The 110604-nt window shown below is 71.4% G+C and carries 108 protein-coding genes and 1 riboswitch (2 of these 109 cut by a window edge); of the genes, 50 read left to right on the forward strand and 58 right to left on the reverse strand.

Annotated elements, in window-relative coordinates; all coding sequences use genetic code 11:
* The 4 genes in view from AB0K18_RS20585 to AB0K18_RS20600 are tightly spaced (each overlapping or abutting the next) and all read right to left on the reverse strand, a layout consistent with a single transcriptional unit that may run on beyond the window.
* Positions 1–1346: the 5' portion of a beta-L-arabinofuranosidase domain-containing protein gene (locus tag AB0K18_RS20585; RefSeq protein WP_364916279.1), read on the reverse strand. The gene continues 502 nt to the left of window position 1, outside the view; 1346 of the gene's 1848 nt are visible here — the first part of the coding sequence; it begins with the start codon at positions 1344–1346; its stop codon lies beyond the left edge, outside the window.
* Positions 1339–2103, reverse strand: coding sequence for a carbohydrate ABC transporter permease (locus AB0K18_RS20590; protein WP_364916282.1), 765 nt, complete (start codon positions 2101–2103; stop codon positions 1339–1341). The genes AB0K18_RS20585 and AB0K18_RS20590 overlap by 8 nt, the downstream gene beginning before the upstream one ends.
* Complete coding sequence (locus AB0K18_RS20595) at positions 2100–3017, reverse strand: sugar ABC transporter permease (protein ID WP_364916285.1); 918 nt, start codon at positions 3015–3017, stop codon at positions 2100–2102. The genes AB0K18_RS20590 and AB0K18_RS20595 overlap by 4 nt, the downstream gene beginning before the upstream one ends.
* Entirely contained in the window at positions 3014–4282 is a 1269-nt protein-coding gene (locus AB0K18_RS20600) for a sugar ABC transporter substrate-binding protein (protein ID WP_364916287.1), read from the reverse strand. The genes AB0K18_RS20595 and AB0K18_RS20600 overlap by 4 nt, the downstream gene beginning before the upstream one ends.
* Positions 4283–4392: 110 nt before the next feature.
* On the opposite strand from AB0K18_RS20600, the gene AB0K18_RS20605 reads away from it, so the two are divergent.
* From AB0K18_RS20605 to AB0K18_RS20630, 6 genes are all read left to right on the forward strand, one after another.
* On the forward strand, positions 4393–5406 hold the full coding sequence (locus AB0K18_RS20605) for a LacI family DNA-binding transcriptional regulator (protein WP_364570157.1): 1014 nt from the start codon (positions 4393–4395) through the stop codon (positions 5404–5406).
* A gap of 43 nt (positions 5407–5449) precedes the next feature.
* Positions 5450–5719, forward strand: a complete 270-nt coding sequence (locus AB0K18_RS20610) for a sulfurtransferase TusA family protein (protein ID WP_364916290.1) — start codon at positions 5450–5452, stop codon at positions 5717–5719.
* A gap of 17 nt (positions 5720–5736) precedes the next feature.
* Entirely contained in the window at positions 5737–6744 is a 1008-nt protein-coding gene (locus AB0K18_RS20615; RefSeq protein ID WP_364916292.1) for a LacI family DNA-binding transcriptional regulator, read from the forward strand.
* 279 nt (positions 6745–7023) lie between these two features.
* The gene (locus AB0K18_RS20620; protein ID WP_364916294.1) at positions 7024–7341 is read left to right on the forward strand and encodes a DUF3140 domain-containing protein; all 318 of its coding nucleotides are present in this window, start codon (positions 7024–7026) and stop codon (positions 7339–7341) included.
* Between the two features lie 4 nt (positions 7342–7345).
* On the forward strand, positions 7346–7696 hold the full coding sequence (locus tag AB0K18_RS20625) for a nuclear transport factor 2 family protein (RefSeq protein ID WP_355415024.1): 351 nt from the start codon (positions 7346–7348) through the stop codon (positions 7694–7696).
* Between the two features lie 37 nt (positions 7697–7733).
* Entirely contained in the window at positions 7734–7946 is a 213-nt protein-coding gene (locus AB0K18_RS20630; protein ID WP_345391009.1) for a hypothetical protein, read from the forward strand.
* A gap of 58 nt (positions 7947–8004) precedes the next feature.
* On the opposite strand, the gene AB0K18_RS20635 is transcribed toward AB0K18_RS20630, so the two are convergent.
* Complete coding sequence (locus tag AB0K18_RS20635; RefSeq protein ID WP_364916297.1) at positions 8005–8640, reverse strand: TetR/AcrR family transcriptional regulator; 636 nt, start codon at positions 8638–8640, stop codon at positions 8005–8007.
* Positions 8641–8696: 56 nt separating this feature from the next.
* On the opposite strand from AB0K18_RS20635, the gene AB0K18_RS20640 reads away from it, so the two are divergent.
* Positions 8697–9635 carry a beta-ketoacyl-ACP synthase III gene (locus AB0K18_RS20640; protein ID WP_364916300.1) on the forward strand — a complete coding sequence of 313 codons (939 nt, stop codon included), beginning with the start codon at positions 8697–8699 and terminating at the stop codon, positions 9633–9635.
* 18 nt (positions 9636–9653) lie between these two features.
* A complete protein-coding gene (locus AB0K18_RS20645) occupies positions 9654–12554 on the forward strand; it encodes a BTAD domain-containing putative transcriptional regulator (protein WP_364916302.1) in 2901 nt (966 codons plus the stop codon).
* Here AB0K18_RS20645 and AB0K18_RS20650 read toward each other — a convergent pair.
* Positions 12476–13798 carry an FAD-dependent monooxygenase gene (locus tag AB0K18_RS20650; RefSeq protein WP_364916305.1) on the reverse strand — a complete coding sequence of 441 codons (1323 nt, stop codon included), beginning with the start codon at positions 13796–13798 and terminating at the stop codon, positions 12476–12478. The genes AB0K18_RS20645 and AB0K18_RS20650 overlap by 79 nt on opposite strands.
* Positions 13799–14064: 266 nt before the next feature.
* Here AB0K18_RS20650 and AB0K18_RS20655 point away from each other — a divergent pair, with 266 nt between their 5' ends.
* A complete protein-coding gene (locus tag AB0K18_RS20655; RefSeq protein ID WP_364916308.1) occupies positions 14065–14991 on the forward strand; it encodes an acyl-CoA desaturase in 927 nt (308 codons plus the stop codon).
* A gap of 20 nt (positions 14992–15011) precedes the next feature.
* Here the strand turns inward: AB0K18_RS20655 and AB0K18_RS20660 are convergent, their stop codons facing one another.
* Positions 15012–15248, reverse strand: coding sequence for a hypothetical protein (locus AB0K18_RS20660; RefSeq protein ID WP_364916310.1), 237 nt, complete (start codon positions 15246–15248; stop codon positions 15012–15014).
* A 68-nt stretch (positions 15249–15316) separates the two neighbouring features.
* Here AB0K18_RS20660 and AB0K18_RS20665 point away from each other — a divergent pair, with 68 nt between their 5' ends.
* From AB0K18_RS20665 to AB0K18_RS20680, 4 genes are all read left to right on the forward strand, one after another.
* A complete protein-coding gene (locus tag AB0K18_RS20665) occupies positions 15317–16435 on the forward strand; it encodes a sensor histidine kinase (protein ID WP_364916312.1) in 1119 nt (372 codons plus the stop codon).
* 26 nt (positions 16436–16461) lie between these two features.
* Complete coding sequence (locus tag AB0K18_RS20670; RefSeq protein WP_355415015.1) at positions 16462–17130, forward strand: response regulator transcription factor; 669 nt, start codon at positions 16462–16464, stop codon at positions 17128–17130.
* A 97-nt stretch (positions 17131–17227) separates the two neighbouring features.
* A complete protein-coding gene (locus tag AB0K18_RS20675) occupies positions 17228–18478 on the forward strand; it encodes a cytochrome ubiquinol oxidase subunit I (RefSeq protein ID WP_364916316.1) in 1251 nt (416 codons plus the stop codon).
* Positions 18479–18489: 11 nt separating this feature from the next.
* Complete coding sequence (locus tag AB0K18_RS20680) at positions 18490–19230, forward strand: cytochrome d ubiquinol oxidase subunit II (RefSeq protein WP_364916319.1); 741 nt, start codon at positions 18490–18492, stop codon at positions 19228–19230.
* Here the strand turns inward: AB0K18_RS20680 and AB0K18_RS20685 are convergent.
* Positions 19227–20981, reverse strand: coding sequence for a 5'-nucleotidase C-terminal domain-containing protein (locus AB0K18_RS20685; RefSeq protein WP_364916321.1), 1755 nt, complete (start codon positions 20979–20981; stop codon positions 19227–19229). The two genes, AB0K18_RS20680 and AB0K18_RS20685, sit on opposite strands and share 4 nt — an antisense overlap.
* Positions 20982–21006: 25 nt before the next feature.
* Positions 21007–21774 (reverse strand): alpha/beta hydrolase, encoded by a 768-nt coding sequence (locus AB0K18_RS20690; RefSeq protein WP_364916324.1) that lies wholly within the window; start codon positions 21772–21774, stop codon positions 21007–21009.
* Positions 21775–21841: 67 nt separating this feature from the next.
* On the opposite strand from AB0K18_RS20690, the gene AB0K18_RS20695 reads away from it, so the two are divergent.
* The gene (locus AB0K18_RS20695) at positions 21842–22432 is read left to right on the forward strand and encodes a TetR/AcrR family transcriptional regulator (protein WP_364916327.1); all 591 of its coding nucleotides are present in this window, start codon (positions 21842–21844) and stop codon (positions 22430–22432) included.
* Here the strand turns inward: AB0K18_RS20695 and AB0K18_RS20700 are convergent.
* The 5 genes from AB0K18_RS20700 to AB0K18_RS20720 all read right to left on the reverse strand — a co-directional run bounded on the left by AB0K18_RS20700 (position 22419) and on the right by AB0K18_RS20720 (position 27741).
* Positions 22419–24077 carry an alpha-amylase family protein gene (locus tag AB0K18_RS20700; RefSeq protein ID WP_364916330.1) on the reverse strand — a complete coding sequence of 553 codons (1659 nt, stop codon included), beginning with the start codon at positions 24075–24077 and terminating at the stop codon, positions 22419–22421. The genes AB0K18_RS20695 and AB0K18_RS20700 overlap by 14 nt on opposite strands.
* Before the next feature lie 28 nt (positions 24078–24105).
* Positions 24106–25038, reverse strand: a complete 933-nt coding sequence (locus AB0K18_RS20705; protein WP_364570203.1) for a nucleoside hydrolase — start codon at positions 25036–25038, stop codon at positions 24106–24108.
* A 49-nt stretch (positions 25039–25087) separates the two neighbouring features.
* Positions 25088–26560, reverse strand: coding sequence for a helix-turn-helix domain-containing protein (locus AB0K18_RS20710; RefSeq protein WP_364916333.1), 1473 nt, complete (start codon positions 26558–26560; stop codon positions 25088–25090).
* 64 nt (positions 26561–26624) lie between these two features.
* On the reverse strand, positions 26625–26825 hold the full coding sequence (locus tag AB0K18_RS20715) for an EF-hand domain-containing protein (protein WP_355414997.1): 201 nt from the start codon (positions 26823–26825) through the stop codon (positions 26625–26627).
* Positions 26826–26862: 37 nt separating this feature from the next.
* Positions 26863–27741 (reverse strand): LysR substrate-binding domain-containing protein, encoded by an 879-nt coding sequence (locus AB0K18_RS20720; RefSeq protein ID WP_364916338.1) that lies wholly within the window; start codon positions 27739–27741, stop codon positions 26863–26865.
* Between the two features lie 62 nt (positions 27742–27803).
* Between AB0K18_RS20720 and AB0K18_RS20725 the strand changes: the two genes are divergently transcribed.
* On the forward strand, positions 27804–28787 hold the full coding sequence (locus tag AB0K18_RS20725) for an aldo/keto reductase (RefSeq protein ID WP_364916341.1): 984 nt from the start codon (positions 27804–27806) through the stop codon (positions 28785–28787).
* A 78-nt stretch (positions 28788–28865) separates the two neighbouring features.
* On the opposite strand, the gene AB0K18_RS20730 is transcribed toward AB0K18_RS20725, so the two are convergent.
* The 3 genes from AB0K18_RS20730 to AB0K18_RS20740 all read right to left on the reverse strand — a co-directional run bounded on the left by AB0K18_RS20730 (position 28866) and on the right by AB0K18_RS20740 (position 32839).
* On the reverse strand, positions 28866–30056 hold the full coding sequence (locus AB0K18_RS20730) for a tetratricopeptide repeat protein (protein ID WP_364916344.1): 1191 nt from the start codon (positions 30054–30056) through the stop codon (positions 28866–28868).
* Positions 30053–31429, reverse strand: a complete 1377-nt coding sequence (locus AB0K18_RS20735; protein ID WP_364916347.1) for an ATP-binding protein — start codon at positions 31427–31429, stop codon at positions 30053–30055. The genes AB0K18_RS20730 and AB0K18_RS20735 overlap by 4 nt, the downstream gene beginning before the upstream one ends.
* A gap of 126 nt (positions 31430–31555) precedes the next feature.
* Complete coding sequence (locus AB0K18_RS20740) at positions 31556–32839, reverse strand: hypothetical protein (protein WP_364916349.1); 1284 nt, start codon at positions 32837–32839, stop codon at positions 31556–31558.
* Positions 32840–33050: 211 nt separating this feature from the next.
* On the opposite strand from AB0K18_RS20740, the gene AB0K18_RS20745 reads away from it, so the two are divergent.
* Positions 33051–34301, forward strand: coding sequence for an MFS transporter (locus AB0K18_RS20745; protein WP_364916352.1), 1251 nt, complete (start codon positions 33051–33053; stop codon positions 34299–34301).
* A 4-nt stretch (positions 34302–34305) separates the two neighbouring features.
* Here the strand turns inward: AB0K18_RS20745 and AB0K18_RS20750 are convergent, their stop codons facing one another.
* Positions 34306–35508 carry an FAD-dependent oxidoreductase gene (locus tag AB0K18_RS20750; RefSeq protein ID WP_364916355.1) on the reverse strand — a complete coding sequence of 401 codons (1203 nt, stop codon included), beginning with the start codon at positions 35506–35508 and terminating at the stop codon, positions 34306–34308.
* A gap of 40 nt (positions 35509–35548) precedes the next feature.
* On the reverse strand, positions 35549–36169 hold the full coding sequence (locus AB0K18_RS20755) for a hypothetical protein (RefSeq protein WP_364916358.1): 621 nt from the start codon (positions 36167–36169) through the stop codon (positions 35549–35551).
* Positions 36170–36243: 74 nt separating this feature from the next.
* Between AB0K18_RS20755 and AB0K18_RS20760 the strand changes: the two genes are divergently transcribed.
* From AB0K18_RS20760 to AB0K18_RS20790, 7 genes are all read left to right on the forward strand, one after another.
* Positions 36244–36897: a helix-turn-helix domain-containing protein gene (locus tag AB0K18_RS20760; RefSeq protein WP_364916361.1), complete on the forward strand. Its 654-nt coding sequence runs from the start codon at positions 36244–36246 to the stop codon at positions 36895–36897.
* Between the two features lie 79 nt (positions 36898–36976).
* Complete coding sequence (locus AB0K18_RS20765) at positions 36977–38146, forward strand: homogentisate 1,2-dioxygenase domain-containing protein (RefSeq protein WP_364916364.1); 1170 nt, start codon at positions 36977–36979, stop codon at positions 38144–38146.
* Positions 38143–38913, forward strand: a complete 771-nt coding sequence (locus AB0K18_RS20770; RefSeq protein WP_364916367.1) for a hypothetical protein — start codon at positions 38143–38145, stop codon at positions 38911–38913. The genes AB0K18_RS20765 and AB0K18_RS20770 overlap by 4 nt, the downstream gene beginning before the upstream one ends.
* Positions 38910–40013, forward strand: coding sequence for a fumarylacetoacetase (gene fahA, locus AB0K18_RS20775; RefSeq protein WP_364916370.1), 1104 nt, complete (start codon positions 38910–38912; stop codon positions 40011–40013). The genes AB0K18_RS20770 and fahA overlap by 4 nt, the downstream gene beginning before the upstream one ends.
* 73 nt (positions 40014–40086) lie before the next feature.
* Positions 40087–41256 (forward strand): Ig-like domain-containing protein, encoded by a 1170-nt coding sequence (locus tag AB0K18_RS20780; protein ID WP_364916373.1) that lies wholly within the window; start codon positions 40087–40089, stop codon positions 41254–41256.
* A gap of 73 nt (positions 41257–41329) precedes the next feature.
* Positions 41330–41761 carry an NfeD family protein gene (locus tag AB0K18_RS20785; RefSeq protein ID WP_364916376.1) on the forward strand — a complete coding sequence of 144 codons (432 nt, stop codon included), beginning with the start codon at positions 41330–41332 and terminating at the stop codon, positions 41759–41761.
* Positions 41762–41764: 3 nt separating this feature from the next.
* Positions 41765–42832, forward strand: a complete 1068-nt coding sequence (locus AB0K18_RS20790) for an SPFH domain-containing protein (RefSeq protein ID WP_364916379.1) — start codon at positions 41765–41767, stop codon at positions 42830–42832.
* Positions 42833–42875: 43 nt separating this feature from the next.
* Here AB0K18_RS20790 and AB0K18_RS20795 read toward each other — a convergent pair whose 3' ends face one another.
* Positions 42876–44054: a Gfo/Idh/MocA family oxidoreductase gene (locus tag AB0K18_RS20795; protein ID WP_364916382.1), complete on the reverse strand. Its 1179-nt coding sequence runs from the start codon at positions 44052–44054 to the stop codon at positions 42876–42878.
* A 103-nt stretch (positions 44055–44157) separates the two neighbouring features.
* On the reverse strand, positions 44158–45300 hold the full coding sequence (locus tag AB0K18_RS20800; RefSeq protein WP_364916385.1) for an ROK family transcriptional regulator: 1143 nt from the start codon (positions 45298–45300) through the stop codon (positions 44158–44160).
* Positions 45301–45529: 229 nt separating this feature from the next.
* Here AB0K18_RS20800 and tdh point away from each other — a divergent pair, with 229 nt between their 5' ends.
* Genes tdh through AB0K18_RS20815 form a run of 3 tightly spaced genes read left to right on the forward strand, consistent with a single transcriptional unit; the run spans position 45530 to position 48699 of the window.
* Positions 45530–46597: an L-threonine 3-dehydrogenase gene (gene tdh, locus AB0K18_RS20805; RefSeq protein ID WP_364916388.1), complete on the forward strand. Its 1068-nt coding sequence runs from the start codon at positions 45530–45532 to the stop codon at positions 46595–46597.
* Positions 46597–47772, forward strand: a complete 1176-nt coding sequence (locus AB0K18_RS20810) for a glycine C-acetyltransferase (RefSeq protein ID WP_364916391.1) — start codon at positions 46597–46599, stop codon at positions 47770–47772. The genes tdh and AB0K18_RS20810 overlap by 1 nt, the downstream gene beginning before the upstream one ends.
* Positions 47773–47796: 24 nt before the next feature.
* The gene (locus AB0K18_RS20815) at positions 47797–48699 is read left to right on the forward strand and encodes a LysR family transcriptional regulator (protein WP_364916394.1); all 903 of its coding nucleotides are present in this window, start codon (positions 47797–47799) and stop codon (positions 48697–48699) included.
* Positions 48700–48805: 106 nt separating this feature from the next.
* Here the strand turns inward: AB0K18_RS20815 and AB0K18_RS20820 are convergent, their stop codons facing one another.
* Complete coding sequence (locus AB0K18_RS20820) at positions 48806–49099, reverse strand: transposase (RefSeq protein WP_364916398.1); 294 nt, start codon at positions 49097–49099, stop codon at positions 48806–48808.
* Between AB0K18_RS20820 and AB0K18_RS20825 the strand changes: the two genes are divergently transcribed.
* Positions 49098–49589, forward strand: a complete 492-nt coding sequence (locus AB0K18_RS20825) for a hypothetical protein (RefSeq protein WP_364916401.1) — start codon at positions 49098–49100, stop codon at positions 49587–49589. The two genes, AB0K18_RS20820 and AB0K18_RS20825, sit on opposite strands and share 2 nt — an antisense overlap.
* A gap of 22 nt (positions 49590–49611) precedes the next feature.
* A complete protein-coding gene (locus tag AB0K18_RS20830; protein WP_364916404.1) occupies positions 49612–50793 on the forward strand; it encodes an MFS transporter in 1182 nt (393 codons plus the stop codon).
* Here AB0K18_RS20830 and AB0K18_RS20835 read toward each other — a convergent pair.
* Genes AB0K18_RS20835 through AB0K18_RS20865 form a run of 7 tightly spaced genes read right to left on the reverse strand, consistent with a single transcriptional unit; the run spans position 50774 to position 59079 of the window.
* Positions 50774–52402 (reverse strand): YfjP family GTPase, encoded by a 1629-nt coding sequence (locus AB0K18_RS20835; RefSeq protein WP_364916407.1) that lies wholly within the window; start codon positions 52400–52402, stop codon positions 50774–50776. The genes AB0K18_RS20830 and AB0K18_RS20835 overlap by 20 nt on opposite strands.
* Positions 52399–54198: an ABC transporter gene (locus AB0K18_RS20840; RefSeq protein WP_364916410.1), complete on the reverse strand. Its 1800-nt coding sequence runs from the start codon at positions 54196–54198 to the stop codon at positions 52399–52401. Before AB0K18_RS20840 ends, AB0K18_RS20835 begins: the two co-directional genes overlap by 4 nt.
* Positions 54199–54207: 9 nt before the next feature.
* Entirely contained in the window at positions 54208–54888 is a 681-nt protein-coding gene (locus AB0K18_RS20845) for a response regulator transcription factor (protein ID WP_345391119.1), read from the reverse strand.
* 41 nt (positions 54889–54929) lie between these two features.
* Positions 54930–56342 (reverse strand): HAMP domain-containing sensor histidine kinase, encoded by a 1413-nt coding sequence (locus tag AB0K18_RS20850; RefSeq protein ID WP_364916413.1) that lies wholly within the window; start codon positions 56340–56342, stop codon positions 54930–54932.
* Positions 56342–57034 (reverse strand): response regulator transcription factor, encoded by a 693-nt coding sequence (locus tag AB0K18_RS20855; protein ID WP_355414940.1) that lies wholly within the window; start codon positions 57032–57034, stop codon positions 56342–56344. Before AB0K18_RS20855 ends, AB0K18_RS20850 begins: the two co-directional genes overlap by 1 nt.
* A 17-nt stretch (positions 57035–57051) precedes the next feature.
* Positions 57052–58278: an L-2-hydroxyglutarate oxidase gene (gene lhgO / locus AB0K18_RS20860; RefSeq protein WP_364916416.1), complete on the reverse strand. Its 1227-nt coding sequence runs from the start codon at positions 58276–58278 to the stop codon at positions 57052–57054.
* 15 nt (positions 58279–58293) lie between these two features.
* Positions 58294–59079 (reverse strand): alpha/beta hydrolase, encoded by a 786-nt coding sequence (locus AB0K18_RS20865; RefSeq protein ID WP_364916419.1) that lies wholly within the window; start codon positions 59077–59079, stop codon positions 58294–58296.
* Positions 59080–59133: 54 nt separating this feature from the next.
* Here AB0K18_RS20865 and AB0K18_RS20870 point away from each other — a divergent pair, with 54 nt between their 5' ends.
* Complete coding sequence (locus AB0K18_RS20870; protein ID WP_364916422.1) at positions 59134–59502, forward strand: hypothetical protein; 369 nt, start codon at positions 59134–59136, stop codon at positions 59500–59502.
* On the opposite strand, the gene AB0K18_RS20875 is transcribed toward AB0K18_RS20870, so the two are convergent.
* Both AB0K18_RS20875 and AB0K18_RS20880 read right to left on the reverse strand, forming a co-directional pair.
* Positions 59499–60509, reverse strand: a complete 1011-nt coding sequence (locus tag AB0K18_RS20875; protein ID WP_364916425.1) for a hypothetical protein — start codon at positions 60507–60509, stop codon at positions 59499–59501. The genes AB0K18_RS20870 and AB0K18_RS20875 overlap by 4 nt on opposite strands.
* Before the next feature lie 25 nt (positions 60510–60534).
* Positions 60535–61839, reverse strand: coding sequence for an MATE family efflux transporter (locus tag AB0K18_RS20880; RefSeq protein ID WP_364916428.1), 1305 nt, complete (start codon positions 61837–61839; stop codon positions 60535–60537).
* A gap of 51 nt (positions 61840–61890) precedes the next feature.
* Here AB0K18_RS20880 and AB0K18_RS20885 point away from each other — a divergent pair, with 51 nt between their 5' ends.
* Complete coding sequence (locus tag AB0K18_RS20885; protein WP_364916431.1) at positions 61891–62859, forward strand: aldo/keto reductase; 969 nt, start codon at positions 61891–61893, stop codon at positions 62857–62859.
* Between the two features lie 222 nt (positions 62860–63081).
* Here the strand turns inward: AB0K18_RS20885 and thpR are convergent, their stop codons facing one another.
* Genes thpR through AB0K18_RS20900 form a run of 3 tightly spaced genes read right to left on the reverse strand, consistent with a single transcriptional unit; the run spans position 63082 to position 64734 of the window.
* A complete protein-coding gene (gene thpR, locus AB0K18_RS20890; RefSeq protein ID WP_364916434.1) occupies positions 63082–63639 on the reverse strand; it encodes an RNA 2',3'-cyclic phosphodiesterase in 558 nt (185 codons plus the stop codon).
* Positions 63640–63698: 59 nt separating this feature from the next.
* On the reverse strand, positions 63699–63917 hold the full coding sequence (locus AB0K18_RS20895; protein WP_364916437.1) for a DUF397 domain-containing protein: 219 nt from the start codon (positions 63915–63917) through the stop codon (positions 63699–63701).
* The gene (locus AB0K18_RS20900; RefSeq protein WP_364916440.1) at positions 63910–64734 is read right to left on the reverse strand and encodes a helix-turn-helix transcriptional regulator; all 825 of its coding nucleotides are present in this window, start codon (positions 64732–64734) and stop codon (positions 63910–63912) included. The genes AB0K18_RS20895 and AB0K18_RS20900 overlap by 8 nt, the downstream gene beginning before the upstream one ends.
* Positions 64735–64888: 154 nt before the next feature.
* Here AB0K18_RS20900 and AB0K18_RS20905 point away from each other — a divergent pair, with 154 nt between their 5' ends.
* Positions 64889–65305 (forward strand): ATP-binding protein, encoded by a 417-nt coding sequence (locus AB0K18_RS20905; protein ID WP_364916443.1) that lies wholly within the window; start codon positions 64889–64891, stop codon positions 65303–65305.
* A gap of 104 nt (positions 65306–65409) precedes the next feature.
* On the opposite strand, the gene AB0K18_RS20910 is transcribed toward AB0K18_RS20905, so the two are convergent.
* The 3 genes from AB0K18_RS20910 to AB0K18_RS20920 all read right to left on the reverse strand — a co-directional run bounded on the left by AB0K18_RS20910 (position 65410) and on the right by AB0K18_RS20920 (position 68696).
* The gene (locus AB0K18_RS20910; protein ID WP_364916446.1) at positions 65410–66633 is read right to left on the reverse strand and encodes an MFS transporter; all 1224 of its coding nucleotides are present in this window, start codon (positions 66631–66633) and stop codon (positions 65410–65412) included.
* Between the two features lie 23 nt (positions 66634–66656).
* The gene (locus AB0K18_RS20915; RefSeq protein ID WP_345391160.1) at positions 66657–67109 is read right to left on the reverse strand and encodes a MarR family transcriptional regulator; all 453 of its coding nucleotides are present in this window, start codon (positions 67107–67109) and stop codon (positions 66657–66659) included.
* Positions 67110–67256: 147 nt separating this feature from the next.
* Complete coding sequence (locus AB0K18_RS20920; protein ID WP_364575208.1) at positions 67257–68696, reverse strand: NCS2 family permease; 1440 nt, start codon at positions 68694–68696, stop codon at positions 67257–67259.
* Between the two features lie 82 nt (positions 68697–68778).
* On the opposite strand from AB0K18_RS20920, the gene AB0K18_RS20925 reads away from it, so the two are divergent.
* The gene (locus AB0K18_RS20925) at positions 68779–68991 is read left to right on the forward strand and encodes a DUF2530 domain-containing protein (RefSeq protein ID WP_364916448.1); all 213 of its coding nucleotides are present in this window, start codon (positions 68779–68781) and stop codon (positions 68989–68991) included.
* Positions 68992–69084: 93 nt separating this feature from the next.
* Positions 69085–70581 carry an alpha/beta hydrolase gene (locus tag AB0K18_RS20930; RefSeq protein WP_364916452.1) on the forward strand — a complete coding sequence of 499 codons (1497 nt, stop codon included), beginning with the start codon at positions 69085–69087 and terminating at the stop codon, positions 70579–70581.
* Positions 70582–70654: 73 nt separating this feature from the next.
* On the opposite strand, the gene AB0K18_RS20935 is transcribed toward AB0K18_RS20930, so the two are convergent.
* The gene (locus AB0K18_RS20935) at positions 70655–71218 is read right to left on the reverse strand and encodes a CGNR zinc finger domain-containing protein (protein WP_364916455.1); all 564 of its coding nucleotides are present in this window, start codon (positions 71216–71218) and stop codon (positions 70655–70657) included.
* 78 nt (positions 71219–71296) lie between these two features.
* Between AB0K18_RS20935 and AB0K18_RS20940 the strand changes: the two genes are divergently transcribed.
* Positions 71297–72505 (forward strand): MFS transporter, encoded by a 1209-nt coding sequence (locus AB0K18_RS20940; RefSeq protein WP_364916458.1) that lies wholly within the window; start codon positions 71297–71299, stop codon positions 72503–72505.
* 3 nt (positions 72506–72508) lie between these two features.
* On the opposite strand, the gene AB0K18_RS20945 is transcribed toward AB0K18_RS20940, so the two are convergent.
* Together AB0K18_RS20945 and AB0K18_RS20950 are read right to left on the reverse strand one after the other, a co-directional pair.
* Entirely contained in the window at positions 72509–75544 is a 3036-nt protein-coding gene (locus AB0K18_RS20945; protein WP_364916460.1) for a hypothetical protein, read from the reverse strand.
* Positions 75545–75611: 67 nt separating this feature from the next.
* Positions 75612–76412: a DUF3027 domain-containing protein gene (locus tag AB0K18_RS20950; protein ID WP_364916463.1), complete on the reverse strand. Its 801-nt coding sequence runs from the start codon at positions 76410–76412 to the stop codon at positions 75612–75614.
* Positions 76413–76701: 289 nt separating this feature from the next.
* On the opposite strand from AB0K18_RS20950, the gene AB0K18_RS20955 reads away from it, so the two are divergent.
* A complete protein-coding gene (locus AB0K18_RS20955; RefSeq protein ID WP_364916466.1) occupies positions 76702–78216 on the forward strand; it encodes an MFS transporter in 1515 nt (504 codons plus the stop codon).
* Positions 78217–78297: 81 nt separating this feature from the next.
* On the opposite strand, the gene AB0K18_RS20960 is transcribed toward AB0K18_RS20955, so the two are convergent.
* Together AB0K18_RS20960 and AB0K18_RS20965 are read right to left on the reverse strand one after the other, a co-directional pair.
* A complete protein-coding gene (locus AB0K18_RS20960) occupies positions 78298–78693 on the reverse strand; it encodes a cold-shock protein (RefSeq protein ID WP_345391204.1) in 396 nt (131 codons plus the stop codon).
* Positions 78694–78786: 93 nt separating this feature from the next.
* Positions 78787–79407 carry an HAD family hydrolase gene (locus tag AB0K18_RS20965; RefSeq protein ID WP_364916470.1) on the reverse strand — a complete coding sequence of 207 codons (621 nt, stop codon included), beginning with the start codon at positions 79405–79407 and terminating at the stop codon, positions 78787–78789.
* A gap of 100 nt (positions 79408–79507) precedes the next feature.
* On the opposite strand from AB0K18_RS20965, the gene AB0K18_RS20970 reads away from it, so the two are divergent.
* On the forward strand, positions 79508–79954 hold the full coding sequence (locus tag AB0K18_RS20970; protein ID WP_364916473.1) for a hypothetical protein: 447 nt from the start codon (positions 79508–79510) through the stop codon (positions 79952–79954).
* Positions 79955–79988: 34 nt separating this feature from the next.
* Positions 79989–80606, forward strand: a complete 618-nt coding sequence (locus AB0K18_RS20975) for a helix-turn-helix domain-containing protein (protein ID WP_364916476.1) — start codon at positions 79989–79991, stop codon at positions 80604–80606.
* On the opposite strand, the gene AB0K18_RS20980 is transcribed toward AB0K18_RS20975, so the two are convergent.
* The gene (locus AB0K18_RS20980) at positions 80603–81565 is read right to left on the reverse strand and encodes a hypothetical protein (RefSeq protein ID WP_364916479.1); all 963 of its coding nucleotides are present in this window, start codon (positions 81563–81565) and stop codon (positions 80603–80605) included. The genes AB0K18_RS20975 and AB0K18_RS20980 overlap by 4 nt on opposite strands.
* Positions 81566–81610: 45 nt before the next feature.
* Here AB0K18_RS20980 and AB0K18_RS20985 point away from each other — a divergent pair, with 45 nt between their 5' ends.
* On the forward strand, positions 81611–84040 hold the full coding sequence (locus tag AB0K18_RS20985) for a helicase C-terminal domain-containing protein (RefSeq protein ID WP_364916481.1): 2430 nt from the start codon (positions 81611–81613) through the stop codon (positions 84038–84040).
* Here AB0K18_RS20985 and AB0K18_RS20990 read toward each other — a convergent pair.
* The gene (locus AB0K18_RS20990; protein WP_364916484.1) at positions 84018–85367 is read right to left on the reverse strand and encodes a hypothetical protein; all 1350 of its coding nucleotides are present in this window, start codon (positions 85365–85367) and stop codon (positions 84018–84020) included. The two genes, AB0K18_RS20985 and AB0K18_RS20990, sit on opposite strands and share 23 nt — an antisense overlap.
* A 343-nt stretch (positions 85368–85710) precedes the next feature.
* Here AB0K18_RS20990 and AB0K18_RS20995 point away from each other — a divergent pair, with 343 nt between their 5' ends.
* The 4 genes from AB0K18_RS20995 (at position 85711) to AB0K18_RS21010 (ending at position 89866) form a co-directional block, all read left to right on the forward strand.
* Positions 85711–87189, forward strand: a complete 1479-nt coding sequence (locus AB0K18_RS20995) for an AMP-binding protein (protein ID WP_364916487.1) — start codon at positions 85711–85713, stop codon at positions 87187–87189.
* A 73-nt stretch (positions 87190–87262) separates the two neighbouring features.
* Positions 87263–87622, forward strand: coding sequence for a hypothetical protein (locus tag AB0K18_RS21000; protein ID WP_364916490.1), 360 nt, complete (start codon positions 87263–87265; stop codon positions 87620–87622).
* A gap of 132 nt (positions 87623–87754) precedes the next feature.
* Positions 87755–89407 (forward strand): DNA repair helicase XPB, encoded by a 1653-nt coding sequence (locus tag AB0K18_RS21005; RefSeq protein ID WP_364916493.1) that lies wholly within the window; start codon positions 87755–87757, stop codon positions 89405–89407.
* Between the two features lie 63 nt (positions 89408–89470).
* Positions 89471–89866 (forward strand): transposase, encoded by a 396-nt coding sequence (locus AB0K18_RS21010; protein ID WP_364916496.1) that lies wholly within the window; start codon positions 89471–89473, stop codon positions 89864–89866.
* Positions 89867–90207: 341 nt separating this feature from the next.
* On the opposite strand, the gene AB0K18_RS21015 is transcribed toward AB0K18_RS21010, so the two are convergent.
* Entirely contained in the window at positions 90208–90537 is a 330-nt protein-coding gene (locus AB0K18_RS21015; RefSeq protein ID WP_364377482.1) for a hypothetical protein, read from the reverse strand.
* Between the two features lie 121 nt (positions 90538–90658).
* Between AB0K18_RS21015 and AB0K18_RS21020 the strand changes: the two genes are divergently transcribed.
* Together AB0K18_RS21020 and AB0K18_RS21025 are read left to right on the forward strand one after the other, a co-directional pair.
* On the forward strand, positions 90659–92692 hold the full coding sequence (locus AB0K18_RS21020) for an AAA family ATPase (RefSeq protein ID WP_364916499.1): 2034 nt from the start codon (positions 90659–90661) through the stop codon (positions 92690–92692).
* Positions 92693–92758: 66 nt separating this feature from the next.
* Complete coding sequence (locus tag AB0K18_RS21025; protein ID WP_364916502.1) at positions 92759–93289, forward strand: YbhB/YbcL family Raf kinase inhibitor-like protein; 531 nt, start codon at positions 92759–92761, stop codon at positions 93287–93289.
* A 53-nt stretch (positions 93290–93342) separates the two neighbouring features.
* On the opposite strand, the gene AB0K18_RS21030 is transcribed toward AB0K18_RS21025, so the two are convergent.
* From AB0K18_RS21030 to AB0K18_RS21055, 6 genes are all read right to left on the reverse strand, one after another.
* On the reverse strand, positions 93343–93573 hold the full coding sequence (locus AB0K18_RS21030) for a hypothetical protein (protein ID WP_364916505.1): 231 nt from the start codon (positions 93571–93573) through the stop codon (positions 93343–93345).
* Between the two features lie 149 nt (positions 93574–93722).
* Positions 93723–95354, reverse strand: coding sequence for a chaperonin GroEL (gene groL, locus AB0K18_RS21035; RefSeq protein WP_355414872.1), 1632 nt, complete (start codon positions 95352–95354; stop codon positions 93723–93725).
* Positions 95355–95684: 330 nt separating this feature from the next.
* Entirely contained in the window at positions 95685–95885 is a 201-nt protein-coding gene (locus tag AB0K18_RS21040; protein WP_106250594.1) for a cold-shock protein, read from the reverse strand.
* A 243-nt stretch (positions 95886–96128) separates the two neighbouring features.
* Entirely contained in the window at positions 96129–96404 is a 276-nt protein-coding gene (locus tag AB0K18_RS21045) for a MoaD/ThiS family protein (RefSeq protein WP_364377490.1), read from the reverse strand.
* Between the two features lie 24 nt (positions 96405–96428).
* Complete coding sequence (thrC, locus tag AB0K18_RS21050; RefSeq protein ID WP_364575254.1) at positions 96429–97661, reverse strand: threonine synthase; 1233 nt, start codon at positions 97659–97661, stop codon at positions 96429–96431.
* Between the two features lie 13 nt (positions 97662–97674).
* Positions 97675–97816, reverse strand: a riboswitch (SAM riboswitch).
* A 79-nt stretch (positions 97817–97895) separates the two neighbouring features.
* Complete coding sequence (locus AB0K18_RS21055) at positions 97896–98450, reverse strand: RNA polymerase sigma factor (RefSeq protein ID WP_237106268.1); 555 nt, start codon at positions 98448–98450, stop codon at positions 97896–97898.
* A 31-nt stretch (positions 98451–98481) separates the two neighbouring features.
* Between AB0K18_RS21055 and AB0K18_RS21060 the strand changes: the two genes are divergently transcribed.
* On the forward strand, positions 98482–99906 hold the full coding sequence (locus AB0K18_RS21060) for a trehalose-6-phosphate synthase (RefSeq protein WP_364916509.1): 1425 nt from the start codon (positions 98482–98484) through the stop codon (positions 99904–99906).
* A 4-nt stretch (positions 99907–99910) separates the two neighbouring features.
* Here the strand turns inward: AB0K18_RS21060 and otsB are convergent, their stop codons facing one another.
* Together otsB and AB0K18_RS21070 are read right to left on the reverse strand one after the other, a co-directional pair.
* Positions 99911–100681, reverse strand: a complete 771-nt coding sequence (gene otsB, locus AB0K18_RS21065) for a trehalose-phosphatase (RefSeq protein WP_364916512.1) — start codon at positions 100679–100681, stop codon at positions 99911–99913.
* 39 nt (positions 100682–100720) lie between these two features.
* Entirely contained in the window at positions 100721–101020 is a 300-nt protein-coding gene (locus AB0K18_RS21070) for a DUF3263 domain-containing protein (RefSeq protein WP_355414860.1), read from the reverse strand.
* Positions 101021–101138: 118 nt separating this feature from the next.
* Here AB0K18_RS21070 and AB0K18_RS21075 point away from each other — a divergent pair, with 118 nt between their 5' ends.
* The 5 genes from AB0K18_RS21075 to AB0K18_RS21095 all read left to right on the forward strand — a co-directional run bounded on the left by AB0K18_RS21075 (position 101139) and on the right by AB0K18_RS21095 (position 105402).
* A complete protein-coding gene (locus AB0K18_RS21075) occupies positions 101139–101945 on the forward strand; it encodes an SAM-dependent chlorinase/fluorinase (RefSeq protein WP_364916515.1) in 807 nt (268 codons plus the stop codon).
* 136 nt (positions 101946–102081) lie between these two features.
* Positions 102082–102645, forward strand: a complete 564-nt coding sequence (locus tag AB0K18_RS21080) for a hypothetical protein (RefSeq protein ID WP_364916518.1) — start codon at positions 102082–102084, stop codon at positions 102643–102645.
* Positions 102642–103790 carry a S8 family serine peptidase gene (locus AB0K18_RS21085; RefSeq protein WP_364916521.1) on the forward strand — a complete coding sequence of 383 codons (1149 nt, stop codon included), beginning with the start codon at positions 102642–102644 and terminating at the stop codon, positions 103788–103790. The genes AB0K18_RS21080 and AB0K18_RS21085 overlap by 4 nt, the downstream gene beginning before the upstream one ends.
* Before the next feature lie 26 nt (positions 103791–103816).
* On the forward strand, positions 103817–104221 hold the full coding sequence (locus tag AB0K18_RS21090; RefSeq protein WP_364916524.1) for an OB-fold domain-containing protein: 405 nt from the start codon (positions 103817–103819) through the stop codon (positions 104219–104221).
* Positions 104218–105402: a lipid-transfer protein gene (locus AB0K18_RS21095; protein WP_364916527.1), complete on the forward strand. Its 1185-nt coding sequence runs from the start codon at positions 104218–104220 to the stop codon at positions 105400–105402. Before AB0K18_RS21090 ends, AB0K18_RS21095 begins: the two co-directional genes overlap by 4 nt.
* A 59-nt stretch (positions 105403–105461) precedes the next feature.
* Here AB0K18_RS21095 and AB0K18_RS21100 read toward each other — a convergent pair whose 3' ends face one another.
* The 5 genes from AB0K18_RS21100 to AB0K18_RS21120 all read right to left on the reverse strand — a co-directional run.
* A complete protein-coding gene (locus AB0K18_RS21100) occupies positions 105462–106478 on the reverse strand; it encodes a dipeptide ABC transporter ATP-binding protein (protein WP_364916530.1) in 1017 nt (338 codons plus the stop codon).
* Positions 106462–107499, reverse strand: a complete 1038-nt coding sequence (locus tag AB0K18_RS21105; protein WP_364916533.1) for an ABC transporter ATP-binding protein — start codon at positions 107497–107499, stop codon at positions 106462–106464. Before AB0K18_RS21105 ends, AB0K18_RS21100 begins: the two co-directional genes overlap by 17 nt.
* A 13-nt stretch (positions 107500–107512) precedes the next feature.
* Positions 107513–108487: an ABC transporter permease gene (locus AB0K18_RS21110; protein WP_364916536.1), complete on the reverse strand. Its 975-nt coding sequence runs from the start codon at positions 108485–108487 to the stop codon at positions 107513–107515.
* On the reverse strand, positions 108480–109424 hold the full coding sequence (locus AB0K18_RS21115; protein WP_364916539.1) for an ABC transporter permease: 945 nt from the start codon (positions 109422–109424) through the stop codon (positions 108480–108482). The genes AB0K18_RS21110 and AB0K18_RS21115 overlap by 8 nt, the downstream gene beginning before the upstream one ends.
* 125 nt (positions 109425–109549) lie before the next feature.
* A protein-coding gene (locus tag AB0K18_RS21120; RefSeq protein WP_364916542.1) for an ABC transporter substrate-binding protein crosses the window boundary here: on the reverse strand, positions 109550–110604 show its 3' portion. The gene runs 454 nt beyond the window's last position; 1055 of the gene's 1509 nt are visible here — the last part of the coding sequence; the start codon falls outside the window, past its right edge; its stop codon occupies positions 109550–109552.

Raw genomic sequence — 110604 nt, forward strand, 5'->3', positions numbered from 1 at the left:
GCCCACGCGGGCACCCGTACGGCGATGCGGCCCGCGCCGTCCTCCAGGACCCGGACGGTGACCGAGCCGGTCCACGGGTAGCCGGTCTCGACGCGCAGCGCGAGCCCGCCGTGCCGGATCTCGGCCGGGGTGAGGTGGTGGATGACGACGCCGTCGCGGGAGCCGGCGGCCACGTACGCGGGGAGCGAGGCGAGCGTGCGGGCGATGTTGTTCGGGCAGCACGAGACGTCGAACCAGGGCGAGCGCAGCCCGCCCTCCGCCGCGTGGTTGACCCCGTCGAGCGGCGTCGCGGGCACCCGCACGTGCAGCGGGTTGACGTAGAAGAACGAGCGGCCGTCGAGCGCGACGCCGGTGGCCAGCAGGTTGTACATCGTGCGCTCGGCCAGCTCGGCGTAGCGCACGTCGCCGGTGGCCAGCAGCAGCCGGTGCGACAGCATGATGGAGGCGATGCCGCCGCACGTCTCGTTGTACGCGCGGTCCGGCGGCAGCTCCCAGTCCTCCCCGTACGACTCGTCGGCATGCCTCGAGCCCATGCCGCCGGTCAGGTGGGTACGCCGGGCCACCGTGCGCTCCCACTGGGCCTCGACCGTCTTCAGCAGCTCCTGGTCCCCGGTCTCGACCGCGACGTCCACGACGCCGGAGGCCAGGTAGAGCGCGCGTACGACGTGCCCGCGGAACACCTGCGCCTGCCTGACCGGCACGTCGTCCTGGTAGTAGCCGCGCCCGAACGGGATGTCGGCCAGCGCGGGCAGTCCGCGCCGCTCGACGAGGCGGCGGGCCATCTCCAAGTAGCGGCCGGTGCCGGTGGCGCGGTAGAGCTCGACCAGCGCCATCTCGATCACCGGGTGGCCGCAGGTCTCCGTGCCGTCCATGAAGCGGCGGCACACGTGGTCGGCCGCCTTGACGGCCACCTCGGTGAGCAGGTCCTCCCCGTACGTCCGCAGCCTGGCCGCGCCCGCCTGGATGAGGTGGCCGTAGCAGTACAGCTCGTGCCCCCACTCGAAGTCGGTGTAGCGGCTGCCCGACCAGCGGGTGTTCAGATAGCCGTCGCCCTCCTGCGCCTGCGCGACGGTCTCGGCCAGCGCGGGAAGACCGGGATGCCCGGCCCAGGCCATGGCCTCCAGCAGCTTGTAGATCTCCGAGTCGCTGAACTCCCGGCCCCTGCGCGGCCGCTCGCCGCGGAAGTTGCCGATCCAGCCCTCGCGTTCCTCCCATTCCAGGCAGTGGTCGATCGTGACTTCGCGGTTGAGCGCCACGCGGTCGCCCCAGAAGCCGGGAAGGAGGCGTACCGCGTCGAGGCCGAGCGGGGACAGGGCGCCCGATGAGGGCAGGACGGGATCAGCCACGCAGAGCTCCTGACATGAATCCGCGCACGTAGTGGCGCTGCAGAACGACGAAGAGAACGAGACAGGGGATCGCCATCACCATGACGCCGGCCTGGAGCATGCCGTAGTCGATGGCGCCGAACGTGTGCTGCGTCATGCTCACCACGGCCACCGGCAGCGTGAACGACGAGCCGTCGTTGAGCAGGATGAGCGGCGCGAAGAAGTCGTTCCACGAGGCCAGGAAGGCGAACAGGCCCACCGTGACCAGCGCGGGCCGCACCGCGTGCAGCAGGATCCTGGCGAACGCGCGGAACGTGCCGCACCCGTCGACCAGCGCGGCCTCCTCCAGCTCGCGCGGCAGCGCCTCGAACGCGTTGCGCATCATGAACAGCGCGAACGGGAGCTGGAACATCACGAACACCAGCGACAGGCCCACCAGCGAGTTCTGCAGGCCGAGGTAGCCGAGCAGCACGTACAGCGGGATGAGGATCGTCGCGTACGGCACCATGAGGATCGCCAGCGTGGCGAGGAACAGCAGGTTCTTGCCGGGGAAGTCGAAGCGGGCGAAGCCGTAGCCGCCGAGCGCCGACACCAGCAGCGTGCCGCCCACCGTCATGGCGGACACCAGGACGCTGTTGGCCGCGTACGTGTCGAGCCCCTCGCCGAAGCTCGCCATCTCCAGGTAGTTGGACGGCTCCTCCAGCGAGGCGTAACCGCTCCACACCAGCGGGAACAGGAACAGCACCGCCAGCGCGGACAGCGTGAGGTAGCGACTCACCTGAGCCTCCTCATCATCAGCGCGTTCAGGCCGACGAGGGCCAGCAGCAGCACGACCGACAGGGCCGCCGCGCCGCCGAGGTCGAAGCGGAAGAACGCGTCCCGGTAGATGACCATCACCATGGAGACCGTGCTGTTGTCCGGGCCGCCGTTGGTGAAGACGAAGAACTGGTCGAAGGCCAGCAGCGATCCCGTGACGCTGAGGATGAGCATCAACGCCAGCGTGGGGCGCAGCAGCGGCAGCGTGATCCTGGTGAGGATCTGCCAGCGGCCCGCTCCGTCGCTGCGCGCGGCCTCGTACACCTCGGTCGGGATGGCCTGCAGGCCGGTCAGCAGGATCAGCATGTTGAAGCCGGCGAAGCGCCACAGCACCAGCGTGATCGTGGAGAACAGCGCCATGTTCGGCGTGCCGATCCACTTGACCGGCTCGTCGGTGACGCCGATCGCCTGGAGCATCGGGTCGATGGGGCCGAAGTCGTTGTTCAGCATGCCGTAGAACAGCAGGCCCGCCGCGGCGAAGCCGACCGCGCCCGGCAGGAAGAACGCCGTCCTGAAGAACGCGATGCCCGGCCTGCGCTCCTGCACCAGCAGCGCGAGGCCGAGCGCCACCAGCGACAGCAGCACGGTCGTGATGACCGTGTACTTCAGCGTGAAGAGCACCGCGTCCACGAACAGCGGGTTGTCGGCGATCTTCGTGTAGTTGTCCGGCGCGTTGAGCGTCGCCGGGCCGAGCAGCGGCCAGCGGTTGAGCGACATCCAGACGACCAGCACCAGCGGCGCGACGAACAGCACGCCGACGATGACCGCCGTCGGGGCGGCGTACAGCCAGCCCTGCACCTTTCTGCTGCTGCGCCACCGGGCGGAGGGCGCGGAGTGCGCCGCCCGCCGCCCGGATCTGCCGGCGGTCAGCGTCATTGCTGCAGCGACTTCGTGATCTCGGCGTTCAGCTGGGGCACCTTCGAGGCGTCACCGAACACCGCCTCGCGGGCCAGCCGCAGCCACGGGCCCTGCGGGTCGTTGAAGGTCTGGCCGAAGCGCAGCGCGTACGGCGTCCGGCCCTTGGCCACCAGCGAGTTGATGAGCACCACGCGCGGGTCCTCGGCCGAGTACTTGTTTCCGGCCAGGTCGGTGCGGGCGACCACGTCCTTGTTCTTGGCCATGACCTCGACCTGCGCCTCGTCGGACACCGTCCAGGACAGGAACTCCCAGGCCGCGTCCGCGTGCTCGGTGGTCGCCGCGATGCCGACGGAGTCGCCGCCGACGAACGTGGATTCGCCGCCGTCGGGGCCGGCGATGGGGGTGACGCCGATCTTCATCTCCTTCGGCATCAGGCCGAGCGTGGTCGAGGGCATCGGCATGACGCCGATCTCGCCCTTGGGGAAGAAGCCGGTCCAGGTCGGGCCCTGCTCCTCCTTGGCGGTCGGTCCCGTGGCCTTCTTCTCGTACAGCTCGCGCCAGATCCTGAAGACCTCGGTCATCGCCGGCTGGTCGTTGAGGGACGTCGTGCCGTCGTCGTTCATGACCTGAGCGCCGGCCGCCCAGACCGAGGGCCAGAAGGTGAAGACGTAGCAGCCGCCGCAGTTGCCGCCGAAGAACGTGCCGTGGACCTTGCCGTCCTCGCCGAGCTTGGCCTGGATGGTGGTGGCGTGCTCGGCCAGCTCCTTGAGCGTCTTCGGGCCCTGCTCGGGGTCGAGCCCGGCCTGCTCGTACAGGTCCTTGTTCCAGAACCAGACCGACAGGTCCAGCGTGTGCGGGAGCGTGTACTGCCGGCCGTCCAGCGTGCCGAGCTTCATGTGCGAGGGCGCCAGCTTGTCCTTGTACGGCAGCTTCGCGATGCGGTCGGTCAGGTCCATGAACAGGCCCTGTGAGGTGTAGTTCGGGACGAAGATGACGTCGGCCGCGAACACGTCGGGCAGCTGCTTGGCCCCGGCCGCGGCGGCGATGCGGGGCTGGTAGTTGTCGGTGGGGATGACGGTCAGCTTGACCTGGTTCTTGTGGCTGCTGTTGTAGGCCTGGACCAGGCGTTCCGTCTGGGTCTGCGTGGCCGCGCGGGTCCACATCGTGATCGTCACGGGGCCGTCCGCGGGCTGCCCGCCGTCGCCGCCGCCGCTGTTGCCGCAGGCTGCGGCTGTGAGCGCTAACACCGAGAAGAGGGAGATCCCTGCCAGCCTTCGTCTCATGATGTGCTCCTGGACTTAAAGGTTTTCGGAAACGTAGAAGAAACGTGAGGCCGTGTCAATGGGTGCTAAGGTGCTAAGCAGTTCCCATAGACCGAAAAGGGTTTCGAAGTATGGCGGGTAAGCGGGCGACCATCAACGATGTGGCCTCGCTGGCGGGGGTGTCCATCGCCACGGCCTCCAAGGCGCTCAACGGGCGCCAGGACGTACGCGCGGCGACGCGCGAGCGCGTGCTGGCCGCCGCGGCGGAGCTCTCCTTCCAGCCGAACGCCCTGGCCAGGGGGTTGCTGTCCGGGCAGACGCGCACGGTGGGCCTGCTCACCTCCGACAGCGTCGGCCGGTTCGGCATCCCGGTGCTGCTCGGCGCGGAGGACGCGTTCGGGGCCGGGGAGATGGCGGTGCTGCTGTGCGACGCGCGCGGCGACGCCATCAGGGAGCAGCACCACGTACGCGCGCTGCTGTCGCGGCGGGTGGACGGGCTCATCGTGGTGGGCGAGAGCACCAACCCGCGGCCGTCGATCAGCAAGGACCTGCCGGTCCCCGTCGTCTACGCCTACGGCCCGTCCGACGACCCCGACGACGTCTCGTTCGTGCCCGACGACGTGGGCGCCGCCGCCATGGCCGTCCAGCACCTGCTCGCGCTCGGCCGGCGCCGCATCGCGCACATCACCGGGCCCACCCACTACAAGGCGGCCCGCGACCGCGAGGAGGGCGTGCGCAGGGCGCTCGCCGAGGCCGGCGTCGAGCAGGCCGGGCAGACCCTGTCGGGCGTGTGGTCGCAGCGGTGGGGGCGGCACGCGGCCGAGATGCTGCTGATGGCCGAGCCGGAGATCGACGCGGTGTTCTGCGGCAGCGACCAGATCGCCGCCGGGTTCGTCGAGGGCGCCAGGGAGCGGGGACGGCGCATTCCCGACGACATCGCGGTGGTCGGCTACGACAACTGGGAGGTGCTCTCCACCGAGACCAGGCCCGCCCTGACCACCGTCGACATGAACCTGGAGGTGCTCGGCCGAACGGCCGCCCAGCACCTGTTCGCGGCCATCGACGGCAAGGCGACGCCCGGCGTCCACACCCTGCCCTGCCAGCTCGTCATCCGCGACTCCACCGCGCCGCCCGGCATCTCCTGAGGGTGGTGTGACGTCGCGATCTGCCGGGTGGTTTCCTATAGGCATGCCTGATCTCGTGGTCGACGGCGGCGACAAGCTGTGCGTGCAGTTGCTCATCGAGTTGCGCGGCCACGTGCGCGAGGCCGGGCCCGGCGCGGTGATCCACCTGATCGCCACCGATCCGGCCGCGCCCGTCGACCTGCCGGCGTGGTGTCACATGACCGGGCACGCCTACCTCGGGCGTGTCGAGGGGGCCGAGCGGCCGACGTACGCCTTGCGGGTGGCCGGCGACGCCAAGGAGACGCAGGAAGCGAAGCCGTGGCACGCGGCTTAAGCGGTTAATATCAGTCCGTGAAACGTCCCACGATCGCCGACATCGCCAGCCGCGCGGGGGTCTCCAAAGTAGCGGTCTCCTACGCGCTCAACGGCCAGCCAGGGGTGTCGGATGCGACGCGGGCACGGATCGTCGCCATCGCCGAGGAGATCGGCTGGCGGCCCAACAGCGCCGCCCGCGCGCTCAACGGCGCCAGGGCCGACTGCGTCGGGCTCGCGCTCTGCCGGCCCGCGCGCATCCTCGGCGTCGAGCCGTTCTTCATGGAGCTGATCAGCGGCATCGAGGGTGTGCTCGCCGACCGCTCCTACGGCCTGCTGCTCCAGGTGGTCACCAGTCACCAGCAGGAGAGCGAGGTCTACCGCACCTGGTGGGGCGAGAGCCGCATCGACGGCGTGTTCCTCGTGGACCTGCACTACGCCGACTCCCGGGTGGCCGAGCTTGAGCGGCTCGGCATGCCGGTCGTCGTCATCGGGCACCCGTCGGAGTCGGGCTCGCTGTCGGCCATCTGGTCCGACGACGGCGAGGCCGTGCGCGAGACCGTCGGCTACCTCGTGGCGCTCGGCCACCGCCGCATCGCCCGGGTGGCCGGGCTGCCCGCGCTGGTGCACACGGCGGTCCGCGACCAGGCGTTCGTGCAGGCGTGCGAGGGCGTGGCCGAGCACGTCATCGTGCATACCGACTACACCGGCGAGGAGGGCGCGCGGGCCACCAGGCGGCTGCTCAGCTCCCCCGACCGGCCCACCGCCATCGTCTACGACAACGACATCATGGCCGTCGCCGGGCTCTCGGTCGCGCAGGAGATGCGGGTGGAGGTGCCGCGCGACCTGTCCATCGTGGCGTGGGACGACTCGCCGCTGGCCCAGGTCGTACGCCCGCCGCTGACCGCTCTCACCCGCGACATCCCGGCCTACGGCGCGCACGCGGCGCAGCGCCTGCTGGCCCTCATCGCGGGCGAGAGCGTGCCCCCGTACGAAGACCGCGCCGCCAGCCTCACCCCGCGTGGCAGCACCGGCCCCGCCGCCTGAGACGTCCCTGCGCGGCACGTGCCGCGAGCGGCGGGGCGGGGCGGCTGGCAGACCGCCCCTCCCCGGCCCGCGGCACGTGCCGTCCCCTCCTCCGCGGCGAGTCTCAGGGGAGCCGCCCCCGCGTCCCCCGCGCGGAGACGGCTCCGAACCGACCGAGTGAGGAAGAGACGTTCTGAGTACCTCTGTACCCGAACGTGATCTGAAAGGGAGCGAATCGTAACCTTCCGCGCACGGCCAAGGGCGAGCGTAAGGCGGGGCCGGCCGGGTAGGCGGGCGAGTATGACTGAGGCTTTCGACACCGACATGCTGTGGGAAGAGTTCCACCGGACCGTGAACATGAACTCCGAGGAACTGCGCGCCTATCTCCTCGCCGACGCCTCCGGCGAGGAGAGCTTCTCCGCCGACCCCGATCTCGGCATCGACGAGCTGGGCCGGGGCGTGCTGCACGTCCTGGCCAAGCGCAAGGGCGACCTCACCGGGGCCGACCTCGACGTGATGCGCCGGGTCGTGGAGATCGTCGAGACCATGGGCGACCGTACGGACGACGACTCACGGCGGGAGCTGATGTCCGTGGGCCATGACCCCTTGAGAGGATGACTCCGTGATCGAGCCGCGTCCCTGGATCGAGGGGTATGTCCGAGCCTGGAACTCCAACGACCCCGATGACATCGCCGCGCTGTTCACCGAGAGCGCGGTCTACTACCCCGAGCCTTTCAGCAGGCCCTGGCAGGGGCGCGACGAGATCATCTCGCAGTGGCTGGGCCGGCAGGACAAGCCTGGCGAGGCAGACTTTCAATGGCATCCGGTTTGTGTGACGGACGATGTGAGCATCATCCAGGGAGTTACGACATATCCGGACAAAACGTACAGCAATCTATGGGTGATCCGATTCGGACCCGACGGGCGGTGCCGGGAATTCACCGAATGGTGGATGCAGCACGACCTCAAGTGATGCAATGGGCCGAACCGTCTTCACCCGAGGAGATCCGTTGAGAGACAACCTCGACCTCGCCGCGAGCGCCCAGGAAATGGCCGACGCCGCCCCGACGGGATCGATCGACCGCGCCGCCGCCACGTCCGTGGCCATCACCCTGGCCACCACCCGCGACATCGACGACGCGAGAAAGACCCTGGACGGCGTGACGCCGGCCGAGGTCCGCGAAGCGGCCCTCGCCCTCTTCGACCGCCTCGCCACCGCCTGACCAGCCCCGCCACCGCGCCCGCACCGCTGAGGGCCTCGTCGGCATGGCCGCCTTCCGTTCAGGGATGATCACCGTCTTGACCGCCCGCCGTCTCCGGCCCGCCGAGGCGGGCGGCGAAGGCGCGGCGGGCCCAGGCGGCGGCCTCGGGGTCGCGGTGCAGCTGGATCGCGTGGTTCAGGGCCATGGCCAGGCCCGTCAGCTCGAACGCCAGCCCGGCCTGATCCGTGCTCTGAGGCAGCTCGCCGGCGGCCACGGCCCGGCCGATCTCCTTGAGCAGCCGCGCCCGCCAGGCGTCGAAGAGCGACTCCACCGCGTCCCGCACGGCCCCCGGCCGGCCGTCGAACTCGTGCGCCGCCGCCACGAAGAAGCACCCGCCGGGGAAGACCTGGCGTTCGAGATAGGACACCCACGCCTCGCAGAGCGCCCGCAGCCGGGTCAGCCCCGGAGCGACGGCGACGACCGGCTCCCACACCTCGGCGCGGAAGACCTCCCCCGCCCGGCCCAGGGCCGCGAGCTGCAACGCCTCCTTGGAGCCGAAGTGCCCGAGCACGCCTGACTTGCTCATGCCCAGCTCGGCCGCCAGCCGCCCGATGGTCAGCCCTTCCAGCCCCTCCTTCGACGCCACGGCCACCGACCGATCCAGGATCGCCGCCCGCGTCCCCATGGCCTCGGCGACCGACTTGCGTGGACTCACCCGTACCTCCCTCACCTAGATTAGCGTCCGAACGTTCGGTTGCTATAGTCCCCGGCATGACTGGATCACGACTCGTCGCCACCGGCCACTACCAGCCCACGAAGATACTGACCAACGACGACCTGGCCGCCATGGTCGACACCAGCGACGAGTGGATCACCAAGCGGGTCGGCATCCGCACCCGCCACGTCGCCGCCGAGGATGAGACGGTGACCGACCTCGCCGCCGGCGCCGCCGCCAAGGCGCTGGCCGCGAGCGGCATGGACGCGTCCGAGATCGACCTCGTGCTGGTCGCCACCTGCACCCAGACCGAGCGGGCGCCGAACGTGGCCGCGCGGGTGGCGGCGCGGCTCGGCGTACGGGGCGGGGCGCTCATCGACGTCGGCGCCTCCTGCTCCGGCTTCACGCACGCCCTCGCCCAGGCCGACCACGCCATCAGGGCCGGCGCCGCCACCCGCGCCCTGGTCGTCGGGGCCGACATGATGACGTCCGTGACCGACTGGACCGACCGCACCACCTGCGTCCTGACCGGCGACGGGGCCGGTGCGGCCGTCGTCGCCGCGGCCGAGACGCCGGAGATCGGGCCCGTCGTCTGGGGGTCGGCGCCCGAGCTGGGCACCGCCGTCCGCATCGAAGGCGTTCCCTCCCGCTTCGCCCAGGACGGGCAGACCGTCTACCGGTGGGCCACCACGCGGCTGCCTGAGATCGCCAGGCAGGCGTGCGAGCGCGGCGGCGTGCGCCCCGAAGAGCTGGCCGCCGTCGTCCTGCACCAGGCGAACCTGCGCATCATCGAGCCCGTCGCCGCCCGCATCGGGGCCGTCAACGCCATCGTGGCCAGGGACGTCGTGGAGTCGGGCAACACCTCGGCCGCCAGCGTGCCGCTCGCCCTGTCGAAGCTGCTGGAGGAGGGGAAGGTGGCCGCTGGGGCGCCGATGCTGCTGTTCGGGTTCGGGGGCAACCTGTCGTACGCGGGGATGGTCGTCCGCTGCCCCTGAGCCTTTACTGTGGCGGACGTGGAGGGTTCTGTACGGGTCGGGATATTGGGGCCGCTGCGGGTGGCGGGACGCGAGATCGGCGGCGCCCGCGTACGCGCGCTGCTGACCCGCCTCGCCCTCGACCCCGGCCGCGTGGTCACCGCCGCCCGCCTGATCGACGACCTGTGGCCCGACGCCCCACCCGCGCACCCGACGGCGGCCCTGCAGTCCCTGGTGTCGCGAGCCCGCAGGGAGGCTCCCGGCCTCATCTCCTCCCATCCGTCCGGCTACCTGCTCGACGTCCCGCCCGCCGAGGTGGACGCCTGGGCCTTCGAACGCCTCGTCAGGAAGGGCGACGCGAGAAGCGCCCTGGCTTTGTGGCGCGGCGCCCCGCTGGCCGACGCCTCCGACCTCCCCTTCGCCACCGCCCCCGCCGCCCGTCTGGCCGAACTCCGCCTGACGGCCCTCACCACCCGCATGGCCGCCGACCCTCCTACCGAGGAGCTGGTGGCCGAGCTGGAGGAGCTGGTGGCGGCGCATCCGCTGCGGGAGCCGTTCCACGCCCTGCTCATCCGGGCGCTGACGGCGGTGGGCCGGCGCGCGGAGGCGCTCACGGCGTTCGAGCGGATCAAGGACGCGCTGAAGGCGGAGCTGGGCACGGACCCGGGCCCCGAGCTGCGCGAGGCCCACCTGATGGCGCTGCGCGACCAGGACACCGCGCCGGAGAGCAACCTGCCGGCCCGGCTGACCAGGTTCGTCGGCCGCGCGGATGACATCGCCCAGGTGAGCCGCCTGCTGGGCACCGCCCGCCTGGTCACGCTCGTCGGCCCCGGCGGCGCCGGCAAGACCCGCCTCGCCCTCGAAACCGCCTCGGCCCTCACCACCCCACCCCCACCGGCCCGAAGGGCTCCCCAGCCGCAAAGGCCCGGGCGGGTGTGGGTGGTGGAGCTGGCGGCGGCGCGGGACGTGCGGGCGGCCGTGGAGCAGGTGCTGAGGACGTCGGAGCCCGTGGCGATGCTGCGGGGCGCCGCCGCGTCCGTCCTCATCGTGCTCGACAACTGCGAGCACGTGATCGACGACGCCGCCCGGGTCGCCCAGTGGCTGCTGTCGGAGGTGGCCGGGCTGCGGGTCCTCGCGACCAGCAGGGAGCCGCTGGACATCCAGGGCGAGAGCCTGCACCACGTACGGCCGCTGCCGGAGGGCCCGGCGGTGGAGCTGTTCCTCGACCGGGCGGCGGCGGCCAGGCCGGACGTGACGGTGGAGGAGCGGGACGCGGCGCGTATCTGCCGCGAGCTGGACGGCATCCCGCTGGCGATCGAGCTGGCCGCCGCCCGCCTGCGGACCATGCCGGTCGCGATGCTGATGCGGCAGCTCGGCGACCGGCTGGCGTTCAAGGGCGGCCGTACGTCGGAGCCCAGGCACCGCACGCTGCGCGCGGTCATCGACTGGAGCTGGAACCTGCTGTCGGAGCGCGAACGCGACCTGCTGCGCGGCCTGACGGTCTTCTCGGGCGGCGCGACGTACGAGGCGATCGCCGCGGTCTGCGGCGCCGACCTGGACCTGGTGTCCTCGCTGGTGGACAAGTCACTCATCACGCTCACCGGCGACCGCTACACGATGCTGGAGACCATCAGGCGGTACGCCGCCACCGACCTCCCCGCCCTCCGCCGCGCCCACGCCCGCCACTACACGGACCTGGCCGCGCGGGCGGACGCGTACCTGCGGACGGACGAGCAGGTGAGGTGGCTCGCGGTGCTGGACGCCGAACGCGGCAACCTCGACGCGGCCCTCCGCCACAGCGACGACCCCCTGGGGCTCATCGCGTGGCGCCTCTGGCCCTGGATCGTCCGCGGCCGCCCCCGCGAGCTGGCCGAGCAGGCGGCGGCCGTGCTGGCGAGGGTCGGTGACGTGCCACCACCCGGCAGGGAGCTGGAGCACGGCCTGTGCGTGGCCCTGACGGGCGGCCCGGTGAGCGAGGTCGTACGCGGCTCGGACCACCCGGCGGCACTCGCCGCGTGGGCCGTGGGCGGCGTGGGCGCCGTACGTGACGACGTGGTGGAGCTGGCCGAGTCGGGTCTCGCGCGGTTGCGTACGCATCCCGGCCTGTGGACGCGGTCGGCGGCGATGCTGCTGGCGGGGGTGGTGCGGTTCGAGTACGGCGCGGTCGTGGGCGCGGAGGAGCTGCTGGAGCCGGCGCTGGCCGGGTTCAGGCGGACCGGTGACCGGTGGGGGCAGTGGGCCACGCACCACTGGCTGGCGCTGGCGGCGGAGAACCGGGGTGACTTCGCGGCGGCGGTGGCGCTGATCGAGGAGCCGGAGCGGCTGGCGAGCGAGCTGGCGGTGCTGGAGACGCCGCTCGGGCCGATGACGTTCCTGCTGCGGCTCGGGCAGCTCAAGGCCCGCGCGGGCGACCACCCGGGGGCGGCGCGGGCGCTGGAGCGGGCGTGGGCGGCGGCCGTGCGGTCGGAGGACGACGTGGTGCTGGCGCGGGCCCTGCACGCCCGCGCCGAGCTGGCCCGCAGGACAGGTGACCCGGAGGCGGCCCGCGACCTGCTGGAGTCGGCGCTGGCGCTCGACCTGAAGGAGGCGTCGGCGCAGTTCGAGGCGCTGCTGCACGTCGAGTACGCCCGGGTGTGCCCTGCCCCGGCGGCGCCGCTGCGCCGGGCGCTTGAGCTGATGGCGGGCTGCTCCGACCGTACGGTCCGCGCGACCGTGCTGGAGGGGACGGCCGAGCACGTGCCGCCGCCGCTCGCCGCCGAGCTGCTGGGCGCGGCACGGGCGCTGCGCGGCGTCAGCGGCTCGGCCGACCCCCACGTCAACGCCCTGGCCGCCCGCTGCGAACAGGCCCTGGGCCCCGTCGCCTACCGCGCCGCGCTGAAGGCGGGCGCCGCGATCCCGAACCCCGAGAGGTACGCGCTGAGCCCGCTCACGTCCCCGTGATACCCGATGTAGCCGTCGGGCCGGACGAGCATGACCCCCCGCTGTCCGTCGAGCGGCGGCAGCACGGTGAGCTGCGGAGGGAGGCCCGGGGCAGGGTCGGCGAGGAGGAGGAAGCCCGTGCCGCGCTGTTCGGCGAAGTAGGCGCCGAGGCGTTCGCCGCCTCGCTCGCCCGCCGACAGGGCGCTGCCCAGGTAGGCCAGGCCGAGCTGGTTGGTGTCGTCGCCGCGCCGGTGGTCGCCCTCGCGGTGAAGGCGGGTGCTCAGGCCCAGCACGTGCTCGGCGACCGCCTTGCGCTCGTCCTCGTACGTCTCCAGCAGCGACTCCGACCCGATCGCCAGCTTCCACCCCAGGTTGTACGCGTCCTGCACCCCGGTGTTGAGCCCCTGCCCGCCGGCGGGCGAGTGCACGTGGGCCGCGTCACCGGCGAGGAACACCCGGCCGGCCCTGAAGCGGGCGGCGAGCCGGATGTTGACCCGGTACTCCGAGCGCCACACGATCTCCTCGATCCGCACGTGCGGCGCGTGCTCGGCGACCAGCGCGACCAGGTCGTCATGGCCGGGGTGCGGGGCCACGAGCTGGAAGACGCCGGTGCCGGGCAGCGGGCACAGCGTGAAGTGCACGGTCTGCTTGTCCAGGGACCCCCAGGCGTGCCAGTGGTCGCGGTCGAGGTCGCCGGTCCTGACGTCGGCCAGCAGCATGCGTTCGCTGTCGAAGGTCTCGCCGGCGAACCCGATGCCCGCCGCCTTGCGTACGGTGCTGCGGCCGCCGTCGGCGCCCACCAGGTAGGAGCTGCGCACGCGCTCACCGGTGGCGAGGGTGGCGGTCACGCCGTCCTGGTCCTGCTCGACGCCGGTCACCTCGGTGCCGTACTCGACGTGGTGTCCCAGCGAGGCGAGCCGGTCGCGCAGGATGCGCTCGGTCCGCCACTGCGGCTGCATGATCAGGTTGGGGTAGGGCACGGAGGCGGAGGGCTCGCGCAGCTCGTCCATCCTGCCCTCCCACACCACCTTGTCACCGGCGTAGCTGCGCAGCCCGGGATAGGTGGCGCCGGTGGCGAGGATCTCGTCGATCACACCGAGGTCGTCGAAGACCTCCAGGGTGCGGGGCTGCAGGCCCTTGCCGCGCACGCCGGTGGGCGGCTCCGGCGAGCGCTCGACGAGGCGCAGGTCCACGCCCCTGCGGGCGAGTTCGATGGCGAGGGTCAGTCCGGTCGGCCCCGAGCCGACGATGAGTACGTTGGTCATACCGGTGACGATGCCGGTGCCCGCTGCCGGATCCCTGTCATCGGCTGCCAAGCCCGGGCCGGGCGTGACAGCGCCGAGGGATACGTGGCGTCCTTCCGGTTTGGCGATGGATGCGCGATGGTTAGGGCAACTTGCACCGCGAAGTAAGGAGACCTGTGGCCAGCCCCGGCACGATCGACACTCGAGGCAGTGATTTCGCCCGACTAGCCCATCGCATCACCGACGCCGGCCTGCTGAACCGGCGCCCTGTTTACTATGCCGTGCGGATGGCCATCGCCGCCGTCGTGTACGCCGGTTGCTGGGCGTTGTTCGCCTGGCTCGGCGACTCCTGGCTCCAGCTGCTGTTGGCCGCCGTACTGGCGGTGGTCTTCGGGCAGCTCGGCTTCCTCGCCCATGACCTCGGCCATCGCCAGGTCTTCAGGACGCGGCGGCCGAGCGACGTCGCCGGCCTGATCATCGGCAATCTCGGCATCGGCCTGGGCTGGGGGTGGTGGACCACCAAGCACAACCGCCACCACGCCAACCCCAACCACGAGGACCACGACCCCGACGTCTCCCCCGCGGTGATCGTCTGGTCGGAGGATCAGGTGGCGCGCAGCTCCGGCTTGCCCCGATTTATCGCGAAGTATCAGGCTTATTGGTTCTTTCCGCTGCTCACGCTCGAAGCCTGGCACCTGCACGTCGCCAGCTTCAAGGCACTGCTGAACCCCGCCGCCAAGCGCCGCAAGCTGGAGCTGACCCTGCTGGTCGTACACGCCGTGATCTATCTCGGCGCGGTCTTCGCCGTGCTCTCGCCCGGCAAGGCGGTGCTGTTCCTGATCGTGCACCAGGGCCTGTTCGGGGTCTACCTCGGCAGTACGTTCGCACCCAACCACAAGGGCATGCCCGTCCTCACCAAGGACGACAAGCTGGACTTCCTCCGCAAGCAGGTGCTCACCTCGCGGAACGTGCGCGGCGGCTGGTTCACCGACATCGCGCTCGGCCAGCTCAACTACCAGATCGAGCACCACCTGTTCCCCAACATGCCGGCGCCCAACCTGCGCAAGGCACAGCCCATCGTCGAGCGGTACTGCGCCGAGATCGGTGTCAGCTACCTGGAGACCGGCCTGTTCGAGTCGTACGGGCAGGCGCTGTCCCACCTGCACGAGGTGGGCGCCGCCCTACGCCGTCCCCCTGCCACGGCCGTCGGCTGACCTCCCAGGAGGGCGGCCGGTCAGCGGGTGCCCTCCTCGTCGCCTCCTTCTGACTCCAGCTTCTGCAGCAGCCCGTCGCGGCGGCGTTCGAGGTCGGCGATCAGCTCGACCTGCTCGTCCGCCTGGCTGATCATCGCCCCGATCTCCACCTGGTCGGTCGCGCCGATGTCCCTGATCTGGTCGCGGATCTCCTGGTTCTCGGCGCGCAGCCGGGCCAGGTCCGCTTCGATCTGCTGGAGTTCGTCCTTGGTGCTCATGCACGGGCTCTACCCAGCAGTACCGGCCCGATTACCGGGCAGCGGGGGCAACGTCCAGAATGGGAGCCATGTCGAGGCTCTCCACCGGCACGATCGTGTCGCTCGCGATCTGCGCCGCCGTGCTGGCGGGTCTCGTCGTCACCTACGTCACCCGCCGCCCCGTCGAGCTCAACGCGCTCGACGTCGTCCTGCCGCTGGCCGCCTGCGGCGCGCTGCTGGCGCGGCGGCGGCACCCGGTCGCCGCGGTGATCGTGGCGGCGGCCTCGACCGTGGCCTACTACCCGTACGCGAAGCTCGACGGGCCGCTCATCGTGGTGATCTTCGTAGCCCTCTACACCGCCGCCGACCGGGGTCACCTGGCCGCCGCCGTGGCGACGGGCGCGGCCGCGCTGCTGGCCATGGGCTACGGCGAGAGCGGCGGCGTCCGGCACGTGGACGACAGCATGTTCATCATGATCGCCGGGTGGGTGGTGGCCGCCATCGCGTTCGGCGGCGTCACCCGTAACCGCCGTGCGTACCTCGAAGCGGCCAGGCAACTCGCGCTCGACGCGCTGCGCACGAAAGAGGAGGAGGCCAGGCGGCGGGCCGGGGAGGAGCGGCTGCGCATCGCGCGCGAGCTGCACGACGTGATCGGCCACAACATCTCCATGATCAACGTGCAGGCCGCGGCGGCGCTGCACGGGCTGAAGAAGCGGCCGGAGGACGCCGAGACGGCGCTGCGCACGATCAAGGACACCAGCAAGGAGACGCTGCGCGAGCTGCGCACCACGCTGGGCGTGCTGCGGCAGGTGGACGAGGACGCGCCGACCGGGCCGGCCGCCGTGCTCGCGCGGCTGGACGAGCTGGTCAAGGCGTCGGGGCTGCGGGTCCGTACGGAGACGTCGGGCCCGCTTGACGCGCTGCCCACCGAGGTCGACCTGGCCGCCGCCCGCATCATCAGGGAGGCGCTGACGAACGTCTCCCGCCACGCGGGCACCGACCAGGCGACCCTCACCGTCACCAACAAGTCCGGAAATATCATCATCTGCGTGGAAGATGAGGGCCCGGGCACCCCCTACGAGGACGGCACCGGCTACGGCATCCAGGGCATGCGCGAACGCGCCACCGCCGTCGGCGGCACGCTGGAGGCGGGCCCCCGCCCAGAGGGCGGCTTCCGCGTCACCGCCCGCCTCCCCCTCACCCCATGACCCACCCCGCTCACGAACGAGGCTCGATGATCCGCGTACTGCTCGCCGACGACCAGACCCTGGTACGCGCCGGATTCCGATCCATACTCAGCGACGAGGACGACATCGAGGTGGTGGCCGAGGCCGCCACCGGCGCCCAGGCGATCGACGGAGCCCGCGAGCACCGGCCCGACGTGGTGCTCATGGACATCCGCATGCCCGAGCTCGACGGCCTGGAGGCAACCCGCCGCATCGCCGGCGACCAGGCGCTCGGCGACGTCAAGGTGATCATCCTGACCACGTTCGACCTGGACGACTACGTCTACGGGGCGCTGCGCGCGGGCGCGAGCGGCTTCCTGGTGAAGGACACCGAGCCGGCCGAGCTGATCCACGCCGTCCGGGTGGTGGCGCGGGGCGACGCCCTCATCGCGCCGTCGATCACCCGGCGGCTGATCGCCGAGTTCGCCGGCCGCGTCAAGCGCCCCGACCCGGGTCCCGAGCTCAACGCGCTCACCGAGCGGGAGCGCGAGGTCATGACGCTGGTGGCGGGCGGCCTGTCCAACGACGAGATCGCGGCCCGGCTCGTGGTCAGCCCCGCCACCGCGAAGACGCACGTCAGCCGCATCCTGACCAAGCTCGGCGTGCGCGACAGGGCGCAGCTCGTGGTCATCGCGTACGAGGCCGGCATGATCACGCCGGGCTGGCTTACTCCCTGAGGCGTACGCCGGCGGCCGCCTGTCATCCCAGGAGGTACGCCGGCTGCCCGCCGTGGACGGACGCGGCGGGCGATGCCGCAGGCGGAGGCTCGACGGCATGGACACCGTCGACCTCGCCCGCCTGCAGTTCGCGCTCACCGCGGGCGCGCACTTCCTGTTCGTCGCGCTGACGCTCGGCCTCGCGACCCTGCTCGCGGTCGTGCAGACCACGGCGACCTTCTCGGGCAAGGACGTCCACCTGCGGATGACCCGGTTCTGGGGCCAGCTCTACATCGTCAACTACGCGATGGGCATCGTCACCGGCCTGGTGATGGAGTTCCAGCTCGGGCTGTCGTGGAGCGGGCTGACGAACTACGCGGGTGACGTGTTCGGCTCGGCGCTGGCGCTCGAGACGCTGGTGGCGTTCTTCGTCGAGTCCACGTTCCTGGGCCTGTGGATCTTCGGCTGGAACAAGCTGAACCGGTGGGCGCACCTGGCGCTCATCTGGGTGGTGACGCTCACCGCGTACGCGTCGGCGTTCTGGATCCTCGTCGCCAACGGTTTCCTGCAGAACCCGGTGGGCCACGTGGTGGAGGGCGGGCGGCTGCGGCTGACCGACTTCGGCGCGATGGTGGCGAACCCGGCGGCGCAGGCGGCGTTCTGGCACGTGCTGGTGGGCGGGCTGATCGTCGGCGGGTTCTTCATGGCGGGGGTGAGCGCCTACCACCTGCGCCGCCGCACCCCCGAGTGGGAGCTGTTCCGCAAGTCGCTGCGCATCGGGATCGGCGTCGCGCTGCCCGCGACCTTCCTCAACGCCGTCATCGGCGGGATCTCGTTCCAGACCCTGCAGCCCGCGAAGTCCGCCGCCTGGTCGGGCGACGCGGACCGGCTGGCCGCACTCCAGGCGGAGCTGGTCGCCACTCTCGGGCCCGGCGACCACCTGCCGGACGTCGGCTGGGTGCGGGCGGGCGGCCTGGTGATGATCATGCTGTGGCTGCTGATGATGGCGGTGGCGGGCCCGAGCTTCCTGCTCATGCTCATCCAGCCGGCTGTCTACCGGTTCCGGTTGTGGCACTGGGTGCTGACGCTGATGATCCCGGTGCCGTTCGTGGCCATGCTGGGCGGCTGGGTCTTCCGCGAGATGGGCCGCCAGCCGTGGGTCGTGTACGGGCTGCTGAGCACGTCGGAGGCCATGTCGCCGGTCACGGGAGCACAGGCGGCGTTCTCCGTGCTCGCCTTCGCCACGGTCTTCGCCGTGCTGATCGCGGTCAACACCTGGCTGCTGGCCAGGCACGCCCGTCGCGGCCCCGGCGCGGTGGCGCTGGGTGACCGGCCGGTCGAGACGCCCGTCCCCGTCCCCTCGTTCTAGGAGCCCCGCACATGGAGATCTTCGTACTGGCCTTCTTCGCACTCGGCTACCTCGTGCTGGCCGGGGCCGACATCGGGGTCGGGATGGCGCTGCCCTACCTGGGCAGGACGCCGGGCGAGCGGCGCGAGGTGATCGCCGCGATCGCGCCGTTCTTCCTCGGCAACGAGGTGTGGCTGGTGGCCACGGCCGGGGTGCTGGCCGGGCTGTTCCCCCTGCTGGAGGGCGAGCTGCTGCACGGCAACTTCTGGATGGTGGTGACGCTGCTGCTCGCGTGGGTGGTGCGCGACACGGGGCTGTGGCTGCGCGGGCGGGTGCCGGGCGCGCGCTGGCAGGCGTTCTGGGACGGCGCGATCGTGGCAGGGAGCTGGGGGCTGGCGGTGAGCCTCGGCGTGATCCTGTCCGGGGTGCTGCTCGGCATCGAGGGGCCGGTCGCGCTGCTGCCCGCGCTGGTGGTCGCCGCGCTGTTCTGCGCGCACGGGCTGGCGTTCGCGGCGCTGCGGCTGCGCGGCGAGCTGCGGACACGGGCCGCCGTGACCTCGGGCGGAGCCGGCGAGACGGGCACGTACGCGCTCACGTCCGCCGCGCTGCTGGTCGTGGGAGTGCTGGCCGGGCTCCGGCTGCCGCTGGAGCCCGGCACGTCTGGGCCGCTGCTGGTGCCGGTCGTCCTCACCCTGCTCCCGTTCCTGGTGGCGGCGCAGGCATGGGTGTGGTGGACGTTCCGGCACCGGGTCAGCGGGCCCTCCTACCTCTAGAACAGCGGCTGACCGTCCCTGGTCAGCCTCCAGTTGGAGGCGGCGAAGTCGGCCGGGCCGATGGTGCCCTGCGCGGTGGCGTACTCGATGAGCGCCTGCCTGATCTCCACCTGCGCGTTGTAGACCACCTCGGCGCCGGTGACGTGCGGGAAGCCGCCGCCGCCCGACTGGCGGTAGTTGTTGATCGCGACCACGAACTCCTTGTCGTCCGGCACCGGCGCGCCGTCGTAGGTCAGGTTCGCGACGCGCTGGCCGACCGGCTTGGCGACGTCGATGTCGTACGAGACGCCGGAGAGCTGGTCGTAGTTGTAGTCGGGGGTGTTGCCGGCGTTGGTGAGCTTGGAGACGTCCACCGGGTCGCCCGGCGCGAGCTGGTTGAAGTACTTGGCGCTGTACTCCAGGTACTCCTTGATCTGCGCCCCGGTCAGCTTCACGGCCATCAGCGTGTTGTCGTAGACGTACAGACCGGCGACGTCCCTGACCCGCACGTCACCGGCGGGGAAGACGGCGCTGCGGCTGAACGGCGCGGCGATCGACAGCACCGGCAGCGTGCTGTCGGGCAGCGCCTGCTTGACGGTCTCGACCTGCACGTGCTGGATGTAGTCGAGGATCGGCGTGTCCTTGTACGGCGACTCGGCGGCCGACAGCTCCTGCGCCGACTGCGCGACGACCTTGTTGACGTAGCCGATCGTGGTCTCGTGCTGCGGCTTCAGCAGCTTGACGATCTTCGGGTCCTCGGCGACGGTGTTCGTGTTGAGCGTGGTGGCCGACTTGCCGGTGACCACCCACTTGCCGCGCTGCTTGGCGAGCTCGAAGTCCATCACCGACAGGCGCTGGCCCCACTTGCTCGGCTCGCTGAGCAGCACCTGCTGCCCGGTGACCTTGTTCGTCACGAACTTCTCCGGCACCTCGTTGTGCGCGTGCCCGAACAGCACCGCGTCCACGCCGGGCACCTGCTCGGCCACCATGGCGGAGGCGTTCTCGACCGGCAGCGCGTCGCCGTAGGAGGACATGCCGTCGTCGCCCGCGTGCGCGGTCACGACGACCACGTCCGCGCCCTGGCCGCGGATGACCGGCACCCACTTCTTGGCCGACTCGACCAGGTCGGTGAAGCGCAGCTTGCCCTCGACGTTCGCCTTGTCCCAGATGGCCACGCCGGGGTTGGTGAGACCGAGCACACCCACCTTGATCGGCTTGTCGCCCTTGACCTTCATCGTCTTGATGACGAACGGCTTGTACGCCGGCAGCCCGCTCCCGGCGTGCACCGCGTTCGCGCCCAGCACGGGCGCCTTCATCTGCTTGATCCAGGTGGCCAGCAGCGGCAGACCGTAGTTGAACTCGTGGTTGCCCAGGGTCACGGCGTCGTAGCCGATGGCGTTCATGGCCTTGGCCATCGGGTGGGTCACGCCGGTCGTGGTGATCGGCTCGACCTTGGCGTAGTAGTAGGCCAGCGGCGTGCCCTGGATGGTGTCACCCGAGTCGAACAGCAGCGTACGATCCGCTCCCCGCTCGGCTCTGACCTTGTTGACCAGGGAGGACACCTTCGCGAGACCGATGGAGTTGCCCTGGCCGTCGGTGTAGGCGGCGTCCTTGAAGTAGTCCCAATTGAGCGTGTTTCCGTGGGTGTCGGACGTGCCCATGACCGTGACCGTGACCGTCTTGGCCGGGTTCGCGGCCTGCGCGGGGAGTGCCACCAGGACCACCGCACTGAGCGCGGCGGTTCCGGCGATGGCGAGTCGTGTGGTCTGCATGGTTGGCGAGGGTAACTGGGATGAATCACCCGTTGGTCTCATTGGTGACGAAATTCCTGATCAGCCGGGTGACCTCCTCCGGACGCTCGTGCAGGACCACGTGGCCGCTGTCGAGTTCGGCGTACGCACTGCCCGGGATGGCCGCGTGCAACGCGCGGGAGTGCTCGACCGGGATCAGGTAGTCCTTGGCCGCCCCGACGACCAGGGTCGGCGCGGTGATCTTCGGCAGCGCGTCCCTGACGTCCACCCGCAGGCCCAGGTCGATCTGGCGCAGGGCGCCGGGCGGCGGGTCCCCCGCCATCAGGGTCTGCACGCCGATCTCGCTGACGAACCCGGGGCTGAAGGCCAGCAGCGGCCCGTACGCGGCGTAGCTCTCCTGGTCGGTCTCCGACAGCCTGGCCCACGTACGCAGGCCCAGCTCAAGGCGGGAGTCGGCGAGGTGGGTCCAGCCCGCGATCAGCACCAGCCGCCTGACCAGCTCGGGCCGCTTCGCCGCGACGGTGACCGCGACCGCCGCGCCCAGCGAGAACCCGACCAGGTCCGACGGCCCCTCGAAGGTGGCGGCGACCTGGTCGGCGAGCAGGTCGAGGGTGAGGTCGCCGCCGTGGTCGGAGGTCCGGCCGCTGCCGGCGTAGTCGGGGGCGATGACCGTGCGGATGTCGGACAGGCCGGGCATGAGGTGGGCGTAGTTGGTCTCCGCGTCGCCGGACGCGCCGTGCACCAGCACCAGGCCGGGCCCGCTGCCCTCCTTGCGGTAGTGGACGTCTCCCAAGGCGTGAGCGGCTACAGGCATGCGAACGTCTCCTTGCTTTAGTGATCGCTACAGAAAAATAGCATAGCGACCGCTATAGAATTGCCGCATGGCCAGACGGCGGGGATTCGACAGGGACGAGGCGCTGGAGAGCGCGCTGCGCACGTTCTGGCAGCACGGCTACGAGGCCACCTCCGTCGCCACGCTGACGACCGCGATGGGCATCAACCCGCCCAGCCTGTACGCCGCCTTCGGCGACAAACGCCGCCTGTTCGAGGAGGCCGTCCAGCGCTACCAGGAGACCTACGGCGCCTTCGCCACCCGCGCCCTGACCGAGGAGCCCACCGCCCGGGCGGCCGTCGAGCGCGTGCTGCGCGACGCGGCCGGCGAATACTCCCGCGCGGGCCACCCGCACGGCTGCATGATCATCAGTGCCGCCGTCAACTGCGAGTCGGCCGAGGTGGTCGAGCTGCTGCGCGGGTTAAGGGAGGCGACCAAGGCGGCGATCAAGCAGCGCATCGACGACGACGTCAGCGCGGGCCGCCTGCCGCCCGGCACCGACGCGGACGGGCTCGCGACCTTCTACGCCGCGATCATCCAGGGCATGTCCACCCAGGCCCGCGACGGCGCCTCCCTCCGCGAGCTGCTCGCGGTCGCCGACCGCGCCATGGCCGCCTGGCCGGTCGTCACCGCGACTTGACCGAGGCGTCCTCAGGGGAGACCTCGGGTTCCGAGGCGCGCAGCCAGCGGCAGCCGTACGGGTCGAGCGTCAGGCGTACGACGCCGTCGTCCGGCACCTCCAGCGTGCCGTCCACCAGCAGGTCCGTCAGGCGGCAGCGCTCCAGGCCGTCCAGGTGCAGCTCCACGTCCTGCGCCGCGTCCGACAGGTTGTGCAGCACCACCACCGTGGCGCCGTCGGCGTCGCAGCGGTGCGCCAGCACGGCGTCGGAGCCGCCGTCCACCACCGTGTACGCGCCCCACGCCAGCTCGGGGCACTCCCGGTAGCGCTCGATGAGGAGCTGGAACCAGCGCAGTAACGAGTCGGGGTCCCGCTTCTGCGCCGCCACGTTGACGTGTGCGGGGCCGTAATCACCCTCGACCATCGGGCGCACCGGCTCGGTCCGGCTGAAGCCGCCGTCCTGCGACCACTGCATGGGCAGGCGGACCGCCATGCGGCCCTCCGCCGCGAGGTTCTCCCCCATGCCGATCTCCTCGCCGTAGAAGATCACCGGCGTGCTGGGCAGCGAGAACAGCAGGCTGTACGCCATCTTCACGCGCCGCTCGTCCCCGCCGAACATCGGCGGCAGCCGCCTGCGCAGGCCGCGTCCGAAGATCTGCATGTCCGCGTCAGGCCCGAACGCCGCGAAGACCTCCTGCCGCTCGCCGTCGGTGAGCTTGTCGAGCGTCAGCTCGTCGTGGTTGCGCAGGAACATCGCCCACTGGCAGTCCTTGGGCGGCTCGGGCCGCTCGCGCAGCGCCGCCGCCAGCGGTCGCGCGTCGCCGCGCGCCATCGACAGCCACGCCTTCTGCATGCCGACGAAGTCGAAGCACATGGTGAGCTGGTCGCCGAGGCCGTCGCCGAAGTACGCCATCAGCTCCTTGTACGGCAGGTTCACCTCGCCGAGCAGGACCGACCCGCCCATGCGCCGCGTCATGAACGCCCGCAGGTCCGCCAGGAACTCGTGCGGGTCCGCCAGCTCGGGATCGACGTTGTCGATGAGGAACGGCACCGCGTCCACCCTGAACCCCGACAGCCCCAGCTCCATCCAGAAGCCGAGTATGCGGGTGATCTCGTCCCTGACCTGCGGGTTGCTCACGTTGAGGTCGGGCTGGTGCCGGTAGAAACTGTGCAGGTAGTACTGGCCGGTGCCCTCGTCGTACTCCCAGACGCTGTCCTCCTTGTCGGGGAAGACGACCTGGTCCGGCTCCGGCTCGGGGGTGTCCTTCCAGACATACCAGTCGCGCAGCGGCGACTCCCGGCTCGACCGCGACTCCACGAACCACGGATGCCGGTCGGAGGTGTGGTTGACGACCAGATCCGCGATCACGCGCAGGCCCCGGTCGTGCGCCGTGCGCATGAACTCCACGAAGTCGCCCAGCGTGCCGAGCCGGGGATCGACCGTGTAGAAGTCGGTGATGTCGTAACCGTCGTCCTTGTTGGGGGTCGGGAAGAACGGCATGAGCCACAGGCACGTCACGCCCAGGCCCGCGAGGTAGTCGATGTGCTGCGTCAGGCCGCGGAAGTCGCCCACGCCGTCTCCGTTGCCGTCCTTGAACGTCTCCACGTCCAGGCAGTAGACGACGGCGTTCTTCCACCACACGTCGGAGGTGTAGGTCAGTCGCATCCGGTTCCGCTACCCAGCGCGTCCGCCGTCACGCGAGCGTGCGTACGGCGTCCTCCACGAGCTGCCAGAACGCCGGAACGTCCACGCCGGTGGCCACGTTCGCGTTGGGCGGGCGGTTGAGCTTGCCCAGCAGGTCGACGCAGGTCGCGCCCGAGGTCTCCGTGCCGTGCAGCTCGACGTCCACGCGGGTGCGGACCGTCGTCACCAGCCCCGGCCTGGCCACCAGGGCCACCGCCACCGGGTCGTGCAGCGGGCCGTCCGGCATGCCCTGGTCGGTCTCGTACGTGGAGTTGAAGAAGTTGAGCAGTTCCACCCCGAACGCCGCCGTCCTGTTGCCCACCGCCTCGATCCGCGCGATCACCTCTTGGGTGGCGAGGACCTGGTGGGTGACGTTCAGCCCGACCATCGTGAACGGCACCCCCGTGCCCAGCACAATGGCCACCGCCTCAGGGTCGGTCCAGGCGTTGAACTCGGCGTACGGGGTGACGTTCCCCCTCCCCGTCGAGCCGCCCATCCAGACCACCTCCCTGATCATCGGGAGGCGGTCGGGGCAGGTGCGGGCGAACATCGCCACGTTCGTCAGCGGCCCGGTCGCCACGATCGTCACCGGCTCGCCGGCGGCGTCGAGCGTGTCCCTGATCAGCTCGATCGCCGAGCGCGCGTCGGCCTCCACCGTGGGCTTCGGCAGCTCCGGGCCGCCCAGCGCGTTGTCCCCGTGGATCCACTCGGCCGGCTTCAGCAGCCGCACCATGGGGCTGTCGGCGCCCGGCGCGACCGGCACCCCCTCGATGCCCGCCAGGCTGATCACCACTCTGGCGTTGTAGGTGGTGTGGTAGAGCCGGCCGTTGCCACCGACGGTGGTGACGGCCCGCAGATCGATCGCGGGGTCCCCGGCCGCCAGCCAGATCGCGAAGACGTCGTCGTGCCCGGGGTCACAGTCGAGGATCACGGGTGTCGGCATCGCCCCATGCTAGGCCCGTGGGCCCGGTCCGCCCAGGGGAACGGCAAGGTCAGCGGGCGGACGGGGCGGCCTGCCTGGCTCTGAGCGCGATCTCCAGCTCGAAGCGGATGTCGGGGTCGGCGAGCTGGTCGCCGTACAGCTCTTCGAGCTGCCGAAGCCGGTAACGAACGGTTTGAGGATGAACATGCAGTTTCGCCGCCACCTCACCGGCACCCCTGCCATGCCGCAACCAGGCGAGCAACGTCTCGGCCAGCCGATCCTGCTGCGCCGGCCGCAGATGAGCCAGCGGCGCGAGCCGCACCTGGGCCAGTGCCCTGACCAACTCCTCATCCTTGAACAACACCAGCGTCGCCATGTGTTCGGAGCACCGCAACACCCCACCGGGCAACACACCCCGCCGCGACAACTCCAGCGCCTCTGAGGCCCACCGCAGAGACGTCCCCGCCGCCACCAGGGGAACTGCGGGCCCGACCGCCGCCCTGCACCCCCGCAGAACCCGCTCGATCACCTCTCCCTTCCCCTCGGGCTCCGGCACAAGGAGACACGGCACGTCCCGCTCAAGCCCCACCAACACATCGAAAGGCAACCCCCCACAAGCGGGCCACCGCCCCAAGCCATCCCGCCGTCGAGCGTGACCGTCCTTTTGATGAGGGGGGAAGGGGGCGACACCGGCCGCAGCCCCTGCTTGAGGGGGGAAGGGCGTGACGCCGCCCGCAGCCCCTGCTTGAAGGGGGAAGGGCGTGACGCCGGCCGCAGCCCCTGCTTGAGGGGGGAAGGGCGTGACGGCGGAGCTGATCGTGCTCGAGGTGGGGTCTGTGGCTCCGGAGCCCGCCGCAGCTGGACCCGCGAAGCGGGTCGGGGTCGCAGGGGCGGCGTTTCCGTTGCCTCCGCCCGCCGAAGGGGCGGTGCCCGTGGTGGTGGGGCCGGTGGGGGCGAGGGCTATGCAGGTGACGGTGGCGGGGAGGGGCCAGGCGGCGGCTTGGGCGGCGGTGCTCAGGGCCTCCGGAGAGGGGGGTGGGTCGTTCAGGAGGAGGTTCAGGAGGTGGGCGCGGTGGCGGGTCAGGGCGTCAGGGCCGTGCGCTTTGGCCGCCTCGTAGCCTTCCGTGGCGGCTTGGGCGAGGTCGTCCAAGTAGGTGAAGACCTTCTCGCCCAGGTCGTGCAGGCATTCCGAGGGGAGTCCGAGGTCGGTGAGGTGGCGCCAGCCGACGCGGGCCCCGAGCCGTAAGGCCGACTGGAAGGGCTCCAGGGTGCGGCCCTCGGCGGCCTCGCCCTTGCCGATCAGCCGGAACGGCTCGGGGTCCCACGCCGCGCCGGGCCGCTCGACGCGATCGACGAAGCCTTCGACGGCCTGCTCCACCGCCGTCCTGACGACCTTGGTGGAGAGCTCGTCCGAGGGTCGGGCGTACTCCGGGATGCGGGCCTGGATCTCCGCGGTCAGCTCGCCGGAGATCCGCCCGATGCCCGATCTGAGCGCGCGCACGGCGTCCCGGCGGCTGCCGCTGGTGTCACTCGGGTTGGCCATCGTCCCTCCTGCCGCCATTGTGACCCAGGCAACAGGAGAATGGTAAACAAGTGCTTGTTTGTTATCACTTCTGGAGGAAGGCCCCGAACTCCTCCACGTCGATCAGCCCGTCACCGTCCTTGTCCAGCTTCCGCACCCCTTCCTGGGCGGCCTCCAGCGTCACGGGCTGGCCGAGCACGTCCATCAGCCGGACGAGTTCGTCGGCGGAGATCCGGCCGTCCTTGTCGGCGTCGATGAGGTTGAAGGTCGTCGCGTAGTCGCTCATGTGGGGGGTCGCCCTTCCGCTTGATCCGATCGTCGGGTCAGACCTTAGTGGTGACGTGTCGCAACGCGTCGACGAATGCCATCACTTGTGGCCTGGTATCCCTTTCGCGCCAGGCAATGGCGAGTTCCCCGGGAGGCAGCCCGCTAACAGGCCGGTACGTCACCCCAGGCCGCCGGTAGAGCTCCGCGTTCCCCTCGGCCACCAGCACGACCCCGAGCCCGCTCGACACCGCCTCGAACACCTCCTCGGCCGTACCGGCGGTCACGCCGATCACCGGCGGCCCCGAACGATGCTCGACCCCGAGCCAGAAGTCCCGCAGCGGCCCGGCCGCCGGGGGCAGCGCGATGAACGGCTCGTCCCGCAGCTCGTCGAACGGCACCTCCGCGAGCCCGGTCAGCCGGTGATCGGCAGGCATGGCGACCCCGCGCCGCTCGGTGACCAGCACGTACGCCCGCAGTCCCGGCGGCACCGGCAACCACAGGAACGCCACGTCCGACGACCCGTCGGCCAGCCCGCCGCTCGGGTCCTCCCAGCCGACCAGCCGCAGCGACACCTCCCATCCCGGCATCACCGAACGGAACCGCCGCAGCGCCTCCTGCTGCAGCCCCCGCCCGACGGCGGTCTGCAGCCCGATGACGAGCGTGCCGGCGGGCCCCGCGGCCCGCGCCCGCTCGACCCCCGCGGCCCACTGTTCGAGCACGTCGCGGGCCACCGGCAGCAGCTCGGCGCCCTGCCGGGTGAGCACCACCCCGCTCGGCACCCGGTCGAACAGGCGGTAGCCGAGCTGCCGTTCCAGCACTCTGAGCTGCTTGGACAGCGCGGGCTGGGAGACGAAGAGCCGCTCGGCGGCGCGGGTGACGTTCAGCTCGTCGGCGACGGCGACGAAGTACCGCAACTCGCGCAAATGGACGTCCATAACCATCGGTTATAGCAAAGGGTCTTGGACGCGGAGCCGGGCGCGGGCCGATGATCGTCGGCATGAAGACACGCACTCTTGGCGACGGCCTGCGAATCCCTGCGATCGGTTACGGCGCGATGGTGCTGTCACCCGGCATGTACGGCGAGGTAGACGACGCCCGCGGCGAGGCCGCGATCAAGGCGGCGCTGGACGCGGGCGGCACCCATGTGGACACCAGCGACGCCTACGGCCCCGACGGCCACAACGAGCGCCTGGTCGGCCGGGCGATCAAGGGCCGCAGGGACGAGGTGGTGGTCGCGACCAAGTTCGGCCTGGCGGTGCCCGAGGGCGAGCCGAGCCGGGCCCAGCCCGTCGGTTACGCCTTCGGCGAGCTGCGCGTGAACGCCGAGCCCCGCCTCGTACGCGGCTACGCCGAGCGCAGCCTGCGCAACCTGGGCATCGACGTGATCGACCTCTACTACGCCCACTATCCCGACCCCGGGGTGCCCATCGAGGAGACGGTGGGGGCGATGGCGGAGCTGGTGCGCGACGGGCTCGTACGGCACCTCGGCCTGTCCAACCTGACCGCCGCCCAGCTCAGGGCCGCGCACGCGGTGCATCCCGTGGCGGCCGTGCAGACCGAGTGGTCGATGTGGCGGCCGATCGACGCCGAGCTGCTCGCCACGGCGCGCGAGCTGGGCGTCGGCATCGTCGCCTGGAGCCCGCTCGGCAACGGCTTCCTCGCCGGTACGGTCACCGCCCTCGGCGAGGACGACTTCCGCCGCAACGCCCCCCGTTTCTCGGCCGAGAACCTCGCCGGCAACAACGACCGCTACGCCCCCGTACGCGACCTCGCCGTGTCGCTCGGCATCACCCCGGCTCAGCTCGCCCTGGCCTGGCTGCTGCACCAGGACGAGCACGTGGTGCCGATCCCGGGCAGCCGCACCCGCGCCCACATCGAGGAGAACCTGGCCGCCGCCGACCTCATCCTCCACGAGGACACGCTGGCCAGGATCGACGACGCCCTCTCCCGCTTCAAGGTCACCGGCGCCACCCTCCTCTGACCGCCGACGGCCTCCTGGATCGGGGGCTCGGAGTTCGGGGGCTCATCGGAGTTCGGGGGCTCATCGGAGTTCGGGGGCTCAGAGGCCGTCGGTGGCGAGGCGGCCTCGGACGGCCGTGGCCAGCCAGACCGTGGCGAGGGCGGCGTAGCCGGCGAGCAGGGGCACCGCGGGCTGGGCGAGGAGCGTCCCGACGGTCGCGGCCAGGGCGAGGAGGGCGGACCAGGCGTACAGGACCGTGCGGCGGCGGGGTGCGCCGGTGTGGGCGGCCTCCTGGACGGGGGTGACCAGCGCCATGGCGGCCACCCCGGCGGTGCCCAGGGCCTCGTGGCCGAGTGCGATGCCCGCGGCGAGCAGGGCCGCGCCGACCACCACGAGCGCGAGGCAGCCCACCGCCACCCGGGCCGCCGTGCCCTCGAACAGCAGGCCGGTGGCCTTGTCCCGGGCCAGCCGCAGCGTGGTCCACGCCTCGGCGACCCACGCCACCCAGTGCAGCACCGCGAGCACGATGAAGACGGCGACGAGCGGCGGCACGACGGGCAGCAGGAAGACCAGCCGCCAGCCGCCGGCGAACCGGCCGCGGAGCCGCGACAACCACCGGTAGAGGGGGTTGCGCTGCTTGAGCGCCGCCACCAGCAGATCCCTGGCGACGCTGTAGCCGGGGTCGAGACGCAGCACCTCGCGGAAGGCGTCGGCGGCCTGCCGGGCGTCGCCTAACCGCAGCGACACGCGCCCATGGACGAAGTGCGCGGTCGGGCTCTCGGGATCCAGCCGTACGGCGTGCGCGGCGGCGGCCCGCGCCGGCTCCGCCTCGCCCTGGTTGACGTGGGCGAGGGCCAGCAGGCTCACCAGGTCGGTGTCCTCGGGGTCGATGGACAGCCCCTGCCGCGCCGCTCCGGCCATCAGCGGCCACTCGCCCTTGAGCATGTGGACGCGGGCCAGCAACTCCCACGCGGGCGCGTACTGCGGTTCGAGGTCCAGCGTGGTGCGGACGGCCGCCATGGCCCGATCGGCGTCGCGGGCCCGGTAGTACACCTGGGCGCCGGCGTAGTGGGAGAACCAGTGGTCGGGCGCGAGACGTACGGACTCCTCGGCCTCGGCGACCGCCTCGGCGACCCGGCGCTGCTCGACCAGGGCGAGCGCCAGCATGGCGTGCCCGGTGAGGTGCTGCGGCTCCTGCGTGAGCAGCCCGCGCAGCTCCCGCTCGGCGTCGGCCGGGCGGCGCAGCCGCAGGAGCGTGCGCGCCCGCTCGACCGGGTCGCCGACCTTCACCACTTGCCCTTGACCCAGGGCATCAGCTCGTCCCAGGCGCCGGAGTCGTTGGCGTGCATGACGTAGTTGCGCGCGGTGGCCATCCATTCGCGCACGGCCGTCGGGCGTACGCTCTGGGCCGCCGCCAGCAGGTCGGGCGTGGACAGCGGGATCGGCCGGCCCGCGCTGATCGACTGCTGCAGCTTGGCCTCGACCGCGCGGTCCACCACGCCCTTGAGGTCGGCGCCGACGAAGTGCTCGGTCACCTTGGCCACGGCGTCGAAGTCCATCTCGGCGAGCGGCTTGTCCCTGCACAGGATGCGCAGGATGGCGGCGCGGGCGGCGGCGTCGGGCGGGGGCACGAACACCGGCTGGTCGAGCCGGCCCGGGCGGCGGAAGGCGGCGTCGACGTACCAGGGGGCGTTGGTGGCGGCCAGCACCAGGACGCCCTCGTTGGCGTTCTGGTCCACGCCGTCCAGCTCGGCCAGGAACTGGTTGACGAGCTGCCTGGTGTGCGCCTGGCGCATGTCGGAGCGGCGGGCGGCGAGCGCGTCCACCTCGTCGAAGAACAGCACGCACGGCCGGTTGCGGCGGGCGAGGTCGAAGGTGGCGTGCAGGTTGCGCTCACTGGAGCCGATGTACATGTCGAGGATGTCGGCGAGACCCACGTTGACGAACGCCGCGCCCAGCTCGCCCGCCGCCGCCCTGGCGAGGTGCGTCTTGCCGGCGCCGGGCGGGCCGTACAGCAGGACGCCGCCGCCCGCGCGCTTGCCGAACGCGGCGAACAGGTCGGGCTGCTGGATCGGCAGCAGCAGCTTGACCCGCAGCGCCTCCTTGACCGCCTCCATGCCGGCCACGTCGGCGAACGTCAGCCCTGAACTCTGCACCTCGGCGTTGCTCTCGGGCGCGAGCGGCGATCCCGGCTGCGGAGTGACCAAGGCGGGCCCTGGCCCGGCTGCGGCGGGTGGCTGCGGGACGGGGGACGGCGCGGGCGGCGGGTTGAGCCGGGCGGCGAACTCGGGGTCGGCCAGCGCGGGATCCCGGGAGATCGCCTCGAAGTACCGGTACGCGGCCCGCCCCAGATCGCCCTCACCGGCCAGCGCCCTGGCCGCGAGCACCCCGGCCCTGGGCGGGTAGCCGGGCTCGGCGAGCAGCGGTTCGAGCGCGGCCAGCGCGGAGCCGTACGCGCTCTGCCGGACGAACGCCTCGGCCAGACCGGTGATGATCTCGGGGTTCTTGGGCGAGAGCACGAGCGCCGCCCTGAACTCGGCCTCCGCGTCGGCGAGATAGCCCTTGGCCAGGAGCTGCCCGGCGAGGTGCTGACGGAGTGGCAGGTTGTCCGGGGACAGGCGGGCCGCCTCGCGGAGCGCCTGCAGACCGGCGTCGTCGGGCACGTGCCGTTCCCTTCTGTCGCGAGTGTTCGGTCGAGTAGGCAAGATACCGAACTGCCCGCGAAAGGCCAGGAACGGGCGAGGCCGGGCGCCCCCGGGAAGGGGCGTCCGGCCTCGGGAAGCGTGCGGTCAGGCGGCGTGCAGGTAGACCTGGCCGAACACCTCGGACAGGTGCTTCAGGTCGGTGGCCTGGTCGACCTCGGGGTTGGCCGGGTCGTAGAGGGTGGCCAGCCGGGGCTTGACGGAGCCGAGCTTCTTGAGCCGCTCCCAGGTGGCGTTGCCGGCCCACTGCTCGCCGTACGCCCGGTTGACCTGGCCCTTGTCGTCCTGCCAGCGGGTCCACAGGGTGACGGTCTCGGCGGCGTCGTTCTGCAGCGGGGTCGCGACGCGCTCGGAGATGACCTGGTCGATCTGCTCGTCCTTGAGCTCGGCTCCGGCGAGGGTGGCGTCCTCGGCGGCGATCTGGGCGTAGGCGTCCCAGGCGCGGGCGCGGACCTGGATCCACTGGTTGCGCTGGGCCTCGTTCGCGTCGATCTTCCACTCGGCGTACTGGCTGGCCAGGTGGCCGTCGTCGAGGGCGAGCTGGTCGATGTAGCCCTTGCTGAGCCAGGCGCCGATGCGCTCGGGGTCGAGCAGCGGGTACTTCTCGGTCATCGCGGTCTTGCAGGCGTCGTTCGCGCCGCAGCCGAGCAGCGGCACCACCGTGTGCGCGGCCAGCTTCTTGCCGGGCAGCAGCGTGCGCAGCGTGGTCGCGGCCTCGCTGACGAAGGTGTCCAGCTCCTCGGCGGTGCCGAAGGTCTGGTTGTAGCCGAGCTGCGAGGTGAACCGCACGCCCACGACGCCGGGCTGCGCGACGGCCAGCGCGGCGATCTTCTTGGCGGCCTCGGCGAGCTTGCCCGCCTTGTAGTCGTCGGCCAGCTCGGTGTCGATCCAGACGCGCATCGTGGTCTGGACGGCGGCCTGCGCGGCCTGGCCGGCCGGGGTGGCCTTGGCGGCGCTCTTCTCGGCGGCGCTGATGCCCGTCGGGTCGACGTAGCACTGCTCGCCGTTCTGGCACTCGGGGGTGCCGCCGTCCTCGGCGCCCGGCACGTCGGGGTCGCCGATGTCGTGCATCTCGCCGTCACCCTCGCCGTCGGTCGGGCACTGGGCGCCCGGCTCCTGGCAGTCGATGGTGATGGGGTTCATGGGGCCGGCGTCGATCATGTTCTGGCCGTCGTCGTTGAGCCAGAACCTAGCGATGTCGGCGGCCTCGTCGGGCTTGGCCAGCCAGGTGCAGACGACGTACGCCGGGGTGTCGGCGGCCATCAGGTCGTTGCAGCTGCGGTCGTCGTCCTCCGACCACGCGGGAACGCCGATGCCGAGGAGCGAAAGGGTGAGTCCGATGATGAAGACCTGCCGTAGCCGCCGTCTCATGGCACCTTACTTCCAGGGGGTGATCGTGGGCATATCGCACACTATCCGGACGATCAACAACGTTCAATGAGATCAGCAGCGTTCTTCCCCCATTTCTCCACGCCCTGTAACCCTCGCTGTCGACGCCGTACACCGGCCTTTAATCCCGCGACAGAGCCGGTGAACTGCGGCAGAATGGCGGAGTTTGGCATAAAGCGGGGGGTTGAGTGGCGTGCATTCCTTTCTCGGCGATCTCGGGCTGCTCCGTGACCGCCGCTTCTCCCTGTTGCTGACCGCCAGGACCATCTCCATGCTGGGCAGCTCGTTCGCGCCCGTCGCACTGGCGTTCGGCGTCCTGAACCTGCCCGGCGCCACCGCCACGACCCTGTCGGTGGTGCTCACCGCGCAGTCGCTGCCGATGATCCTGTTCATGCTGATCGGCGGCGTGATCGCGGACCGCCTCCCGCGCCAGCGGGTGATGATGGTCGGCGAGTTCCTGCTCGCGACCGGCTATTTCGCGCTGGCGGTCATGCTGCTCACCGGCTGGACCCCGCTGGGCGCGCTGGCCGCCGCCGCCGCGCTCGCCGGGGTGGCCAGCGCGGTGACGTACCCCGCACTGACCGGGATCATCCCCGAGGTCGTCCCCGCCGACCGGCTGCAGACCGGCAACGCGCTGCTCGGCCTCGGCGCCAACGCCTCCCGCGTGGCGGGGGCGGTGCTCGGCGGCGCCACGGTCGTGCTGTTCGGCGGCGGCTGGGCGCTGGCGGTGAGCGGCGCGATGTTCGCGGTGGCCGGGCTGCTGATCGCCAACCTGCGCCTCAAGCCCGGTGAGCGGGCCCGCCAGGAGGCCCACTCGGTGCTGGCCGACCTGCGCGACGGCTGGCGGGAGTTCCGCTCGCGGCAGTGGATCTGGGTGGTGGTCGCGCAGTTCTCGCTGCTGGTCATGGCCGTGCAGGCCGGGCACGGCGTGCTCGGGCCGCTGATGGCCAAGGAGTCGCTGGGCGGGCCCGCCGCCTGGTCGGCGTTCCTGACCGGCGAGGCCGTGGGGACGATCGTCGGCGTGCTGGTCTCCCTCCGGGTGCGCCCGCGCCGGCCCATCCTCGTCGCGGTGCTGCTCTGCCTGCCGACCGCCCTGCCGTACGTGACGCTCGGGGTCGGCGCGCCGCTCTGGGCGATCGTGGGCGCGGCCTTCGTGCTCGGCGTCTGCTTCGACGTGTTCGGCGTGCTGTGGCAGACGACGATGCAGCGCGAGGTCCCGCCCGAGGCGCTGTCGCGGGTCAGCTCGTACGACGTGCTCGGCTCGCTGATGTTCGGCCCGATCGGCCTGCTGCTCGCCGGGCCCGCGGCGGCGGTGTTCGGCACCCAGCAGGCGCTGCTGGGGTGCGCGGCCCTCGTCCTGCTCTCGACGCTGGCCGCGCTGCTCTCACCGGGCGTGCGCGACCTGCGCGCGCCTCAACCGGCCGCTCCGGTCCCCCAGGCGTGACGCCTCACCAGGTCTGGCCGCTGGTCCGCAGGCCGCGGCTGGGTGTGCGCGGGTGGTCGCCGAAGCGCGGCTCCGGCTCGTACGCGCCGTCCAGCACGCCCGCCACGTAACCGGCCCACGCGGGGCCGTGCTTGAACCCGTGCCCCGAGTCGCCGCCCAGCACCCACACGCCGGGCGAGACCTCGGTCAGCAGCCACTCGGCGTCGGGCGTCAGCGCGTACTGGCAGACCTGGGTGAACAGTACCGGCAGCTCCGCCAGGCTCGGGAAGCGGCGCCGCAGGTAGCCGCGGGCCTGCTCGACGCTGCCGGGGTCCACGACGCGACGGCCGTGCTCTGGCTCGTACGGCGGCCCCTCCGCGTCGGAGGTGGCCTTCATGCCCACGCCGTCCACGTCGCCGTGCCCGTATGCGGAGGCGCCGTGGTCCACCCAGGCCGGCGTCTCGGGCAGCGACCACTGCGGCGGCGCGGCGAAGTGCAGGGTGTCCTGCTTGGTCACGGTGATCGGCAGCCCGTCGAACAGCTCGGGCAGCCACGCGCCGCACGCCCAGACCACCCGGTCGGCGTGGTGGACCTCGCCGTCGATCTCGACCGCGCACGCGTACGGCGCCGCGCCCCCAGCCGTGTCCCCCGCCGTGTCCCCCGCCGTGTCCCCCGCCGTGTCCCCCGCCGTGTCCCCGGCTGTGTCCCGCCTCACCGGCACCGCCCGCGCCCTGATCAGCCGCACCCCGGCGGCCTGTGCCAGCGCGGCGGTGACCTGGGTGGCCCGCCTGGCGCGCAGCACGCCCGCGTTCGGCTCCCACAGCAGGAAGCTGAGGTCGTCGCCGCGGAAGTCGGGGAAGAAGCGGCGGCCGTCGGCCGGGTCGAGCACCTCACACTCGATGTCCAGATTTTTCAGGACCTGGGCGCTGGCGTGCTCCCACCCGTCCGGCTTCCTGGCGAACCACAGCATGCCCGACTCGACGTACAGGTCCTCGCCGGCCCGCTCGCCCAGCCGCAGCCAGCCCTCCCTGGCCTGCCAGGCGAGGCGGGCGTACCAGTCGTCGTCGCCGTGCGAGCAGCGCAGCAGCCGCGTCTCGCCCGCGCTGGCCTGCCGCACGTGCCCCGGCCTGTGCTGCTCCACCAGCGTCACCTGCCAGCCGGTTTCGGCCAGCCGCAACGCCAAGGACGACCCCCAAATACCGGATCCGACCACAATGACCGATTTCATGCCTCCACGGTGACCGCAAACCGCAGCCCCCGCAAGAGGGTCAGACGATGATCAGCCGGACGACCACGCCCGCGCAGTTGCCCGCCACACAGATGCGTACGGGCACCTCGGAGATGCCCGCCGCGGCCGGGACGCCGCCCACGTGGCCGTCGGGCCCGATGGCCACGCCCGCGGGCACCTTGTCCAGGTCGGTGACGGTGAAGGTGGGCACCACGCCGCTCGGGCCGCCGTTGACGCCGATCTCGCCGTCGAGCGGCGTGCCGGCCCGGCCGGGGAAGGTCAGCTCGCGCGGCTCCCACGGCACGTTCGCCAGCACCACGAGTGTCAGGCTCTCCTCCTGGCAGGAGCCGTCGGAGCAGACGCCCACGCGGACGGCGTAGGTGCCGGGACGCTCGGGCCTGCCCGACAGCCGGCCGCTGCCGTCCACGCGCACACCGGAGGCGAGGTACGCGGGCCGGAACGTGACGCCCTTGGCCCGGGGCAGCAGCGTCTGGCTGACCTCGATGCCCTGCGTGACGTAGAAGGTGTCCTCGACCAGGCTCGGGCTCGCCGGGGTGGTGAGCGAGGCCTGGTTGACCAGGGTCGCGGTGAGCGGCGGCATGGCAGGCGACAGCACGCACAGCGCCATCCCGGCAAGCAGGAGAACCCACCATTGCCGCATGTTTACCCCCCGGCTCTTCCCTGCCCTTACGTACCCCTCCAGCAGGGCGGCGTCACCACTGGATAATCGGTCGCATGGCCGCAGAATCCGCTCAGACCCTCGAACGCGGGCTCCGCCTGCTGCGCCTGCTCGCCGACGGGAAGGGCGGGCGCACGCCGACCGAGCTGAGCGGCGAGCTGTCGCTGAGCAGGCCCGTCGTCTACCGCCTGCTGACGACGCTGCAGGGCGAGGGCTTCGTGCGCAGGGACGCCGAAGGCAGGGTGCACCTCGGGTTCGGGGTGCTGGCGCTGGCCCAGGCCGTCCAGCCGCTGCTGCGCGCGGCGGCGACGCCCACGCTGCGGCGGCTGGCCGAGCAGGTGGGCGCGACCGCGCACCTGACCGTGGCCGAGGGCGACGACGGGCTGGCCGTGGCGGTCGTGGAGCCGTCGTGGACCGACATGCACGTGGCCTACCGCGAGGGCTCGCGCCATCCGCTGACCAGGGGCGCGGCGGGGCGGGCGATCCTGGCGCTGCGCGAGGGCCGGTCTGACCACAGGCACGACTACTTCGTCACGGAGGGGCAGTTGCAGGAGGGGGCACGTGGCGTCGCCGCGCCGGTCACCGGCCTGCCGTGGCTGGAGGCGTCGGTGGGGGTGGTGACGTTCGGGCCGCTGGAGGAGTCCACGGGACCGCGCGTGGTTGCGGCCGCCGCCGAGCTGGCCGCCGAACTGACCACTGGACTGAGTTGACTTCTCCAGGCCGATGGCGGACGGTGGTTCCAGATAAAGGACACTTCCGTCCGATAACCGGACAGCAGTGGAGGGGTGGATGCCGTACTACCGCGCCGTGGGAGAGGTGCCGCGAAAACGGCACGTGCAGTTCAGACGGCCGGACGGCGGCCTCTACGCAGAAGAGCTGATGGGCGAGGAGGGCTTCTCGTCCGACTCCTCGCTGCTCTACCACCGCCACCTGCCGACCGCCATCGTCAAGGCCGACGCCGTCACCCCGGCCCTGGAGACGACGCTGCGGCCCAACCTGCCGCTCTCGCCCCGCCACTTCCGCACTCAGGAGCTGGCCAGTGCCGGTGACCTCGTCACCGGGCGCATGGTGCTGGCGGGCAACGCCGACGTCCGGTTGTCGTACGCCACCAGCGACCGGCCGAGCGAGCTCTACCGCAACTCCATGGGCGACGAGTGCGTGTACGTGCAGCGGGGGCGGGTCCGCTTCGAGTCCACGTACGGGGTGATCGAGGCCGGCGAGGGCGACTACGTGATCGTCCCGACCGGCACCATCCACCGCTGGGTGCCCGACGGCCAGGTCAACGTGCTGGCCATCGAGGCGTCCGGGCACATCAGGCCGCCCAAGCGCTACCTGTCGCAGTACGGCCAGTTCCTTGAGCACGCCCCCTACTGCGAGCGCGACCTGCGCGCCCCCTCCGAGCCGCACGTCGTCTCGGGCGAGGAGGTGCCGGTGCTGGTGCGCACGCGGGGCGGGCTGACCAGGCTGGTCTACCGCCACCACCCGTTCGACGTGGTCGGCTGGGACGGCTACCTCTACCCTTACGCGTTCAACATCGAGGACTTCGAGCCGATCGTGAAGAAGACGCACGCGCCACCGCCCGTGCACCAGACCTTCGAGGGGCCCGGGTTCGTGGTGTGCTCGTTCTGTCCCCGGCCGCTCGACTACCACCCGGAGGCGGTTCCGATCCCGTACAACCATCACAACGTGGACTCCGACGAGTTCATGTTCTACGTGGGCGGCGACTACTCCGCGCGGGCCGGCTCCGGCATCGACGTCGGGTCGATCTCGCTGCATCCCGCCGGCTTCACGCACGGGCCGCAGCCCGGCGCCGTGGAGGCGGTGATCGACGCCGTCTCACGTGGCGTCACCGTGACGAGCGAGATGGCCGTCATGGTCGACACCTTCCGCCCGCTCGACCTCGGACAGGGCGCTCTGTCCTGCGAGGACCCCGGATACGCCTGGACCTGGGCACGATGAAGCTCTACTCCGCACTCGTCGACGACGCAGGACTGTTCCCGCCGTCGTCCCTGCACATGACCGAGGCGCTGGCCCGCAACCGGCGCGACCTTGAGCACGGCAGCGACGTGCTCACCCACCGTTTCCTCTGCCCGGCCAGCCGGCTCGACCGGCTGCGCGGCGCCGACTACCGGCCGCGCCACATCGGGCTCATCGCCGACACCGCCGACCTGCCCGACTTCGGTGACCTGCCGGTGGACTTCGTCGAGACGAAGCTGCCGCCCGACAGCACGATCGAGGCGCTGGCCGACCGGCTCGGGCTACCGGAGGGCGTACGGCTGTTCGCCGAGGTGCCCGCGCACAAGACCGCCGGTGACCTGCCGCCCAACACCGGGCTCAAGGTGCGCTGCGGCGGCGCGGCGGCCGAGGACTTCCCGCCGGTCGAGCACCTCGCGCAGTTCATCAAGTCGTGCGCGGACAACGGCATCCCGTTCAAGGCGACGGCCGGGCTGCACCACGCCGTACGCCACTTCGACCCCTCGCTCGGCGTCGACCGCCACGGCTTCCTCAACCTGCTGCTGGCCGTCTGCGAGGCCGTCGAGGGCCGCGACCCGACGCCCGTGCTGCGCTCCACCGACGTCGGCCACCTCGTGCGCCTGGCCCGCGCGGTGCCCGACGAGACGGCCGCCCGCGCCAGGCGGCTGCTGGTCAGCTACGGCTCCTGCAACACTACCGCGCCGCTCGACGACCTGTGCGCGCTCGGACTGATCGAGGAGGAGGATCGGTGAGCTGGGGTGTGGACAACCTGCCCTACGGGGTCTTCTCCTGCCCGGGAGAGCGGCCCAGGGTCGGCGTCAGGTACGGCGACAAGGTGCTCGACCTGGCCCCCGCGCTGCACGACGAGGTGTTCGCGGCGCCCTCGCTCAACCCGTTCATGGCGCGGGGCCGCGCGGCCTGGCACGCCACCAGGGAGCTGATCCGCAACAAGCTGACCACCGACCTGTCCGTCACCGAGGCCCACCTGATCCCGCTCGACCAGGTGCGCCTGCACCTGCCGTTCGAGGTGGCCGACTACGTCGACTTCTACTGCTCGATCGAGCACGCGAGCGCCGTCGGCCAGATCTTCCGCCCCGGCCAGGAGCCGCTGCAGCCCAACTGGCGGCACCTGCCGGTCGGCTACCACGGCAGGGCGGGCACGGTCGTGGTGTCGGGCACGCCGGTCAGACGACCGAGCGGGCAGCTCGGCCCCGGCAGGTTCGGGCCGTGCGAGAAGCTCGACATCGAGGCGGAGCTGGGGTTCGTGGTCGGTGTGCCGACCGAGCCCGGCGAGCCGGCGGGGTCGTTCGACGAGCACGTGTTCGGGGTGACGCTGGTCAACGACTGGAGCGCGCGCGACATCCAGGCGTGGGAGTACGTCCCGCTGGGTCCCTTCCTGGCCAAGTCGTTCGCCACGTCGGTCTCGCCCTGGGTGACGCCGCTGGAGGCGCTGCCGCGCGTCCCCGGCCGGGCCCAGGACCCCGAGCCCGCCCCCTACCTGCGCCGCCGGGCGGACTGGGGGCTGGACATCACGCTGGAGGTGCTGCTCAACGGCGAGGTGATCTCCCGGCCGCCCTACGCGGGGATGTACTGGACGCCCGACCAGATGCTCGCGCACCTGACGGTCAACGGGGCCACGCTGCGGACGGGCGACCTGTTCGCCAGCGGCACGATCTCCGGCCCCGAGCGCGACCAGCGGGGCTCGCTCATGGAGCTGACCTGGAACGGAACCGACCCGATCAAGCTGCGGGGCGGCGAGACGCGGACGTTCCTCCAGGACGGCGACACGGTCACGGTCAGGGCCGCCGCGGGCGGGGTGACCCTGGGGGAGGTTTCCGGAACTGTCGGATAAGTGACTCGACGTGCTTGCACCGTGACTCACCGCTACCCTGGGATCTCCCTCTCCCTCGGAAAGCAGGAGTCACATGCGTCGTGCCGCGATGTTCTGTGTCGCCTTCCTCCTGGTCTGCGGCTGCACGTCCGTCACCGCGGCCACGCCTTCCGCGCCGCCCGTCGTGCGGGTCTGGCCGCCGTTCGACACCAAGCGGGCGCGGCCCGACCGCGGCCTGGTCGTCAGGGCCCAGGGCGGCACGCTCAGCCGGGTGCTCGTCTACCAGGCCGGCGAGCCGGTGCCGGGGCGGCTCGACGGGTCGCGTACGACGTGGCGCACCGACTGGACGCTCAAGCCCGCCACCGAATACACGGTCACCGCCACCGCCACCCGTGAGGGCGCGCCCGCCACCGTCGCCATGGGCCGCGTCCGCACCCGCGCCGTCGACACGGCGTTCCAGGTGGCCCGCATCACGCCGCTGCCCGGCGAGACCGTCGGCGTCGGCATGCCGATCATCATCGACTTCGACACCCCGGTCAGCGACCGCGCCGCCGTCGAAGAGGCGCTCGAAGTGCGCACCTCCACGCCTGTCGAGGGGGCGTGGCGCTGGCTCGGCGACACCCGGGTCGCCTACCGTCCCCGCCGCTTCTGGACACCCAGACAGCAGGTCACGGTCACCGCCCACCTGGCCGGCGTACGCGCGGGCGACGGCCTCTACGGCGCCACCGACACCACCTTCGCCTTCACCGTCGGCCGCAGGCAGACCAGCACCATCGACGCCAGGACCCACCAGATGGTCGTCACGCGCGACGGGCGGGTGGCCCAGCGCATGGCCATCAGCGCCGGCATGGCCACCACCGTCGAATACACCACGACCAGCGGCTGGCACCTGACCATGGACAAGGGCAACCCGGTCCGCATGATCTCCCCCGGCCGCGAGGAGGGCGACCCCGGCTACTACGACCTGATGATCGACCACGCGGTCCGCATCTCCGACAGCGGCGAATACGTCCACGCCAAGGACAACGTGTGGGCCCAGGGCCGGGCCAACGTCAGCCACGGCTGCGTCAACGCCCGCCCCGACCAGGCGGCCTGGTTCTACGCCACCTCGCTGCGCGGCGACCCGGTGCTCATCACCGGCACCGACCGGCCGCTCGAATGGCACAACGGATGGGGTTACTGGCAACTCCCGTGGGAGAAATGGCGCCAGGGCAGTGCGCTCCTGGGAAAGGGCGCCGGTGACGTGCTGGTACCGAGGGGTTGATATCAGGATTACCGTAGAGGGTGGGGGAACCAGATAAGAGTGCAGGCCCGTTATACCTTGAGGAGGGCCGGACATGGACGAATGGATCATCTGGGTAATCCTGGCGATCGTCCTCGGTGTTGCCGAAATCTTCACTTTGACGGCGTCCCTCGGTCTGCTCGGCGTCGCGGCGCTGCTCACCGCTGCCGGCGCGGCCATCGGATTGCCCGTTCCCCTGCAGTTACTCCTCTTCGCCGTGACGTCCACCGCCGGCTTGCTGGTGCTCAAGCCGATCGCGATGCGCTATATCAAACATCCGCCGTTGCAGCGTTTCGGCGTGGAAGCACTCGTCGGAAAGCCCGCCTACGTCGTCTCCGAGGTGACGGGCAGAGACGGTCGCGTGCGCATCGGGGGCGAGGAATGGTCGGCGCGCGCCTACGACGAGACCCTGGTGATCCCCGCAGGGGCGACCGTCGACGTCATCGAGATCGAGGGGGCCACCGCCCTCGTATATCCCCGGGAGTGATCCATGGACCCGCTGTTGCTGGTCGGAATCTTCATCATCCTGTTCGCGGTGATCACGATGCTCAAGGCCGTGCGCATCATCCCGCAGGCCAGGGCGCGCAACGTCGAGCGGCTCGGCCGCTATCACCGCACGCTCAAGCCAGGTCTCAACTTCGTCATCCCGTACATCGACCGCGTCTACCCCATGATCGACCTGCGTGAGCAGGTCGTCTCCTTCCGCCCCCAGCCGGTCATCACCGAGGACAACCTGGTCGTCGAGATCGACACCGTGCTGTACTTCCAGGTCACCGACCCGCGGGCGGCGGCGTACGAGATCGCCAACTACATCCAGGCGGTCGAGCAGCTCACGGTCACCACGCTGCGCAACGTCGTCGGCTCCATGGACCTGGAGAAGACCCTCACCTCCCGCGACACCATCAACAGCCAGCTGCGCGGCGTGCTCGACGAGGCCACCGGCAAGTGGGGCATCCGCGTCAACCGCGTCGAGATCAAGGCCATCGACCCGCCGAAGACCATCAAGGACGCGATGGAGAAGCAGATGCGGGCCGAGCGCGACAAGCGGGCCGCGATCCTCAACGCCGAGGGCCAGCGGCAGTCGCAGATCCTCACCGCCGAGGGTGACAAGCAGAGCCGCATCCTGCGCGCCGAGGGCCAGCGCACCGCCGCGATCCTGGAGGCCGAGGGTCAGTCGCGGGCCATCGACCAGGTCTTCCAGGCCGTGCACCGCAACGACCCCGACCCCAAGCTGCTCGCGTACCAGTACCTCCAGGTGCTGCCGCAGCTCGCGCAGGGCGACGGCAACACGTTCTGGGTGATCCCCAGCGAGGTCACCTCGGCGCTGCAGGGCGTCTCCAAGGCGTTCACCGAGGCGCTGCCCCGCACCGCGACCAGGGAGGACCTGCCCGAGTCGTCCGCCGCGGACGAGGAGGTCGCCAAGGCGGCGGAGGCGGCGGCCGAGGCGGTCGCCGACGCCCAGGAGGCCAACGGGCCGCGCCAGCTCACCCAGGCGGCCGAGGAGCCGTCCGCGTTCCCCGGCCTCGACAAGAAGCCCACCGAGGCCGAGCACCGCTGACCGGCCACGACACGCCGCCCGCCGACGCGGCGGGCGGCGTTTCTCACGCCCGCTGATCGCCGTCGAAGTACGCCGCCAGCTCCGGGTCGAGCGGCGGCACGTCGTACGGCCGGCCGCCGTCGCGCAGCGACATCGTGGCGAGGTAACCGGCCGCGACGCTCATCCTGGCCGCCACCGGCGAGGTGTCGGTCACCCCGCCCTCGCGCGCGAACCTGATGAACTCCGACATGATCTGCACGTCCGCGCCGCCATGCGTGCCCCGCGCCTCCGGCACCTTGTACGCGATGTCGCAGTCGTCCCGGTATCCCGTCGGCCCGGTGTTCCAGACCTTGACCGTGGCGCCCGGCCCGTCGCCGAAGTTCTCCAGGCGGCCCTCGGTGCCGATGACCGTGTAGTTGCGCACGTAGTCGGGCGTGAAGTGGCACTGCTGGTAGGCGGCGATGACGCCGTTGTCGAGCCGCATGTTCATGACCGAGACGTCCTCGACGTCCACGACCGGGTTGAGGTCCTTGCGTGCGGTGGGCGGCCAGTCGTCGGCCAGCAGCCACTCGCCGTCCGGCCGGAGCGTGCCGGGGGCGCGGCGCGGCAGGTCGTCGTGGAGCAGCAGGTCGCCGAGCGCGTTGACGCGGGTGGTGTAGCCGCCCGCCAGCCAGTGGATGACGTCGAGGTCGTGGGTGGCCTTCTGCAGCAGCAGGCCCGTCGTACGGGTGCGGTCGGCGTGCCAGTCCTTGTAGTAGAACTCGGTGCCGTAGCCGACGAAGTGGCGCACCCAGATGGTCTTGGGCTCGCCGATGACGCCCTTGGCGATGATGTCGCGCATCAGCCGGACGACGCCCATGTGCCGCATGTTGTGGCCGACGTACAGCTTGGTGCCGCTCTCGCGGGCGGTGCGCAGGATGGCGTCGCAGCCCTCGACCGTGATGGCCATGGGCTTTTCCAGGTAGAGGGCCTTGCCGGCGCGCAGGACGTCGACGGCCAGCCGCTCGTGCGTGTCGTCGGGGGTGTTGACCACGATCGCGTCGAGGTCGGGGCGGCCGAGCAGCTCGCGGTGGTCCTGGGTGAGGAAGGCTGCCGCGGGGAACTTCGCGGACTGCCGCTTGAGCACGGCGGGGTCGGCGTCGCACAGGGCGGTCACTACGCCCCCCTCGCCGGGCCGGTCGGCGGCGAGGGCGATGCTGGTCCGCAGGCCGAGCCCGATGACTCCGATGCGCAGGTCTTCCACTGACGTCCTCTCCGAATAACGCAAGTTGCTTGCTTTAACCTCGCACGATCTCCCGAAAAAGGTCAATACATGGCTCGAACGCGCGACATCGCGCAGCCGATACTCAAGCGGGCAGCGTAAACAGGCGCCGCTCGGCGTGGTCGAGTGCCCACCTGACCGCGCCCAGCACCACGCACTCGTTGCCCAGCGTCGAGGCCACCACTGGCGGCGGACAGAGACAGACGTCCGCGAACCGCTCCGCGATCGGCTCAAGCAGCAGGTCACCGGCCTTCGACAGGCTGCCGCCGATCACCACCAGCTCGGGGTCGAGCGGGTTGACCACGGTGAGCAGCCCGTCGCCGAGGTGGCGGGCGAACGCGCGGACGGCCGCCAGCGCCCGCTCGTCACCGGCCCGCGCCCGCTCGACGGCGAACTCGGCGGCCTCGCGCTGCGAGCGCATCTCCCCCGGCTCGGCCGCCAGCGCGTAGTCGATGACGTGCCGGTGGGCCAGCCAGTGGTCGCCCGACTGGCGGCCGATCTCGCCCGAGGCCGTGTGGGCGCCCCGATGCGGCCGGCCGCCGATGAGCAGGCCGAGGCCCAGCCTGCTGCCGGTGAACAGGTAGACCACGTCGTCGTGGCCGCGCGCCTGCCCGCGCCAGTGCTCGGCCAGCACCGCGAGCCGCATGTCGTTCTCGACCAGCACGGGGGCGGGCAGCCTGCGGGCCAGCTCGCCGCGCAGGTCGAGGCCCGTCCAGCCGGCCAGCGCGACGCTCTTGACGACCCGGCCCGCGCCGTCGATCGTGCCCGTGGTGCCGACGCCCACCGCCGCCAGGCCGGACACCGGCAGCCCCGCCTCGGCCGCCACCGTCTCGACCAGCCCCGCGACGGCGTCGAGCCGGTCGGCGGCGGGCATCGCGGCGTGGTGGCGCAGACGCCGGGCGGCCACCACCGTGCCGTCGAGGTCGCTCACCATCGCCCGCAGCCAGGACGAGCCGACGCCCACCCCCACCACGTGACCTGCCGCGGCCCTGAACCTGAAGCGCCGCGCGGGCCGCCCCCGCCTGCGGTCGCCGGGCTCCTCACCGCACTCCTCCGCCCAGCCGCCCGCCACCAGGTCGTCGACGATGACCTCGGCCGTGGGCCTGGACACCCGGGCCGCACCCGCCAGCTCGGACACGGTGGCCGCGCCGCTCTCGCGCAGGACGCGCAGGATCGCCGCCGAGTTGAGCCTGCGCAGGAGGGAGGCGTCGCCGCTCTGCTGCCGCATCCGTCCTCCGGTTATCTCAAGTCGGTTGGCTAATTGTGCCAGGTGCGGAGGTCGCGTGAAGCGGAGCTGTGGGGGCACTTAAGAACTCCTCGATGGACACGTCCCGAGCCGAAGCGGCACAGTGCGTTGCGACGCGTCATGTCCTGCCTCGCTCGCCGAGCCCCTTCCGGGGCGGCGGGGTGACGGGGCCGGGGCTCGTCAGTAGGTTGTGACAGGGGGAAGCGACGTCATGAAAGCGCTGGTCAAGAACCAGGCCGAGCCTGGCCTGTGGCTGGTGGACGTGCCGGAGCCGGAGCTGGGGCCCGGTGAGGTGAAGATCCGGGTCCTGCGTACCGGGATCTGCGGCACGGACCTGCATATCCGGAAATTTGATGATTGGGCGCGGCACACGCTGGAGCTGCCGCTCATCGTGGGCCACGAGTTCAGCGGCCACGTCGTCGAGGTCGCGCCCGGCGTCGAGGACATCGCCGTCGGCGACCTCGTCAGCGGCGAGGGCCACCTCGTCTGCGGCAAGTGCCGCAACTGCATGGCGGGGCGCCGGCACCTGTGCCGCAACACGGTCGGGCTCGGCGTCAACAGGGACGGCGCCTTCGCCGAGTACGTCACCCTGCCCGCCACCAACGTCTGGGTCCACCGCAACCCCGTCCACCCCGACATCGCCGCCATCTTCGACCCCTTCGGCAACGCCGTGCACACCGCGCTCTCCTTCCCGCTCGTCGGCGAGGACGTGCTGATCACCGGCGCGGGCCCGATCGGGCTCATGGCGGCGGCCGTGGCCACCCACGTCGGCGCGCGCAACGTGATGATCACCGACGTCAGCGACGAGCGGCTCGACCTGGCCGGCAAGCTCGGCGTCTCCCTCGCCGTGAACGTCGCCCGCTCCTCCATCGCCGAGGGCATGCGCCAGCTCCACCTGCGCGAGGGCTTCGACGTGGGCCTGGAGATGTCCGGCAACCCGGTGGCGGTGCGCGACATGATCGCGAGCATGACCCACGGCGGCAGGATCGCCATGCTGGGGCTGCCCGCCGAGGAGTTCGCCGTCGACTGGGCGACGGTGGTGACCTCGATGCTCACCATCAAGGGGGTGTACGGCCGGGAGATGTACGAGACCTGGTACAACATGTCCGTCCTGCTGGAGAAGGGGCTCGACCTCAGCCCGGTGATCACCGACCGGTTCTCGTACCAGGACTTCGACGCCGCCTTCGACACGGCGGCGAGCGGCCGTACCGGGAAGGTCATCCTCGACTGGAGCGACGCCACCGGCGGCGCGGCCCCGACCACGAACAGGAGCGCCTGATGTTCACCAACGTGCGCGAGCAGCTGCGTGCGACACTCGACGAGATCACCGAGGCCGGGCTGCTCAAGCCCGAGCGCGTCATCTCCACCCCGCAGAGCGCCCAGGTCGGCGTGGCCGGGCGCGAGGTGCTCAACTTCTGCGCCAACAACTACCTGGGGCTCGCCGACGACCCGGCGGTGGTCGAGGCGGCCAAGGAGGCGCTCGACCGGTGGGGCTTCGGCATGGCCTCCGTCCGGTTCATCTGCGGCACCCAGGAGGTGCACAAGGAGCTGGAGTCGCGTCTGTCGGACTTCCTCGGCATGGAGGACACCGTCCTCTACAGCTCCTGCTTCGACGCCAACGGCGGCGTGTTCGAGACCCTGCTCGACGCCCAGGACGCGGTGATCTCCGACGCGCTCAACCACGCCAGCATCATCGACGGCATCCGCCTGTCCAAGGCCCAGCGCTTCCGCTACGCCAACCGCGACATGGCCGAGCTGGAGTCCCGGCTCAAGGAGGCGTCGGAGGCGCGGCGGCGGCTCATCGTGACCGACGGCGTGTTCTCCATGGACGGCTACGTCGCGCCGCTGCGCGAGATCTGCGACCTGGCCGACCGCTACGACGCCATGGTCATGGTCGACGACTCCCACGCCGTCGGCTTCGTCGGCCCCACCGGGCGCGGCACGCCCGAGCTGCACGGGGTGACCGACCGGATCGACATCATCACCGGCACCCTGGGCAAGGCGCTCGGCGGGGCCAGCGGCGGTTACGTCGCGGCCCGCAAGGAGATATGCGACCTGCTGCGGCAGCGGTCCAGGCCATACCTGTTCTCCAACTCCCTGGCGCCCGTCATCGCGTCGGCCTCGCTGCGCATCCTCGACCTGCTGGAGACCTCCAGCGACGCCCGCGAGCGGCTGCGCGCCAACACCGCGCGCTTCCGCGAGGGGATGACGAAGGCCGGGTTCGACATCCTGCCGGGCGACCACCCGATCGTGCCCGTCATGATCGGCGACGCCGCCGAGGCCGCCGCCATGGCCGAGCGCCTGCTCGACCTGGGCATCTACGTGATCGGCTTCTCCTACCCCGTCGTGCCGCACGGTAAGGCGCGGATCCGCGTCCAGCTCTCCGCCGCGCACTCGACGGAGGACGTGGACCGCGCGATCGAGGCGTTCACCCAGGCCCGCACCGCCGTCTGACCCCGGGGCGCGTATCCTCGCTGCGTGATTGACACGCGGCGGCTGCGTACGCTGCGGGCGGTGGCCGACCACGGCACGGTCACCGCCGCCGCGGCCGCGCTGCACCTGACGCCCTCCGCCGTGTCCCAGCAGCTCGCCGCGCTGGAGCACGAGGTGGGCCACCGCCTGCTCAACCGCGACGGGCGCGGCGTGCACCTCACCGCCGTCGGCAGGATCATGCTGTCCCACGCCAACGAGGTGCTCGCCCAGCTCGAACGGGCCGAGGCGGAGGTGGCGGCGTACACGACGGGCGAGGCGGGCGAGGTCACGGTGGCCTGCTTCGCCACGGCGATCAGCGCCGTGCTCTCCCCCGCGATCACCGCGCTGCGCGGCACCGCGCCCGGCGTGCGGGTCCGCGTCCACGACGCCGAGGGCGACCAGGGCCTCGCCATGCTGCTGGACGAGCGCGCCGACCTGACCATCGCGGTCGAATACCGCGGCGCCCCCGACGCCGCCGACCGCCGCCTGTCGCGCCACCCCCTGTACGCCGAGCCGTTCGACCTGGTGCTCCCCCGTGACCACCCTTTGGCGGGCTCGGCGACCCTCGTCTCGCTGGCCACCGAGACCTGGATCGGCCCCCACCCGGGCAACCCGGTGCACGACGTGATCACGTTCGCCTGCCAGCAGGCCGGTTTCACGCCCGGCCTCGTCCACTGCTCCGACGACTTCCGCGCCGTGGTCGCCCTGGTCGGAGCCGGTGCCGGGGTGGCGCTCGTGCCACGGCTGGCGCTGCGCGACATGGCGCTGCCCGGCGTCGTCGTCCGCCACACGCCGGGTCCGGAACGCCGGGTCTTCGCCGCCGTACGCCGGGGCTCCGACGCCCATCCCCTCCTGCGCCCGCTCCTCGCCGCGCTCCGCGAGGTGGCCGGATCCCTCGGAACGGGCTGAAACACTCCGCCCATATCCGGACATCTCCTCGGGTGTGTTCGCCGATCGCAAGGACCACCCCGTGACTCCTCCGCTCCCTGAAGGGAGCGGCTTCTCGCTAAGCCGCTTATGAAGCCTGGCGAAGGGCAAGCCCTGCCCTGAGGATGTTGATGGCCGCGTTCACGTCGGCGTGCGCGGTATGCCCGCACGCCGTACAGGCGAACACGGCCTGGCTGACGCGGTTCTCCTTCGCGCAGTGGCCGCAGGCGGCACACGTGCGGGAGGTGCCGGCGGGGTCGACTGCGATCAGCTCTCGACCGGCGCTTTCAGCCTTGTGCGCGAGGATCTGCAGGAACACCCCCGACCCGCGTCGAGGACCGACGCTCGAGGTGAAGCCCGGCACCGCCGCCTTCGAACGCATGATCGCCCCCGTGACGCCCGACCACCGGCACCTGACCGAGATCGAGAGCATCTTCCCGCCCGGCCCGTGCGACAAGCTCGGCGGCTGCGCCACCGGCTTCAGGGTCCCGAAGGACTTCTCCGGCACCGCGAACATCAGCGTCTTCCGCAAGGCGCGGCCGGGCGAGGAGTACCAGAGCGTCACCACGTTCACGGCCAAGGACGAGCCCATGCACTGCGTGCCCTACCTGGACAAGAGCGTCACCGAGGTGGTGGGGCTGCTGAAGGAGCGCGGGGTGCGGGTCAGCGAGTACGTCGACTCCACGCTCGTCGGCGCCGACGGCGGCAGCGCCGAGCGCCCGTCCGTGCCCGGCGATTGGCACGTGGAAGGCGGCTACCTCACCGAGCCCGGCGTGGCCACCCTCAGGGTCTCCGAGGAGCCGATGGCGAAGGAGGACATCACCTTCCAGAACGACAAGTCGCTGAGGGCCTACGGCTGCCCGATCGCCTGATCTTGAGAGGTAGCCTGCGCCCATGACACGCGAGCGGCTGGGCGGCCTTCCCTACCGGAGGCTGCTCGGCCTGCCCGGGGTCGCGGCGCAGGCCGTGCTCGGGTTCCTGGCGCAGCTCACGCAGCAGGTGGCGCCCGTCGGCATCGTGCTCGTGACGCAGCGCGCCACCGGCTCGCTGGCGTTCGCGGGGGCGACGGCGGCGGCGTTCGCGGTGGGGGCGGGCATGGGACGCCCGGTGCAGGGGCGGCTGATGGACCGGCGCGGCGCCGGCCCGGTGCTGGCCGGCACGGCCGTCCTGCACGTGGCGGCGCTGCTGGCGCTGCTCGCCTGCGCCCGCGCCGGCCGGCCGTGGTGGCCGCTGCCCCTGCTGGCCTGGACGGCGGGCATCGGCCTGCCGCCGATCTCGGTCAGCATGCGCATCGCGTGGGGCGCCAGGATGGCCGCCGAGGGGCGGACGGCCGCCTACAGCCTCGTCTACCTCGTCCAGGAGACGGCCATGATGGTCGGGCCGCTGGTGTTCGGGCTGCTGATCGCGGTGGCCTCGTCGTCGCTGGCGCTGGGCGTGGTCGCGGGGGCGGCCGGGGCGGGGACGCTGAGCTTCGCCCGCGCGCTGCGTACGGGGCATGTCGCGGCCGTCCGGCAGCGGGGGCGGGTGCTCGCTGACCGGCGGATGCTCATGCTGCTGGCCGTGACCACGCTGCTCGGGGCCGTCGTGGGGGCGCTGCAGGTGGGTGTGCCCGCGCTGGCCGCAGCCCGCGACGTACCGGCCGCGACCGGGCTGCTCGTGGCCGCCCTGTCGCTGGGCGGCATCGCGGGCGCCGCCGCGTACGGTGCCCGCGCCTGGCGCTCGCGCGTCCCGGTGCGGCTCGCCTCGCTGCTGCTCGTCCTGGGACTCGTCCTGGCGCCGCTGGTGCTGGCGGGGCCGCTGGCGGTGTTCTGGGCGGCGCTGTTCGCGGGCGGACTGATGCTGAATCCGTCCCTCACCACCTCGTCCCTGCTGGTGGACGAGTACGCGCCGGCCGCCCAGGGCGAGGCGTTCGGCTGGGTGTCCACGGCGATCGGCATCGGCGGCGCGCTGGGCTCCGCGGCGGCCGGCGTGGCGGGCGAACGGTTCGGCCCGTCGGCCCCCTTCCCCGCCGCCGCCCTCTTCGCCCTGCTGGCCGCCGCCCTCGCGGCGACCCTGATCAACCGCGGGCCACGGTGACGGCCTCCGTGAAGCGGGCGTAGGTGGCCAGTTCCGCTTCCACCGGCTGCAGCACCTGCTCACGGCCGACCTGCGCGATGGCCGTACGCAGCGCCTTCGCCGTACGCCTGGCCCTGCGCCGCCCGCCCAGCCAGGCCGCCAGCCGGGACGCCAGCGCGATGAGCACGCCCGCCACCGCCCCGCCGAGCAGCAGCACCGTCGGCCACGGCACCTCGCCGGCGGTCGGGAGCGGCGGCTGCGGCAGCCGCAGGTAGTCCATCGCGAACAGCACGCCCAGCCACAGCGCCCCCGCCAGCAGGGCACAGAAGACCAGCCACTGCAGGACGTTCACCGCCCGCCACCACCGTGGCCGCCTGGTCGCGCCCACCGAGGTCGTGGCCACCACCCGGTCCACGGCGTCCGTCAGCTCACCGGCCCGCGACCGCGCCGCCTGCCGCACGGCCACCGCCCAAGGGCCGGGCAGCCCGTCCGCCGCCGCCTCGCCGACGTCTCTGATCGCGGTCTCGACCCGGGCACGCTGCGCCCCCGACGCGGCCGGCACCGACGTCCGCCCGACGACGTCCTTTCCCCGGCCCGCCTCGATGCGCAACCTGCGCAGCGGATCGGGCCTGAACCTCCTCAGCCACCGCGTCACCGGCCACCCGGTCGCCACCACGGCCCGATGCCGATGCCCCTTGGCCACCGCCTCCACGATCACCGGCACCCCGGCCGCCACGCACAACGCCTCGGTCAGCCCCCGCTCCGCCCCACCCGGCCGCTTGCCCGCCCCCTCCCGCTCGGTCGCGGACGGCTCACCGGCGGCGTGGGGATCGGTGACGAGATGGCCGGCGGCGGTGGTCACGTCGGCGGAGAGGCGGGCCGACCACGAGCGGCGGTCCGCGACGCGCTCGGCCAGCAGACCGCGCAGGTCGTCGAGGCCCTGGCCGGTCCTGGCCGAGACCGCGAGCACCGGGACCCCGGTGAGGCCGTCGCCGTTCAGCAGGCGGCGCAGGTCGTCGAGGCAGCGGTCGACGGCGGCGGGCGGCAGCCGGTCCACCTGGTTGAGCACCACCACCGTCACGTCGCGGTGCCCGGCCAGCGGGCGCAGGTAGCGCTCGTGCAGGGCGGCGTCGGCGTACTTCTGCGGGTCCACCACCCACACCAGCACGTCCACCTGACGGACCAGCCGGTCCACCTCCAGGCGGTGGGACAGGCGGATGGAGTCGTGGTCGGGCAGGTCGAGCAGGACGAGCCCGGCCAGGTCGCCGGTCTCGCCCGCCGGGTGGCGGTGCGGCACCTCCAGCCAGTCGAGGAGCGGGCCCGCGCCGTCGCCGTCCCACAGGGCGGCCTGGGCGGTCGAGGTCGTGGGCCTGGTGACGCCGACGTCCGCGAGCTGCCGTCCTGCGAGGGCGTTGTAGAGCGAGGACTTGCCGCTGCCGGTGGCGCCGGCCAGGGCGACCACGGTGTGCTCAAGCGACAGCTCCCGCCGCGCCCCGGCCCGCCCGGCCACCTCCCGAGCCGCCGCCACGACCTCATCCGGCAACCGCCCAGCCCCCAGCTCGGCCGCCTCGGTCAGGGCGGCCAGCCGGACGTCGAGCGACGGCCCCTCCTTACGCCGCAACACCTTCACGCCCCCTCCTCCCGCCCAGAGCCGGGCCGCCCACGCCCCTCCTCGTCAGCGGACGGCCCACCTCCGGTCGAGCCCTGTCCCAACGTGGGGAATTCGGCGGTCGGAAGCTCCGTGCGGTGCTCTTGGATGCGGCGGGCGGCGGCGCGCAGCGCGTCGGCGGTGCCCCGGGGCGGCTCGGCCGCGTCCAGCAGGTCGAGGAAGCGGTCGGCCTCGTCGGCCAGCAGCTCGCGTACGCGGTCACGGAGGTCCTCGCGGGCACGGGCGGTGAGCGTCCGTACGGCCTGGTCGCCGAAGACGGCCTCCAGGATCTTCTGGGACAGCACGCTCGTGCCGCCCGCGATCCCCACCTCGATCCCGGTGAGCCCGCCGGTGGAGGCGAAGACGGCCAGCATGAGCAGGAGCCCGGCCCCGTTCACGCTGAAGGACGCCACGCGAGCGGCGGTCCGCCGTTCGGCACCCTCCTCGCGGACGAGGTCCAGCACGTACGCCTGCCACCCCCGCACCGCCGCCTCGGCCCGCCGCGCGAGGTCTCCCGAGGCCCGGCCGAGGCGCGCGGACTCGACGGCGCCGAGCCGTTCGAGCAGCCCTGGACCGCCGGGCGCGGCCGACCAGCCTTCAAGGGCGCGTTCCGCGGCGCCGTCGGCAGAGCCCCTGATGAGCGCCTCGACCCCGCTCTCCAGCGCGTCGCGAAGCTGCACCTCGGGCGCACGCCCGGTGAAGAACCCGACGACCCGGTCACGCAGCCACCCGACCCGGCTCTCCAGGGAGCGCATGAGGTCGCCGGTGCCGATGAAGTCCTGCCACCGGGCCAGCACCTCGCCCCGCAGCAGGGACCCGTCGCGCATGCCGGCGTCGAAGTCGGCCATGCCACCCGCGTACGCGGCCTCGACGATGTCGCGCAGCGACTCGAAGGCGCCCTGCTGGCGTTCGACGGCGGCGGCCAGCGCCGGCACCCGGGTGGCCAGGCTGTCGAGCGCCCCGGTGAGCGTCTGCCGCACGACCAGGGACCGCTGGGCGGCGTCGGCGGCCAGCGCGGTGAGCCAGTCGGCGATGGGCCGGACGGAGGCGACGGGCAGCCGGGCCTTCTCGTCGGGCAGCGCCGCCTCGGGCACGGTGAACAGCCGGGTGCCTTGGAGACCGTTCTCGCGCAGCAGCCGTTCGAGGTCGCGGGAGACGGGCTCGACGGCCTCGGGCGGCACCCGGTCGAGGACGACGGCGAGCGCGGTGCTGCGTTCGCGGGCCGAGCGCAGGAAGCTCCACGGCACCTCGTCGGCATACCGGGCGGCGGTGGTGACGAACAACCACAGGTCGGCGGCGGCGAGCAGCTGGGCGGCCAGCTCCCGGTTGGCGGTCACCACGGAGTCGATGTCGGGCGCGTCGAGCAGCGCGAGCCCGGCCCCGAGCGCGGGCGAGGTGACGACGCGCAGCGCGCCGGGCCCGTCGCCGGTGACGCGGGACAGCCCCGGCAGCACGTTCTGGCCCATGAACCAGGAGCGGTCGGCCGGGCTGACGACGAGCGTCGGCACGAGCGTGGTCGGCCGCAGCACGCCAGGCTCGGCCACGTCGGCCCCGACCAGCGAGTTGACCAGCGTGGACTTGCCGGCCCCCGTGGAGCCGCCGACGACGGCGAGCAGCGGCGCGTCGATCGAGCGCAGCCGTGGCAGCAGATAGTCGTCGAGCTGCCCGGTCAGGTCGCGCAGCGCGCGCCGCTCGGCCGCGACATCGCCGACGGCCAGCGGGAACAGCTCCCGGTCCAGCGGCCGCCGCAGCGACTCGAGCGCGCCGAGCAGGTCCATGCCTGCACGCTAACCCGCAGGCGGCTCCCTAAGCACGTACCCGACGCTGCGCAGCGTGTGGATGAGCCGCGGCTCGACGTCGTCCACCTTGCGCCGCAGATACGACACGTACGACTCGACCACCCCGGCGTCGCCGCCGAAGTCGTAGTTCCAGACGTGGTCGAGGATCTGCGCCTTCGACACCACCCGCCCGGCGTTGACCATGAAGTAGTGCAGCAGCTTGAACTCGGTCGGCGACAGGCGTACCTGCCGGCCGGCCCGCCACACCTCGCGCGAGTCCTCGTCCAGCTCCAGGTCGGCGACCTTGAGCTTGCTGACCGGCGCGGCGTCGCCGCGCGTGCGGCGCAGCACGGCGCGGATGCGCGCCTGCACCTCTTCCAGGCTGAACGGCTTGGTCACGTAGTCGTCGCCCACCCGCAGCCCGGCGATCTTGTCCTCGGTGGCGTCGCGGGCGGTGAGGAACAGCACGGGCGCGTCGATCCGCTTGGCCACCTCGAACCCGTCGAGGTCGGGCAGCATGACGTCGAGCACCACCAGGTCGGGCGAGGCGCGTACGGCGACCTCGACGGCCTCCTCGCCGTCGCTGGCGGTCAGCACCTCGAACCCGGAGAAGCGCAGGCTGGCGGCGAGCAGGTCCCTGATGCTGGGCTCGTCGTCCACGACCATGATCAACGCCTCGGCATTCGTCACCTACTTAGCGTGACGCAGCATGCTGAGGGTTTGCTGAACGCTCACTCCAAGGCGAGTGGGAGTTCGACGCGGAAGGTCGAGCCCGACTCGGGTGAGCTGGTCACGGTGACCGTGCCGTCGTGCGCCTCGACGAGGGCCTGCACGATGGCCAGGCCGAGCCCGCTGCCGCGGTCCTCGGCGGAGCGGCGGCGCGAGCGGGCGGAGTCGGCCCGGTAGAAGCGCTCGAAGACGTGCTCGACCTGCTCGGGGGTCAGCCCTGGGCCGCTGTCCACGACCTCGACGAACACCTTGTCCTTGGTGCCGCCGGCCCGCACGATGATCGGCGAGCCGGGCTCGGTGTGCACGATGGCGTTGGTGACGAGGTTGCTGATGACCTGGCGCAGCCGCACCTCGTCGCCGGAGACGATCAGCGCCGCGCCGCCGACCACGTCGAGCTTGATCTGCCGGTCCGGGGCGATGATCCTGGCATCCTGTACGGCGTCCGCGGCCAGCGCCAGCATGTCCACCGGCTGCACCCGCAGCGGCCGCTGCTGGTCCACCCTGGCGAGCAGCAGCAGGTCGTCCACCAGCAGGCTCATCCGCCCCGCGGCCTTCTCCACGCGCTGCATCAGCTCGGTGGTGTCGGCCTGCGGGTTCTGCCTGGCGTACTCGGCGAAGCCGCGGATCGAGGTCAGCGGGGTGCGCAGCTCGTGGGAGGCGTCGCCGACGAACTGCCGCATGCGGTCCTCGGAGCGGCGGGCCGCCTCCTCCGACGCCGACCTGGCGGCGAACGCGGCCTCGATCTGGGCCAGCATGCCGTTGAGCGACCTGGCCAGGCCGCCGACCTCCGTACGCGGGTCGAGGTCGGGCACCCTGCGGCCCAGCTCGCCGCCCGCGATGGCCTCGGCCGTACGCTCGATCTCGCCCAGCGGCCGCATGCTGTGCCGCACGGTCGTGACGCCGGCCACGGTCAGGATGAGCAGGATCCCGCCGCCGCCGAGCAGCTCGATCAAGGCGAGCCGCCGGGTGATGGCGTCCACCTCTTCGAGGTCGACCGCGACGACGAGCGTGCGCCACTGCCCCACGGTCTCCAGCACCCGCCACTCACCGTCACCACGCACGGCGGGCGCGGTGTAGGGGTCGCGGCCGGGCTCGGCCGACAGCACGGGCTTCGGCTTGGCGTCCACGTCGCGGTCGGTCAGCATCGGGACGAACGCGCCGCCGCGCTCCTTGACCAGCGCGATCGCGTCCGACTCGATGAGGATCGGCCGGTCGGGGGTCTCCCTGTCCTTGCGCCAGTCGCTCCTGACCTTCTTCTCCATGCGCGCGCTGAGCAGGTGGAGCTGGCTGTCCACCCGGTCGAGCAGGTAACCGTGCAGGACGGAGACGCTCACCAGGCCGATGAAGAACATGCCCATGCCGAGCAGCGCCAGCATCGACGCGATGAGCTTGATCCGCAGCGGCAGCCCGCGCATCAGGAGCTCGGTGGCAGGCGCATGACGTATCCGACGCCACGCAGGGTGTGGATGAGCCGGGGGCTGCGGTTGTCGATCTTGCGGCGCAGCACGGACACGTACGACTCGACGATCCCCACCTCGCCGCGGAAGTCGTAGTCCCACACGTGGTCGAGGATCTGCGGCTTGGACAGGACGCGGCCGGCGTTCGTCATGAAGTAGCGCAGCAGCTTGAACTCGGTGGGCGACAGCGCGACGGCGGTGCCGCCACGCCACACCTCGTGGCTCTCCTCGTCCAGCTCGATGTCGGCGAACGTCAGCCGGGGCGGCGCGGCCTGGGCGTCCCCGCTCGTCCGGCGCAGCACGGCGTGGATCCTCGCGACCACCTCCTCCAGGCTGAACGGCTTGGTGACGTAGTCGTCGCCGCCGATCGTGAGCCCGCGGATCTTGTCCTCGGTCTCGTCACGCGCGGTCAGGAACACCACCGGCGTGTGCAGCCCACCGCCGCGCATCCGCCTGACGATCTCGAAACCGTCCAGGTCGGGCAGCATGACGTCGAGCACGACGAGGTCAGGGCGGTGTCGTTGGACTGCGGCGACGGCGTCGTGGCCGCTCTTCGCCGTGGTCACGTCGAAACCCGCGAACCTCAGGCTCGCGGCGAGGAGCTCGAGGATGTTGGGGTCGTCCTCGACTATCAGCAGGCGTGATTCCATCAGTACCAAGGATGCCCTCATCGGACGAGTGCTGGGACAATTCCGGCAATGTGCCGGGCGATCGCGAGGCTCGACGTGGCCGCGGGTGAGGGCGCGTTGCGGACCAGGACGACGCGGCCGTGCACGTCCACGATGAAGTCGTCCACGAGCCTGCCGTCCCGCGCGACGGCCTGGGCGCGGACGCCGCCCCGCGCTCTTTCCAGGTCGGCGGCGGTGAGGTCGGGGACGTAGCGGCGCGCGGCCTCCAGGAAGGCGCCCTTGACGAGGGAGCCGTAGACCTCTTTGACGCCGGTACGCCAGTGGGTGCGTGCCATGCGAAGCGTGCCCGGCCAACCCAAAATTTGCCGAAAATTGCCGATGTTTCGCCACTTGTAGCCTTCGTACGCGAGCGCCAGCACCGCGTTCGGACCCACCAGCACGCCCCCGCCGATCCGCCGCGTCAGATGCACGCCCAGGAACGGGTAGCGCGGATCGGGCACCGGATAGATGAGGCCGCGCACCAGGTCCTGCGCGGCGCCCTTGAGCGCGTAGTACTCGCCCCTGAACGGCACGATCCGCACCTCGCCCGGCGCGCCCGCCATCCGGGCCACCGCGTCGGTGCCCAGGCCGCCGCAGACCACCAGCCGGTCGAAGGCCAGCCGCTGCCGCCCGGCCACCACCTCGACCTTGCCGGCGCGTTCCCTGATGGCCCTGACGGGGGCGTTCAGGCGTACGGACCCGCCCAGCTCCGCGACGTCCCGCGCGAGCCGGCGGGCGACGGCGAGGAAGTCGCAGATCGCGGTGTGCGGCGAGTGGATCGCGCCGACGCCGACCGCGTGCGGCTCGATCTCGCGCAGCGCGAGGCCGTCCAACTCGGCGATGTCCGGCACGCCGTTCGCGCGCGCCCGCTCGGCCAGGGCCGCGAGCAGCGGCCGCTCGGCGCGCGTGCTCGCCACCACCAGCTTGCCGACCTCCTGGTACGGCAGGTCATGCGCGGCGCAGTACTCCCTGAGCAGCGCCACGCCCTCCCGGCAGAGCCGCGCCTTGAGCGAGCCGGGCGGGTAGTAGATGCCCGCGTGCACCACGCCGCTGTTGTGCCCGGTCTGGTGGGCGCCGACGTGGCCCTCCTTCTCCAGCACGGTCACCTCGGCACCCCTGGCGCCGGCCAGCTCGCGCGCCACCGCCAGCCCGACGATGCCCGCGCCCACGACTCCGATCTTCTCCGTCACAAGCCGATTTTCCGACTTACCGCCCGTCCCCGCCATATCCGGCACGGGAGATCACGTGGCAGCGGCCAGGAATCGCCTGACCGCATCCAGCCACGCCGTCGGCTGATCGATGTGCGCCATGTGCCCCGCCTGCTCCAGAACGACCGCATCCGTGCACGGCGTCGACCGCACCAGCGAGGCCGGGAACGTCATGTCCTGGCGTCCGTGCAGCAGGAACAGCGGCACCCCCGACAACCGCTCGACGGCGTCGGGATAGCGGGCCGACGGAAACCGGCCCTCCCGCCAGGCCCGCAGATGACTACCGGTGAAGGTCACCCGCTCCAGTCGCTTGAGGTAACCGGGCAGCGACTCCTCCCGCCAGACGTCCAGCGGAGCGGTCGCGAACGCCGCGGCCCGGGTCAGCTCCGCCCCTTGCAGCGGCGAGGTGTCCCAGATCGACGGGTGCGCGGCGCTGCGGCGCTCGTACTCCTCCCATCCCTCGAACGCGTCCGCCGGCACCGGCAGCACGCTGCTGGAGGCGACGATCAGGCGGCGGACCAGGTAAGGAGCCTGAACGGCCAGTCGCTGCGCGATGAGACCGCCATAGGAGAAGCCGAGCACGTCCACCCGTGACGCGCCGATGAGTTCGACGAGATCGGCCACCATCGCGTCGGGAGTGAGCGGCTCGGCGACCGGAGAACGGCCGCACCCGCGCAGGTCGGGGAAGAGCAGGCGATGCTCGCCGGCCAACCTGTCCAGCGGCTCCACGAGGTAACTGTGATCCCAGTCGGGGCCACCGTGGATGACCAGCAAGGTGCGATCCGCGGGCCCGTCGAACTGTCGTACATGAAGCCGCATACCGGGATGCTAACCACCAAGTGGACCGGAATCGAACGTGAGTACGATGGGCTCATGTATCTGCCGCCGGAGTGGCCGCCCGAGGTCCGTCCGCCCAGCGTCCCCGACTGGGAGACCTCGGCCGTGGCCTGGCTGCTCGACGCGGTGCCGCCCGACTACCGGGCGTACGAGGTGCTCAGGCGGCATCCCGTGGCGCTGGCCGCGATGGCCCGCCACCACGTCAGGTCCGCCGTCGAGGCCGCCCGCGCCGGCTACCGCGCCGCCGCCGTCGATCTCAAGGGCCACCTGCCGCCCCACGCCATCGAGGCCGTGCTCGACACCTACCGCGAGGAGGGGCCCCGGCTGGTGCGGCTGCAGCGCTCGATCGAGGTGGTCGAGCGGGCGCTGCGCGGCGACATCTTCACCGCCACCATGCGCCGCTAGCGGGTGCGCCGGGCCAGGAACGTGATCACGCCGATGGCGAGCACGGCGGCGGCCAGCCAGATGAGGACGTCCGTGCCGGTCAGGCCACCGGACTCGGCGGCGGCTTGGGCGCTCTCCTCGGCCTCGCCTTCCGAGGGCGTCGGAGTCGGGGTGGGTGTGGGGGTGGGCTGGGCGGCCTCGGGGATCGGCACCCGGTAGACCGGGCTGCGCGGCCCCTCGCTGCCGGTGAGCAGCGCCTTGCCGTCGGCCGTGTACGCGATCGACTCCGCCTGCTTCAGGTCCGGCATCGTCACCCTGGTCAGCACCTCGCCCGAGGGCTTGTAGACGGTGGCGGAGAAGTAGGTGCGGACGACGTACGAGGAGCCGTCGGGCGCGTACGCGGCGTCCGTCGCCATGATGGGCGCGCCGGTGACCTTGCGCAACACGTTGACCCGGTCGGTGCGCAGCTTCTTGGGCGCGGCGTAGACCGACCCGGCGAACTCCTTGGACACGACGTACAGCCGCCCGGTCCTGGGGTTGACCATGATGCCCTCGGCGTTGCGCGCCCCGTCGGCGTACCGGAAGCGGTAGCGGACGGCGGGCAGCGTGGCGTCGGTGAGGTTGCGCGGCTCCATGACCTTGTAGACGGAGACGTTCGGCCAGGCGCCGTCGAGGTTGTCGCCGATGTCGGCGAACCAGAGCACGCCCCGCCCGGTCGCCGGGTCCTTGGAGGCGGCCATGGCCTCCCAGTCGCGCGCCTCGGCGCCGCGCAGCTGGAAGGTGGCCAGCGTGCGCCCGCCGCCGTCCACCGCGTAGAAGACGGGCGCGGCGGCGCTGTCGTTGTGGGTGTAGTAGACGCCGTCGTGGGTGGGTGAGACGGCCAGGCCGCTCGACTCGGTGATGCGCTCGTCCTTGAAGGTGAACAGCCTCTCCATGCCGTCGTCGCCGGGCGCCGCGAGCGCGGACGCGGCAGGCAGCAGGCACGCGGCCGCCACGACGGCGAGCAGTCTGATCACGAAGTCCCCCACGCCGCCATCATGCCCCACCGGCCGCTCAGGCGGTCGCGACCGCGCCGACGCGGGCGCTGTGCCGGTGGAAGCCCAGCCCCTGCAGCACCACCAGCAGCGCGTTGGCCGCCGTCATGGCCGCCCACAACCCGGTGATGCCCCAGGTCCGCGCCACCGGGACGACGGAGACGAGCAGCAGCCCGTACGCGAGCGCGAAATACCCGAGGCTGGACGACGACCGTTTGAGCGCCGTCAGCCCCATGCCGCGCACGGCCTGCGCCGCGTCGAACGCCGCGGAGACCAGCATCAGCGGCAGCAGCCCGAGCACCCGCTCCCGCCCGGCCGGATCCTCGGTGAACAGCCCGGTGAACGGTTGGCCGGCCACCAGCAGGAGCACCGCGACCACGAGCGTCCCCGAGACGGCGAGCAGCGCCGCGACGCGCCCGGCCCGCCGCGCTCCGGCGGTGTCGGAGGCGCGGGCGATCTCGGGCACCGCGGCCTGCGCGATGGACAGCGACACCATCATGATCAGGCCCGTCAGCGTGGTGAGCACGGCGTGGGCGGCGGTGTCGCGGGTGTTCGTGGTGCCCGCCGCGAACGTCACCACGCCCAGCACCGCGAACTTCACCAGCACGGTCGCGGCCAGCGGGAGGCTGACCCTGGCCAGCTTGACGATCTCGCGCGGCCGCGGCCGGCTCTGCCCCACCGGGCGGCCGACGGCCCTGCGCACGTTGAAGGCCGCCACACCCGCCGACGTCACGCCGCCCACCAGCCAGGCGATGCCCACCCCCGTCAGCCCCAGCGACGGCACGAGCAGCGCGGTGAGCCCGCCCAGCGCGACGCCGTAGGTCAGGGTGGGCCAGAGCACGTTACGGTTGCGTCCGAGCGCGACCAGGATGGTGCTGGCGCCGCCGGTGGAGGCGAAGATGAGCACGTATCCGGCGAGGAACCAGGGCAGCAGCCCCATCTCGGCCACCACCTCGTCCGGCACCCCGGTGACGGTGGCGAGCAGCGGCACGCACACCACCGCGACCGCCCCCAGCGCGCCCGCCGCCAGGCTGAGCCAGCGCGCGTCGCGGATCACCGGCACGGCGGCCGCCGGGTCGTCGCGGAAGGGCGCGACGAACGGCCCCAGCCCGCGCAGCGCCCCCTGCACGGCCGCGGACGCCGGGTTGAGCACGGCCGTCACCACCGCGAACGCGGCCAGCGTCACCGTGTCGTGCTGCCCCAGCACCGAGGTCACCACCAGCGAGCCGACCATGCCGGCGATCATCGCCAGGCAGAGCGGCACCGCCGCGCGGAGCAGGGTGAGCACGAGCCGATGTCCGGGGGGCGACGCGGCGGATTTCACCCGTCGAGCGTATGGCCTGGAGTGCACTCCAGGTCTTTAGGGTTGGACGACATGGAATACGTCACACTCGGACGCAGCGGTCTCCTCGTGAGCCCGCTCTGCCTCGGCACCATGAACTTCGGCCCGCGCACGACGGAGGAAGACTCCTTCGCCATCATGGACCGGGCTCACGAGCTGGGGCTGAACTTCTTCGACACGGCCAACGTGTACGGCGGCGTCAAGGGCGAGGGCATCACCGAGACCATCGTGGGCCGGTGGTTCGCTCAGGGCGGGGGCCGCAGGGAGCGTACGGTCATCGCGACCAAGGTCTACGGCGACATGGGCGACTGGCCCAACGAGCGCCGGCTGTCGGCGCTCAACATCCGCCGCGCCGCCGACGCCTCGCTCAAGCGGCTGCAGACCGACTACATCGACATCTACCAGGCCCACCACGTCGACAGGCTCACGCCGTTCGACGAGTTCTGGGAGGCCATGGAGGTCCTGCGGCAGCAGGGCAAGATCATTTACGTGGGTTCGTCGAACTTCGCCGGCTGGCACCTCGCCAAGGCGCAGGAGACCGCGGCCCGCCGCAACTTCATGGGCCTGGTCAGCGAGCAGACCCACTACAACCTCCTGACCCGCGCGCCGGAGCTGGAGGTGCTGCCCGCGGCCGAGGACTACGGGCTCGGCGTGATCCCGTGGAGCCCGCTGGCCGGGGGCCTGCTCGGCGGCGTGCTGCGCAAGATCGACAAGGGCCGCTCGGCCGCCGAGAACATGGTCAAGCAGCTCGACAAGCACCGCGACCAGATCGAGGCGTACGAGAAGTTCTGCGACGAGCTGAACGAGGACCCGGCGAACGTGGCGCTGGCCTGGCTGCTCAAGCAGCGCGCGGTCGCCGCCCCGATCATCGGCCCGCGCACGATGGAGCAGCTGGAGGGCAGCCTGCGGGCGCTGGAGATCGACCTGGACGAGGCCGCCCTGGCCCGCCTCGACGACATCTTCCCCGGCCACCGCACCGCCCCGGAGGACTACGCCTGGTAGACCCTGAGCGCGTCGCCGTCCGTCCCCGTGACGGCCGGCGACGCGGCCGGCGAGCAGGAGGGGGTCACACGTCGGACACAGGCCCTTGTCAGGCGGCCGGGAGCGCCGGCCGGAACCCGGCCGGGCGGTCAGGTGAGTGCGGCTCCGACGATGACGATCAGCAGGAGCAGGCCCAGCACGACGGGCAGCAGCCAGGAGCGAGGACGGTCCACGACGTGGAGCCTAGCTCTGCTCGGCGGGTGCCAGCGCCCATTCGGCGAGTGACTCGTACCTCATCTGGGCCCCGGTGTGGCTGCGGACGAGCCGCACCCGCTCGGCCCGCCACGGCGACCCGCTGAACCCGGAGAGGGCCTCGACCAGCGGCCGGAGATCGGTCTCCGTCTTGGCGCGGGCCAGCGTGAGGTGCGGATGGAAGCGTTTCTCATCCGTCTGCACGGCCCCGGCCCGCCGCGCCCCCGCCTTGACGGAGTCGGCCAGCCTGACCATGGAGTCACCGGTGAGGCCCGCCCAGAAGACCCGCGCCCGGCGTACGGACGAGAAGGCCCCGAACCCGTCGAAGGCCAGCTCAGGAGCGGCGTGGCGGCGCACGGCGCGGGCGAGCCGCACCTCCAGCTCCGGCAGCACCCGCTCGGGCACCTCACCGAAGAACCCGAGCGTGATGTGCCAGAACTCCCGATCCGGCCACCGCAGCCCAGGCACCTGCCCGACGTACGGCCCGATGACCTCGGCGACCTCGTCCAGCACCGCATCGGGCGGCACCACCGCCGCGAACAACCTCATAGCCCTCATCCTGCCGAACGACCCACGCCATAAGAAGCCGCCCAGATGGCACCGGTGTGTCAGGAGAGGTCGAACTCACCCTTCGACGCGCCGTCCAGGAAGGCCCGCCACTCGTCCGGGGTGAAGGTCAGCACTGGGCCCGTCCCTTGGTCCTTGGTGTCGCGCACGAGGACGCTGTCGTCCGGCCGGCGCATCACCTCTACGCAGCTGCCGCCGTTTCCGCCCGACGCCTCGGCTTTGGTCCACACGCCTACCGTCAGACCGCCCGTTTCAGCCATAGCTCGCCATCACCTCGTGAATCGTCTCCCGGCTCCTGTCCACCGGGTGCGCGATGCTCGCAAGAATCTCCCACCGCACGATAAGCGCTTGTACGGTCTCGGCGCGATTGGTCACACGCCCTTCCTCAGCGCTTTCCAGGTAGGCGTGGTCCGCCCCGCCGTCCAGGAGCGTCGCCACTTCGAAGGCGCCGAGGCAGCCCGTCGTCAGCCCCGCAGAGAGCGGCACGATGCGCACCGTGACGTATGGAGGCCGCAGGACGTCGAGGATCCTGGCCAGTTGGGCCCGCATCACGTCCCGCCCGCCGACCGGGCGGCGGAGGACGCTCTCGTCGACGAGGGCCGAGTACAGCGGCGGCCGGGCGCGGGCGAGGACGGCCTGCCGGTGCATCCGGAACCGGACGGCCTGCCGCATGTCCGCGTCGGCGACCCCTGGCTCTCCCAGGAACACCTGCGTGGCGTAGTCCTCGGTCTGGAGCAGCCCTGGGATCAGCATCGGCTCCCAGGTCCTGATCGTGTGCGCCGACGTCTCGACCCGTGGCCACTCCCGGAACCACTTCGGCGCCATGGTGTGCCCCTGGATCACCGGCACCAGCTCCATGAGCTCACCGTCGAGACCGAGCGCCTTCTCGACCGCGCGGGTGTAGTCGCCGGTCGGCTTGCGCATCAGGCGCTCGACGTGGCCCACGGCGCTCTCGCTGTAGGGCAGCAGGCTCGCGAGGCGCTCCTGGCTCAGGCCCTGGCCCAGCCGGAACCTGCGCTGCCGCCTGGCGAACTCCTTCCACGCCTCTTTGCCCGGGTCGTCCCCCTCGGCTGCCATCTTGCGCTCCTTTGGACACGCAGCGTGCTGGCCTACTAACTGTAAGGGAACTGTACGCCCGCTATCAGCCCCTGCGAGCCGCGGAAAGCCCATGCTGATGAGACTCCGCGTACAAGCCGGATCGGTGGTGTAACCCTGACGGGCCGAGGTGAGCATGCAAAGAACCCCGACGTACACGAGCTTCAAGGTCTGGCTGATCGACGAGCTGGACAACCCGACACGGCTGCCCGCGCTGGCGCGGCGGGAGCTGCGCGGATGGGTGCGGGATCATCCGGCGCTGGAGGACCTGCAGCTCGTCGCCTCCGAACTCGTGGCCAACGCGCTGGAGCACGGACGCGGCCCCTGGGTGCGGATGAGCCTGCTCCCTGTACAGGAAAGAGAACGCCCCTACTGGCGGCTCGCCGTCATCGACCCCGGCAGGACCGGAGCCGTCCCCCTGCCCCGCATACCGGGCCCGGACGAGCCACGCGGGCGCGGCCTGTGGCTCGTGGACGGCCTGACCGGTGGTTGCTGGGGCACCGACCTCACCCGCGTCGGGGAGCGCGTCGTCTGGGCGCTGCTCGCCCGCTGACCCGCTCAGTACGAGTGGCCCGTACAAAAAGAACGGCCCGCACAGAACGAAGCGGGCGCCCGCGTACGGACGCCCGCTTCCCCCACGACGACGGCGGAAATGACTCATGCCATCGCTAGCGCCGACCTCTCCACCCGAGTGGTGATGAGCCGGGTCATCAGGACGGCCGCCCCGGTGCCGACGAGGACCAGCACGCCGGAGAGCAGCACGCCCGTCCGCGGCCCGCCGAGCTCGGACAGCCAGCCGATCAACGGCGCGCCCAGCGGCGCCCCGCCGGTGAAGACGAGCATGTAGATGCCCATCACGCGGCCCCGCATCTCGGGCGAGGTGGCGATCTGCACGCTGGCGTTCGCGGCCGTGTTGATGGTGATCAACGCGATCCCGGTCGGCACCAGCAGCAGCAGGTAGATCGGGTAGAACGGCGCGACGGCCGTGGCGATCTGGAACAGTCCGAATCCGATCGCCCCCGCGAACAGCACCTTGCGCGACAGTCTGGCCCGCCGCGCGGCCAGCAGGGCGCCGGCGAGCGCGCCGACCGCGAACATGCTGGAGGCGAGCCCGAACGAGGACGCCCCGGCGCCGAACACTTCGCGGGCCATGAGCGCGATCGACATCGAGAACGACTGCGAGAACATCGACACGAACGCGATCAGCAGCACCGGCATGAGGATCTCCTCGTGCCGGAGCACGTAGCGCAGCCCCTCGCGCAGCTGCCCCTTGGCCCTGGGGACGGGCTCGGACAGGTTGAGCTCGGACTTGCGCATGAAGACCAGGCTGGAGATCACGCCGCCGAAGGTCAGCGCGTTGATCAGGAAGATCGGCCCGGTGCCGCCCAGCACGTAGATCAGGATGCCGGCCAGGGCGGGCCCGACCACGCGCGCCAGGTTGAAGATGGAGCTGTTGAGCGCGATCGCGTTGGGCAGGTCGTTACGGCCGACCATCTCGACCACGAACGCCTGCCGGGTCGGCACCTCCACGCAGGAGATCATGCCGAGCAGGAACGCCATCACGTACACGTGCCACACCTGGGCGCTGCCGGTCATCGTCAGGATGCCGATGGTCAGCGCGAGCCCGGCCATGAGGGTCTGGGCTCCGATGAGGATGGGCCGCTTGGGGTAGCGGTCGGCGAGCACACCGCCGAACATGCCGAACAGCAGCATCGGCAGGAACTGCAGGGCGGTGGCCGTGCCGAGCGCGGAGGCGCTGCCGTGGGTCAGGTCGAGGACCAGCCAGTCCTGGGCGGTGCGCTGCAGCCAGGTGCCCACGTTGGAGACGGCGCCCCCGGCTGCGAACATGCGGTAGTTGCGAACCTTGAGAGACCGGAACATCCCGGTCCTGGGTTCTTCAGGCTCTAGATCTGGCTGAGCTTCTCCAGAATCGGCGCCGCCTGCCTGAGGATCGACCTCTCCTCCGGCGACAGCTCCTTCAACCGCTGCGCCAGCCACGCCTCCTTGCGGCGGCGTTCCTCCTTCAGCAGCTTCTCTGCGGCCTCGGTCACCGAGACGGTCACCTGGCGCCGATCGGTCGGATGCGGGGTGCGCGAGACCAGCCCGCGTTCCTCGAGCGCGGCGATCACGCGCGTCATCGAGGGCGGCTGCACCTTCTCGAGCTCGGCCAATTCGCCGGGGGTTATCCCGGAATGCCGATGCACCGCGGCGAGCGTCGCGAACTGGGTGGCCGTCAGCGAGTGTGCCGCTGCCTGTCGTCGGAGTCTTCGGTTCAGCCTGGCGAGTGAAACGCGCAGGGCTGAAGCGAGACCTGCGTCGCTGCGCAGGTCCATCTTGGGCTTGGTGTTGGTTAGCATGAGTCATTACCTTTGCTAACTATACGGCATGGCAAGATATTTCCCGAATCAAGGTCTTCTGTCCCCTTGATACCCGAGAGCCGCCCCGCGTGCGCGGAGCGGCTCCCGAGCCCTCTTTCTACAGGTCCGTACGGCCTCCTCGGACCGTCAGATGCCGAGCAGCGCCCTGATCGGGCCGATCGCGAAGTAGAGCGCGAACAGCACGGCCACGATCCACAGCAGCGGGTGCAGCTCGCGGCCCTTGCCGCGGACCACCTTGATCAGCACGTACGTGATGAAGCCCGCGCCGATGCCGTTCGACACCGAGTACGTGAACGGCATGATGACGATCGTGAGGAACGCCGGGATGGCGATCTCGAAGTCGTTCCAGTCGATGTCGCGCACGGCGGTCATCATCATGAAGCCCACCAGCACCAGCGCCGGGGCGGCGGCCTCGTACGGGACGACCGTGACGAGCGGCGCGAAGAAGATGGCGACGAGGAACAGCGCGCCGGTCACCACGCTGGCCAGCCCGGTGCGGGCGCCCTCGGCGACACCCGACGCCGACTCGATGTAGGTGGTGTTCGAGGAGACCGAGCCCGCGCCGCCGGCCGCCGCGCCGATCGAGTCGACGAGCAGGATCTGCTTGGTACGCGGCAGCGTGCCGTCCTCCTGCACCAGCCCCGCCTGGCGGCCGACGCCGACCATCGTGCCCATGGTGTCGAAGAAGTCCGTGATGAGCAGGGTGAACACGAACAGCCCCGCCAGCAGCACATCGATGCGGACGAAGCCGCCGAACGGGTCGAACTCGGTGAACAGCGTGAGCGGGTTGTGGAAGCCGAAGATCTGCTCGGGCACGGAGGGGCGGTTGAGCTGCCAGCCGCCGGGGTTCTCCGGTGAGAAGGCGCCGGCCTTGGCGATCGCCTCCACGATGATCGCGAGGACGGTGGTGCCGACGATGCCGATGAGGATCGCGCCCTTGACCTTGCGGGCCACCAGGGCGGCCGTGGCGAGCAGGCCGATGATGAAGACGAGGATCGGCCACGAGGTGAGGTTGCCGCCGATGCCCAGCTCCAGCGGCGTGCCGGCGGCCTTGCGCACGAACCCGGCGTCCACGAACCCGATGAGCGCGATGAACAGGCCGATGCCCACGCTGATCGCGGTCTTCAACGGGGCCGGGATGGCGTGGAAGATCGCCGTCCGCAGCCCGGTGAGCACCAGGATCGTGATGATGATGCCCTCGAGGAAGACCAGGCCCATGGCCTCCTCCCAGGTCATGACCGAGGCGATGGTGAACGTCACGAAGGCGTTCAGGCCCAGCCCGGCCGCCATGGCGAACGGCACCTTGCCGACGACGCCCATGAGGATGGTCAGCACGCCCGCCACGAACGCCGTGCCCGCGGCGACCAAGGCCACGTTGGGCGCGGAACCATCACCGATGTACTCACCGGTGACGTCCTTGCCGGTGCCGATGATGAGGGGATTCAGCACCACGATGTACGCCATGGTGAAGAACGTGGCCAGACCGCCCCGTACTTCACGGGAGATCGTCGAGCCTCGTTCAGAGATCTGGAAGAAACGGTCGATAGCCGTACGAGTGTCACTCACGACGCGAAGAGTGACAGCAGGGATGAGCTGCGAAAAGAGCCAGTGATGAGATCGAGACCCTATTGGAAGCTAGGCTGGATACGTGGACAAGCAGTGGCATCCCGACCCGCCGCCCATCAAAACGAACGACACGGCCGCCATCGGCGTCGGCACCGGCCTGTGGGCGCTCGCGCTCGTGGCGCTGCTGATCTTCCGTCCCGCCCCGGAGAACACGTGGTGGATCTGGACCTGCGTGACCGGGGTCGCGTTCGGGCTGTTCGGCATCTGGTTCGTCCGCCGTCCCGGCCGCGACTGACATTCGTCATCTCCGGCCGATCCTCGAAGTCATCCGGAAGTGGTGTTTTCACCCACTACATCGGCATATAGCTGTCGAACCATGCTGGACAGCATGAAGAAGCCGATCGTGACGCTCCTGCTGGGAGCGGCGTTCCTCACCGCCTGCGGCAGCGGCGGCTCCCCTGCCCCGCCCAGCGCGACCCCCGCGCCGAGCAGCAGTGGCAGCAGTGGCACCAGTGACCAGGGCTCCATCGCGTGGGGCGCCTGCACCGACCTCATGGGCGCCGACGGCAAGCCCGCCACGCCCGGCCCCGGCGTCGAGTGCGCCAAGCTGCCGGTCCCCCTCGACTACGCCAAACCGGACGGCGAGAAGATCGACCTCGCGCTCATCCGCGTCAAGGCCACCGGTGACCGCCTCGGCTCGCTCGTGTTCAACTTCGGCGGCCCCGGCGCCTCCGGCGTGGACACCCTCGCCCTCGCCTCCGCCGCGTTCACCAAGCTCGGCACCCGCTACGACCTGGTCAGCTTCGACCCGCGCGGCGTGGACCGCAGCGCCGGCGTCCGCTGCGGCGGCACCGTCGAGAAGCTGCTCGCCGCCGGCCACGGCGAGGACCAGGACGAACTGGCCGCCGAGTTCGCCGCCGCGTGCGAGAAGGACTCCGGCGAAGTGCTGCCGCACGTCGGCACCGTGAACGCGGCCAAGGACCTCGACCAGATGCGCGTCGCGCTGGGCGACGACAAGCTCAACTACCTCGGCTTCTCCTACGGCACCCACCTCGGCGCCGTCTACGCCACCCACTTCCCCAAGAACGTCGGCCGCTTCGTCCTCGACAGCGCCTTCGACCCGACGGTGACGTTCGAGGAGCGGGCGGTCATCCAGGCGGGCGGGTTCGACGCCGCCTTCGAGGCGTTCGCCGCGGACTGCGTCGCCCAGAGCTGCGAGATCGGCGCGTCCCCCGCCAACGTCGAGAAGAACGTCCTGGACCTGCTCGAACAGCTCAAGACCAAGCCCATCAAGGTGGGTGAGCGCGAGCTGACGTACGGGCTGGCGCAGCTCGCCGTCATCACCCCGCTGTACGCCAAGCAGAGCTGGCCGGCGCTGGAGCAGTCCGTCGCCGCGGCGCGCAAGGGCGACGGCACCATGCTGCTCGCCCTGGCCGACGCCTACACCGGGCGGCGGGCCGACGGGACGTACAACACGTCCATGAGCAGCCTGATGGCCATCAACTGCGCCGACAACAGCGAACGGCCCACCGCGGCCGACGTCGCGCGGATGGACACCAAGATCCGCAAGATCTTCCCGATCCTGTCGGTGGACGGCTCCTCCTCGGCGTGCGCCCACTGGCCGGTGCCGGGCGACGACGAGGCCAAGCGCATCGACGCCACCGGCTCGGCGCCCATCGTGGTCGTCGGCGGCAAGGGCGACCCCGCCACGCCGTACGAGTGGGCCACCAAGCTCACCGCCCAGCTCAAGACCGGGGTCCTGGTCACGTACGAGGGTGAGGGCCACGGCGCGTACCTGAGCGGCAGCCAGTGCGTGATGGGCCTGGTGGACGCGTACCTGCTGGACGGCGAACTCCCGGACAAGGGCGCCACCTGCCCCGCCTGACTCAGGAGGGGCAGGCGCACGGGACTCACCCCACCCTCACGCCGGCGGCGGCTCAGGTCCTTGAGACCGCCGCTCAGGCCGGGCGGGTGCGGGCGCGGAAGGCTGCCGCCTTGACGCGGCTCTGGCAGGAGCGGGAGCAGAACTGGCGGACGGCGTTGCGTGAGGAGTCGACGTACACGCGGTCGCAGGGGGCGGCACGGCACACCCCGAGCCGCCCGCCGAGGTCGCTGCCGATGGCCAGGGTGAGCGCGGAGGCGAACCCCGCGCTCCAGCCCACGGCGAGCGTGTCGTCGGCCCCGTGGAAGTGCACCTGCCACGGCTCCCCCGGTGCCCGGTCGAGCTGCGGCCGGGCACCGGTGCTGACGACGAGGGCGTTGACGACGGCGGCGGCGTCGTCCTCCCGCCCGGCCTCCATCGCCTCGAACACCCGGCGCACCTTGAGCGTGCTGCCGGCCAGGTAAAGCGCCTCGTCCATGGACACCGCCACCCCACCCGGCAACACCTCCCCGATCGCGCCCGGCAACTCGTCCCCCTTGGGCGCGGCATACGGCCTGCTGCCCTGATGACCGTCGGTCAGCGCGTTGACCATCGCGACCGCCGTGTCGAGCAGGATCGCCACGTGACTATCGAACAGCATTTGACCGGTCACCTCTGAAGCCGTAGTGTGCGTGACCGACGTTACCACTGTCGTCGGTCACGCACAGGGGGGATCCAGATGCCGCGCACCGTGTGGTGGCTCCTGCTCGCACGGGCGATCAACCGGCTCGGAGCCTTCTCGCTGGGCTTCCTCACCGTCCTCATGACCACCGACTTCGGCGCCGACCCCGCGACGGCCGGCCTCATCACGGCCGCGTTCGGCGTGGCCACCATCCCGTCCCGGCTGGTCGGCGGCGTACTCGCCGACCGCTTCGGCCGCCGCCGCACGATCGTCACCGGCCTCACCGCCTGCGCCGTGGCCCAGGCGGGCATCGCGTTCGCCGGTTCTGTGGCGCTGGTGGCCGTCTTCGCGGTCCTGCTCGGGCTGGTCTTCGAGCTCTACGAGCCGCCGTCCCAGGCGATCATCGCCGACACCGTACGTCCGGCGCGCCAGGCTCAGGCGTACAGCCTGTTCAACACCGCCATGGCCGTGGGCGGCCTGGGCGCGGGCCTGATCGCGGCCGCCCTCGGCCGCTGGGACCTGCGCTGGCTCTTCATCGTGGACGCCGCCACCTGCCTGGCCTGCGCCACCCTGATCCTCGCCGCCCTCCCCAAAGACCCCCACACCCCGCGCCGCCAGGCGACCACCACCACGTCCGTAGCCTCTCCGCGTCCCAGCCCCGCCCCCGCCACCCCACCCGCCTCAGCGGTGTGGCGGGACCGTTCGCTGCTCGTGCTGCTGCTCTCCGGCACGCTGTTCGCCCTCATCGCCATGCAGGTGATCATCGCGATGCCGCTCGCCCTGGTGGCGCGCGGGCTGGCGGCGGCCGACGCCGGGCTGCTGACCGCCGTCTCCGCCGTCGTCATGGTGGCCTGCCAGCCGCTGCTGCCCAAGCCGGCGTCCCTGTCGCACCACACCGCGATGACCCTCGGCTACGCCCTGCTCGCCACCGGCCTCGCCGGCTACGCCGTGGCAGCCGACCTGCCGGGGCACCTCGCCGCCACGGTGGTGCTGAGCGGGGGCGAGCTGCTGATGTTCGGCCGCAGCTACGCCCTGGTCGCCGCGATCGCCCCCGAGCACGCCCGCGCCCGCTACCTGTCGGTCTTCGGCACCTCGTGGGGCTTCGCGACCGTGCTGGCCCCGCTCTGCGGCACCTGGCTCATCGAGCGGACGGGACCGGCAGGGCTGTGGGGCACCCTGGCCCTCACCGCCCTGCTCCTCGCCGTCGCGCAACCCCTCGTCGTCAGGCCGCTGCTGGACCGCCCCGCCCTGACGACGACGGGATGACATCTAGGACAGATCGGCCTCGGCAAGCAGCAGCGGCACCGCCGCCGGATCACGCAGGAGCGCCGCCACCGCGAGCCGGTCGTTCCACTGCCCGGTGGCCCACGCCAGCCCCCTGGCCAGCCCATCGACCCCGGTGCAGTGCACCGACCCCTCGAAGAACCGCCACGCGCACTCCACACCGTCCACGAGCAGCTTCTCGTGCTCGACATACGTCTCGGGCGCCGTGGGCAGCAACGAGCGCACCTCGGCGGGCACCGGCCGCGTCACCCCCTCCGAGGTGACCTCACCGGAGGTCAGCTCACCGGCGAGCGGCAGGTCGAGCAGCTCGGACAGCGCCTCGGCCAGATCGTACGGGGCCAGCACCAGAGGCCGGTCGGCGACGAGCTGGAGCAGGTCGGGCGCCTCCACCACGACGGCGTCGTCGGCCGAGGCCACCACGATGGCCCCGCGCAGCACGGCACGCACCCGCGCGGGCGGCGCCACCCGCGAAGGATCGACGGCGGCGAGCGCGACCCACAGCGACCGCAGCTGCGCCCGATCGACCTCGATCGACTCGTCGGCCATCAGGTCGAGCAGCTCTTCAGGCCCGCCGTGGGAGGCCAGCAGGTCGGGCAGCGTCGTACGGACGCCGAGCATGGACAGCGCCGCCTCGTCGAGCCCGGTGGGCGCGTCGGCGTAGAGGCCCTGCAGCAGCGGGTCGGCGCCGGGGAGCCGCAGCTCCGAAGGCCTGCGCCCGCCGAGCACCGGATGGTTGGCCAGCCACCACGCCGTGTAGGACGGCACCTCGACGCCCTCGACCCGCAGCGGATGCAGCGCGGCCCGCAGCGGCGGCGTGGTCAGCAGCCGCAGCGCGGCCGGCCAGTCGGCCACCAGCTCCAGGTCGCGCACGGCCACGAACTCGGGCACCAGCGGCGGCACGTCGAGGTCGGGCAGCAGGTCGAGCACGTGGTCGAGCCAGTCGGCCTCGCCGTCGAGGTCGTGGTCGCAGTCGTCGGGGTCGAGCAGCACGTCGGCGTCGTGGACGACCGCGAAGCCGTCGAGCACGCCCGCCGCCGCCAGCACCCGCGGCCCGTACGCCTCCGCCAGCTCGGACGCCGCCACCCCGAGATGCGTGTCGGGCTCGAGCAGCCCGGCCAGCGCCCCGTCGGCCAGCATCAGCTCGCCGGCCGGGTAGAGGTCGCCGTCGCTGCCGCGCAGCGCCAGCTCGGCCAGCCACGGCGCCTCGCCGGGCGCCAGCCCGGACGCCTCGACCAGCGACAGCACGGCCTTCGCCACCGGCTCGGGGTCGGGGCTGTCGAGCGACTGGGAGACGGCGGCCTTGGTCAGCGGGTCGTCGAGCACCGTGCGGGGCGTCGCCTCTGCCGCGCCGAGCCGCAGCAGCGCCGGGTGGGCCGCCTCGGGGTGCACGATGCGCAGCCCGAGCGGCGTCAGGTCGAGCTCGGCGCCGCCGTCGGTGAGGATCAGCGTGCCGCGCGGGCCGCGTACGAGCCGGCCGTCGGTCAGCGGCACCGGCAGCGCGCCCAGCGACTCGGGGTCGTCGGCCGGCAGCACCTCATAGAGCGAACGCCACCACGACGGCTCGCGCCCCTCCACGGCCTCGCCCGACAGCAGGTCGACGACGTCGGCCAGCTCGATCCTGCGCACGCCGAGCGCCGCCATGGCGGGGTGGCGGGCGTTCCAGCCGGCGGGCAGCAGGCCGGGCACGAAACCGGCGATCGCCGCCAGGAACTCGGCGGACGCGCCGGGCACGACAGCGGCCTCGCGGCCGGCCACCACCCAGCCGTCGCCCTCGGGCTCGGGCGCGGGATGCTCGACCCGCCACTCGGCGTCGGGCTCGTAGACCCGCTCGTCGGCGAACGACGGGGTCTGGACGACGGGCGCGGGTGCCGACAGCGCGGGCAGCAGCGGTGTGGCGGGCAGCCGCTGCAGCACCGCCCGGCGGATGCGGGCGTCGAGCTCGCCCTTGCCCATCAGCGACGGAACGAGATCGAGCAGCCTGGACGTGCGGGGCAGCTCGCGCAGCAGGCGTACGTAGGCGTCGGCGACCCGCTCGACCAGGAAGTCGGTCAGCGGCCCCTTGGCGACGTGGCGCCGGTCGGTGGCCATCGGGAACGACGCGATCAGCAGCGCGGGCAGGTCGATCGGCTCGTCGCTGGGGGTCGGCGCGTGCACCACGGGCGGCACGACGGCGGGCAGCGCGCCGGGCTCGCCCGTGCCGGTGACCGGGACGGCCCAGCGCAGCGACCAGAAGGGGCGGGCCCGCTCCTCGGTGGGCCGGTCGGCGAACAGCCGCGCGACCTCTTCCTGGGTGAACTCGCCCGACTCCGACACGACGTGCCAGCCCTCGGCCACCACCGTGCGCGTCTCGCCGTCGAGCTCGATCTCGATGCGCTCCAGCGCGGGCAGGCCGAGCAGCAGCGCGGGGCTGGTCTCGGTCAGCATCGTGCGGACCGCCTCGACGCTCGCGTGGTCGCGCAGCGGCAGGCGTACGAGGGTGTCGAAGCCCTCGGGGATGTCGACGAACGGCGGCTCGTCGAACGGCAGCCGCAGCAGCGGCACGTGACCGCCCCGGCCGGCCAGCTCGCCCGCCAGCGCCGGGATGTCGGCCACCAGCGCCGCGGTCTCCGTACGGGACCAGCGGACCGCCCCGTGGCCGCGCGAGCCGATCGACGGCGCGTCGCACACCGACACCACCGCCGCGAACCCGACACCGAACCTGCCCGCCGCCCCTGCCTCGTCACGCTTGCCCGAGGCGCGCAGCGTGGACAGGCTCTCGACGCCGGTGGCGTCGAGCGGCGCGCCGGTGTTGGCGGCCGTCAGCACCTCACCGCGCAGCGTCAGCCGCAGCACGCCCGGCACGCCCGCCCGCAGCGCCGCGTCGGCCGCGTTCTGGGCCAGCTCGACGATCAGCCGGTCGCGGTAACCGCCGAGCGCGAAGTCCTCCTCCGCGTTGGCGTCCTCGCGGAACCGGGCGGGCGAGGCCGTCCACGCGGACAGGACGGCCGCGCGCATCCGGTCAGTGCCGTAGGTGTCGCTCATCGATCACGATCCTGGTAGAGAGGGTTGGGGGCCACCGTAGGTTAGCGGCCCGCACCGACACTCACGATCAGGAATGGCCGAGCTCTTCGGAAGCCGACTCGTCGACCGAGCCCGCCTCCTCCTCCATGAGGTCATAGCCCAGGTCGTCGAGGATCGGGATCGCCTGCTCGACCGGCGGCGGCGACACGGCGGCCTCCGAATGGGCGCCGCAGCCGTGGTCGGCGGCGACGACCTTGCCGTCGTCGGGCGCGTATTCGTTAGTGCAGACTCCGAACATCTGCCGCAGCCCACCCGCGAGCAGCCAGTAGAAGCCGCAGGTGGAGCACTGCGCGGGAGCGGCGTGTGCGATCGGCGTGTGCGGCCCGTGCTCGCCCGAGTGCCAGCGTCTGGCAGCCCGGTCCTTGCCGATGGCCGAGAGCACACGTGCCCGGCCCAGGCCGTACTCGAAAACCGCCTGATGCTCGGCGTCGTCGTCGGTCTCGGTGAAACCCGGCACCAGCCTGTCGTCGTCGTCGGCGGTCGGCAGCAGATCGCCCACCCCGAGGTCGCCGGGACGCAACCGCTCACTCCACGGCAGCCACTCGGGCGCCAGCAGCGCGCCGGTGCCGGGGAGCAGGACCGCCTCGCTGACCGTCACCTTCTTCGCCCGCGACGCGCGCGTGACGGTGACGGCCCACCGCCAGCCGCGATAGGCGCGGTCCTGGCAGGCGAAGTAGTGGGTGACGATCCGGTCGCCTTCGCTCTCGTAGCCGAGGTGCTCACCGGGCTCGCCCGGCCGCGCAAGCTCCCCGGCCGCGGCGCGCGCCAGATCGACGGCGGCGACACAGGCCTGGTCGGGAGCGGAGACACGGGCCCTGGTGCGGCTCATCGGCCCGCCTCCGCCGAAAGGTGCTGTTCGCTCACACTTCATTCTCACCCATCGAGCGACCCGCGGGACCCACAACCGCGCATCCCGCCCCCAATTCCCCCACCCGTTCCCCGCCCCTCGGCCCTCCGGTGCCCGCCCCTCCGGCGGCCGTCCCGCAGGTCGTGACCCTTACCAGGCGACGGCGGATCCGGCCTTCTCCCGGGCTGGTTCTCCGCGGTGGGAAAAGGGCTGATGTCCAGGGGCGGACCCGCGCTGAGATCGCCGAGGGATTCGGGTAAGACTGGTAGGCGTGGAGGGTGGCTGGGAGCGAGCACGGGACATCTCGCGGCGGGTGGCGCGTGGCGCCGCCGACGCGGGACGTGCGACGGCGCGCGCCACCAAGGCCACCGCGACCGGCACCGCACGGGCGGGGAAGGCCACGGCCGCGGGTGCGAGGAAGGTCGGGCAGGCCACCCGGCGGCTCACCTACGCCAACGGCGCGGGCCGCACCGGGCTCGGCCGGCTGATCGAGCTGTCGGCGGGCAACAGCGCCAGTGACGCGTTCGTCACCGTCGCGCTGGCCAGCACGGTGTTCTTCGGGGTGCCCGTCGGCGAGGCCCGCGGCTCCGTCGCCCTCTACCTGGTCATCACGATGCTGCCGTTCGCGCTGCTGGCGCCGTTCGTGGGGCCGATACTCGACCGGTTCAGGTCGGGGCGGCGTTACGTCATGGCAGGGACGCTGTTCGGCCGCGGCCTGCTCTGCTTCGCCATGGCCGCCGCCGTGGGGCCGGGCGACCTGCCCACGCTGTTCATCGGGGCGCTCGGCGTGCTGGTGCTGTCGAAGGCGTACAACGTGTCGCGGGCGGCGATCATGCCGTCCGTGCTGCCCGCCGACATCACGCTGGTGTCGGCGAACGCGCGGGTGGCGCTGTTCACGCTGGTCTCGGCCGGGGTCGCGGTGCCGGTCGGCGCGGGGCTGACCGCGTGGCTGGGCAGCGCGGTGGCGCTGCGGATCGCGATGGTGGCGTTCCTGCTGCTCGGGATCGTCGCCGTACGCCTGCCACGACACGTCGACTCGCCCGACCTGGAGGAGGAGGGCGCCGCGCCACGCTGGCGCACGCTGCTCAAGGTCGGGGCCACCGTCGCCGAGGCCGTCTGGGCGAACGTGGCCATCCGCGTCTTCTCCGGCTTCCTGCTGTTCTTCCTGCTCTTCCTGGTCCAGGACGCGGCCGTGCCGTGGCTGTCGGCCGACGATCCGGCGGCGGCTGACCCGTTCTTCGACGTGACGAAGACGATCGCGCTGCTGGCGGGCGCAGCCGGACTCGGCGGCCTGGTGGGCGCCGCCGTCGCCAACTGGACCCGTAATCACTCGCCGCAGCTCATCGTGCTCGTCACGCTCGCCGTCACGGCCGTCACGACCATCGCCGCCGCCGTCTTCTTCGGCATCTGGGCGGCTCTGGCGATCTCCCTCATCACCGCCTTCGCCCAGGAGCTGGGGAAGCTGGCGCTGGACGCGATCGTGCAGCGGGAGATCGGTGAGGAGGTGCGGTCGTCGACGTTCGGCGTGGTGGAGGCGATGCTGCAGCTGGCGTGGGTGTTCGGCGGGCTGGTTGGCCTGGTGCTGTCGCTGACTCAGAGCAGCACGGCCGGCCTGGTCGCGCTCGCGGTCCTGCTCACGGCCGCCCTCGGCTGGCTCCTGGTGACCCGCCGCAGGCGCGTACGCGCGGTGCGGGACCGCGTCCACCGCGAACACACCCGACCGGAGACTCCGTCCCGCCCTGACCCGGTGGACCCCACCAAGCCTTTGACGAACCCCAACGCCTGAGGGCAGGGAAACGGGGTCAACGCATGAGTTGTGAAAGGACCTGGGCGGTCCTCTCACAGAAGGCGTGCGCCGGCGGGTGGGTCAGGCGTCGAGGTCGTCGGCTACGGCGCGGAGGACCTGGGCGATCTTCTTGGCGTGGGCCGCGTCCGGGTGCTTGCCGCGCTGGTACGACGTCGAGACCCCGTCGAGCAGCTTGATCAGATCCTCGACGATGACCACCATCTCGTCCGGCTTCTTCCGCTTGCCCTTGGGCTTGACCTTGGCGAGCGTCGGCGGCTGCTCCAGAATCCTGACCGACAGCGCCTGCTGGCCCCGTCGGCCCTCGGCCACGCCGAACTCGACCTTCTGGCCCGGCTTGAGCGGCCCCGCGCCGGCGGGCAGTGCGGATGAATGCACGAAGACCTCACCGCCGTCGTCGCGGGTGAGGAAGCCGAATCCCTTGTCGGCGTCGTACCACTTGACCTTGCCACTCGGCACAGGAGGACCTCGTTCAAACAGTCGAAAAGAAGGACGGATGGAAGTAGGTTATGCCCCGGGAAGCGCCAGGGCGACCGGGTAAATCCCCGATAATTACGCGGGGGCGCGATGATCGCGCCAGCCGGCGAACCAGGCGGTGAATTCGGTCAGGTCGCCCAGCGCCACATCAGCTCCGTGATCACGCAGCTCTCCCACCGTGTAAGGACCGGTCGCCACTGTCACGCTCACGGCGCCGCCCGCGCGTGCCGCCTCGATGTCCGCGACATGGTCACCAACATAAGCCGCCGCGCCGAAGCGCGCGAGTGCCGATCCCTTGGCCGCTCCGAAAAGGGAGCCGACCACTTCGTCCACGTCCAGGCCCAGCGCCTTGACGGTGCCGGCGGCGTCGCGGGTGTTCTTGCCGCTCACGACGATGACCCGGCCGCCGCCCCGGCGTACGGCGTCGATGGCCTCGTACGCGCCCGCCATGGCCGTGTGCACCGGAACTCCCAATTTCGGATATATCTCCCGATAGAGGTCGGCCACCGCGGGCACCTCCTCGGGCGGCAACCAGTTGGCGAGCTCCACCTCCAGCGGCGGCCCCAGCCGTTCCACGATCGCCGCACTGTCAAATGGCACGCCCAATCGCACGGCCAGCTCGTCGTAAACGGCCGCGATGCCCTGCCGCGTGTCCGCCAAAGTCATGTCAAGGTCGAATCCCACCGAAGTCGTCACACGTGAAGGATGCCAAACACTCCCCTACTGCCCGTAACGGGCCTTGTTCTGGGAGCATGGGAATGGGAAGAAAGGAATTACTTATCGGAGAGGAGCGGCCGTGACCGACACCCCCCACCCGCCGCACGCCGGAGACCGGCTCGTCGCGTCCCCCGTCAAGGGCGGTGCCGTCACGGAGAGCCGCCCGCGCGCCGGGGGCGGGCCCGCCGTGCCGCGCCCGCACCGCCCGGCCCGCCCCGGTGGGAAGGCCGTGACGCCGTGGCGACGCCTGGTGACCGCCCTGGCCGCCCTGGTACGCCTGGCCGCCCGCGTGGCCGCGCTGTCCGTCCTGCTGTACGCGATCTTCACCGTGCTCAAGGCCAACCCGGCCAACGTGTGGTACCAGTTCGTCGAAACGCTCGCCTCGTCGCTGTCCCTGGGCCTGGCCAACCTCTTCCAGTTCGCCGACCCGCGCTGGACGACGCTCGTCAACTACGGCCTCGCGGCGATCGTCTGGTTGATCATCGGCTCCGCGGTGGCGGGCCTCATCCGGCGTACCGCTGATTAGCGACTACGCTCCTTACGGAGGTATCAGCACAGACATGAGCAGATCGACCCGCGAGCGGATCGTCGACGAGGCCCTGCGGCTGTTCGCGGAACGGGGCTACGCCGCCACGTCCGTGGCCGAGATCGAGGCCGCCTCAGGGCTGTCCCCCGGCGCAGGAGGGCTCTACCGGCACTTCAAGTCCAAGTACGAGGTCCTCGCCGCGGCCATCAACGAGCACGCCAGCCGTACCAGGAGCCAGGTGGCCGAGAGCCTGGCGGAGCTGAGCGCCATGGAGGCGTCGGTCGACCTGGAGGAGCGCCTGGCGCACGTGTGCCGCGCGGGCCTGGCGAAGGTGCGCGAGGAGTCGGAGCTGACGCGGGTCTTCTTCCGTGACCTGAGCCAGTTCCCCGAGCTGGTCGAGGTCGTCCGCGAGGGTCTGCTCCAGCCGATGTTCGACGCCATCGTGAGCTGGTTCCGCGCCCAGCCCGAATACCGCGACGCCGAGCTCGACTGGACGGGCATCGCGGCGGTGCTGGGCGGCTCGGTGGTGCACTACCGGCTGTTCCAGGAGACGATCGGGGAGCTGCCGGGGCACGCGGAGAAGGACCAGTTCGTCAGCGCGTGGGTACGCCTCGCGCTCGGCCTGCTGCCCAGCCCCGCCCCGGTGAGCTAACGCTCGTCCAGCGCGAGCAGCCGGTACGCCAGCCAGACGACGCCGAGCCCCGTACCGATCATGAACATCGTGCCGCTGACGTCGAAGAACTGCTCGATGAACGGCTGCCACCCGGCCTCGACGCCGACCCGCAGGCCGCCCACGAGCACGCCGCCCACGGAGTAGCCGAGCATCGGGGCCCCGATGCCGAGCAGCTTGTCGCGCAGGTTCCAGCTCTCGCTGAACAGCACCAGCGCCGCGCCGAGCGCCCACACCACGACCGGAACCGGGAAGATGGCCAGCGGCGCCAGGTGGAACGGCACCAGCAGCGCGGCCGCCACGAGGATCACGATGGCGGCCGCGTCGCGCGGATGCTCCTTGACGATGGTCCTGGCGTCCCTGCCGCCGGTGGCCATGGGGTTGGCCCGCGCCATCGCCACCCTGCGCAGCCCCGCGAACGGCAGCCCGTACCCCCGCTCCTGCGCCAGATGCTCCTCGGGGAGCCGCCGGTGGACGCGCACGCCGGGCGGCGCCTCCCGCTCGTCCACCACGGCCGGCAGCCGCCGCGTCGCGTCTCCCGCCGCCTCAGCGGGGGTGCGGGCGGCGAGGGGGCTCGGAGCGGCCTCGCGCGTCGGGGCGGCGAGGGGAGTCGGTGCGATCTCGCGCGTGGGGGCGGCGAGGGGACTCGGTGCGGACCCGCGCGTGGGCGGCGTGCGCGTCAAGGCGGTGTCGCGGGCGGTCGAAACGCCGGCCTCGGCGAGCCGGCGGGCCTCGCGTTCGACCAGGTCCACCGGGTCGCCGAACCTGGCCAGCACCCGCGCCACCTGCCGCGCGTCCTGGCTGCCGCCCCGCTCGGTCTCGATCCTGGCGCGCAGCCGGCGGGCGAAGTCGAGCCGCTGGTCGGCGCGCAGCACACCGTGAGCCGCGTCGGCGGCCTTGGAGACGTAGTTCAGCACGAGCTGGTCCGCGCGCTCTATCACGCCTAGCAATGCTGCCTCAATCAGGGGGGACATACCATGGCAACGATGGAGTTCACGGAGTGGATCAGGGGGCGCACCGACGAACAGCTGCGGGCGCTCGTCTCCGCGCGTCCCGAGTTGATCACTCCGGTGCCCGCGCATCTGGAAGGTCTCGCGTCCCGCGCGGCGAGCCCGTCGGCCATAGCGAGGGTGCTCGACCGGCTCGACCGGTTCACGCTGGCGGTCGTGGAGACGCTCGCCGTACGCGAGGAGCCGCTGCCGAAGGACGCCCTGCGCGCCCTGATAGCCGCGGCCCTGGCCGCCGACGATCCGGACGACGCGCAAGCGGACGACGCCCGGACGAGCGGGAGCAGAGCCACCGGCGCGAGCAACGGCAAGGCCGGCGGCAAGCGGGCACGGAGCGCTGACCCCGAGCCGGCGCTGACCGCCGCCCTCGACAGGCTGCGCGAACTGGCCCTCGTGTACGGCCCCGACGACGCCCTCCACCTCGGCCCCGGCGTCCGCAAGGTGCTCGACGACCCGGCCGGCCTCGGCCCGAGCGCGACGGACGCGTTCCGCCACCACGCACCCGAGCAACTGACCGAGATGGCCGACGACGTCGCGCCGGGCACCACGGGCACGGGCAAGGAACGCCTGGCGGCGGCGCTGACCGACCCCGCCGGGCTGATCGGCTCGGTGTCGCCCGAGGCCAGGGCGGCGCTCGACCAGCTCGCCTGGGGCCCGCCCACCGGTCGCGTGCCGAACGCCAGGCGCGAGGTCCGCATCGAGTCGGCCCGCTCCCCCATCGAGGAGCTGCTGGCCCGCGGCCTGCTGGCGGCGACCGGTGAGGAGAGCGTGACGCTGCCCCGCGAGGTCGCCCTCTACCTGCGCGGCGGCCGGGTGCACCGTGGCCTGCTCGCGGTGCCGCCGCCGCTGCAGGGGGCCGCGCGCGACCAGAAGCTGACCGACCGTACGGCGGCGGGGCAGGCGTTCTCGTTCGTCAGGTCGGTGGAGGAGCTGTGCGAGCGGTGGAGCGTCGAGCCGCCCGGCGTGCTGCGTACCGGCGGGCTGGGCGTACGCGATCTGAAGCGCGCCTCGGCCGAGCTGGACGTGCCGGAGTGGGTGGCGGCGCTGGTGATCGAGGTCGCGCACGCGGCCGGCCTGATCGCGGCGGGCGGCGGCGTGGACGGCGAGTGGCTGCCGACCGCGGGCTACGACCTGTGGCGGGTCAGGTCCACCGCCGACCGGTGGGTGACGCTGGCGGCCACGTGGCTGCACATGGACCGGGTGCCCGGCCTGGTCGGCGACCGCGACGAGCGTGACAGGCCGTTCAACGCCCTGCACACCGACCTGCGCCGCTCGTCGGCGCCCGGGGTGCGAGCGGCCACGCTGGGCGTGCTGGCGGCGGCGCCGGGGCTCGCGCCCGACCGCGACGCGGTGCTCGAACGGCTGGCGTGGGAGCAGCCCCGCAGGAGGGGGCCGCTGCGCCAGCAGCTCACCGAGTTCACGCTGCGGGAGGCCGAGCAGGTGGGCGTGACGGGCCTGGGCGCGCTGTCGGCGCACGGCAGGCTGCTCACCGAGGGCGGCGACGCGGCGGGCGCGCTGGCGCCGCTGCTGCCCGAGCCGGTCGATCACGTGCTGCTGCAGGCCGACCTCACCGCCGTCGCGCCCGGGCCGCTCACCAGCGAGCTCAACCGGTGGATGACGCTCACCGCCGACGTCGAGTCGAAGGGCGGGGCGACCGTCTACCGGTTCAGCGAGCAGTCGATCAGGCGGGCGCTCGACGCGGGGCACGGGGGCGAGGAGCTGGTGTCGATGCTGGCCCGCCATTCGGCGACGCCGGTGCCGCAGGCGCTGTCGTACCTGGTGACCGATGTCGCGCGGCGGCACGGGCGGATCAGGGTGGGCACGGCGAGCGCGTACATCAGGTGCGACGATCCCGCGCTGCTCGACCAGATCACCGCCGACCGGCGCTCGGCCGCGCTGCGGCTGCGCCGGCTGGCGCCGACCGTGATCGCCTCGCGCTCGTCCAGGGCGGCGCTGGTCGACTCGTTGCGCGCCATGGGGTACGCGCCGGTCGCCGAGTCGCTCGACGGCGACGTGATCATCTCGCAGCTGGAGAACCGGCGCACCGAGGCGCTCGCCCCCGCCCGCGCGATGGCGCCGCCCAACGGCCTCGACGCCGAGGTGGCGGCGGCGGCCGTACGCGCGCTGCGGGCCGGCGACGCGGCGCACCTGTCGCGGCGCGAGCCCGCGGACGCGCCAGGCGGCGGCGTCCCGCGCGGCCCCGCCACGGCCACCATCTCGGCCCTCCAGGAGGCCATCAAGCAGGGCGTGCGCGTGTGGATCGGCTACCTCGACTCCCAGGGGAACGCCACCTCGCGCATCCTGGAGCCGGCCCGCATGGAGGGCGGTTACCTGACGGCGTACGACGAGACGCGCGCCGCCGTCCACCGCTTCGCCCTCCACCGCATCACGGGCGTCGCCGGCCTCTGAGCAGTGACTGGGCGGCCACCGACGCGACGGGCCCGCCGGACGACTCCAGCCGGCGCAGGTGCCGTGCGCAGTCGTCCGGGTAGCGGACGGCGAGCCCGCCGCCCAGCGCCACCGCCGCCACCGTCGCACGCGGATCGCGGGGGTCGGCCGACCACTCCAGCACGATCCTGAGCGCCTCAGGGGCGAGGGTGTCGTCGCCGCACATGTACGACAGCACGTTCGCCGCCCCGACCTGCTCGGCCGCGCTCCCCAAGGCCCACACCTCCAAGAACTCCTGCCGCACCTCCCTGCCCGAGTGCCGCGCGAGCAGCGCGAGACCGGCCGCCGCCCGCACCTGGACGGCCGCCCCCTGCCCGGGCAGCGACCTGACCCAGTCGCGTAGCGGCTGCCACAGCCAGAACCCGTAGCGGCCGACCAGCTCGGCCAGCACCTGCCCGCGCTGCTGCGGCGCGCGGAAGCCGACGAGCCCGTCCACGACGCCGACGAGCGGCCCGGCGAGCGGCCGGCGCGCGGTGTCGCCGCAGAGGCGTTCGAGCCTGGCGAGCTGCGCGTCGAAGGCCCGCTCGGAGAGCCGGTGCGCGAACGCCAGCGCGGCCACTCCCAGCACCTCGCCCATGGCCGGCTTGGTGTCGAACCAGGTGGCCACCTCGTCGGCGGGCGGCTCGCCGCGGGCCAGACGGGCGGCGAGCCGGACGACCTCGGCGGGCGTGGGCAGGCGCAGCGCCAGGTCCCTGCCGCGGGTCAGCTCGGCGCGGCTGAGCCCGGCCCGCAGGTCGAAGGCGCTGAGGCACAGGTCGTACAGCTCACCCGGGTCGGGCGCGGCCCACGCCAGCTCGACCTCGACGGCGGCCGACGGCGCGCCGCTCCTGGTGACGACCAGGTAGGAGCCCAGCTCGGCCAGCTTGCGGGCCAGCTCGACCAGCTCGGAGCGCTCGGCCCCGGCGATCCAGTCGTGCAGCAGGTACGCACGGCCCGGCTCGTACTCGACGCCCGTCAGCAGCTCGGACGCCCCGGCGGCCGGGGACAGCACGGTGATGGTGCTCTCGGCCAGCGACATGCGCGACAGCAGCGCGATGGCCCCGAGCCGGCGCCCGCTGTCCTCCTCGCCGACGAGGACGAGCAGGTGGCCCATGGCGAGCCGCCGCACCGCCTCGGGCAAGCAGCTCGGCTCCAGGTACGACCTGAGCTGTGCGTCGGCCGCCCGCCTGGTCAGGTCTCCGGTGGCGGGAGCGGCGGTGGCGCGCACATGGTCGCTGACCGCTATGAGACTTCCTGTGAGCGTAATGTGGTCCAGGTCGATCTCGCCCGTTTCAGGCGTTTCCGTCACGAAGCACCTCGGAATAAGAGGGAAGGTTTTCTCCAGAAAGACGACCTGCGAGTCAAGGATTTTCTTCGCCTTCGTACGAGAGGCAGCCATCCCGCACCTGACCTGCGGAAATCTGTCACCCGTCACGACGGCCCCGGACATGTGGATCATGCCCGGCATTTGCCCGCACGGGGCCTCACGACCCGTAGATCTCCACAAATACACGATCTAGCGCTACATGCAAACTCGAAACTCAATATACCGAGATTTATATCGATTTACGGACTACGCCACCCACGTCCACAATGACGAGTCAAGGTCACAGCTCTTGACTCCGACTCCCCGCGCCCATCAGGTTGGGCATGTGACCGAGCACACGCTGGGCCGCCTGGCCGAGGAGTCATGGCAGCGTTTCGACGACCACGACGCGGTGTTCTACGACGGCGTCTGGCACCGCGGCCACGCGCTCGCCGAGCGGGCGCGCCGGATGTGCGGCGGCTTCATCGAGGCCGGCATCAGGCCGGGCGACCGGGTCGCGGTCATGATGGCCAACTCCCCCGAGGTGCCGATCGTCTACCAGGCGCTGTGGGCGGCGGGCGCGGTGGTGACGCCGGTGGTGTTCCTGGTGGGCCCCGACGAGCTGCGGCACGTGCTCACCGACAGCGGCGCGGCCGCCGTCGTCACCTCGCCCGAGCTGGCCGACACCGTACGCGCGGCCGGCGTGGACATCCCCGCGTACGTGGGCACCGCCGAGCTCGAACGCGCCCCCGAGCACGGCCCCGTCGCCAGGGATCCCGGCGACCTGGCCGCCCTCATGTACACCGGCGGCACCACCGGCACGGCCAAGGGCGTCATGCTCAGCCACCAGGGCCTCTGGCACGTCGCCAGAGACGCCTTCGCCCTCTCCCACCAGGAGGGCGTGAACCGGGCGCTGGTGCCGGTGCCGCTGTCGCACGCGTACGGGCTGATCATCACCGTCGCCTCACTGCACGCGAGCGAGCCCCAGCAGACCGTGCTGATGCGCTGGTTCGACGCGAAGACGTTCCTCGATCTGGCCGCCGAGCAGCACGTCAGGTACGGCACTGTGGTCCCCTCGATGATCCACCAGCTGCTCGCCGAGCCGCTCGAGTCCCGCCCGCTGCCCGACCTCGCCTACCTGACCTGCGGCGCGGCCCCGCTCGGCAGGGACGCCCTGCGCGCGTTCGAGCGCCGGATGCCGGGCGTGCAGATCCTGGAGGGCTACGGGCTGACCGAGACCAGCGCGGTCACCACGTTCAACCCGCCGGGCAGGCGCCGGGTGGGCAGCGTCGGCCTGCCGCTGGCCGGCTACTCCCTCACGATCAGGGACTCCGACGGCGAGGTCGTGGAGCCAGGCGACGTCGGCGAGGTGTGCGTCTCGGGGTCGTCGCTGATGCTCGGCTACTGGGGTGAGCACGAACCCGACCCGGAGGGCACGGCGCTGGTGGACGGCGAGCTGCGTACGGGCGACATCGGGTGCGTGGACGACGACGGCTACCTCTACATCGTGGACAGGAAGAAGGACCTGATCATCAGGGGCGGCTTCAACGTGTTCCCGCGCGACGTCGAGGACGCGCTCGACCGGCATCCCGACGTGGTGCTGTCGGGCGTCGTCGGCCGGCCCGAGCCCGCCCTGGGCGCGGAGGTCGTGGCGTTCGTACAGCTCAGGCCGGGCGCGACGGTGACGGCCGAGGAGCTCGTCGCGTGGGCGCGCGAGCGGGTGGGCCGGGTGAAGTATCCCCGGGAGGTGCGGTTCGTGGACTCCGTGCCGCTGACGAGCGTGCTCAAGCTCGACCGCAAGGCGTTGCGCGCGCTGCTCGGCTGAGCGGTGCCCATCCTCCATACCGGTCTGCCACGGGGTGATTCCGTGATAATTGTTGACCAGTTCGGAGGTGAGGATGAGCCAGCAAGACCCGTCGGGCCACCCGTACATCCCTTACGGCGCGCCCTACGGCGAGCAGCCGCCGCCTCACTACGGCTACGGCTACGGTCCCCCTCCTCCGCCGCCCGCCGGCAGCGGCCCGACCGCCAACGCGATCGTCGCCCTCGTGCTCAACCTGCTCGCGGTCGTCTCGTGCTGCAACGTCTTCAGCATCCCCGGCGCGATCCTCGCCGGCCTCGCGCTCGGCAGGGCCACCACCAGGCCGCAGGTCGCCCGGACGATGCTGGTCTGGAGCTGGGTGCTGTTCGGGGCCGGCCTCGTGATCACCTTCGGCACGTTCATCCTGCTGGGCGTCAACGGCGCCTTCGACGACTGAGCCAGGGTGCCGCACACCGCCGTCCAGGACTAATCCTGGCGTGTCCGTTGTTGAAGACACGGAGCGGGGGAGCCGGGATCACGAGACGATGGTCCTGATGCGTCAGAGCCCCGTACGCGACCCCACGGAGACATGCCAGTGAGCGATGGACCGCTGATCGTCCAGTCCGACAAGACGCTGCTGCTCGAAGTCGACCACGAGCAGGCCGACGCCTGCCGTAAGGCGATCGCGCCGTTCGCCGAGCTCGAGCGCGCTCCCGAGCACGTGCACACCTACCGCGTCACGCCGCTCGCGCTGTGGAACGCCCGCGCCGCGGGCCACGACGCCGAGCAGGTCATCGACGCGCTCATCAGCTACAGCCGCTATCCGGTGCCCCACGCGCTGCTCGTGGACGTCGCCGAGACGATGGCCCGCTACGGCCGGCTGCGCCTGGAGAAGGACCCGGTCAACGGCCTGGTCCTGACCTCCACCGACCGGGCCGTGCTGGAGGAGGTGCTGCGCTCCAAGAAGATCCAGCCGATGCTGGGCGAGCGCATCGGCGCCGACTCGGTCGTCGTGCACCCGAGCGACCGCGGCAACGTCAAGCAGGCGCTGCTCAAGCTGGGCTGGCCGGCCGAAGACCTGGCGGGCTACGTCGACGGCGAGGCCCACCCCATCACGCTGCACGAGGACGGCTGGGCGCTGCGGCCCTACCAGCGCGAGGCGGCCGACGCGTTCTGGAACGGCGGCTCGGGCGTGGTCGTGCTGCCCTGTGGCGCGGGCAAGACGATCGTCGGCGCGGCGGCCATGGCACACGCCCAGGCCACCACGCTCATCCTGGTCACCAACACGGTCTCGGCCCACCAGTGGAAGACCGAGCTGCTCAAGCGCACGTCGCTGACCGAGGACGAGATCGGCGAATACTCCGGCAACAAGAAGGAGATCCGCCCGGTCACCATCGCCACCTACCAGGTGATGACGACCAGGCGCAAAGGCGTCTACAGCCATCTCGAGCTGTTCGACGCGCGCGACTGGGGCCTGATCGTCTACGACGAGGTCCACCTGCTGCCCGCGCCGATCTTCCGGATGACCGCCGACCTCCAGGCCCGCAGGCGGGTCGGGCTGACCGCGACGCTGGTGCGCGAGGACGGCCGCGAGGGCGACGTGTTCTCGCTCATCGGCCCCAAGCGCTACGACGCGCCCTGGAAGGAGATGGAGCACCAGGGCTGGATCGCGCCGGCCGACTGCGTCGAGGTCCGCGTCACGCTGACCGACGACGAGCGGCTGGCGTACGCGATGGCCGAGGCGGAGGAGCGCTACCGTTTCTGCGCCACCACGCCGTCGAAGACCCACGTCACCGAGGCGCTGGTCCGTCGCCATCTGGGTGAGCAGGTGCTGGTCATCGGCCAGTACATCGACCAGCTCGACGAGCTGGGCGAGCACCTCAACGCGCCGGTGATCAAGGGCGACACCAGGATCAAGGAGCGCGAGCGCCTCTACCAGGCCTTCCGCGACAAGGAGATCCAGGTGCTGGTGGTGTCGAAGGTGGCCAACTTCTCCATCGACCTGCCTGAGGCGGCCGTCGCGATCCAGGTGTCGGGCACGTTCGGCTCGCGCCAGGAGGAGGCCCAGCGGCTCGGGCGGGTGCTGCGGCCCAAGGCCGACGGCGGGGGCGCCCGGTTCTACACGGTGGTCAGCAGGGACACCGTCGATCAGGAGTTCGCGGCGCACCGGCAGCGGTTCCTGGCCGAGCAGGGGTACGCCTACCAGATCATCGACGCCGACGACGTGCTCGGCGGGGTTTGACGCGCTCCTCGGGCTGAAGCCCAGAATTCTGGCCTGTGCCGCTGTTCACGCGGCGGCACTTCCATGGCTTCCTGTTTCGTCGGGCTGTGCCACCACGAGTGGTGGTCTGTTTTCGCCCTCCACGCACCTTTCGTTCTCGTGACGAAGTTCCGGCATCGCATCTTCACCGACGCGAAGGAGATCATCCCGCCAGACGGACCGGCGTCTGCCCGGTTCAGAGCGGACGGTTCTGCTGCTCGATGTACTGGCGCACGATCGACAGCGGTGCACCGCCCACGGACCCGGCGAAGGAAGGTCGCCCTGTCCAGGCTGGTCAACTCACTCAAGGGAGTCTCCTCCCGGCGGATGCGCCAAGAGTTCCCCGAGCCGGCGCGCCACTACCACCGGGCCGGCAAACTGTGGTCGGGCTCCTCGGCGGGACGTTCACCAGCGGATGGACGTGGTCGTCCGCGCCGTTGAACTCGCGTAGTCCGACCTCGAAGCCGACGCACACTTCCCGCTGCATCTGCTGTTCCTGCCCCGCTACGCGGGACAGTTGGCTTCACCCCCGGTCTGAAGCCCGGAGCACTGCCGACAATCCGGTAGCGGTCGAGATGCCCGGCCGCTCACCCGAGCGGCCAGGCATTCACCGTGGTGTCACGTCCACGAGACTCCGCGGGCCGACGACATTCGAACCACCCCCCTCACCTGCGTACTATCACGCCGCCTGCGACATACCCCCATGATCCGACAAACCCACCTGAAATGCCCGATTTTTTCGGTATTTCCAGGTTGGTAGCCGACGCCCCTTTCCGCCTGGCTCAGCGTGCCAGCAGGCCGCCGAGGAACAACACGCCCTCGGCCGCGATCCAGGCCACCACCCCGGCGCCCATCAAGCGGGCGAATGTCCGCGAGTCGGCCCTCGACCACGGGACCAGCCAGGCGGCCACCGTGCAGCACGCCGCCAGTGCGGCGAACAGCGCCGACACCGTGGAAACGGTATCAAGGCGCTGCGAACACGTCGACGGGCTCTCATCTCCCGCGCAGAACGCCTGCAGCCCCCATCCGGCGAACACCGACAGACCCCACAACGCGGCGAGCAGGAAGCTCGCGATCGTGGGGACAATCGGCGAGACACGGAGCCGGAGCACCTCCTATGCGTACCCGGTCGGCCGCGAGTAAATGCTTTGGAAGCCCGCCGAAGTCGCCACTAGACTGGCGGATTCGCTGCCTTGACCACCTCCGTTCACCAGACCAGGGAGGCGCTTTCGCATGCCCGGGCACCAGATGGCCCCAGACATACGTCCAGAGACCACCAGCACCGACCCCGACGACCCGGCCGGCGTACTAGCGGCCGAGCAGGCCCACCTCGCCGAGTCCAGAGCCGCGCTCAAAGCCATGCGCGCGCACGCCCAGTCCCTGTCGGCCGACGCGGCCGGCGACTGGGTCTCGCAGCAGATCCTGCAGGCGCTGCTCGACCAGCGGGTCGCCGCGCTGGCCGACCACCCCGACACCCCGCTCTTCTTCGGCCGCCTCGACCGCGCCGGCGGCGATGACCTGCCGAGCACCATCTACGTCGGCCGCCGCCACGTCCACGACGCCGGCAGCAAGCCGCTGGTGATCGACTGGCGGGCACCGGTGTCGCGCGCGTTCTACCAGGCCAGCCCGGCCGACCCGATGGGCGTCGAGCGCCGGCGGCGCTTCGGCTACCACGGCGGGGCGCTCACCGCGTACGAGGACGAGCCGCTGGCCGACGGCGGCGACATCGGCCCGTCGAAGATCCTCACCGAGGAGATCGAGCGGCCCCGCACCGGCCCCATGCGCGACATCGTCGCCACCATCCAGCCCGACCAGGACGAGATCGTCCGCTCTACGCTGGGCCAGACGGTGTGCGTGCAGGGCGCCCCCGGCACCGGGAAGACCGCCGTCGGCCTCCACCGCGCCGCCTACCTGCTGTTCACCCACCGCGAGCGGCTGGCCAGGTCGGGCGTCATGATCGTCGGGCCGAACCGGGCCTTCCTGTCCTACATCTCCTCCGTCCTGCCTGCGCTGGGCGAGGTCAAGGTCGACCAGACCACGGTGGCCGGGCTGCTCGGCGAGCACGCCACCCCCGAGGACCCCGAGGTCGCCGCCATCAAGGGCGACGCCAGGATGGCCGCCGTCCTTGAGCGCGCGCTCTGGCTGCACATCGTCAAGCCGGAGGAGGGCGTCGTCTTCACCAAGGGCGCCTACCGCCACCGGGTGGCCGACTACGAGGTACGCGAGATCGTCGCGTCCCTGCGCGGCACCACCCGCTACAACCCCGGCCGCGCGGCGCTGGCCCAGCGCCTGGCCCACATGGTGCTCGTACGCATGGAGCAGCGCGGCGAGTCGCCCGACGACCGGGTCCAGGACGCGGTGGCCAGGTCGAAGCCGGTCAAGCAGCTCGTGGACGCCGTCTGGCCCAAGCTGACGCCCGAGCAGGTGCTCCATCGCCTGCTGTCCGACCCCGAGTTCCGCGCCAAGGCCGCCAGGTCCGACCTGACGGCCGAGGAGCAGGAGCTGCTCGCCTGGCGCAAGCCGTACCGGAGCTGGAAGTCCGCGAAGTGGTCGGCGGCCGACGCGGCGCTCCTCGACGAGCTGCGCGACCTCATGGAACGCACGCCCTCACTCGGCCACCTGGTCGTGGACGAGGCGCAGGACCTGTCGGAGATGCAGCTCAGGGCGCTCGGACGGCGCTGCCGCAACGGCTCGGCCACCGTGCTCGGCGACCTCGCGCAGGGCACCACCCCGTGGTCCACCACCTCGTGGCAGGCGGTGCTCGAACACCTCGGCCAGCGCGAGGGCGAGGTGACGGAGCTGACGCTCGGCTTCCGCGTGCCGCGCGAGGTGCTCGACTACGCGGCCCGGCTGCTGCCCTCCATCGCCCCCGGCCTGGCCGCGCCGCGCTCGCTGCGTCCCGGCGCCGGCTCGCTCACCGTGCTGCCCGGCGGCTCGGTCATCGAGGCGGCGCGGCAGGCGCTGGCCAAAGAGGGCTCCATCGGCGTCATCGTTCCCGACGCCCTGGTCGAGACCGTCTCGCAGGCGCTGGCCGAGCTGCCGCACGCCGTGCTCGACCCCGACTCCCCCGACGAGCAGCGCCTGCTCGTCGTGCCCGCCACGCTCGCCAAGGGCCTCGAGTACGACCACGTCATCGTGGTCGAGCCGGCCGACATCGTGGCCGCCGAGCCCAGGGGCCTGGCCCGGCTCTACGTCGTGCTGACCCGAGCGGTCACCTCGCTGACCGTGCTGCACGACAGGCCGCTGCCCGCCGAGCTGGCGGCGTGAGCCGCGCGGGCACGGCGCTTCTAGGATGGCTGGGCAAGCACCTAGCTCTCACCCAAGGAGGATGCCGTGCCCGCACCGCTTCCCCATGAATTCCTGCCGTCGGTCCCCGCGCTCGCGATCGAGAGCGACGACATCCAGGACGGCGAGCGCCTGCCCGACCTCCACGTCTTCAACGACTGGGGCATGACGGGCGGCAACCAGTCGCCGCACCTGCGCTGGTCCGGCGCCCCCGAGGGCACCAGGAGCTACGCCGTCACGTGCTTCGACCCGGATGCGCCGACCGGCAGCGGCTTCTGGCACTGGGTGCTGTTCGACCTGCCGGCCTCGGTGACCGAGCTGCCCACCGGCGCGGGCTCGGCGCCCGACTTCAAGGGCCTGCCCGAGGGCGCCGTGCACGCCCGCACCGACTACGGCACCAAGGCCTACGGCGGCGCCGCCCCGCCTCCCGGCGACCCGCACCGCTACGTCTTCACCGTGCACGCGCTGGGCGTCGACAGGCTGGGGGGCGACAGCGACACCAGCCCGGCCGTGGTCGGCTTCAACGTCAACGCCAACCTGCTGGCCCGCGGCTTCATCGTGGCTCACTTCGGCGTCTGAAAAGCGTCAGAGCGCCCCGCCGGGAGCCCGGCGGGGCGCTCATCGTGTGGAGGTCAGCGCACGAGGGGCGCCTGGGGGCAGCCGACGAGCCCCGGCAGCAGCGAGTCGACGACCGGAATGCCGGTGGTGGTCGCGCCCGGCAGGCAGAACGGATTGTTCAGCTGGCGCAGCAGGCTGAACGTGCCGGTCAGCTCGTCGTCGGCATGCGCGGGAGCCGCCGCGACGGTGACGGCGGCCAGGGCGATGGCCGCGATACCGAAAATGCGCTTGCTGCGGGAGAACATCCGCCACTCCTTCGTTGAGGTGAGTTATGGCTGACCACCTTTCCTCACCATGAGTAGCGGATCAATGATGAAACGTAATGGCAGCTCCACAAGAAAAAGAGCGGCCCGGAAATTCCGGACCGCTCTTCGCCTGTGCGACGGATAAAGACCTAGAAGTCCATGTCGCCGCCGCCGGGCATGCCGCCGGCGGGAGCGGCCGGAGCCTTCTCGGGCTTCTCGGCGATGACGGCCTCGGTCGTCAGGAACAGCGCCGCGATGGAGGCGGCGTTCTGCAGCGCGGAGCGCGTCACCTTGGCCGGGTCGATGATGCCCGACTCGAACATGTTGACGTACTCGCCCGACGCGGCGTTGAGGCCCTCACCCGGGGTGAGGTTGCGCACGCGCTCGACCACGACGCCGCCCTCGAGGCCGGCGTTGACCGCGATCTGCTTGAGCGGCTCCTCCAGCGCCTTCTTGACGATGGCGGCACCGGTGGCCTCGTCGCCGTTGAGCTCGAGCTTGTCGAACGCCTTGGCGCCGGCCTGCAGCAGCGCCACGCCACCGCCGGGGACGATGCCCTCCTCGACGGCCGCCTTCGCGTTGCGGACGGCGTCCTCGATGCGGTGCTTGCGCTCCTTGAGCTCGACCTCGGTGGCGGCACCGGCCTTGATGACGGCGACGCCGCCGGCCAGCTTGGCCAGACGCTCCTGGAGCTTCTCGCGGTCGTAGTCGGAGTCGGTGCGCTCGATCTCGGCGCGGATCTCGTTGACCCGGCCGGAGATCTGCTCGGCGTCACCGGCGCCGTCGACGATCGTCGTCTCGTCCTTGGTCACGACCACCTTGCGGGCGCGGCCCAGCAGGTCGAGGGTGGCGGTCTCGAGCTTGAGGCCGACCTCCTCGGCGATGACCTGACCGCCGGTCAGGATCGCGATGTCGTTGAGCATGGCCTTGCGGCGGTCACCGAAGCCCGGCGCCTTGACGGCGACGGAGCGGAACAGGCCGCGGATCTTGTTGACGACCAGGGTCGCCAGGGCCTCGCCCTCGACGTCCTCGGCGATGATCAGCAGCGGCTTGCCCGACTGGACGACCTTGTCGAGCAGCGGCAGCAGGTCCTTGTTGGCGGAGACCTTGCTGTTGACGATCAGGATGTAGGGGTCTTCGAGCACGGCCTCCATGCGGTCGGAGTCGGTCACGAAGTACATCGACGTCATGCCCTTGTCGAAGCGCATGCCCTCGGTGAGCTCGAGCTCGAGGCCGAAGGTGTTGCTCTCCTCGACGGTGATGACGCCTTCCTTGCCGACCTTGTCCATCGCCTCGGCGATGAGCGAGCCGATCTCGGGGTCGGCGGCGGAGATGGAGGCGGTGGAGGCGATCTGCTCCTTGGTCTCCACGTCCTTGGCCAGCTTGGAGAGCTCCTCGCTGACGCGCTCGACGGCGGACTCGATGCCCTTCTTCAGGGCCATCGGGTTGGCGCCGGCGGCGACGTTGCGCAGGCCCTCGCGCACCAGCGCCTGGGCGAGCACGGTGGCCGTGGTGGTGCCGTCACCAGCCACGTCGTCGGTCTTCTTCGCGACCTCCTTGACCAGCTCGGCGCCGATCTTCTCCCAGGGGTCCTCGAGCTCGATCTCCTTGGCGATGGACACACCGTCGTTGGTGATCGTGGGAGCGCCCCACTTCTTCTCCAGCACGACGTTGCGGCCCTTGGGACCCAAGGTCACCTTGACGGCGTCGGCGAGCTGGTTCATACCGCGCTCGAGACCGCGCCGGGCGTCCTCGTCAAACGCGATCATCTTGGCTGCCATAAGGCTAGACCTCCCAGATGCAGGGTGGCTTGTCGTGGACCGAGCCGACGCCCGCGACGGCATGGGTCAGCATCTCCTTCGGCAGACCCCATCGTCCCGATCCGGTGTTGGCACTCTGCTGCACAGAGTGCCAACGAACTGTTTAGCACTCTACCCTGTCGAGTGCAAGCGAACGCCCATCTGCCCCACGTTTCCGCCCAGGTCAGTCAGTACGCCGGTACGGCGAGCCGCCCTGGGCGGCCCACCGTACGCGAGTCGACGAAAGAGAGATGACGGCTCGCACGGACTGCGCTGCCGTGCGAACCCGCCCGGTGCATACCAGGATGTCGATCAGACCGTTCGGACGGACTCCGCCTGCGGTCCCTTCTGGCCCTGCGTGATCTCGAACTCGACGCGCTGTCCCTGCTCGAGAGATCGGTACCCGTCCATCATGATCGCTGAGTAATGGACGAATACATCCTTACCACCGTCTACCGCGATGAAGCCGTAGCCCTTGTCCGCGTTGAACCACTTGACGGTGCCCTGCGCCACTTCCGACTCCTCTTACTGGTCTCCCAGATCTCGCCCATTCCTCCGCGAGACCTGTAATCGCCCGACTTAACAGAAAATCAGCCGGACGATCGCCCTCGACCATACCTGTGGGGAGGGGTTTGGCAACAGAGTCAATCTGGGAACTGCCTATTTCTTCTTCCCGAACCTGGTTCAACATTGAATTAGGCCCGGAAAAGGAGAAGGCGCCCACAAGGGGCGCCTTCTGGATGTGAGCCGCGACACTCAGCCGCCGGCGACCGCCGGGATGATGGAGATCTGCGTGCCCTCAGGGGCGGGAGTGTCGAGGCCCTCGGCGAAACGGACGTCCTCTTCCCCCACGTAAACGTTGACGAAACGACGAATCTTGCCCGATTCATCCAGAATTCTCGCGCCGATGCCCGGGTAGTCGGCGTCGAGCTTGATGAGCACGTCACGAAGCGTCGCGCCCTCGCCACTGACCTCCGCGTTGCCCCCGGTGTAGGTGCGCAGAATGGTGGGAATCCGCACAGAAACGCTCATGGTTTAAGTCGCCTTTCCTGGTTGTCAGACAGTCGCGCGGAACGCGTCGAGAGAGGGCCGGATCACGGCCGTGGGTGCGGCGTCGTCGCTGATCGCGTCGAGCGTCTTGAGCCCGTCACCGGTGTTGAGCACCACGGTGAGGGCGTCGGGGTCGAGCACGCCGTTCTCGGTGAGCTTCTTCAGCACGCCGACGGTGACGCCGCCCGCGGTCTCGGCGAAGACGCCCTCGGTCGAGGCCAGCAGCTTGATGGCGGCCACGATCTCGGCGTCGGTGACGTCCTCGACGGCCCCGCCGGTGCGCCGGGCGATGTCCAGCACGTACGGGCCGTCGGCCGGGTTGCCGATGGCCAGGGACTTGGCGATGGTGTCGGGCTTGACCGGTCGTACGACCTCGTGCCCCGCCTTGTACGCGGTCGACACCGGCGAGCACCCGGCCGCCTGCGCCCCGAAGATCTTGTACGGGGTGTCCTCGACCAGCCCCAGCTTCACCAGCTCCTTGAAGCCCTTGTCGATCTTCGTGAGCTGGGACCCGGAGGCGATGGGGATGATGATCTGCTCGGGCAGCCGCCAGCCGAGCTGCTCGGCGATCTCGTACGCGAGCGTCTTGGAGCCCTCGGCGTAGTAGGGCCGCAGGTTGACGTTGACGAATCCCCACTTGTCGCCCAGCGGGTCGCCGATGAGCTCGGAGCAGAACCGGTTGACGTCGTCGTACGTGCCCTCGATGCCGATGAGCTTCCCGCCGAAGACCCGCGCCATGGCGATCTTCGCCTGCTCCAGGTTAGCCGGGATGAACACGCACGCGTCGAGCCCGGCCCGCGCAGCGGCGGCCGTGACGGCGCCGGCGAGATTGCCGGTGGAGGAGCAGGAAAGCGTGTGGAAACCGAAGTTCCTGGCCGCTTCGACGGCCATGGCGACGACCCGGTCCTTGAAGGAGTGGGTGGGATTGCCGGAGTCGTCCTTCACGTAAAGGGACTTGATGCCGAGCGTTCGGCCGAGGTTTCCGGCCTTGACCAATTTCGTCCAGCCGGGGTTCATATTCGGCTTTTCGGTCACGTTCGCCGGCACCGGAAGGAGCGCCCGGTAACGCCAGATGTTGGCCGGACCCGATGCGATCTGCTCGCGGGTCACCTGGCCGAAGTCGTAGGCCGCCTCGAGCGGCCCGAAACATTCCTGACACGCGAAGCTGGGACCCAGCGGGTAACGCGCGCCGCACTCGCGGCAGGACAGAGCGGTGGCAGGACCAAAGTCAAGCGACATGAAGCGAGGCCTTCCCTCATCTTCGCCCGCGGCCACCTTGACCGCGAACCGGAATTGGCACCTTGTCCCGGTCGGCCTCGCCTGGTCGCGAGTCGAAAGCCGGGAGGGTTGCCGGGGCTTCGCAGGGCCGGTCCCTCCACCCCTCTGGATGAGCAATATGAAGTTGTTGAAACGGACTCTACCCGCTTAAGTGGCTGCAATTACCACCCGTCTCACCATGTGAGACGGGTGGTCTCAGCGGTAGTCCTCGCCCAGCACACCCTGCACATACTTGCGCGCCTGATGGATGCGGGATTTCGCGGTGCCCAGCGGGATGCCGAGCTGCTCGGCCACCTCGTTGTAGTCGAGCTGGACGATGTCGCGCAGCACCAGCGCCTGCGCCAGATCGGGCTTGTCGGCCTCCAGCGCCTCCATCGCGTCGAGCAGGTCGAGCCGCGAGCCGGCGATCACGCTGACCCGCCGCACGTCGGGCTTCTGCATCGGCAGCTCGTCCGAGCTCTGCTCGGCCGCCCGCCGCTTCAGCGACCGGTACGTCGTGCGCGCGCAGTTGGCCGTCACGATGTGCAGCCATGTACTGAACCTGGCGCGCCCCTCGAACCGCCCGATGTTACGCGCCACGGCCAGCAACGTATCTTGCGAGGCCTCCTCCGCGTCCTGGTGATAAGGCAGGATTCGGGCGCAGTGCCGCATCACATCGGGCTCTATCCGCGCCAGGAGCTCGCCGAGTGCGCGATGATCTCCGGCAGCGGCTGAGCGGGCGAGTTCCTCGGTTAGCTCATCAAGCGCCATAGCTGGGATCCTATGATCGAAAGGAGCCTAGATGAACAGCGTGCTGTTGGCCTCCAACAGAGGGCCGGTCTCCTTCACCGTCTCCGACGACGGCGAACTCACCATGAAGCGCGGCGGCGGCGGTCTCGTGTCGGGCCTGTCGGGCGTGGCCAAGGGCGACGGCGTGCTGTGGGTCTGCGCGGCGCTGTCCGACGGCGACCGCAGCGCAGTGCGGCAGGCCGGCGGCGGCCGCGTCGACCACGCGGGCTACGACACGGGCCCGATGCGCATGCTCGACATCCCGCCCGCCACCTTCCACCGCGCCTACAACGCGGTGGCCAACTCGACCCTGTGGTTCGTCAACCATCTGCTCTACGACATCCCCAACTCGCCCAACTTCGGCACCAGGTTCGAGCGCGAGTGGGAGTCATACCGCGACTACAACGGCGCCTTCGCGCTGGCGCTCGCCGAGGAGGCCGGCCACGGCGCGCGCGTGATGGTGCAGGACTACCACCTTACGCTGACCCCCGCCATGCTCAGGGCCGAACGGCCCGACCTGCGCATCGCACACTTCAGCCACACCCCGTGGGCGCCGCCCGAATACTTCTCGCTGCTGCCCGACGACGTCGCCAAGGAGGTGCTCGAAGGCATCCTGGGCGCCGACCACGCCGGCTTCCTCACCGACCGGTGGGCGCAGGCGTTCATGGACTGCTGCGAGCGGCTGCTGGGCGCCGAGGCCGACCGCGTCGGGCGCAGCGTCACCCACGCCGGCAGGAGCACCCGCATCGGCGTCCACAGCCTGGGGGTGGACGGCGCCGCGCTGTGGGAGCGGGCCTGCGAGCCCGACGTCGAGTCCCACATGACGGCGCTCAGGGAGCAGGTCGGCGGGCGCAGGCTGATCGTCCGCATCGACCGCACCGAGCTGTCGAAGAACATCGTGCGCGGGCTCAACGCCTACCGCGAGTTCCTCGCCGCCCACCCCGAGTGGCACGGCCGCGTGGTGCACCTCGCCTTCGCCTATCCCAGCCGGCACGACCTGCCCGAATACCGCGAGTACACCGCGTCGGTGCAGCGCTGCGCCCAGGAGATCGAGGACGAGTACGCCACCGAGGACTGGGACCCGCTCATCCTCAACGTCAACGACGACTATCCGCGCTCGCTGGCCGCGTACCGGATGGCCGACGTGCTGCTGGTCAACCCCATCCGCGACGGCATGAACCTGGTCGCCAAGGAGGGCCCCGTGCTGTCGCCGCACTGCGCGCTCGTGCTGTCGCGGGAGGCGGGCGCCGCGGCCGAGCTGGGCCAGCACGCGCTGCTCGTCAACCCGTACGACATCAGCGGCACCGCGGCCGCGCTGCACGAGGCGCTGGTCATGCCGGAGGACGAGCGGCGCAGCCGCCGCGACAAGCTGCGCGCCGCCGCGACCGCGCTGCCACCGCAGCAGTGGCTAGCCGCCCAGCTCGAAGCGCTGGCCTGACGCGTCACGAGGGGCTGATCGCCGAGACCAGCTCCTCCAGCAGCCGCACCACGCCGTCGGGGCCGTCCACCACCAGGTCGGCGCGCTCCGCGAGCGCGGTGACCTCGGTCGAGCCGCTGCACACGGTCACGCCGGGCAGCCCCGAGGCGCGTACGGCGTCGAACGCCGCCAGGTCGCCGAGGTCGTCGCCGACGAACATGACTGAGCGCGCCTCCCGCTCGGTGAGGAACAGGCCGAGCGCGTGGCCCTTGTCCATGCCGGGCGGCCGCAGCTCCAGCACCATGCGGCCGGGCTCGATCACCAGCCCGTGCTTGTCGGCCAGCTTGGCGAGCGGCTCGCGCAGCGCGGCGAGCGCGCCCTCGGGGTCGGGGCTGCGCCTCGTGTGGACGGCCACGGCCCGCCCCTTGTCCTCGACGCGCACGCCCCGCACGCCCAGCGATTCGAGCAGCAGCGGCAGCTCGGCCTCCGCGTTGGGGACGCCGGGCGGCGGCGGGGGCGCGGAGACGCGGCCGTCCTCCCAGCGTTCGAAGCCGTAGTGGCCGAGCACCACCAGGCCGGGCACGTCGGCCAGGCCGGGGCCGAGCTCCAGCGCGGTGGCCGCGGGCCTGCCGGTCACGATGGCCACCGCTCGGACGCGGGCGCCCAGCTCGGCGAGTACGCCGGGCGCCTTCGGATGGATCACGGCCTGGGCGGGGTCGGGCACGATCGGCGACAGGGTGCCGTCGAAGTCGAGCCCGATCACGGCGCCCGCCGGATCGTCCACGATCGCTTCCATTCCAGGGATGTTCTTCACTCGGCTGCCGTACCCAGACGGTCAGGGACGCATGCCGAGCCTTCTGGCCGCACGGTCGCGCCGGCGGGTGGATCGTAATCTGCGTAGCCGCTTGACCAGCATCGGGTCCTGCTCCAGCGCCTCCGGCCGGTCGATCAGCTCGCCGAGGAGCTGGTAGTAGCGCGTGGCGGAGAAGCCGAACGTCTCCTTGATGGCGTGCTCCTTCGCGCCCGCGTAGCGCCACCATTGGCGTTCGAAGGCGAGGAGATCGAGATCGCGTTGTGAGAGTGGTTGTCGGGACGGTTCCTGGGCAGCATTGTCACCGCTGAGCGGTGCTCCCATGGTGTCCTCCTCGAAAGGGGCGGGCGACGATCTCGCCGCCCGCACGCGGCCCGTTCGCCATCGTAATGTGCGGAGTGCGGCTGTTCACGACGGATTGGGAGACGTACAGTCACCAGATGTGACCTCTGTCATCACGCTCCTCACCGACTACGGGTTAGAGGATGGATATGTGGCGGCCTGTCATGGAGTGATCGCCGGGATAGCCCCTGACGCCCGGGTGATCGACGTCTGTCACCTCATCCCGGCCGGCGATGTGCGGCGCGGCGCGGCGGTTCTGGCGCAGACCATCCCGTACCTCCCTGAGGGTATCCACATCGCCGCGGTCGATCCCGGGGCGGGTGGCGCGCGGCGGGCGGTGGCCGTCGAGGCGGGCGGCCGGGTGTTCATCGGGCCCGACAACGGGCTGCTGTCGTGGGCGGTGCACGCCGGCGGCGGCGCGCGGGCGGCGTACGAGATCACCAACGACGCCCACTTCCTGCGCCCGGCCTCGCCGACGTTCCCGGGGCGTGACGTGTTCGCGCCGGTGGCCGGGCGGCTGTACGGCGGGCTGCCGGTGGCCGAGCTGGGGCCGCCGCTGCCGGTGTCGCGGCTGGTCACGCTGCCCGAGCCGACCACGCTGCTGCGCGACGGCTCGGTGGAGGGCGAGGTGGTCTCGGTCGACCGCTACGGCAACACGCAGCTGTCGATCCGGGCCGGTGACCTGCAGTCGCTGGGCGTGCGGGTGGGCGACACGCTCGGGGTGTGGCTGGGGCGGCGGCAGCTCGCGCTGCCGTACCGGGAGACGTACGCGGCGGTGCCGCCGGGCGAGCTGGTGGCGTTCGCGGACTCGGCGGGGCTGATCGCGATCGCGGTCAACTGCGGTGACGCGGCCCAGCGGCTGGGCCTGCCGCCCGGTGCACATGTCCGACTTTCCCCCTCTCCATAGGACAAAGAAGATAGTTCTGGAACTACTCCTCGTATCGGTCTGTTTACTGAAGCGTCCGTCCGTCGGCGTATCCGCGTGTCAGAATGCGAGCTGATCGGAGGTCCCTCCCCTCCCGCTCGAGGTCGACGTGTTCCAGTTGTCCGTTGTGCTGTCCTTCCTGCTGTCCGTGACCTGGCCCGCTCCCGTCCCGCCCGTGTCCGAGCGCTGGCGCGCCTGGCCGGTGACGCGCATCTTCCCCGCCACGGTGCCGGGGCACAGCCCCTCCGGGGCGCGGGTCACGTACGTGCTGGCCGGGGTCGCCCCCGAGGCCGCCTGCCCGGCCGCCTTCCAGGCCGCGGCCGTGCGGCCCTACTGGCCCTACTGCCGCGTCGCCTTGCGCGCCACCTACGCCGACAGCACCCAGACCTTCGTCGTCACCGCCGGCATCGCCGTGCTCGACCGGCCGGGGTTCTTCCTCCACGGCTCGGGGCGGCCCGCGACCGTGCGGCCCGCTGCGTTCCCCGGCGGGCCCGCCGCCCGCTTCGGCGACCGCCAGTACGTCACCGGCGTCGTGCTCGGCTCCCCCGGGCGCTACCTGGTGGCGACGGCGGCCGGGTACGCCGACGGGCGGGCCTACCGTCCCGGCGATCCGGTGGCCTCCCGCCTGCGCGCCGCCGCCCGCCAGGTCGCCACGTCGCTGCACCGGGCGCTGACGCGATGAGGCGGATCACCGTACCGGTCCTGCTGACCGTGCTGCTGTCGGGCCCCGTGCCGGCCCTGGCGGGGGACGGCGGCGACGAGATGGCCGCCGCCGCGAGGGCCGGGCAGTGGCAGCTCGGCGCGCTGCGCCTGCCCGACGCCTGGCGCACCAGCAAGGGCGAGGGCGTCACGGTCGCCGTGCTCGACACCGGCGTCAACCCGGGGCACCCCGACCTGCGCGGCGCCGTCATCGAGGGCCCCGACCTCACCGACCCCGGCGGGGACGGGCGCGGATGGGGCCCCCACGGCACCGCGATGGCCGGGCTGATCGCCGGGCGCGGGCACGGCGACGGCGGCAAGGGCGGCGTGCTCGGCGTGGCGCCCGCCGCCACGGTGCTGTCGATCAGGGTCACGCTGGAGAACGGCGACCCGCGCCGCGCCCACCGGCAGCCCGGCTGGCGCGACGCGCTGGCCAGGGGCATCAGGTACGCCGCCGACCACGGCGCGGGCGTGATCAGCATGTCGCTGGGCGGCGGCAGCGGCGCGTGGGAGGGCTCGGCCGCCGAGGAGGAGGCCGTCCAGTACGCCATCGGCAAGGGCGCGGTGCTCGTGGCGTCGTCGGGCAACGACGGGGCTTCGGCGAACAGGAAGAACTTCCCCGCCGCCTACCCCGGGGTGATCGCCGTGGGCGCGGTGGACCGGCGGGGCAGGGTGGCCCGTTTCTCCAACCGGCAGGACTACGTGTCGGTGGTCGCGCCGGGCACGGACATCGTGACGGCCGACGGCGGCGACTCGTACGTGGTGGGCGACGGCACCAGCTCGGCCGCCGCCATGGTGGCGGGCATCGCGGCGCTGATCAGGTCGGCGCATCCGCACCTGTCGCCGTACCACGTGCGGCTGGCCATCGAGGAGGGCACCAGGCGCCGGCCCTGCGACGGCTACAGCCCGGCCTACGGGCACGGGGTGGCGGACGCGGCGCTGGCGCTGCGCGAGGCCGCCCGGCTGGCCGCGCCCGCCGTCGTGCCGCCGCTGCCCGGCCCCTACTTCGGCGACGGTCCCTATCCGGCGTCCAGGACGGCGGTGGTGGCGGGGATGGTGCTGCTGGTGGTCGTGATGTCGGGGTGGGTGGTGCTGCGCTCGCGGGAACGGCGGAGGGATTCAACCTAGCAAGCGCTTGTGTGATACTCCGAGCTATGACGTACGCGATCGACGGCTGGTTCGCGGTCGAGCCCGGCGGTGTCCGCCTGCTCGGCACCCGGTGCGCGGGCTGCGGCACCATCTGCTTCCCGCCCCGCCGGGACTCCTGCCCCAACCCGCGCTGCGAGGTCACCGACATGGAGGAGATCCGGCTGCCCAGGCGCGGGCGGGTCTGGTCGTACACCAACGCCTGCTACCCGCCGCCCGCGCCGTACGTGGCGGCGCAGCCGTACGAGCCGGTCACGCTCGCCGCCGTCGAGCTGGACGAGGTCGGCATCGTCGTGCTCGGCCAGGTCAAGGGCCTGACGGTGGAGCAGCTCGCGGTGGGCATGGAGCTGGAGCTGACCTCGGGCGAGCTGGCCGACGGCCCGCTGATGTGGATGTGGGGGCGGGCCTCATGAGCGTGGCCGTGCTGGGCACCGGGATGCACCCGTGGGGCAAGTGGGGCCGCCCCTTCCTCGAGTACGGCCTGGCCGCCGCCCGCGCCGCCCTCGACGACGCCGGGCTGGCCTGGACCGACGTGCAGTTCGTCGTCGGGGCCGACACGATCAGGAACGGCTACCCCGGCTTCGTCTCCGGCGCCTCCTACGCCAGGGCACTCGGCTGGTCGGGCGCCAGGGTCGCCTCCTGCTACGCGGCCTGCGCGTCGGGGGCGCAGGCGCTGGACATCGCGCGTACCAGGATCCTCGCCGGGCTCTGCGACGTCGCGCTGGTGATCGGCGCGGACGCGGCGCCGAAGGGCTTCTTCGCCCCCGTCGGCGGCGAGCGGCCCGACGACCCCGACTGGCTGCGCTTCCGGCTGCTCGGCGCGACGAACCCGGCGTACTTCGCGCTCTACGCCCGCCGCCGCATGGCCCTGCACGGTTCGACCCCTGCCGACTTCGCCGCCGTCAAGGTCAAGAACGCGCTGGCCGGCTCGCTCAACCCGATGGCCCGCTACCGCAAGCCGGTGACCGCAGAGCAGGTGCTGACCTCCCCCATGGTGGCCGACCCGCTGCGGCTCATGGACGTCTGCGCCACCTCCGACGGGGGCGCGGCGGTGGTGCTGGCGTCGGAGTCGTACGCGCGCCGCCACAGCGTCGCCGCCCCCGTCCGCCTGGCGGCCGTCTCCACGGTCACCCCCGTCTTCCCCAACACGGTGCTGGAGCTGCCCGACTTCGCGACCGACTCGTGCGCCGCCGTGCCGCCGCCCGAGCGGCCGTTCCGCGCGTCGATCGCGCACGCCGCCTACGAGGAGGCCGGCATCGGCCCTGAGGACGTGTCGCTGGCCGAGGTCTACGACCTGTCCACGGCGCTGGAGCTGGACTGGATGGAGGACGTCGGGCTCTGCCCGCCCGGCGAGGCTGACAAACTGCTCAGGGACGGGCAGACCGCCCTGGGCGGCCGGATCCCGGTGAACCCGTCCGGCGGCCTGGCCTCCTTCGGCGAGGCCGTGCCCGCCCAGGCCATCGCCCAGCTCTGCGAGCTGACCACGCAGCTGCGCGGCCGGGCCGGCGCCCGCCAGGTGCCCGGCGCCCGTGTGGGCCTCGCGGCCAACCAGGGGCTGTTCGGCCACGGCTCCGCGCTGATCGTCACCACCTGAGCATGCGAAACGCCCCAGGGAGCGAGTCCCCGGGGCGTTTCAGGTGGTTCTAGCCAGTTCTAACCTACGTGCACCACGTCGTGGGTCTCCGCGAAGTGGCAGGCGCTGGCATGGCCCGTACCGGGCCTGATCTGCAGCAGCGGCTCCTCCTCCGCGCAGATCTCCTGCGCCTTCCAGCACCGCGTACGGAACCGGCAGCCGCTCGGCGGGTTGGCCGGCGAGGGCGGGTCACCCTGGAGGATGATCCGCTCCCGATGCTCACGCCCGTCGGGGTCGGGCACCGGCACCGCCGACAGCAACGCCTGCGTGTAGGGGTGCGCGGGACGGTCGTAGATCTCGGCGTCCTTGCCCAGCTCCACGAACTTGCCCAGGTACATCACGCCCACCCGGTCGGAGATGTGGCGCACCACCGACAGGTCGTGGGCGATGAAGATGTACGCGAGACCGAACTCGCTCTGCAGCCGCTCCAGCAGGTTGATCACCTGCGCCTGGATCGACACGTCGAGCGCGGAGACCGGCTCGTCACAGACGATGATCTCCGGCTGCAGCGCCAGGCCGCGGGCGATGCCGATGCGCTGCCGCTGGCCGCCGGAGAACTGGTGCGGGTAGCGGTTGATGTGCTCGGGGTTGAGCCCGACCACCTCCAGCAGCTCCTGCACCTTCTTGCGCCGGTCGCCCTTGGGCGCGACCTCGGTGTGGATCTCGTACGGCTCGCCGATGATGTCACCGACGGTCATCCGGGGGTTCAGCGAGGTGTACGGGTCCTGCATCACCATCTGGATGTTGCGGCGCATGCGCTTGAGCTCGCCGCCCCTGGCCTTGGCGATGTCCCGGCCGTTGATCCTCACCGAGCCCGACGTCGGCCGCTCCAGCGCCATCAGCACCTTGGCCAGCGTGGACTTGCCGCAGCCCGACTCGCCCACGATGCCCAGCGTCTCGCCCTTGTTCAGGTCGAACGACACGCCGTCCACGGCCTTGATCGCACCGACCTGCTTCTTGAGGACGACCCCCTGCGTCAGCGGGAAGTGCTTGACCAGGTCACGCACCTCGAGGATGGTCTCACTGCCGCTCGCCATCGAGGACCTCCCTCCAGTAGTGGCAGGCGCTGCCGCGAGTGCCGCTGATCTCGTAGAGCGGGGGGGCGTCGGTCAGGCAGTTGTCCTGCCGGAACGGGCACCGGGGGTGGAACGAGCACCCCTTCGGCAGGTTCAGCAGGTTAGGGGGCAGACCCTTGATCGCGTACAGGTCCTGGCCCTTGAGGTCGACCCTGGGGATCGAGTCGAGCAGGCCCTTGGTGTACGGGTGCGCGGGGGCCTTGTAGATGTCGTACACGGGGGCGTGCTCGACGATGCGGCCGGCGTACATGACCGCGATCTTGTCGGCCACGTCGGCCACGACGCCGAGGTCGTGGGTAATGAGGATCAGGCCCATCTGGCTCTCGCGCTGCAGCTCGGCCAGCAGCTCCATGATCTGCGCCTGCACGGTCACGTCGAGCGCCGTGGTCGGCTCGTCGGCGATCAGCACCTCGGGGTCGAGGGCGATCGACATCGCGATCATGATGCGCTGCCGCATGCCGCCGGAGAACTGGTGCGGGTAGTCGTTCACCCGCTGCCGCGCGGCCGGGATGCGCACCCGGTCCATCAGCTCCACGGCCTTCTTCATGGAGTCGGCCTTGGACATGCCCCGGTGCACCCGGAACATCTCGCTGATCTGCCAGCCCACGGTGAACACCGGGTTGAGCGCGGACAACGCGTCCTGGAAGATCATCGCGATCCGCTGGCCGCGGACCTGCGTACGGGCCTCCTCCGACAGCTTGAGCAGGTCGGTGCCCCTGAAGCGGATCTCCCCCTTGGGGATGACCGCCGGAGGCATGTCGAGGATGCCCATGATGGCCTGCGCCGTCACGGACTTGCCCGAACCCGACTCGCCCAGCACCGCGAGCGTCTCACCTGGGTTGACCGTGTAGCTCACGCCGTTGACGGCTCGTACGGTGCCGGCCCGCGTGTGGAACTCCACGTGCAGGTCCTCCACCGCGAGCAGCGGTCCGTCGCCCGGCCCTCCCTCGGCGGGCAACACATCCGAAGACGTCTTCTTCACTTGATCCCCCCTTCTACCTGAGCTTCGGGTCGAGCGCGTCGCGCACCGCGTCGCCCAGCATGATGAACGCGAGCACGGTGATGCTCAGGAACACGGCGGGGAACACCAGCGGCAGCGGCGCCTCCAGGAACCTGTTGCGCGCGTCGGCGATCATCAGGCCCCATGAGATGTCCGGCGACTGCACGCCCACGCCCAGGAACGACAGCGCCGCCTCGGCGGCGATGAAGCTGCCCAGGTTGATCGTGGCGACCACGATGACCGGCGCCAGCGAGTTCGGCAGCAGGTGACGGAACATGATCCGGCTCGACCCCGCGCCCAGCGCTCTGGCGGCGACCACGAAGTCCTGGCTCTTCGCGGTGATCACCGCCGCTCGCATGATCCGGAACACCATCGGCCAGCCGAGCACCGTCAGCGCCACGATCACCAGCAGGATGCTGTTGGCCTTGCCGCGGAAGGTGGCCGCGATCAGCAGCGCGCCGAGGATCGACGGGATGGCGAAGAAGATCTCCGTCAGCCGCGAGGCGATCGTGTCGGTCACGCCGCCGCGGAAGCCGGCGATGATGCCGAGCAGACCGCCGATGATCGTCGTCATGAGCGTGGTGAACACGCCGATGACGATCGAGTTCCGGGCGCCGTAGATGGTCCGCGCGTAGACGTCGCAGCCCAGGTTGTCGCGGCCGAACAGGTGGCCGGGCCCGGGGCCCTGCCGCGCCGTCGACAGGTCACAGGTCCTGGCGTTGTACGGGTCGATCGCGCTGAACAGCGACGGCCAGAACGACATGACGAGCAGCACCAGGATGATGATCACCGAGATGATGAACATCGGCCGGCGCCGCAGGTCGTGCCAGGCGTCGGTCCACAGGCTCGCGGGCTTGCCGCCCTTGCCCTCGGCGCCCTCGGTGTCGGGCGCCGAGGGGGCGACCGTGTCGGGTACGAGTGTCTGCGTCTCCGGGAGTCCAGGCCCGCCCGGTGGGGTTGGGTTACTCATAGCGGATCCTCGGGTCGAGCACGGCGTACAACAGGTCGACGATCAGGTTGGCCAGGATGTAGATCAGCACCAGGATGGTGACGATCCCGACGACAACCGGCTGCTCACGCAAGTAGACCGAGGTGAAGAGCTGGTTGCCGATCCCCTGGAGGTTGAAGATCGTCTCCGTGATCACCGCGCCGCCCATCAGGTTGCCGAGGTCGGCGCCCAGATAGGTGACCAGCGGGATCAGGGCGTTGCGCAGGCCGTGCCTGCCGATGACGCGCCGCCTGGACAGACCCTTGGCGATCGCCGTGCGGATGTAGTCCGCTCTCAGGGTCTCCACCAGGCTCGTCCTGGTGAGCCTGGTGAGGTACGCGACTGACACGCCGGCCAGCACGAAGCCGGGCAGGAGATAGCTGCGCAGCCCCGCGAACGTACCCGCGACGGGGAAGATGTCCAGCCCGGTCCACTGCTTGAGCTGCACACCCAGGACGAGCTGCAGCACGAAGCCGGTCACCAGCGTGGGCACCGAGATCAGCAGCAGCGTGGAGGCGAGGATGGCGGTGTCGGTGGCCCTGCCGCGGCGCAGCGCCGCCCACAGGCCCAGGCCCACACCGAGGAGCGCCTCGATGATCAGGGCGGTCAGCGCCAGGTTCAGCGTGACCTGGAACTTGCCTGCCAGCATTTCCGAGACGGGCACGTCGGCGAAGTTGACGCCGAAGTCGCCCCTGAAGAGCACGCCGCTGATGTAGTACCAGTACTGCAGGAGCAGCGGATCGTTGAGGTGATACTGCTCGCGCAGCACCTCGGCCACGGCCGGATCCGGCCGCTTGTCCCCGAACAGTGCCGCGATGGGGTCGCCGGGCAGCGCGAAGACGATGCAGAAGATGAGTAGCGTGGCGCCGAGCAGGACGGGTATCGCCTGGATCAAGCGCCTGATGACATATCGGCCCATTAAGCCCTCCGGTACACACTTGGAGGCAGCCCTCGGAGTCCGTGATTTACCCGGTCCGAGTGACTGCCTCCAAGCTCAGCCCTCCGACGGGCGGGCGGCAAGAGCCACCCGCCAGGCGAACGACGTCAGGCCTTCTCGATGTCGGCCCATTCAACCTGGTTCAGCAGGTTGAGCTTGACGTTCTTGACCTTCGTGGAGTGGCCGAAGTTGCTCCGGTAGAAGTAAACCGGGATGTAGGGCAGGTCCTTCAGCAGGATGTCGTCGGCCTGCTGGTAGAACTTCAGACCCTCGGCGGCGTCGGCGGCCTGGTCGCCCTTGGCCACCAGCTCGTCGAAGTCCTTGTTGGAGTAACCACCGTAGTTCGACCCGGTGCCGATGGCGCCGGTGCCGAAGATCGGGGTGAGGTAGTTCTCGGCCGAGGGGTAGTCGATGGCCCAGCCCATACGGAACAGGCCCTTGTACTCCTTGGCGTCCAGGGCGTCCAGGATGCCCTGGAACTTCTCGAACGGCTTCGGCGTGACCTCGATGCCCAGGTTCGCCCGCAGGTTGTTGGCGACGGCCTCGATCCACTCCTTGTGGCCACCGTCGGCGTTGTAGCCGAGCTCGATGGTCTTCGGGCCGTTCGCGGACTCGTACAGCTTCTTGGCCTCGGCCGGGTTGTACGTGCACGCCTCACAGGCGCCCTGGCGGTAGCCGGGGATGGCCGGGTTGATGAAGTCGTCCGCGGGGGCGCGGGTGCCGGAGAAGACCGTGTCGGCGATGGTCTTCCTGTCGATGGCCATCGAGATGGCCTTGCGGATGTCGACGTTCTCGAAGTCCTTGTTGTACTTCAGCGGGACGCCGATGTAGCCGATGGCCGCGTCGGGCTCGTCGAAGTAGCGGTCGCCGAGCACGGACTTGGCCGTGGCGATGGCGGTCGCGGGCAGGGAGTCGTGGATGTCGAGGTTCTCGGCCTGGAGGTCGTTCCACGCGGTCTCGGAGCTGGTGTAGACCTTGAACTGGAGCTTCGTCCAGCCCGTGGGCTTCTTGCCCGGGAACTTGTCGTAGACGGACAGCTCGACGGTCGGGTCGGTGCCCTTCTTGTACGGCTTGTCCATCTTGAACAGGCCCTGGCCGATCGGCTTCTCGCCGTACTCCTGGGTGACCTTGCCGTCGGAGCCGATCGCCGACTCCGGCATCG

It is taken from the genome of Nonomuraea sp. NPDC049421, from assembly GCF_040677005.1.
GTDB lineage: Bacteria > Actinomycetota > Actinomycetes > Streptosporangiales > Streptosporangiaceae > Nonomuraea > Nonomuraea salmonea.

What these genes read in the sequence shown, in the direction of transcription:
- AB0K18_RS21090 (WP_364916524.1), top strand. Translation starts at nt 103,817, where the DNA reads ATGACGTACGCGATCGACGGCTGGTTCGCGGTCGAGCCCGGCGGTGTC.
- AB0K18_RS20680 (WP_364916319.1), top strand. Translation starts at nt 18,490, where the DNA reads ATGGAGATCTTCGTACTGGCCTTCTTCGCACTCGGCTACCTCGTGCTG.
- AB0K18_RS20770 (WP_364916367.1), top strand. Translation starts at nt 38,143, where the DNA reads ATGAAGCTCTACTCCGCACTCGTCGACGACGCAGGACTGTTCCCGCCG.
- AB0K18_RS20790 (WP_364916379.1), top strand. Translation starts at nt 41,765, where the DNA reads ATGGACCCGCTGTTGCTGGTCGGAATCTTCATCATCCTGTTCGCGGTG.
- AB0K18_RS21070 (WP_355414860.1), bottom strand. Translation starts at nt 101,020, where the DNA reads ATGGGAGCACCGCTCAGCGGTGACAATGCTGCCCAGGAACCGTCCCGA.
- AB0K18_RS20605 (WP_364570157.1), top strand. Translation starts at nt 4,393, where the DNA reads ATGGCGGGTAAGCGGGCGACCATCAACGATGTGGCCTCGCTGGCGGGG.
- AB0K18_RS21110 (WP_364916536.1), bottom strand. Translation starts at nt 108,487, where the DNA reads ATGAGTAACCCAACCCCACCGGGCGGGCCTGGACTCCCGGAGACGCAG.
- AB0K18_RS21115 (WP_364916539.1), bottom strand. Translation starts at nt 109,424, where the DNA reads ATGGGCCGATATGTCATCAGGCGCTTGATCCAGGCGATACCCGTCCTG.
- AB0K18_RS20720 (WP_364916338.1), bottom strand. Translation starts at nt 27,741, where the DNA reads ATGGACGTCCATTTGCGCGAGTTGCGGTACTTCGTCGCCGTCGCCGAC.
- AB0K18_RS21045 (WP_364377490.1), bottom strand. Translation starts at nt 96,404, where the DNA reads ATGAGCGTTTCTGTGCGGATTCCCACCATTCTGCGCACCTACACCGGG.
- AB0K18_RS20670 (WP_355415015.1), top strand. Translation starts at nt 16,462, where the DNA reads ATGATCCGCGTACTGCTCGCCGACGACCAGACCCTGGTACGCGCCGGA.
- AB0K18_RS20705 (WP_364570203.1), bottom strand. Translation starts at nt 25,038, where the DNA reads ATGCCGACACCCGTGATCCTCGACTGTGACCCCGGGCACGACGACGTC.
- thrC (WP_364575254.1), bottom strand. Translation starts at nt 97,661, where the DNA reads ATGTCGCTTGACTTTGGTCCTGCCACCGCTCTGTCCTGCCGCGAGTGC.
- AB0K18_RS20940 (WP_364916458.1), top strand. Translation starts at nt 71,297, where the DNA reads ATGCCGCGCACCGTGTGGTGGCTCCTGCTCGCACGGGCGATCAACCGG.
- AB0K18_RS20665 (WP_364916312.1), top strand. Translation starts at nt 15,317, where the DNA reads ATGTCGAGGCTCTCCACCGGCACGATCGTGTCGCTCGCGATCTGCGCC.
- otsB (WP_364916512.1), bottom strand. Translation starts at nt 100,681, where the DNA reads ATGGAAGCGATCGTGGACGATCCGGCGGGCGCCGTGATCGGGCTCGAC.
- AB0K18_RS20910 (WP_364916446.1), bottom strand. Translation starts at nt 66,633, where the DNA reads ATGTTCCGGTCTCTCAAGGTTCGCAACTACCGCATGTTCGCAGCCGGG.
- AB0K18_RS20725 (WP_364916341.1), top strand. Translation starts at nt 27,804, where the DNA reads ATGAAGACACGCACTCTTGGCGACGGCCTGCGAATCCCTGCGATCGGT.
- AB0K18_RS20915 (WP_345391160.1), bottom strand. Translation starts at nt 67,109, where the DNA reads ATGCTAACCAACACCAAGCCCAAGATGGACCTGCGCAGCGACGCAGGT.
- AB0K18_RS20765 (WP_364916364.1), top strand. Translation starts at nt 36,977, where the DNA reads ATGCCGTACTACCGCGCCGTGGGAGAGGTGCCGCGAAAACGGCACGTG.
- AB0K18_RS21000 (WP_364916490.1), top strand. Translation starts at nt 87,263, where the DNA reads ATGAGCCAGCAAGACCCGTCGGGCCACCCGTACATCCCTTACGGCGCG.
- AB0K18_RS20660 (WP_364916310.1), bottom strand. Translation starts at nt 15,248, where the DNA reads ATGAGCACCAAGGACGAACTCCAGCAGATCGAAGCGGACCTGGCCCGG.
- AB0K18_RS20885 (WP_364916431.1), top strand. Translation starts at nt 61,891, where the DNA reads ATGGAATACGTCACACTCGGACGCAGCGGTCTCCTCGTGAGCCCGCTC.
- AB0K18_RS20640 (WP_364916300.1), top strand. Translation starts at nt 8,697, where the DNA reads ATGACTGGATCACGACTCGTCGCCACCGGCCACTACCAGCCCACGAAG.
- AB0K18_RS21095 (WP_364916527.1), top strand. Translation starts at nt 104,218, where the DNA reads ATGAGCGTGGCCGTGCTGGGCACCGGGATGCACCCGTGGGGCAAGTGG.
- AB0K18_RS20600 (WP_364916287.1), bottom strand. Translation starts at nt 4,282, where the DNA reads ATGAGACGAAGGCTGGCAGGGATCTCCCTCTTCTCGGTGTTAGCGCTC.
- AB0K18_RS20945 (WP_364916460.1), bottom strand. Translation starts at nt 75,544, where the DNA reads ATGAGCGACACCTACGGCACTGACCGGATGCGCGCGGCCGTCCTGTCC.
- AB0K18_RS20750 (WP_364916355.1), bottom strand. Translation starts at nt 35,508, where the DNA reads ATGAAATCGGTCATTGTGGTCGGATCCGGTATTTGGGGGTCGTCCTTG.
- AB0K18_RS21010 (WP_364916496.1), top strand. Translation starts at nt 89,471, where the DNA reads ATGGCTTCCTGTTTCGTCGGGCTGTGCCACCACGAGTGGTGGTCTGTT.
- AB0K18_RS20840 (WP_364916410.1), bottom strand. Translation starts at nt 54,198, where the DNA reads ATGGACCTGCTCGGCGCGCTCGAGTCGCTGCGGCGGCCGCTGGACCGG.
- AB0K18_RS20975 (WP_364916476.1), top strand. Translation starts at nt 79,989, where the DNA reads ATGAGCAGATCGACCCGCGAGCGGATCGTCGACGAGGCCCTGCGGCTG.
- thpR (WP_364916434.1), bottom strand. Translation starts at nt 63,639, where the DNA reads ATGAGGTTGTTCGCGGCGGTGGTGCCGCCCGATGCGGTGCTGGACGAG.
- AB0K18_RS21055 (WP_237106268.1), bottom strand. Translation starts at nt 98,450, where the DNA reads ATGGCGCTTGATGAGCTAACCGAGGAACTCGCCCGCTCAGCCGCTGCC.
- AB0K18_RS20780 (WP_364916373.1), top strand. Translation starts at nt 40,087, where the DNA reads ATGCGTCGTGCCGCGATGTTCTGTGTCGCCTTCCTCCTGGTCTGCGGC.
- AB0K18_RS20850 (WP_364916413.1), bottom strand. Translation starts at nt 56,342, where the DNA reads ATGCGCGGGCTGCCGCTGCGGATCAAGCTCATCGCGTCGATGCTGGCG.
- AB0K18_RS21060 (WP_364916509.1), top strand. Translation starts at nt 98,482, where the DNA reads ATGAACAGCGTGCTGTTGGCCTCCAACAGAGGGCCGGTCTCCTTCACC.
- AB0K18_RS20870 (WP_364916422.1), top strand. Translation starts at nt 59,134, where the DNA reads ATGTATCTGCCGCCGGAGTGGCCGCCCGAGGTCCGTCCGCCCAGCGTC.
- AB0K18_RS21005 (WP_364916493.1), top strand. Translation starts at nt 87,755, where the DNA reads ATGCCAGTGAGCGATGGACCGCTGATCGTCCAGTCCGACAAGACGCTG.
- groL (WP_355414872.1), bottom strand. Translation starts at nt 95,354, where the DNA reads ATGGCAGCCAAGATGATCGCGTTTGACGAGGACGCCCGGCGCGGTCTC.
- lhgO (WP_364916416.1), bottom strand. Translation starts at nt 58,278, where the DNA reads ATGGCGGGGACGGGCGGTAAGTCGGAAAATCGGCTTGTGACGGAGAAG.
- AB0K18_RS20710 (WP_364916333.1), bottom strand. Translation starts at nt 26,560, where the DNA reads ATGGCCAACCCGAGTGACACCAGCGGCAGCCGCCGGGACGCCGTGCGC.
- AB0K18_RS20715 (WP_355414997.1), bottom strand. Translation starts at nt 26,825, where the DNA reads ATGAGCGACTACGCGACGACCTTCAACCTCATCGACGCCGACAAGGAC.
- AB0K18_RS20785 (WP_364916376.1), top strand. Translation starts at nt 41,330, where the DNA reads ATGGACGAATGGATCATCTGGGTAATCCTGGCGATCGTCCTCGGTGTT.
- AB0K18_RS20810 (WP_364916391.1), top strand. Translation starts at nt 46,597, where the DNA reads ATGTTCACCAACGTGCGCGAGCAGCTGCGTGCGACACTCGACGAGATC.
- AB0K18_RS20935 (WP_364916455.1), bottom strand. Translation starts at nt 71,218, where the DNA reads ATGCTGTTCGATAGTCACGTGGCGATCCTGCTCGACACGGCGGTCGCG.
- AB0K18_RS20905 (WP_364916443.1), top strand. Translation starts at nt 64,889, where the DNA reads ATGCAAAGAACCCCGACGTACACGAGCTTCAAGGTCTGGCTGATCGAC.
- AB0K18_RS20825 (WP_364916401.1), top strand. Translation starts at nt 49,098, where the DNA reads ATGATCGCCCCCGTGACGCCCGACCACCGGCACCTGACCGAGATCGAG.
- AB0K18_RS20685 (WP_364916321.1), bottom strand. Translation starts at nt 20,981, where the DNA reads ATGCAGACCACACGACTCGCCATCGCCGGAACCGCCGCGCTCAGTGCG.
- AB0K18_RS21100 (WP_364916530.1), bottom strand. Translation starts at nt 106,478, where the DNA reads ATGGCGAGCGGCAGTGAGACCATCCTCGAGGTGCGTGACCTGGTCAAG.
- AB0K18_RS20985 (WP_364916481.1), top strand. Translation starts at nt 81,611, where the DNA reads ATGGAGTTCACGGAGTGGATCAGGGGGCGCACCGACGAACAGCTGCGG.
- AB0K18_RS20900 (WP_364916440.1), bottom strand. Translation starts at nt 64,734, where the DNA reads ATGGCAGCCGAGGGGGACGACCCGGGCAAAGAGGCGTGGAAGGAGTTC.
- AB0K18_RS20950 (WP_364916463.1), bottom strand. Translation starts at nt 76,412, where the DNA reads ATGAGCCGCACCAGGGCCCGTGTCTCCGCTCCCGACCAGGCCTGTGTC.
- AB0K18_RS20800 (WP_364916385.1), bottom strand. Translation starts at nt 45,300, where the DNA reads ATGCGGCAGCAGAGCGGCGACGCCTCCCTCCTGCGCAGGCTCAACTCG.
- AB0K18_RS20700 (WP_364916330.1), bottom strand. Translation starts at nt 24,077, where the DNA reads ATGCGACTGACCTACACCTCCGACGTGTGGTGGAAGAACGCCGTCGTC.
- AB0K18_RS20620 (WP_364916294.1), top strand. Translation starts at nt 7,024, where the DNA reads ATGACTGAGGCTTTCGACACCGACATGCTGTGGGAAGAGTTCCACCGG.
- AB0K18_RS20760 (WP_364916361.1), top strand. Translation starts at nt 36,244, where the DNA reads ATGGCCGCAGAATCCGCTCAGACCCTCGAACGCGGGCTCCGCCTGCTG.
- AB0K18_RS20675 (WP_364916316.1), top strand. Translation starts at nt 17,228, where the DNA reads ATGGACACCGTCGACCTCGCCCGCCTGCAGTTCGCGCTCACCGCGGGC.
- AB0K18_RS20930 (WP_364916452.1), top strand. Translation starts at nt 69,085, where the DNA reads ATGAAGAAGCCGATCGTGACGCTCCTGCTGGGAGCGGCGTTCCTCACC.
- AB0K18_RS20820 (WP_364916398.1), bottom strand. Translation starts at nt 49,099, where the DNA reads ATGCGTTCGAAGGCGGCGGTGCCGGGCTTCACCTCGAGCGTCGGTCCT.
- AB0K18_RS21085 (WP_364916521.1), top strand. Translation starts at nt 102,642, where the DNA reads ATGAGGCGGATCACCGTACCGGTCCTGCTGACCGTGCTGCTGTCGGGC.
- AB0K18_RS20695 (WP_364916327.1), top strand. Translation starts at nt 21,842, where the DNA reads ATGGCCAGACGGCGGGGATTCGACAGGGACGAGGCGCTGGAGAGCGCG.
- AB0K18_RS20690 (WP_364916324.1), bottom strand. Translation starts at nt 21,774, where the DNA reads ATGCCTGTAGCCGCTCACGCCTTGGGAGACGTCCACTACCGCAAGGAG.
- AB0K18_RS20595 (WP_364916285.1), bottom strand. Translation starts at nt 3,017, where the DNA reads ATGACGCTGACCGCCGGCAGATCCGGGCGGCGGGCGGCGCACTCCGCG.
- AB0K18_RS20610 (WP_364916290.1), top strand. Translation starts at nt 5,450, where the DNA reads ATGCCTGATCTCGTGGTCGACGGCGGCGACAAGCTGTGCGTGCAGTTG.
- AB0K18_RS20755 (WP_364916358.1), bottom strand. Translation starts at nt 36,169, where the DNA reads ATGCGGCAATGGTGGGTTCTCCTGCTTGCCGGGATGGCGCTGTGCGTG.
- AB0K18_RS20830 (WP_364916404.1), top strand. Translation starts at nt 49,612, where the DNA reads ATGACACGCGAGCGGCTGGGCGGCCTTCCCTACCGGAGGCTGCTCGGC.
- tdh (WP_364916388.1), top strand. Translation starts at nt 45,530, where the DNA reads ATGAAAGCGCTGGTCAAGAACCAGGCCGAGCCTGGCCTGTGGCTGGTG.
- AB0K18_RS21020 (WP_364916499.1), top strand. Translation starts at nt 90,659, where the DNA reads ATGCCCGGGCACCAGATGGCCCCAGACATACGTCCAGAGACCACCAGC.
- AB0K18_RS20865 (WP_364916419.1), bottom strand. Translation starts at nt 59,079, where the DNA reads ATGCGGCTTCATGTACGACAGTTCGACGGGCCCGCGGATCGCACCTTG.
- AB0K18_RS20895 (WP_364916437.1), bottom strand. Translation starts at nt 63,917, where the DNA reads ATGGCTGAAACGGGCGGTCTGACGGTAGGCGTGTGGACCAAAGCCGAG.
- AB0K18_RS20650 (WP_364916305.1), bottom strand. Translation starts at nt 13,798, where the DNA reads ATGACCAACGTACTCATCGTCGGCTCGGGGCCGACCGGACTGACCCTC.
- AB0K18_RS20740 (WP_364916349.1), bottom strand. Translation starts at nt 32,839, where the DNA reads ATGAGACGGCGGCTACGGCAGGTCTTCATCATCGGACTCACCCTTTCG.
- AB0K18_RS21030 (WP_364916505.1), bottom strand. Translation starts at nt 93,573, where the DNA reads ATGTTCTCCCGCAGCAAGCGCATTTTCGGTATCGCGGCCATCGCCCTG.
- AB0K18_RS20855 (WP_355414940.1), bottom strand. Translation starts at nt 57,034, where the DNA reads ATGGAATCACGCCTGCTGATAGTCGAGGACGACCCCAACATCCTCGAG.
- AB0K18_RS20655 (WP_364916308.1), top strand. Translation starts at nt 14,065, where the DNA reads ATGGCCATCGCCGCCGTCGTGTACGCCGGTTGCTGGGCGTTGTTCGCC.